Here is a 92667-nt window from a genome sequence, read left to right on the forward strand (position 1 = left end):
CTAACGCTTCGCTTTTACTCGCAAAAGCTGTTCTTCGTGACAGCTTTCGCTGATCCCCAGGAGTCGCCGGCCTGCACTTCAATCAACTGAATATCTTATGAGACATTCACAACATTCAAGCAAGGAATGCAGTCGGGATGCTCCATGTTCAGCTGGCAAGAATAACTAGATGTAGTAGAAGACTTGAGACCCGATATGTAATCAAAGAAGTATAAGGAAATATAAAGAGACAGTTGATCGCATTTTTGCCGATGCCAAAAAAGCACCGTGGTATGCGATGGTCAACTCTAAGTGGGTTTAGGGGATTGAATAAATGACATTTTATGAAGAACTACAGGATCTATTGGGGAAATTAATTGCTGCATCTAATTTACGGACTAGATGGTCTACGGAACTAACTGCTCGATCGTCAACATTTCCATCACCTCATTTGATAGTTGGGAGATATTGTTGATTGTAGCGGAGAGCGGCGACTCCGGAGGGATCAGAGAAAGCTATGACGAAGAACAGCTTTTGCGAGTAAAAGCGAATCGTTAGGAGCACGTGTTTTCGAAGACCCTGGACTGAGCAAAGCAAGGGAGATGAGTGCTGCCTTAATTTCAGCAAAGTTCGCTAAAATTGGGAAAATCGAACTCTTCGCTGTTCAATTGGCTGAGAGCAAGCCCCCTCGAAAAGCGTCCGCTCGCAGCGGAACTCAACTTTTCATAGTTATATCTATTGAAAAAGAAAAAGACTGTAGGCAATCCCAATGTTTACTGGAGTTTGGCTACAGTCTGAAAGGACCTTCCGCTGAAAGAAGGTCCTTTCTATTATGCTTTAGTCGTAACGAGTTGCTTGTTCACAGCTGCATGGACTTCTGTTGGAAGCCCCCATAATTTGATGAATCCTACTGCTGCCGCTTGGTCGAACTCGTCATCAGACGTATACGTCGCAAGTTTTTCATCATAGAGAGAGTTATCGGATTTACGCCCCTCTACAATGGCATGCCCTTTAAATAGTTTCACACGGACTGTTCCATTGACGACTTGTTGTGAGTCTTTAATGAACGCTTCCAAGGCACTTCGTAATGGAGAGAACCAAAGACCGTTATAGATGAGCTCACTTAACTTTTGAGAAACAATCGGTTTAAAGTGTGCTGTCTCTTTTACGAGAGTAATATCTTCAAGTTCCTTATGCGCTTTGATCAACGTCATAGCACCTGGACATTCATATACTTCACGTGATTTAATGCCTACGAGACGGTTTTCAACGTGGTCAATACGGCCAACACCATGTTTTCCGGCTAGCTCATTCAAGTGAAGGATGAGTGCATCTAGCTCAAAAGCCTTTCCATCCAAGCTCACTGGAACACCTTGTTTAAATGTAATTTCAACAACATCTGCTTGATCAGGTGCTTCTTCAATAGACGAAGTGAGTCCATATGCATCTTCAGGTGGTGCTGCCCACGGATCTTCTAGAATCCCACATTCATTACTACGTCCCCATAGGTTTTGGTCGATTGAATACGGACTATCCAACACGATAGGAACTGGAATATTGTGCTCTTTCGCATAGGCAATTTCTTCTTCACGCGACCAGCTCCACTCACGTACAGGTGCAATCACTTCTAATGTAGGATCCAATGCTTTGATACCTACCTCAAAACGAACTTGGTCGTTTCCTTTACCTGTGCAACCATGAGCGACGGCTACCGCATTTTCCTTATGTGCAACTTCGACAAGTTTTTTTGCAATAAGTGGACGAGACAACGCAGAAATCAGTGGATACTTTTCTTCATAAAGCGTACGTGCTTGAAGTGCAAGTAGTGCATAATCTTTAGCGAATTCCGCTTTAGCATCTATGACATAGCTTTCGATAGCACCCACTTGAAGTGCCTTCTGTTGGATGAAATCTAGATCTTTTCCTTCTCCTACATCTAAACAACATGCAACAACTGCATATCCCTGTTCTGTTAACCATTGAACTGCAACTGATGTATCAAGTCCTCCCGAATACGCTAATACTACTTTTTTCTTTGTCATAATTAAAACTCCTCTCACAAGTTATGTATCTTTATACATTCTAAAGTATATTTATAATAACATGTTGACTAGTAAATGCAAGAGAAATTACTGATTCTTTTAATAGACGAAATATTTAATCCGTAAATCCTGTATTCAATTGATTTTACTCAACAAAAAAAGCACGCCTTAAAAGATGGCGGCCACTGAAATTGTTTAATAATAGTTGGTTAAGCGTGGGAGACTGTAGATTTGCGCTCCAGGCGGAGGCTTTCAGCTCCAATCAATGGGGGTTTGTCATTCATCCATAAAAGGATGACCAATAATACTTTCTTAACAATAGAGAGCTCATCATCCGTGAAACGGGTGATGAGCTCTCTATTGTTTAATATGGAACATTGACCATCCAGATTTGGCTGAGATCGAACCCCAAGGAAATGTCCCCTTGGAGCACAATTCAACAGTCATCCCAGCATGATCAACTAGTTACCGATTTTTTCAGTGGCCTCTATATAGACGACCTGAGTACTCTATATCAACTTAACCCATGTGATGCCATTGCGTCTGCAACCTTTAAAAATCCTGCTACGTTAGCACCCATTATGAGATTTCCTGGTTTGCCAAAGCGATCTGCAGCATCAATACAACTTTCGTAGATTGAGCGCATTACAACTTTCAAACGCTCATCTACTTCTTCTGCAGTCCATCTGAGTCGCATGCTATTTTGGGACATTTCCATCGCTGAAACGGCCACGCCTCCTGCGTTGGCAGCTTTCGCTGGTGCAAATAGAATCCCGTGATCCTGAAATACCGTCAGTGCTTCGTTTGTACAAGGCATATTGGCACCTTCCCCAACGGCTGTGACGCCATTCTTAATAAGGAGATTGGCACTCTTTTCGTCTAGTTCATTTTGAGTAGCACAAGGAAGGACGATGTCACATGGAACTGTCCATATTTCTGAACAATCTTCATAATAACGAGCTTCGGGATGTACCTTCAAATAATCCTGAATTCGTTTGTTTTCGATTTCTTTCAATTGCTTCACACAATTTAAGTCAATGCCATTTTTGTCGACAATGTATCCAGAAGAATCACTACAAGCGATTACATTTGCACCGAGTTGCTGCGCTTTCTCAATCGCATAAATGGATACATTTCCCGAACCTGAGACCACAACTGTTTTCTCTTTAAATGACATGCCATATTCCTTTAACATTTCTTCAGTGAAATAGACGGTTCCATATCCGGTCGCTTCTTTTCGACCAAGACTACCACCGTGATTCGGATCTTTCCCCGTGAGTACACCTGCTTCATATCCACCCTTTAATCGCTTATATTGACCAAACAAATAGCCAATTTCACGTTTTCCAACTCCTATATCGCCTGCAGGCACATCTATATCCGGCCCAATATGTCGACTCAATTCCGTCATGAAACTTTGACAGAAACGCATGATTTCACGATCCGACTTCCCCTTCGGATCAAAATCTGAGCCACCTTTACCCGCACCAATCGGTTGACCTGTCAATGCATTTTTAAAAATTTGTTCAAATGCTAGGAATTTCATGATGCTGCTATTCACAGATGGATGGAAACGAAGACCACCTTTATACGGCCCTAGCTCACTGCTAAATTGGACACGGTAGCCTCTGTTTACATGCACTTTACCTGTATCATCTTCCCAAGTAACACGGAAGGTCACAATTCTTTCTGGTTCAGTCAGTCTTTCCAAAATTCCGCTTGTTATATATTCAGGATGCTTTGCGAATACGGGACGGAGTGAATCGAATATTTCACGTATTGCTTGGAGAAATTCAGTTTCATTTGCATTTCTTCTTTTAACTTGCTCATAAACCTGATGCACATAGTCATTTGAACGTCTTCGTACATCCACATGTTCTACATTTAATTTCGACATATTCTTCCCCCTTAATCCCGAATCTAACTTGTTGTATTTTATTAGTATACGCTAGAATGAATGTTTTTGAAAATACATTTTAATCTGCAAACAAAAACAGAGGTTCTATTCCCCTCTGTTTTGTCGGTATATTTATGGGCACATATTACTTTTTCACTATATTAAAATTATCCTCTAGCAGTAGCCAATTTTGAGGGAATGCTAGACCCAATTTCCAGTACATAATGCCACGAAGACTGTATTTTTTCAATAAGTCAAACTTAGCTTGGATGCTTCTAGCGTCTTCAAACCAAACTTCATGTTGAATACTATTTTGATCGATATACGTAAAAAATGGTGCTTGTGCAACATAGTCGTACGAAATGGCTTCGTTTTCACGTATCGCAAGTTCTGTTGCTTGTTTAGGGCTAAGTGCTTTTGCAGGTTGCCCGCCTTGCGTTGGGTAAGGTTTTGACCAATCGTATCCATATAAATTTTGACCTAAAAAGATTTTGTCTCTTGGAATTTCTTGTACCGCATACTTTACCACTCGCTCCACTTGTGGCAATGGACTCACGGCTTGCGGCTCACTGTACGTATATCCCCACTCGTAAGTCATTAGAGAAACGAAATCTACAATCTCCCCATGGGCTTTATAGTCATGTGCGCCGTAAATACCTGTTGTAACATCACTTACTTTAGGTGCAAGTGCGGTAGAGAGTGTGAGGCCGGCTGGATGAAAACGATCTCTAGCTCTTCTCAAGAAGGCATTGTATAGCTCGCGATCCTCAGGGAACAATAACTCAAAATCAAAATGTATATCTTTGTAGCCCACTTGTTGTGCCACTGCCAAGATGTTCGTAAACAACAAATCTTGAACTCCTTTGCTCACAAAAATATCGTGAGCAAGACCAGCACTAAATGCGAAATCTTCCAAGTTGCTAACAACCATCGCATTAAGCGCACCCGCGTTCGCAGCGATTGTAGGTAAATTCGCTATGGAAGGGGCTTTTAACGTCCCATCACGCATCACTTCATAACTAAACATAGCTAGATAAGTTAATGCACTAACTCTATTTTCCGTTTCTGCAATCATCACCTGCGAAACCGGAGTTCTTGGCTCTACGTAGAGTAAAGATTGAGTCGGAGTTTTAGGAGTCGGTGGGATGTATAGTCTTTGGCCGACCGTCAATGGCGCTGAAAGAGAAATTTTGTTGATGTTCGCCAGCTCCGATATGGTCATCTTTTCTCTACGTGCGATCTCATATAGAGTATCCCCTGGCTGCACCCAATAATAACTGCCCGTTATTGGAATCACTAGAGCTTGACCAACAGCCAATTTCCCTGCATTGACCAGCTCATTTGCATCGGCAATTTCTTCCCATCCAATTCCATATTGTTTCCCAATCGTAAATAAACTTTGACCTTTTTGAACAACGTGTATTTGCACTCACATGCACACCTTTCCATACAAATTCGTAATCCATTGTATGAAAGTAACTGTTCAGCTATTCATACAAAACATTCCACGGGATAGAAAGATACTTGAAGTACATACTATTTATGAACGAACACGATATTTTAGGGAGGACAACAATGACTACAAACCAAGACGGAACGACCCATCAAAACATGCACACAGGCACAGTTCCCCCATCCATGAACCACGGAGGACATGAACTTTTTGATGTGCATGAAGTACTATCCAGCACGATAGGAGCCCTCAATCAGGCGATTTTACTTCGACCTCACGTGAAGGATCCCGAGTTGTTAGATATTCTCGATCGGCAATACCGCTTTACGTTGGATGCATATAACATTACAGTCGAGAGTTTCAAATCAGGTCATGATCCATCTCATCCTACACAAAGCTATAAAATGAAAGGAGGAAATGATTTCATCTATGGTATGAAGCCGGGCCAACCCAAAAAACCTATGATGAATGCTTCAGAAATTACGGATGAAATCATTTCCGGTTTCTTATTGGGTTCCGCAAAAGCCGGAGCTTCTATGAAAACAATGGTGGCTTGTGAAGTGTGTAATCCTGTTGTCCGCAGGGTGCTAGCTGATTCAGTTCCAAACTGTATAGAAATGGCGTATGAATTAGCCATTTACCAGAACAAACATCATTACTATCAAGTACCTCAGCTGGCTTCACAGGATATGACGGAGTTGCTCAATGCATTTGCTCCAGCACAAGGTCAACCAGGTATGCCTCCTTTACAGTAAAGACCCCACATGCTTAGTCGTTCACTTTGAACCCACAAAAAATAACCGTATGCGCCTCTTTGGCGCATACGGTTATTTTGATTTTTTATAGAAGGAGGACGGTGGATCAGATATGAACGTGTGTTGCTCCTTTGTTATAGGATGAATCATCGTCAACTTAGTTGCATGGAGCCCAAGTCGTTTAATAGGGTTTGTTGTGGCACCATATTTTTTATCGCCTACAACGGAGTGTCCAATTTCCTCCATATGCACACGGATTTGGTTTTTCCGTCCTGTTTCCAATCTCAATTCAAGTAGTGAAAACTGTGCACTTGCTTGCAGTCGCTTATAACGTGTAATTGCTTTTTGGCCGCCATTATCCGTTGGGTTGGAATAGACTTTGAACGTTCTAGTCTCTTTCAGCCAAGAAACAATTTCACCTGTTTCGTTTCGCACTTTACCTTCAACTAGCGCTATATAACCTCGTTCTTGGACAGATTCTTCCCAGTTGTCCTGAAGGAGTTTTTTGACTTCCTCTGTTTTAGCAAACAGCATAACCCCTGAAGTTTCTCGGTCTAGACGATGGACGATGAATACACGATTGCTTCTATTCGCTTTCCGTACATATGTAGAAAGCTCACTAAATGCAGTCAGTTCTTTTTTATCTTTTGCAGCCATTGATAATAATCCAGCTTCTTTGTCAATCACAATGATGGCATCATCTTCATACATAATGGAAAGCCCTGTAAGTTCACTGTCATTTTTCGCAGCTTGATTGGTCATAATTTCAACCTTATCCCCAACATTCAACAATCGGTCATGTTGAGTAGTGGGTTCTCCGTTAACAGACACTTGCCCACGGGAAAGAATCCCTTTCACTGCATTTCTACTTTTTTGGACAGTCTCTAGCAGAAAAGGTAAAAGCGGCTGTTCCTTTTTTACTTGATAACCTGTTGCTTGCGGTGTTGCTTGTTTTGAGTTATTTCGCATAGTCACGTCTCCTTATTCATTCATTATGCGCAACCTTTAACGAAATATCAAACATCATTTAGGACAATGCTTTTAAACCTATGACGCCAATGACAATCAATGCAAGACTGCCGATCCTTGCTAAACTTTTGGATTCACCAAAAAAGAGCATATTCAGAATTACGGCGCCTGCAGTTCCAATTCCTATCCATACTGCATATGCTGTGCTCACTTGTAAATACTGGAACGATGTATACAAAAATACAAATGCTAAACCAAAACCACCTAAAAATAAGATACCTGAAGGAATCGTCTTCTTTTTACTATATTTGTTTAATCCGATGACTCCCGTAAATTCAAATATCGCGGCTAATGCTACAAATAACCATCCCATATTAACGATTCCTTTCTGCTGCTAGTTTTTCGTCATGTCCATCCGCAAGTTTCAAACCGATGACTCCTGTCACTAAAATGACGATGAAGAAAATTTTCCCACCACTTAACGTTTGTCCGAAGAAAAATACATCCATCAATGCAGTTCCGATGGTTCCGATAGCTGCAAATATGGCATATACAGTTCCTGTTGGTAATGTTGCGCAAGCTTTAGAAAGGAAGTGGAAATCGACGAATATAAATAACACAATCGGAATCCAGTGCCACCATACAGAAGCTACATTAAAACCGAAAATCCATACAAGTTCAAAAAAACTAGTTGCCGCTACATAAAGCCATTCTTTTTTCATTAGAAATACTCCTTCTCTCAGATGACTGACTGTCATTCATATTAATCCGTACTCGTACGAACTAAAAAATGTATACAACGACTGACACTATTTTGTTGCCAGTCGTTGGAAATCCCTATTCATTGCCTGGTTGTTTCGAATAACCAAGGGCATACGATAAAAACAACAACGTTTCCCTCTTTTGCTCAGTAGCGCGAATTTCTTGGTCAACGTCTTCATCATACAAGTAAATTTGCTCTGCAGCGGACTCAGTCAATCCGATAATGAGTTTTGCTAACTGATCTGGATGACTGTCGATGCGAATGACTCCTTGCTTCTGCACCTTTTCAACGAGTGCGCTTACCCATTGGTAAATTGGAGCATATACACTCTCCCACTCTTTCAAGTGTTCAGTTGATGCTAACCCTGAATAGATCATCGCCTGAATCTCGTGGTGTTCTTTATTAACTGCAAATATCGCATCTACAAATTGTTTCAGTTGCTCATCAAACGATGCAGAATCTTCAACAGCGTCTATCACCGTTTTCAGGGTATGCTGTACCATCACTTCTGCAATCGCAGGCATGAGCGATAGTTTAGAGGGAAAGTATAAGTAAAACGTTCCTTGTGCAATCCCTGCAGCTTTAACAATATGTGAAACTGTCGTTTTTTCTACGCCTTTTTCAGTAAACACTTGAATCGCAGACTGAACAATTTTTTCTCTCTTGTTCATAACATCCCTCCACAAATGACTGACTGTCATTCATTATAATCCAATCCACTGAGAACTACAAGTTCTTCAGCTGGATCAATACTCGCCACTTCACAAATTTCATCATTTCCATTCAAATGGAGTTTGTTGGTAGACATAGTAATTAAGCCAATTTGAAAATAAGAGATGTGTATGGGAACGCCACGTGTTCAGCGGATTCAACGAGCTATTGTCATTCGGGAAGTAATTCTTAGGAATATCAATTTCAAGTCCTTTTGCTGCATCACGCTCATATTCTTCCTGCAACGTTCCCGCATCGTACTCTAAGTGCCCCGTAATCATAATGTTTTTTGCATCGTTAGATAGCACGATAAAGGGTCCAACATCTTCCGAATATGCGAGTAGATTCAATGAGTCATGCTGTTCGATATCGTATTGAGATACTCCTGTATGCCTGGAGTGTGGAGCTGGAAACAGGTCATTGAATCCTCGTGCAAGATTGACAGTTGGATTTGTAACGAGATGATCAAAAATGCCAAAACACTTAGAAGGCAGTTGGTGTTTGTTCACTCCATAGTAATGATAAAGTGCTGCTTGGGCACCCCAACAGATATGCATAGAAGATGTTACATTCACTGATGCCCAATCCAAAATCTCCTGCATTTCTCCCCAATACTCAACCTGTTCGAATTCCATTTGCTCTACAGGTGCCCCCGTTACAATCATTCCATCAAATTTTTCGTCTTTCACTTGAGGAAATGTTTTATAAAATGTATCCAAATGGTTTTTACTAACATTCTTCGATACATACGTTTCTGTGTGTAAAAAAGTTACATCCACTTGAAGTGGAGTATTACCTAGCAAACGCAGAAGCTGCAGTTCCGTTTTTTCTTTTTGAGGCATTAAATTCACGACTAGTATGCGTAGTGGTCTAATGTCTTGTGAGGTAGCACGCTCTTCATCCATCACAAATATTTTTTCTTGCTTCAGTAATTCTCCCGCGGGTAACGCTTTTGGTATTGTAATTGGCACAATTCTTCACTCCTATTCAGCCCATCAAAAAACTTCCGCTTTCTAAGAGAGAGAAAGTGGAAGCTAATAGCCGTTCCTCTTATCTCTCAAGACAAAGTCTTGTGGAAGTAGCACCTTCCTGAATCTATCAGGGGTTGCTGAAACGTCAATGGGCCATTTCCCTCGGTTTCTCTCGATAAGCGTATTCAATTACTGAACAGTATACCATTTCTAAGTTGTTTGTATAGTCTAACATTAAACAAAATCGAGTTTACTCACGGGCTAGCAACTAGTTAGTCGTCATATTGGGCTCTGGAAAATCCTCTTCCTAGAATTTCAGATGCATTCAAGAAGATTACGAACGATGTCGGCTCTTGCTCCTGCACAATCTTTTTAAAGTAGATCGCTTCTGATTGCTCAACGACACAAAGGATCATGGTTTTCTCCTGATTCGAGTAGCCTCCTAAAGACTTCACTTTTGTTAACCCTCGATTGAGTTCGGTATTAATGAGTGCTTGAACTTTTTCTTCTTGTTCCGTAATGATCAGGATCAGCTTGGTAGGAGATGTTTGAAGCTGCACAAAATCGATTACCTTACTCGTCACATAGATTGCCATCATGGCATAAAGCGCGAGTTCCAAGTCAAAGACAAAAGCCGAGATGATGACGACAGCACCGTCAACAATTAGCTGAGCAAAGCCACTGGAAAAGTTAGTATATTTCTTCAGAACTTGAGCAATTAGTGCAGTTCCACCTGTCGAGCCGTTCCCCCTATAAACAATTCCTAGACCGATACCAAGCATAATCCCACCATAAATAGAACTTAATAACGGATTATGAATTGGGACATTAATATCTGTCGTTAAGAAAATGAAAAATGGTACAAAAAACGTCCCCACAATGGTTCTCCAACTAAAATCTTTTCCAACAAGGACAAGCCCTAAAATGAGGAGTGGTAAATTAATAAGCCACTGTACATAAGCGGGGTTAAATCCATAAAGTTCAAAAAGAATCGTGCTTATTCCCGAAACACCACCTGCAGCTATCCGTGAAGGTAATAGGAAAATAGTAAATGCAAGTCCGACAAACGCCGAACCCACAATAATTTGGAGATAGTCAAAAATCGCTGATTTTTTAAATTGAGTAAATGTCATCGTGTCCCTCCGTTCGTGCCAACTGTACTATTCTATCAAATTACGTGTACGTTGTGACGATTGACAATGAAAAGAAGGAGAAGTTTTTTCATTCTAAATATTCTATATTAATGAACTTTCGACAAAAAATCGACCATTTTTTTGCATTTTCCAACATAGAATTGTATGATTATAGAAGAATTCAGGTACCATTGAAGGAGGTTCTCTTATGAGGAGCTTAAGCGTTGTAAGAAAAGTTGATCATCTAGGGAGAATAGTTATCCCAATTGAATTACGTGAGACAATGAAACTTCCTGAAGGACAACCACTTGAATTTTTCACGGAGGATGAAACCATTATTCTTAGGAGCTATAAAATCCGTAAAGCTTGTGTGATTACCGGAGAAATCACTTCCGATAATTTTGAACTGTCAAACGGCATGTTCGTAAGCCCTGCGGGTGCTAAAGTTATTCTTGAAGAGGTTAAAGAGGAGTTTAGTATGTAAAAAGAAAGGGTTGCTGCCAGTGGAGTCTCTTCGACTTCTCAAGCAGCAACCCTTTCAATTTTCTTTTACGCTTCGGGATTATCCAGAAATGCTGTAATCTCTTCACGCGTTTTTCTGTCTTTACTAACAAATCGACCTTTTTCTACGCCTTCGCTGTAAACAAGAAAACTTGGGATACCAAAAATGTCGTGTTCTGCACAGATATCTATGAACTGATCACGATCTACATATACAAATTCGTACTCCGGGTAATCTACTTCAATTCCTGGGAGTAACGGATCGATGACTCGACAATCCGGACACCAATCTGCGGAAAACAGAAACACCGTTCGTTCCCCTTGTTTAAGTTCTTCAAATTGCTCTTGTGACTGTAACTTTTCCATTTAAATCTCCCCCTTATAGCATTTAGTATATCATTCCCTATGTAGTGAAGAGTCGATTTGGCTCGACCTTTTTTTTGGCGAGTCGCATTAAAAAAAAGCAGAGAAGAAAGCGACTTTCGCTCTTCCCTACTCTAACGTTTCTTTTGTTCAATGAGCACTTTTATTCTTTCGTCGGTTGTCCGTTCAAGTGCATAGGTGGGGGGATAATCCATCCTTTTTCTTTGTTTAGTTTCAATAGCTTTGCTCCAAACATGATTTTGTCAGCATGGAACTTGGCAAACATTGTCGCAATATCCTCACGCAAACATTGCCCCATCACTTGGCTACAGGAAACAAGCGCCTGGCCAACGTTTATGGAGATCGCTCCGCTGATTTCAGGGTCCATGAATCGTGCACCTGGAGGGATATCATCTGCAGAGCAAGTTGGACGGTCTGGTAGCGTTGGTGGCGGCATGATGCCATTTTCCTTCAGCACTTCTTCGATCTGCTTGTTATGATCTCTCATCATATCCACTGCTTCTTGCAAAAGCTTCTTTAGTCCTTCATCCCCGGCGTGGTTAATAAAGGTCTGATAAGCACTGATTAGCCCTTTGTTTGCTCCAACATAAGCCCAACTACCAATTATCTCTCCGTAGTGCATTGGCTCATCTTTCGGATTACCACTTAGAATTCCCATTCGATTCTCCTCATTTCTTTGAAAGTATTCGATCCTTCCTAGGATGAGGAGAATTTGAAAAGTTATTCATTGAGAATGGCCCATATGCACTTCAGATTTATTATTTGTAGATATTCCTTTCCCAAAATCTTTGTTTTGCTAATGCATTTATATAGTCTTGATTAAAATCATGCTCGTTCTTTTCGACAACAATGCCAGGACCTTCATGGACAGATGTCATCGAAATAAAACGTGATCCATTATTGGTAAAAGCAATTGGTTTAAAATGCTCCCACGGTTCTTCAATAAAGTTACGCATATTATTGTCAAATTCTGCAGGATGGGTCGATGTGCCGCCACCTACCAGCACACTGTCATACAAAACAGGTGATGCAGTTAAAAACGTCTGATTTGCAATAGCAGTTTTACCTGCCGTTCCTTTAACCGTTCCTAGTGTTCCACTCACTATATCGACCGTGACGCCCGCGTTACGAAGTGATTTAACTGCATTTCCAATGACTGTACTATCAAATCCTTCTCCGATCAGGATTGCCACTTTCAATGTTTCCGGAACGAAAACCGTATACTTCATGCTGAGTGCTTGTGAGGACGCTGTAACATTCGATGGGGTGCATTCTGGACGCTTTACTCCAACCGCAGTTGCAATTGCTGCTGAGAGTCCGCTATCGACGTTACAAAACATATCCACGACTTGTTGTCGCACAGATTGACTTTGTACTTTACCGACCTCAAAACTAAACGCATCAATGATGTGTTGCTTCTCATAAGGTGCCATGCTGTTCCAAAATAGACGAGCCTGGGAGAAATGATCATCAAACGATGGACTGCTGGCACGGATGACATGCCCTTCTACTTTTTCTTGGTAATGCTCGTATCCACCTTTGTCTACAGGCGTAGGTGAAGGTGTATTATTTGCGAGGGAGTTTTTATGATAGCTCACTTGCCCGACGTCGATACGCTGTCTGCTGAACCCGTCTCTTTGGTTATTGTGAAACGGACAGACAGGACGATTAATCGGGATTTCAGCAAAATTCGGTCCCCCTAAGCGAAGCAATTGCGTATCCAAGTATGAAAATAATCGACCTTGTAATAATGGATCATTCGTAAAATCGATTCCCGGCACTACATTCCCCGGATGAAAAGCCACTTGTTCAGTCTCTGCAAATACATTATCGACGTTTCGATTCAATGTCATCGTACCGATTAATTCAACTGGCACAATTTCTTCTGGCCATAGTTTTGTGGCATCTAAAATATCAAAGTCAAACATGAACTCATCTTCTTCTCTTATAAGTTGGACTCCTAGGTCATATTCAGGGTAGCTTCCGGCGTTGATCGCTTCCCACAAGTCTCGCCGGTGAAAATCGGGATCTTTTCCGCCAATTTTTTGTGCTTCATCCCAAACTAGAGAGTGTATGCCTAATCTAGGTTTCCAATGAAATTTCACGAAATGCGCTTTCCCTTCAGCGTTCACGAGTCTGAACGTATGCACACCGAAACCTTCCATTTTCCTGAAATTCGTGGGAATCGCTCTATCGGACATGAGCCACATTATCATATGAGCTGTTTCCTGGTTGTTGGCAACAAAATCCCAAAAGGTGTCATGAGCCGATGCAGCTTGTGGCATTTCATTATGTGGCTCGGGTTTAACGGCATGAATCAGATCTGGAAATTTGATGGCATCTTGTATAAAAAACACTGGTATGTTGTTTCCTACTAAATCATAATTCCCCTCTTCGGTATAAAACTTTACTGCGAATCCTCTAACGTCCCTGGCTGTTTCCTGCGAACCTCTGCTTCCTACTACAGTAGAAAATCGGGTAAACAGCGGAGTTACTTTTCCAACTTCTTGGAGAAATTTCGCTGTTGTATATTCTTTCATACATTTGTGTAAAACAAATTCACCATGGGCAGCATAACCACGGGCATGAACAACTCGCTCCGGGATCCTTTCATGATCAAAATGTGTGATTTTCTCTCTCAGGTGAAAATCTTCCAACAGTGTAGGGCCACGAACTCCAGCTTTCAAAGAATTTTCATCTCCGGATACTTTAAGACTTTGATTGGTTGTCATCGGTTTTCCATAGTTATTGACACGGTATTCTCCTAATTGGCGTTGTTTAGCATTTTGGTTATGCCTTCCAGGATGTTCTCCATTTGAATGTTTCACGCAATCCCCTTTCATCGATTCATCTCTCGCTCCCTGATAGTGTATGCAACCCCACTAAGGCGGGTTACCTAGAACATAGCTACATTATTTCTTGCTATACTAAGAAACACAGAGGAGGGGTTTGCCATGACACATTATTTTGCAGCTATCCATGTCCCTTTTGAATTAGTCAACGAAAAACTTACAGCTACTAGCGTACATTATGATCTTCCATCACATTATAAGGTTATTCCGCACCCTGAAGACCTACACGTTACATTACTTTTTTTCGGTGGACTTAGCCATTTCCAGCTTGCACTTGTGAAGCAAGAAATGCAGATACTCGCAGCTAGCACGGATATTTTCACAATTTCGTTAAATGGCGTATCATTTTTCGGGAATCCCGCTGGACCTCGTGTTGTATATCTTTCTGTTCAACAAAGTTTCCAGTTAAACGGACTTTACCAACAACTCTCTGAACGTCTGGAATCAGTTTTACAAAAACCGGCGACGTCAGACTACACGCCACACATTACAATTGCTAAAAAGAAAAAGGATAAATTCTCTATTCCAATCAAAGAGGAGCAATTTGAACCATTGGCTTTAGACGTATCCGGGATGATTCTCTATTCAATTGACCCTACAAAGTCTCCTAAGTATTCCCCGGAATACACGTTTTCATTTGGCCATTCTTCTAGTATCGATGACTAAATTCTGCACATACTGAAGTGGATGAAACCTGATGAAAGGAGCATGATTATGGGACGCGATGAACATGCAAAGGGCGGAAAGAATGCAGCCTCTCTACCGCAAACACCGAAAAACCAAAAACTCTCTGCTTCAGAAATGAGAGCAGAAATGGCACGTGAAATAGATAACATCGAGTCGCTCATGAAACAGCAAAAAACAAATAAGAAACGCACGTAAAAAACCGGCCTCCTGTTTATAATGACAGAAGGCCGGTTTTGTTATACCGTAAACTGATTCATATTTTTCTGTAACTTCTCCGCCAGTTCTGCAAGAAGTTGAGCACTTGTTGAGATTTCTTCATTGACTGCTAGCTGTTCTTCTGAAGAAGCCCGTGCCGATTCCGCTTCATCTGCAGCTTGTTGAGCTAGCGATTCAATTGAGGTGGCATGGTCAACCACATTTTGAATCATGGACTTCATGATTTCAATTGAACTTGAAACCTTACTTACTCGTTCATCCACGTCAGACGCTGCCAGTTCGATTTCCTGGAAAACTTCGCTAGTCCGGCTAGTGACGACTAGCCCCTCTTGCATCTGATTCGCACTCACCTCTGTTTGTTCAACAGCGTGTTTTACATTTTCAATCATAACTGCAATAAGCTGATCAATTTCAGCAGAGGAACGTTTTGACTGCTCTGCCAAGTTACGAACTTCTTCAGCTACAACTGCGAAGCCTTTTCCGTGCTCGCCTGCACGCGCTGCTTCAATCGCCGCGTTTAGCGCCAGTAAATTGGTCTGATCTGCTAAACCTGTAATCATTGACGTCACGCCACGTATATTTTCCGAGTGCTCTGCCATCTCAGTAATTGTTTGTGATGAGTTCTTCATTAATGAACTGATCGACGACATTTTGGTAGAGAAAGTCATCAAAGAGGTCGATCCTTCTTGGACTAATTTCGTTACTTGTTCAGACGAACGGAGCATCTCTTCGTTATCAGAAGAAATCGTATCCACAGTGTTTAGAACCTCACTTATTGCCACATTCGATTCGGATACGAGCGATTGCTGGTCGGTACTCGCCTGCAGACTTTGTTTAGAGATACTTGCAACCGTCTCCGATGCAGCCAAGCTTTCTTCTGCACCTGCAGAAAGTTGTTCAGCTTGAGCCGCAAGCTGATGGGCAGAATCTTGTACATGTGTAATAACAGATCGCAAATTACTCGACATTCCATTAAATGCGGCCGCCATATCACCAATTTCATCCTTGTTTTTAACCATCACTGGTTGTGCCGCTAAGTCGCCAGATGCAATTTGTTGAAATGCTTCTGTCATTTTCCCGACAGGACGTGCAATCATCCTACTAATTACTCGAGCAATCACAATTCCCGCAACTACAGCTAGAACCGCCATCCCAATAATCAGAAGTTTCACTGTCTGAATGGACTTTTCTAAGTCTTTTTCCGCCTTACCACGTGCTTTTTCCTGCGCTGTTATCAATTCGGAAATTTGACCTGTCATCACATCTTGATAGAGCGAAGCTTGTGAAGAAACTTCGACTCCACGCTCTTTCGACTCGATTTGATAGCTTTTGATTGCTTTATCCGTTAACTCATCGTAACTTGTCGAGGAGCTGAGAATATCGGCAAGCTGTTCTTTGTTTTTCTTGGTACGCAACATCTTCTCTAGCGTTTCGGACTTCTCTTTAAATTCTTTAATAAGTGTTTCTCGGCTTTCTAAATAGGAAATTTGGTCAAAAATCATATAGCCTCGTATTTCATTTGATTTTTGAGATTGTATGGCATTCAGTTGTTCCAGAAGCATTACTTTCTGGATACGATCATTGATAAGTTCTTTGTACTCACGATCTAATGTAGAAAGTGCCCAAAAGCTTGCTGATCCCATTAATGCCATAATGATTAATACAGCTAGAAAACCGAACCAGAGCCTTTTCCCAACAGTCATTCTCACAATATGTACCCACCTAACTATAGTCGAATAGCTTTAGTATATCCTACTCGCAGATAGGTGCATAGGTCTAGTTTTCATCGAAATACAATTAACCCTATAGTCCTTATTATTTCATTTTCCTATAAGTGACCATAAATCCTTCATCATGCGCATGAATAGAAGTGCCAATCCAACCTGCTCCTAAAAGTTTCTGTTGCTTGGCAGTCTCGCCCATCCCAACTTCAATCGTGTCATCATTCGCAACAGACACGTCAGCTACTAGATTTTTCATCATGATGTAACGGGTGAGTGTTTCATATTTCACACTAAGTGCTGCAATATGCATCCCCAATTCAAACTTGTCTTTAATGCTCGCAATATTGAAGGGTGCAACTGTCGTACAGACATACTTAAACTGATTTGTATCGACCTCTTCCATCACAATTTTCCCGAGCTGACGCTGCAATCCGTTCCCTTGAAAATCTGGATGTACATTAGTAATTTCTGAATACAAAACGGAACTCCACTGTTCTTTAGGAATGCCCGCATCTTCACCTAGGTGCTCAGGGTCTTCGCCCGGATCCATTAGCGCTCGAAAAGCTATGAGGCTCTCTTTTGCACGAACACCAACAAGCAATCCGTTTCCATCTAAAATGTATTCAAATTCCTCATCTGTTAACGGCTGCAAAAATGTTTTCTCGGATAAATGCTCGATGACTTTCGTTTGCAACTGCATGATTTCAGGTAAATCACGCTTCGTTAACTTGATGACTGGTAGTGAGGTTCCATCTTTCAGTGTTACCTGCTTCATAAAGACACCACTTTTTCACTGAACACAGTAAGTTCGGACAACACAGATTCGTCGATTTCAATACCGAGACCTGGCTTTTCGTTCAAGCGAATGAATGGAACATCGTATTGTAGATTCCCAACATCTTTGCTGAATTTAAGAGGCCCTGTCAATTCAACACTAGACATTGCTTTTTGAGAGAACGCCACATGGAATCCTGCTGCTGATCCGATGGAGGACTCCACCATTGAGCCTACTTGACAATCGATTCCCGCCATTTCTGCCATGTGCGCGAGCTTCATAGCAGGATACATCCCGCCACATTTCATCAACTTAATATTCACTTTGTCTGCTGCACGTTTTGCGATGATTTCACGCATTTCTCGTACTCCTCGAAGTCCTTCATCCGCCATCAAAGGCGTTGCACTCTTCGATTTCACTTCGACCAACCCATCGATATCATCTGCCTTAACGGGCTGTTCCAGCCAGTCAAGATGGCAAGCTTCTAACTTTTTCATAGCCTGCAATGTAGTCGAACTATTGACCCAACCTTGGTTGACGTCCACTCGAATTGCGATAGTTTCTCCTACACGTTTACGAACCGCTTGAATGCGTTTCACGTCTTCAGCAACATTTGTTCCGACCTTCATTTTAAACGATGTATATCCCGCCTCCATACGCTGAGCAGCCTCTTCTGCCATCGCTTCCGGCTCCCCAATGCTTAAGACGTGTGTAATCGGGAATTCACTATGATAACGGCCACCGAGTAATTGGTAGGCTGGTATTCCAAGACTTTTACCCACGGCATCGAAACAAGCGATGTCAATGGCTGCTTTTGCAGTTGGTACTCCGTAAATTTCTTTGTCCATCGTTTCATGAAGGCGTTCAAATTCACTCGGATTCAGTCCGATAACAGCTGGAGCTAACGTATGGCGAAGCACTGCGAACGTCCCTTCCCAACTCTCCCCAGTGACGTGATCATCTGCAACGGCTTCCCCATATCCGACGATTCCAGTGTCAGTAGTAAGCTTCACGATGATTGAAGGCATGTCATCATACGTTGCATAACTAATGACGAATGGCTCATGAAGTGGTAGTCTAATAGCAAAAATCTCAATTTCTTTAATTTTCATACAAATATCCCCTTCCTGCTTGGCAAGTTATTAATTTCATTGTATCATTGTCGTTAAATAGTCGCTAATTAAAAAGGTGGTTGAACATGAGAACAAAAGTCGCGATATTCGGATCCAAAGAATTTTGTCAACGTGCAATACAATTCACCGAGCAACGCAGTGAAATCATTTTAGATTTGTATCCATATACCATTCCTAGTGAAGCACCTGACCTTTTGAAAAAGTTACTTCCTTGTGATGCAATTCTTTTTTCTGGATCACTTCCTTATGTCGCCTCGACTGACGTACTAGCATCGATTCCTGTGCCTTCCGTCTATCTAAAACAAGACGAGACGGAGATCACAACTACACTACTGGCAATTTCATTAAAACAACCGTTGGAACTCGAAAATATGTCCATCGATGTTCGTGAATCCACCGTCATAGAAAACGTATTAGCAGATATAAAGGTTGGTGAACAGCGCCCTCTCATTTATCAATTAGAAGAAAATTATGCTTTAGACGAGCTTGTTCAATTTCACTCATCAGCTTTTGAGAAGAACCTTTTAAATGTCGCCGTTACTAGTGTTCATGCGGTTTATGATCGTTTAACAGATCTTGGAATCCCTGTTTTTAAAATGATTAGTGTAAAAAGTTCATTCTTAAAAACAATTGACCGTGTTTGCCAAGAAGCACTTTTACAAAAAAGCGAGACGGCCAAAATCGCTGCAGGTATTTTAGATGATTCCATTCTCACACCTGAAATGAAAGACGCTTCTAAAAAACTTGCTCACTTTTTGCACGCCCATTGCATACATGCAGAAGAAGGCATCCTATTTTACACAACTCAAGGTGCCATTCAGTCGGCTTTGCACATACCTGAATTCCAACTACTCGCCGCACAAGTGGGAGGTCAGTTGGCTTTCGGAAGCGGTCGTACACTTACCTCGGCAAAGGAAAACGCTCTGAGTGCACTCCGATATATGCGAACCGAACAGAACGCGGGTCCCTATTTGTTGGACGAAAAGAAAGAATTGCATAGTCTTCTTCACTCAACTGGAAGTGCTGTTGAATTGAGAGTAATTGAACCTGTCCTCGCAGAAATAGCTGAAAAAACAGCTCTAAGTCCAGCTGTGTTATCAAAGCTTGCCACATTCGGGCAAAGTCAACAATCCACTCAATTCACTGCAAATGATTTAGCGAGTCACCTAGGTGTTTCTCGCCGAACTGCAGAACGGACCATTAAAAAGTTACTTTCGAGCGCGTATGCAAACACAGTAGGCGAAGAAATGACATATCGGCAAGGAAGGCCACGAGCTGTTTATGAGTTGAACTTTCCGGTGTATTAAAGAAAAGGCTGCCCAGTAAATCAGTTAACACCTGATTCCCTGAACAGCCTCTCTTTTTTATGAATGGACGGGCACTTGTTGTTCTTGCTGCTCTTCCAATGAATCCCCTAATAATTTCTTTTCCTCTTCGTCCACACGTTGTCTTTCCTCTGCTGTCATTTTCACAATAGAGAATCCAGTCAACGCGTAGATAATTGATAGAATTGGAACGACAAAGTTAATAATCGCGTAGGGACCGTACTCTGTCACTCCAACACCAAGTGTTCCAAGGATGAATACTCCACACGTATTCCATGGGATGAATACTGATGTTAACGTCCCTCCATCTTCTAGCGCACGAGATAAGTTTTTCGAACTGAGACCTTTATCTTTATAAGCTTTACTGAACATACGTGAAGGTACAACAATTGAAATGTATTGTTCAGAACATGTTGCATTCGTCATAAAGCAAGCACCAATCGTTGAGATGATCAATGACGATGTCGACTTTACAACTTTCAAGAGCTGATCCATGATTGCCTTCAGCATACCGGAATACTCCAAGATTCCGCCGAACGTCATTGCAACTATTGTCATCGATACGGTATACATCATGGAGTCCAGTCCACCCCCGTCAAACAAGTTGTCGACGAGTTCATTTCCTGTTTTAATGGAGAACCCTTCTTGTAATGCAACTAACGCTTCTGTAACCGAGCCATCTTGAATGAAAATCTGGCTCAGGAACCCCATTACGATTCCGACAATAAGTGCTGGAACAGCTGGAACTTTTAGTGCCACCATGACAATTACAGAAAGTGGTACGAGTAATAGCCAAGGTGAGATAAGGAAACTTTCCTCCATGACTTTTGAAGTTTGAGCGATATTGTCCATATTGAGATTTCCATCTGCGAAACGTCTACCGAGCACCGTGAACACACCAAATGCGATGATGAGCGCTGGAATCGTTGTATATAACATGTGTTTAATATGATCAAATAGATCCGTACCGGTTAGACCGGAAGCTAAGTTTGTCGTGTCTGAAAGCGGTGACATTTTATCCCCAAAATAAGCACCAGAAATGACCGCTCCTGCAACCATCCCCGCTGGAATGCCCATGCTGAGCCCAATACCCATTCCTGCAACACCGATCGTCGCCATAGTAGACCATGAACTTCCGATTGCGAGTGAAACGATCGAACAAATGATCATAATTGCTACTAAGAACCAAGCTGGCGTAATTAGTTTTAGGCCGTAAAAAATCATCGTAGCGACAATTCCTCCACCCATCCATGAACCGATCGTGAGTCCGACAAGCATGATGATTACGACTGCAGGAAGCGCCAGACGAATCCCTTTATACATCATTTCCTCTATTTCTTTCCAGTTGAATCCATATTTCCAAGCGACAAGTGATGCAATTGAAGTTCCAACGATTAACGGCATATGAGGGCCCTGTTTAAGCCAGACCACTGTGACAAGCATGACGCCAATCATAATTACTAACGGTAGGATCGCCATCCAAAAATTAATCTCACGTTTTTCTCTAGTTTTTCTCTGTTCCATCTGGAACCACCCCCAGCAAAATGTCAGACTAGCACTAACTGTCGCTTAATAGTCGTTAATCGAATAATAAACTCGCTTTTCTGCATTGTCAATAGTTTTTCTGTAAACGGTTACAATGGTATACTAGGTAAGGCAGAATGATTCTACACTTATGAGCTCCTCCTTCCCAGATATTGATAATGATTTGGGTACAATTCTATAGAACAAAGGTGGTTACTTACTATGAAAAAGGAGCATAAAAAGGAGACATTCTGGCACTTTGTACGCCGATATTTATTTATCGCGTTTGGTGCAGGCCTTGCAGCAGTTGCATTGGAGTTATTCTTAATTCCTAACTCAGTCATTGATGGTGGGATTATCGGAATTTCACTGATCATCAATTATTTAAGCGACATCCCCTTCGGAATTTTAATTCTGATTTTCAACTTACCGTTTGTATTTTTTGGGTACAAACATATTGGGAAAAACTTTTTCCTCTCTTCCTCGTTTGCTATTGTATTTCTAGCTGTCATCGAATTTCCATTGAAAGCAGTCGGTCCATTTGTAACAGACCCACTACTTGCGACAGCGTTCGGAGGAATACTTCTTGGAGCGGGTGTTGGGATTGTCATTCGAAATGGTGGCGCACTGGATGGAACAGAAATATTGGGGATATTGTTGACGAAAAAAGTTCCTTATTCAGTTGGTGAATTCGTGATGTTCCTTAACATCTTTATCTTTGGTTGGGCAGGATTTGTGCTTGGCCCTGAAAAAGCAATGTATTCCATTTTGACCTATTACATAGCGGCCAAAGCGATCGATGCTGTTATTCAAGGGTTTGACGAGACGAAAGCAGCGATTATCGTTTCGGATGAATACGAAGAAATGGCTGCTGCGATTGGCAAGCGCTTAGGACGTTCCGTGACGAAGTTGCACGGTAAAGGTGGATATAGTGATGATGAAAAAGATGTTATTTATGTAGTGGTGACGCGTCTTGAGTTGACGAAGTTAAAAGAGATTGTGCATGATATCGATCCATCTGCATTTACGACAATTATGGATACACAAGAAACTCACGGTTCACGGTTTAAGTCAGCAATCCATTAATAGCATAAAGGGCTGTCCCAAGAAGTCATATACATGACACTATGGGCCAGCCCTTTAATTTTGTATTTATAAAAGAAACTCGCGAAAACTTGAGATCCTGTAACCGAATCACTTTCGATTTATATGAAATAGTACATGTTTTTTTAATGAACTGCCTTCTTTAACTTTCGGATGATCAAAATTCTCAATAAAATTCATACCAATTTTTCTCATCACGTTTTTTGAAGGTTGATTGATATCAGCCGTAAAACTATAAACATCAGTGAAATTTAGTTCGGTGAATCCATATTCTAAACAGGCTGCCGCTCCCTCTGTTGCATATCCTTTTCCCCAAGCTTCTTTTTTAAGTCGCCACCCAATTTCTATGCAAGGTGTAAAATCAGCGTCAAATGTTGCCCTATGAAATCCTATTAGCCCAATAAACTCCTTATTTGTTTTTTCTTCCACGGCATATAGTCCAAATCCACATTCTTTAATTTCAGATATTATTGCTTGATAAAAAGCATTTGTTTCTTCATATGTTAAGCTCGCAGGAAAATATGTCATAACTTCTTCGTCTTCATTGAGTCTTCGAAATGGTTCTAGATCTGTTTCTTTCCAATCCCGTAATATTAATCTTGCAGTTTCTAAATATATCATTTCACACCTCTTAAGTTTTTCAATCTAGCCCTATTGTAGCGCAGCCTTTCCCCCCTCAATTGAGGATGATTGCTTAAATAGATACTTCAATTAGTTAAGGAGCAAATCCATAAAAAATTAACGTAAAAATAAACATCGAAATGAAACTAATTGCTAGTAATAAAGCCAACCACAATAGATAGATGATGACTCTTAACCAAGTTTTAGCAACTAGCCTTTTTGCTATTCTAAACGAAACGTAAGCAATAATTACAAGCGAAGGTAAAATGTATAAGAAAGAAAATAACCCTACCCAATCACCAAGACTTTGAAAACCACCGTCCATTACAGGTCCATCATATAGGTGATACTTATCCGTTATTTTGGAGATTCCTGATAAAAATACGATAGAAAGCAAAGCGAAATAAAGAAGAATTGTAACCCTGATAGTTCTTTTTTCACCGAATAAAACAAAATACATAAAAAGTAAAAATAGGATCAAGACAATTATTTTAAACATATTTTCACCTCGAATGAAAGAGTCATTTATCCAAAAAAATTATTATTTTTGTAAATTTGAAGGGTATGGGTGCAACCTCTTACACAGAAATTGCCTCCGATAGTATAAGAAGAATCTTTAAAATTGGAGAGTTAAATCATTTCAAATCATTTAAAGTCTCATTCAATATTTATCTGATTTTCTCCGCCAACTCTAAAATAATTCCCTCTGGACCACGAACGTAGCATAACTTATAACTTTCTTCATATTGCTCTATCTCACTAAAGATTTCAGTGCCATTCTTTTTCAATTTCGCAATAACAGCTTCAATATCTTCAACATTAAAGCAAATATGTCGAATACCCAGCGTATTTGCTAAAGGTTGCTGAATATCATTTTCATCTGACGGTGTATAGAATTTGACTAGCTCTATCCATGTCTGACCATCTGGCATCCCCAGTCCTACACATGCCGTTTTAACCCCATTAAGCCCAACTATTCTGTCCAACTGTTCTCCATGCAACTCCCATTCCGCCTGCACTTCAAGTCCTAAATCGAGAAAAAACGCTTTGGTCTCCAAAAGATCATTTACATTTATACTCACATGATCTATTTTATTGATTTTCAAATTTCACACCTCCAATGTTCCCATTATTTTCAATATCCGTATTCATGTAAGGTTTATTAGTTTGAGGGTAAATATTCTTAATATCTTCCTTCTCATCAATATCCCTTTAAAAGAGATGTTCAACAATCAATCTTGCACGATTACTGAATTGGTGAAGATCCTTTAAACCAAAATTACTCCCGATTACGGATACACAACAAGTAATTAGTCATTCGCACTTTTTTCTACTAGCTTTTTCAACAGTTCTTTAATTTCTTCATTTTGTTGAGTCCCTTTTCTAAGTTGCGTGTCTATTGAAAGAAGAAAAATTATTGTAATAGTAAAACCTATAAGAAGACCCACTATAATCTGGCCCTATTGCTGCACGGTTTTGTTCCATTAACGGTTCAGTTAATATAATAAAAAATTAAAATAAAGTCCTAATATCTTCCCATCCATATACAAGTTCGGAAAGTTCCTTACCACCAATCTCTACTTCAACAGTATCTATTTTTCTTCCCCCAAGTGATTCATAAAACTTACGAGAATTATTATCTTCCAAAACAAGAACAAGCATTGAGTTCAGTCCAACTTCAATAATATCATTGATGATTGGCTTAAAAAGAGCTGTTCCAATTCCCTTTCCCTGATAATCTTGTAAAATATAGATGGCGTATAACTCCCCATCATACCCTTTATATTTACCGCTTCTTTCTTTACCTCCTTTGGCAAACCCAACTATTTCTCCACCGTTGTTTTCCGCTACATAAATATCCCCATGGGGAATGGCATTGGTCCACATCTGTTCACGACTTTCATACGAAAGGCTCGTTAAATATTCATCAGGCACTATGTTTGCATATGTTGTTTTCCAACTGTCGACGTGTACTTTAGCTATTCCGAAAGCATCTGTTACAACTGCTTTTCTAATTTTATAAAGATCGTTATCCACTTATTTAATCCCCATCCATATTCCACAAAATGGTTCGTTTGAAGCTCAGCTGTTGTTACACAACTGCACCCTATAAACGAAGAGTGGACACGCTTGCTCATTAGCGCTTTGGATTGTCTGCCTTTTTTACTGATTAAGGTTATCTATTTTCTTTTCAATTCTATCGAGTTGCTGTTTTCGCTTATTTTTAGAACGAATCAATAATACAATCAAAGCTATAATTATCACTGTAAAACTTAGTGAAACCAGTGTAAATACGATATCTCCTAAGTTAACCGTGCTATTAATTGAATCTAATTTAATTTTCCTCTCCTCCTTTTCAACTTCTAATCATCTGCCCGATTGTAACGCAGTCCTTATGCAACAACAGCCTCAGATCGACGTCAATACACATAATTTATTCTCTAATGCTTTTAACTTTATCAAAAATATATAGTATCCCAATAATGATTAAAATTACCATAGCTACGATATAAAAACCTGATTGAAAGGTATGACTTAGGGATGACATGCTGCTTACTACTACACTTCCTAAAACAAAAAACAATATTACCATAGACAATACTCTGTCCTTCATATTGAGCCCCCCCCCATAAATTTCAATCTTATAGTTACATAGTGGCCAAATTGCGATATAGATGCTAGAGCTTATCAATCAATCACAGCATTTTGCTGAAAGTCATAAAAGAATAGAATTTACAACTGCATAGTTATAGGTCAACATGTAATTTCAACCCATCCTGTTTCATCCAGAAAGTCTTCTCTCGACAAACTACAGCCAGTTATAAATTGGCGATATGCGGTAATCGTACCATCGTGCGAAACTACATAAATTTTATTTCTTTTCAACAACTTCAAACTCGCTATAAATTCGTGAGCAATCTTATTGTATTCACTTTCCGGCATAGTATTAATACCTTCGCGCCATAATAAAGAAGACACATTTTTATCAAGTTCTAGGTCCGGATAATCTGTTTTTATTGTTTCTAAATCAATAATTTCATCACAAGGCAATGTCTTTCCATTTGTACGCACAGGGAATATTCGTGGAGAAACTAATGGACTTACAATCTTACGACAGTCAATATTCTTAGTCCAAATCTGTGCAGTTTCTAAGGTTCTTCTTATAGGGCTAATAAAAATAATATCCTCATCCGTTAGAAGGAACTTTTTTCTTAACATCTTCGCTTGATTTATTCCTTTTACTGTTAATGAAGGATCCTTTAAGTGCAAGCTATTTGGTATGTCTAGTGTGTGTTCACCTTGGCCATGACGAATAAATATCAACTCCACTTGATCACCACCACTCATTGTTACAATTTAAAATAAATTGTTCATATCTTAGCTTATGTCCCTTAACTGCCTCGTTTGCCGTATTTAAATTATCTACCTGCATACCCACCTTCAGATTTGATGACTTGACCTGTAATCCACTCCGACTCATCACTAGCTAAAAATCTTATTAATTTTGCGGCATCCTCCGGTTGTCCAACACGCCCTGTAGGGAAGAAGTGTGATAATGAACCTTTTAATTCTTTATCCATCCAGCCTGAATCAGTTGGCCCTGGGTCAATTGAATTGACGGTAATACCTATGGGGGCGAGTCCTACTGATAATGGTTCAGTTATTGCAATTAGCATACCTTTCGAAGCAATATAGGCTAGATTATTGGGGTCTGGCCCTTTTGAGACAAAATTGATAATTCTTCCACCACTTTTACTGGGAAAAGCCATCTCAAACCTTTTAGCAAATTCCGTGCTTAGTAGAATTGTTCCACTGTTGTTTATCTGATAATGTCTATCAAGAACTTCTGCATTCATGGTACGGAAGTTAACTGATTTTTGATAGGTGGCATTGTTTACTAACACACTTGCCGTACCAAGAGTCTTTTCAGTACAATTTAAAATCTTTGTTGGTGCTTCTGGTTCTGACAAATCAGCCTCCATATGATGGCACCGTACTCCAAAATCTTTTATCTTGTTACGTAATACATATGGATAATCTTCTTCTGCACCATTACCTTCATTTTTGTCATAATCGCTCCAATGGGTAAAAAATATATCTGCACCTGCTTCTGCAAGCATTAAACAAATTGCAGAGCCAATACCTTGAGAACGACTTGCACCAGTTACAATTGCTATTTTCCCATTTAAAATGCCCATATTTTCCTCCCCATCTTTGTTCCGAAAACTATTTGTCTCTTTTACTCAAAAGGCGCAGGTACATTTTTCAGATTCCCCGCCGATGATGGAGCAAGACAATTTCCACTGATTATATTTTTGCGGGTTATTGAAAAAATCAACGTAATTGTATCTTCCAATTAAGTCAATTGTCTTCTCAGTTTCACTAAATTCGAGTACAAACATTTCTCCACGCTTGCCTGAGTCCGAAGCGGTATCAATAATAGCTATTCGATTTCCCCCCCAGTTGAACAACACTTTCTCCAATCGGAAAATCTAAAGGCGGTGGGAAGTCAGATTGAAAAGATGGAACTGGTTTTAAAGCAATTATTATTAAACATATTAATATAATGTTTTTATTTTGTTTATCGACCATCAACATCCCTCTTTTGATCAATTCTCTTTGTCAATCTTGCCCTGTTTGCTGAAATTAGTATTCTTCATATCCATTAAATTGTATCAAATTTCCACTTCCATTATTGCACTTTTTTCAAAATAATCAATTTCCGTTGCAAATGCTCAAACTTTAAAACTACATAACTAACTGTGCTGCTAAACATTCCAGGCGAAGACTTTTTGAAGGATAGAATTTCAACAACTTGTATAGATGCTCTTTCTGATATGCATGCTGATAACTATGTATATCAGAATGGAGAGTTATTATGCTGAAAAGCTCTGTTTCAGTTGGTACGAATCGATTGCTTTGGGTATTGTTAGGCTTGTCTATTTTTGACGCTTTTGCAACCGATTTCGGATTACGTTTTGAGCTGATTGTGGAAGCAAATCTAATGATGGATTATGTATATGAAAGTAGTGTTATTGGATTTTACTTTGTGAAGCTCAGCCTTCCAATTAGCCTATTTACTCTTCAATCGGTAGTTGCTCGTTCTAGATTCGTGCAAAGACTCCTCCAATTTACCATTGGTCTTTACGCCGTAATATCTGGGTTGCATGTTTTTTGGTTAGTGCTTCAATTTTCATAAAGAATTTCCCTTATTTCATCTAAAATCGTGTTGGTGCTATACTGTCAGTACAACGACTTTGGGAAATGGCGGGTACATAGATGAAACAAACAATAGGAATTCTCGCACATGTGGATGCGGGGAAAACGACATTTTCAGAACAACTTCTTTTCTTGACGAAACAGATACGGGAACGTGGTCGTGTGGATCATCAAGATACTTTTTTAGATAATCATTCGATTGAACGCGCTCGAGGAATTACTGTGTTTGCAGAACAGGCAGAGATTGAATATGAGGGTAGCTCATTTACACTAATCGATACTCCAGGTCATGCCGACTTCTCCCCTGAAATGGAGCGGGCAGTACAAGTAATGGACGCAGCGATTGTATTAGTTAGCGCTGTTGACGGTGTCCAAGGTCATACAGAAAGAGTCTGGCAATTGCTGAGAGATGCTAAGGTTCCTACATTTTTGTTCATTAACAAGACAGATCGTGAAACAGCTAATGCAGCTGCTGTTATGGTCGACCTTCAGGAATCGTTGTCTGCAGATTGTTTTGACCTGGGTCAGATTGATAATGATGGAACGATGTCAGAAGAATTGGCAGAGTGGCTTGCGGAGCGTGATGACTCTTTACTGGACCGCTATTTGGAATCAGGTTACGATGCAGATTATTGGATGAAGACGTTGAAACTCCTTGTACAGAACGGAAAAGTTTTTCCAAGCGGACAAGGATCTGCATTGAAGGACATTGGCATCGATTCTTTCTTTTCTACATTTGTAACTCTCATAGATCGACCAGAAACGGATAACGATAGTAAGCCATTTACTGCATCTGTATATAAGATTCGCCATGACGAGAATGGTCAACGCATCACGTTTCTAAAAATTTCAAGCGGTACTCTTCATGTGCGTGACGAATTGATGGTTGGTGGTCTGATTGAAAAGGTTACACAAATCAGGATATATAGCGGTACTAAATTCATCCCAATCCCCGAAGCAACTGGAGGAGATTTAGTCGCTGTAACAGGTCTGACGAATGCATCTGCTGGAGACACGATTGGTCTCGAAGACGAACGTAATCCATACAGTTCGAAACCTGCACTTAAAGCCGCTGTCCAGTATGATCCCTCCTATTCCAGTAAAGACGTGTGGAACGTGTTCAACATGCTCGATGCTGAAGATCCAACATTACATGCAGTATGGAATGAGCATAGCCAAGAAATCGAAATCCGGGTCATGGGTGTAATCCAGCTTGAAGTGTTGCAACATATTGTACAAGAGCGGTTCAATATGAAGGTTACTTTCGGAACTCCTACCATTCTTTATAAAGAAACGATTGCTTCGACGGTTACTGGATACGGTCATTTCGAACCGTTAAAACATTATGCCGAAGTGCACGTGAAAATGGAACCTGCTGAGCGCGGTTCTGGCATTCACTTTAGGTCACTTTGCCATACGGATGCCCTTACTCCTGGACATCAACGTGTCATTGAAAAGCATTTATTTGAACGCGACCATCACGGGATTTTAACGGGTTCCCCGCTTACCGATATTTCAGTCACGTTATTAACGGGGCGTTCCCATAATGAGCATACCTCTGGCGGTGATTTCAGAGAATCCCTGTTCCGCGCACTCCGACAAGGGTTGGAGCAAGCAGAAAACCTACTACTTGAGCCTTACTACTCTTTTAAGATGAAAATCGATAGTGACTACATTGGACGAGCATTGACGGATATACAAACGGCTCATGGAAGTTTTCATGCACCTGAAACTTCAGGCAACCACACGACTGTCACTGGACGTGTCCCTGTTGCAACCTTCATGAATTACAGTAAGGAATTCGCTTCCTACACTGGAGGCAAAGGAGTTCTTATTCTGACGTTGGATGGATATGGCCCATGTCATAATCCAGTACAAGTGATAGAAAGGATCGAGTACGACAAATCGGCTGATCCGGAATACTCGTCTTCATCGGTGTTTTGTGCAAAAGGCAAAGGGTACGTGGTCCCCTGGCAAGAAGCTAAAGCTGCCATGCATTGTGAAGTTGAGTAGAAAGGAAGATTTTTCATGAAACGAGTAATTGTTACTGGCTATAAACCCCATGAACTTGGTATTTTCGATGCGAAGCATCCTGGGATCAATATTATAAAAAAAGCATTGGCAGATAGACTCGAAGGACTTGTTGAAAACGGACTGGAATGGGTCATTATTAGTGGTCAGCCTGGGTGTGAAACCTGGGCTGGACAAGTTGTGGATGATTTGAGAGATACTTTTCCTAGTCTTCAACTCGCACTCATTACCCCTTTTTTAGAGCAGGATAAAAACTGGAATGATGCGAAAAAGCAAGATTATGAAGAACTCCAGCTCATAGCGGATTATCAAGTGAGTTTGACGAAACGCCCATATGAAGCACCCTGGCAATTCATCGAGAGGGATAAATTTTTACTAAGAAATTCAGATGGATTGCTCGTAGTTTACGACGAAGAAAACGATGGCTCGCCGAAGTTTATGAAGCGCATGGCCGAAAAGTTTGCCGAGAAGCAGTCGTATGAAGTCTTAACGATTACTGCAGATGATTTACAACTGATTGCAGAAGACATCCAACGTGCGGAACAAGATTCCTTTATGGAATTTTGACAAGCAAGTTGTATCATTTTTAAACAGAGAAAAGGCAAAGCGCATAAGCACTCTGCCTCAGAATGTAGACAAACTCTAGCAAACATGGGGATTGCCTGTAGTTTTTTCTTTTACAATAGAATTAACTATGAAAAGTTGATTTCCACTGCGAGCGGACGCTTTCCGAGGGGCTTGCTCTCAGCCAATCGAACAACGAAGAGTTCGATTTGCCGTATTTTAGCGCACTTTGCTGAAATTAAGGCAGCACTCATCTCCCTCGCTTTGCTCAGTCCAGGGCCTTCGAAAACACGTGCTCCTAACGCTTCGCTTTTACTCGCAAAAGCTGTTCTTCGTCACAGCTTTCACTGATCCCTCCGGAGTAGCCGCTCTCCGCTACAATCAACAGTATCTTCCAACTATCAAATGAGGTAATGGCAATGATGACGAAAAAACAAATCAAAGAACGGGAACAGATGGAGCTGCTTACAATCTAACTGTTAGTTCCGCAAGACAATCTGGTCCGTAAATTAGAGGCAGCAATTAATTTCCCTTCATTTATCCATTGGTTGGAGATTTATATTCCCTATTAAGGAGACCTATCATAGATCCTGTTGTACTCAATAAAATGTCAATCATTCAATGCCCTAAGCCCTCTTAGGATTGTCAACGCATACCATACTTCTCCTTGGCATCGACAAGGACTCGTTCACTGACTCTTTACATTTCAAATTGGCTTCTCAAGTCTTCTGTTACATCTAGTTAGTCTTGCCAACTGGAAATGAAGCCCCACAATTGCATTCTTTGCTTGTATGATGTGAATGTGTCATAGGACATTCAGTTGATTGAAGTGCAGGACGGCGACTCCTGGGGATCAGCGAAAGCTGTCACGAAGAACAGCTTTTGCGAGTAAAAGCGAAGCGTTAGGAGCACGTGTTTTCGAAGACCCCGCAGAAGCAAAGCGACGAGGAGGCTGAGGGCAAGCCCCCGGAAAGCGCCCGTCCGGAACGGAAATCAACGGCCTGTTACCATTGATTTTCAGAGTCAACGATGCAAAAAGACAAAAGGGATGGAAATCAGCTCGATTCCCATCTCTTTTGTCTAGAGTTTAAGGCAGAGCGCATATGCACTTTGCCTTTTCTTTGTTTAATTACAGAATTGAAGTAGTCATAAGGATCATGGACATGAAGAAAATGGTCATGTAATTCACGGAGTATAGGAACATCCATTGTGCCCATTTGTAATCATTTTTCATGAATAATCCCGCTAGAGCAAGGATGAAGAAACCGATGTTCATAGCGGTCGTTAACAACATGAATCCTGTACCGAAGGCTGCCAAGAAAAATGGTAATGGCAACAAACATGCAGTATAGACGATAGACTGACGCTTGGTCATAGGAATTCCTTTAACCACCGGGAGCATCGCAACTCCTGCAGCACGATATTCATCCACTTTCTTTATAGCGATTGCGAATGTGTGAGGCATTTGCCAAATGAACAACACAATTGCCAAAACAATCGGTACCATGTGATAAGACGGTCCTACTGCTGCCCATCCGATAAGTGGAGTGACTGCGCCTGACACACTCCCGATAACTGTATTGAGTGTGTACTTCCGTTTAGACCACATCGTATATAAGACGACATACGTAAACCAGCCTATAAACCCATAAATTGCAGCGCCTGGTGCAGCAGCATATAACAGGATTACACCTAATACAGACAACCCAATCCCAATTTTAAGGATGGTAGCCATAGAGATATTGCCGGTTACTGTAGGTCGTTTTTGTGTACGTGCCATTACCCGATCCAGGTCAACTTCGTACCAGTTATTTAGCGTAAGTGCCCCCGCCATTAGCATCGTGCTACCTGCCATCGTTAAGAAGAAAAGTGACATATATTCCGCAAATGTACCACCATAGAAATAGATAGCAAGCCAGAATCCTGCAAAAACAGGAAGAATATTCGCTATTAACACAGGGCCTTTAAATAAATATTTTAAATCACTAGCAAGCGTCGACGCATGCTGTTCTTTTTCGAGCGTTCGCTCCATTGTTTTTTGCATAAAGTCGCATCCTTTAAAGAATGATAAGAAGTTAGAAGACAATATTTCCTTCATACTACTATATCACCTTTTGGACAGAAACAGTAAGACATGAATTGAAGAAAATGTGACATTTCTCTATAACCCTGTATCTTTCAACGGTATGCAATATCTTCCAGATTTGTTTAGTTAACGAAAACTATACGTTACAGTAACAGTCGCTTGTATTTCTAATGTTCCCGGCTCAATTCGAGGAGCCGAGCTCATTTTTGCCATTTGAACAGCGAATGGTCTCGCTTCACTTTGTACACCTTCTTGAATAGTTACAGGTACAAGATTCAGTACAACGTCAGCCGCTTGTGCAAGCGCTTGAGCATGTGCTTGAGCATTTCCAACCGCTTTACTTAATGCCTGTTCATAAAGATCTGATGAATTTTCGATTCCGAATTGAATTGAAGAAACATCAGTTGCACCTGACTGTACCGCAGCGTCGATGACTTCCCCAACAGTCGAAATATTTTTCACAGTTACACGGAGCTGATGCTGCACTTCGTAATTTCGAAAACGTTGTTGACCGTCGATGTAATCATATTGGGGAGATACTGTATAAGATAAGGTCTGAATTTCGTTGTCCTGTATTCCTAATGTGGAAAGTCGATCAATTACTGACTGCGATCGTTTAGTATTCTCGGCTTGGGCATCAGCTAATTGTTCTGAATGCGTTGTAATTCCAAGCTGGACCGTGACTAAATCAGGTTTTCCCGTTACATTGCCAGTTCCTGTTACAATCATCGTCTGACGTTGTTGCTCACTCATGTCTTTTCATCCTTTCCATGTCTTCGCATACCTGTTTTCTGTGTTCATCTATTCTATTCAACTCTGTTGAAATCCATTTTCCCGATTCGATTCAGGGAATAAGAAAAATAATTGAAAGGAGTCGTTAAAATTGAAAAACACTACTACTGTTGCACCCACAGATTGGGGTAAATTAGCGCGAAATATTTTAGTTCCCGTAATTGGAGGATCAATAACTGGTTGGCTATCGAATCGAAATACTCAAAAGCAGTATTCTCAACTGAAAAAACCGTCGTTCAGCCCGCCCCCTTCTGTATTTCCAATCGCATGGACTACTTTATATGGAGTGATGGGCTATGCCAAATATCGCGCTGAACAACATTCAATTCCTAGGGAAAAAAGAAAGGTGCTGACTCCCTATGAGCTACAATTAGGTCTTAACTATATTTGGTCCTTTCTCTTCTTCAAATGGAACTTGCGTGGAACTGCTCTTATTGAAATGACAGCTTTGTTTGCCATGATTTCGTTAACCGCTTATGAATTCAACAAGGTTGACAAAATGTCAGGGAAATTACTCGTTCCTTATATGGGCTGGGTTTCGTTTGCATGGGCTCTAAATTATTCAATTTGGAAACTGAACAAATAATGAATACAAGCTTTTTCATCTTGTAGGATAGGTCCCCTTCATTTTTGGGTATAGAACGCATAAGACAACTGCACTCATTATTGAAAACAAGGAGTTATGCTTATGAAATGGCGAGGACGAAGAGAAAGTACGAATGTAGAAGATCGACGTGGTAAAGGTGGAACAGCCATCATCGGTGGAGGAATAGGAACCGTTGTCATTGCACTCGTTGTTCTATTTCTAGGCGGTGATCCCTCTGAACTGCTTGGTACTCTCTCTGGTGAAGAGACGACTCAGACCCAACCTTATGAAGAAACTGCTGAAGAACGTGAGCTAGCAGATTTCGTCTCAGTCGTTCTTGCTGATACGGAAGATGTGTGGTCTGAAGTATTTGCTGAAGAAGGCAAGACCTACGAAGACCCAACACTGGTTATGTATACAGGTAGCGTCCAGTCCGCTTGCGGTTCAGCCAGTTCAGCAATTGGCCCTTTCTACTGTCCAGGTGACGAAAAGCTCTATATCGATTTAAGTTTTTATGATGAACTAAAATCGAATTTCCAAGCCCCCGGTGACTTTGCGATGGCTTACGTCTTAGCACACGAAGTCGGACACCACGTTCAAAAGCAGCTTGGAACAAGTGATAAAATGAATGCTCTTCGAAATCGTTTAAGTAAAGAGGACTATAACAAATACTCCGTGAGACTTGAATTGCAGGCCGATTACTATGCTGGCGTCTGGGCAGGTCGTGCGAAACAAAAGAATTTGCTAGAAAAAGGTGATTTGCAAGAAGCATTGAAAGCGGCGAGTGCTGTTGGTGACGATACAATCCAAAAACGCTCCCAAGGATATGTTGTCCCTGAAAGTTTTACGCATGGAAGTTCCAAACAACGTCAAGATTGGTTCTATAAAGGTTTTGAAACTGGAACGATTGAAGGCGGTAATACATTTGCAGGATTAAATTTCTAAAATCCTAACTAAAAACGTTCGAACCTGTCAAAGTAAAGACAGATTCGAACGTTTTTTATCGACTGGGTTTGACGATGTGTGAATATGGATTATGAGTTCCGTCCAGTAAATCTTTAATGATTGAAGCTCCCGCCATTGAATAACATGTCCCATTGCCTTCAAATCCAAGCAAGTAATAGACATTGTCTTGATGAGGCGCAGCCCCCATAAATGGTAATCCATCTTTTGAAATGCCGAACAACGAATTCCATGCATCATCAATTTGTAAATCTAAGTGTGGAAACATCTCTTTTATTTCACATAAAATTTCCTGACCTTTTTGTTGGATAAATTCCGGATCATCGTACAACTCACTCGATTCTTCGTCTAAACCTCCTGCAATCATTCTGCCACCTGGAGCGGTTCGGAAATATAGATATGGCTTTTTTGTTTCCCACACCATAACGTTATCTTTCCAAAATTCCCCTTCTATCGGTTTTGTCGCAATCGCAAATGTCTGATTGATTTGCGCTTTGCCGTTCAGCTCGCTGTATAGCTTGCTGTACCCGGTTGCGAGAATAATCGAGTCGAATGAAATCTTAGCACCAGATTCCGTCATGATTGCACTTTCAGACAAGGAATCCATATTAACTGATGTATGTTCGAAATATGTAACGCCCATTTTTAAATTTTCTGTAGTCAACGCTTGTATGAATTGGTAAGGATTCACTTCAGCATCGTGCCAAGTACGCAATGCTGCTGGTTTGTCAATTCCATATTCCTCAATCAACTTCTTATGATCTAAATACTCTGCTGGGAAGTCGTATTTTTTTAAGTAGCTATACTCCCTTTTCAATTTATCTACATCTTTAGGTGTTGATGCATAATAAATACTGTCGCGCAAACGATACCCAGTGGTTTCAGGTAATGTTGAAGCAACCTGTGTTAGCTCATCCATCGATTCCAAGCACATTTTGTAAAATGATACAGCGTCTTTTTCACCGATCCTATCTACAAATTCAGAGAGCATCGTGTCACTTGCATACTGAAGAAGTCCAGTATTGGCAGAACTACTTCCTCTTCCAATTTCGCTACGGTCAATAACCGTCACCTGCTTGCCTGCAGAAGCTAGCTTATACGCAGCTAATGTTCCAGACATTCCCCCACCTATAATCACAATATCTGCGTTGAGATTTACTTCAAGTGAAGGGAATTGCGAAGTTGGTTTTGCTGTTTTATCCCAATATGTTTGTCCTGTTGTCAGTTTCATAAGTATCTCCCTCTAGTTTCACGTTCAACTCTAACGACTATTCCCGCTTATGGAGTGATCACAAACCTGGAAAGATAAAAATAATTACTGAAACTTTCTACGTCTCATTGACAACTGTTCCACGACAATCGCTACAATCGTCCCTGTAATTAATCCATTTGATAATACGGAAGCGAGAACTGCCGGCAATTGAGCAAAACTTGTTGAAGGCACAAACATAATTCCTACTCCTGTCATCAGTCCAATAGCTACGGCTTTTCGTGCACGATCTTTTTCAGGATCCTCATCTAGTTCTGAAAATGCCATTGACACCATCTTTGTGAAGATAGCAAACGTCACGGCATATGCAACAGGTGCCGGCAACGCTGCAAATACTGCCATTATAGCTGGGAAGAACGTAATTGCAACAATTAAGGCGCTCCCTACGATGAATGGCAAAATGGATGCCATTCCCGTTGTTCCAACAAATCCTGCAGCACCCGAAATTGGTACTGGACCAATTGCAGAAAAAACACCTGAAAGTAGATGGTTAATACCTGAAACAAAAGAGCCTTGACGAACACGATCTTCTACTTGCATGGAAAACTTTTGTTTAAGCAAATTTTCCATGACACGAATGGAAGCTAGCATATTTGCGATTAACAACAGTGTTATGAAAACAGCTGTGACTGCAACACCACCATCCCAAACAGGTGGTCCGTAGACAAACATTTTTGGCAGTTCAATGATATGGTCGGAGACGATTCCAACGCTAGGAGCACGACCAAGAACTGCAAAAATCACCCAACCAACAACAATAGAAAGCAACACAGCATATTTGGATACCCGTTCTCTTTTGTTGCCCATCGCAACGAACGTGATGATCAGCACAAGTAAACTACCTAAGACAACACGCAAATCAATTACATCTTCTGGAGTTTCCACACCTACCATGCCTTTTATAAACGTTCCACTCAATTGCATTATTAGCAACATCAAATACGTAAACGTGATAGCAGGTGTGAATAGTTTCTTCATCTTTGTGATGACGCCTGTTGCTGCGAGGATGATAAACAATACCCCACTGTACAGCATGCCACTTTGGAGTGCCTGCAATGCATCATCGGGAGTGCTGTAAAATACACCAACCATACCGGCGTATACAACAAAGATTCCCCACCACAAACCAGCTGGTCCTTCATTAATCGGCAATTTATGGCCGATCAATGCTTGTAATAGACATGCAACTCCTAATACAAAAATAGTCCGTTGTAAAAACAGGGCGGTATCCCCTGAATCCATTCCAAATACGTGGGCAATTGCAATCGGTGCAGCGATTGAAGAAGCCATTAAAAATACTGCCCATTGTATGCCTCCTGCAAGTTGTTTCATATGCAATTCCTCCAATAAATCCGCTCAAATTTTTCGTTTCTCAGTATACCATGCAATTTGCCCTTTCGTTAGGTACACTTTAGATATGTATAGGTAGTTACTGCTTGAAATGAAGCGGTTGTGGGTACAAAATAAGTATAGAATGATCGAGAGGATGTTTGCTCATGGAATCCCAATTTGACGAAATGCGTCAGCGACTTCAACACATTGGTAATTTGTCCAATTATATTGAAGAGCTATTCACCAAACTTCCAGGTAATTTAATTTCCGAAAAACAACGAAAAAAAATGATGGAAATTATGATGAATGACGATGAACTACAAAACCTGTTGGAAGGTCTAAAAAATCCACGCCCCCCTCGTTTTGTATTAGTCGGTAGGACAGGCGTCGGAAAAAGCAGTCTTATTAACGCGCTGAGTGGTCGTTATCTAGCTGAAGTGAGTGAAGTGGAAATTGGCACGAAGGAAGCAAAGCGCTATGCCTATGAGGCAGATGGGCATGTTTACTTTGAAGTGATTGACACTCGCGGTATTGGAGAATCAGAATCATTCGATACAAAAGCTGAGGATACATTAAAAGACGTCATACAATCATTCGAGCCGGATGCCGTCCTATTTTTACAAAAAGCGACGGAACGGGCTCATATCGATAAAGATGTTGCTGTGACGAAAAAAATCATGAAAAAAGCAGCCGAAGGACTTCCACTGATTGCAGTCATTACACAAGTAGATGACTTGAATCCCTCTCGTGTGAAAGAACCTGAAAACTATCCTGCAGCAAAAACTCAATTGATAACCGAAAAAACCGAGCAACTAAAACGGATTTTTGAACAGAATGATCTGGCAGCTTCCGCGTTTCTACCCGTTTCATCCTACATTGAATGGTCTGATGTAGAGGATGACAATCGCTCAATCGAATTTGATGGACGTTATGGAATCGAGGAACTGATCGATTTTTTAGAAGACAGCCTGGACATCCGGGCAGCCATACATCTGGGGTTATCGATTCGACTGAACACCATTTCTGAACGAATTGCATTGCGTTTCATAAAAGTCTTCACTGCGTTAGCTGGAACGGTCGCACTGAGTCCGCTAATTGCGACGGACATCGCTGTTTTGCTTGCATTACAATCGATATTGCTCATGATTATAGCCTATTTGTCTGGTCGTGAACTTGACTTTAAAACTGCGCGCGAAGTTCTCGTATCTCTAGGTGGTATTGGCGCAACCGGTTTTACATTGCGCATGATTGCCCAACAAGGGAGTAAATTTGCGAATCTCGTCATTCCAGGTGCCGGTTCTGCAATTAGTGCAAGTATCGCAAGCGGAGGTACGTATGCGATCGGAAAAGCCGCTGTTGCTTACTTTTTGCGTGGAGCTGATGAAAAAGAGTTAAAGGCCATCGTGAAAGATGCACGTCATGAATATGAAGGAGATATGTAAAAAAGGATGAGCACAATGCTCATCCTTTTGTTTGTTAAAACGTGATTGTTTGAGGTTCTTCACCTTTTTTGTTCATCACCCGAATGGAATCCGGTACTACTTTTAAAATGACTAAGTCCGGATCTTCTGGTCCAGTGAACCAAGGTTTCATGTGTTCATTCCAAACCTTTTCCTTTAATCGCTCTTCATCAGAAATCGTGACAGTCCCTGCTATTTCTAAAAAAGCATCCCCATATCCTTCGTCATTGTACCCAAGTAAGATATATGTGTTTGGATTCTTCTCGAGCTCTTCCACTTTTTCAGTTTTTTTAGATGTCGCTGTATAAAGGCTGAAGTCCTCATGATAAAACGTCATATATCTGCTAAAAGGCTTGTTCGCCTCTACAGTTGACATCGTTCCGATATGGCTGTTGTCCAAAATGTTTTGTGCAGTTTCTTTTGCATTCATGATACCCTCTCCTTTTTGTTCAGTTAACTTTAGTCTTCCTTCAATCGACCAAAACTAAACATGGAGCAGTAGTATTGTCATCATTTAGAAGGCGTAGCAAGAGTGATGACATAACCGATCCCAGCGCCAATAATTGCTGGTAAAAGCCAGCCAATCTGTTGCTCATACAGCGGTAAGTGCTTAAGAATGTCCACAACTGGTACAACTACGATTCCGCCACCGGCAAGACCATCAAAAACACTAACCAGTGCCGTACCAAATAAGGCAAGCACGTAAACAATTGGTCTTCTGCCAAAAGCATTGTCTACAAAGGATAACAACATTAAAACAATAGCGAGTGGATAGATCATCAACAGAACAGGGATAGAAAGTGAAATTAATTGAGTCAGCCCTACGTTTGCAACCACGGCACTAAACACTGCAAAAATCACGACAAATGTTTTATACGATAGAGCCGGCACTACTTGTGAGAAAAATTGAGCACAAGCAGAAACGAGACCCACGGAAGTGGTCAAACAAGCGAAAAGTATTGTAATGGCTAAGATAACAGGACCAAATGAACCATACAGCAATTCAGATGCAAGTGATAAAACGATACCTCCGTTTTCTTGAAGCCCGATTGCTTCGAGGCTTGTTGCCCCGATGAATCCTAAAGATATGTATACAAAGCTTAAGCCAATTGCAGCGACACTTCCAGCTACAATCATGGACTTCATAAGGCCTTTAGAGGTTTTTACACCTTCAGCATGAATGGCCGCCGTAATGACACTACCAAAAATAAGCGCCGCGATGACATCCATCGTTAAATATCCTTCAACAAAGCTTTTGAAGAAAGGATGTGTGCCAAACGTTTCATCTGGACGATTAATAGCACCAATTGGATCTACAAAGCTCTTGATAGCAAGAAGTGCAATTACCAAGAACAAAATTGGTGTTAAATACTTACCAATACGGTCTACAAGTTTTGCAGGGTTTAATGCCAGACCTATAGTAATCGCAAAAAACAGAATACTAAATACAAGGAGTGGCCATTGTGCAGTAGCTACTTCACCAGACAAAAATGGTGAGATACCAATTTCGTACGAAACGGTAGCCGTCCTTGGAATTCCAAAAAAAGGACCTATTGCCAAATACACAATCATAGTGAATATTAAACCAAAAGTGGGATGAACACGATCTGCGATTGAGCGTAAATCACCACCTGCGTGTGCTATTGCCAAAATCGCTAAAAGCGGTAGGCCAACGCCTGTAATTAAAAAACCAAACATTGCTAGCGCCAAATCGCTTCCTGCTAATTGACCTAGTTTTGGGGGAAAAATAATATTTCCAGCGCCCAGGAACAAAGCAAATAGCATGAGACCGATTATGAAATTCTTTTTAAACGTCAATACTGTCACAACTCCTCAAGGAACTTTACATAAATGGATTCGCCGATCTATTCTCAATTAGAGCGTAACAAACATTCAGCGAATTATAAAGGATTTTGTCGAAATCTTATTGGATATAGGTAAAATGGAACCAATTAGTTGCCTTCTAGAACCCTGCTCGTTAAAATGCTTTATTGGTAATACTATTACGGAGGTCATTTAAAATGAAAAAATTACTACTTGTAGGGGCGTTGACCATCATGCTAGCGGGTTGTACAAGTAATGAGCCTGCACAAGAGCCTGATGCACCTGACGAAAACACAAATTCGTTGGAAGAGAACTCAGTCAACACTGCCCCAGAAGACAATAACGCCGCGGAAGAACAAGCTTCTGAAACAGATGCAAAGAATAGTGAGCTTACAACCTACGAAGAGTACAGCAAGATTGCAGAAGTTGCGGATGTGAATGATCTCAAAGGAATAGTGGAGTCCGATAACCCAGGAACTCGCGTGATTCTCTTTGAAGATGAAAGCGGCAAAAAAAAGGTAAAAAGTGTCTATGTCAAAAAAGAAAATCGTTTGAAAGTGATTTCTTTAGACGACGACGGTTTGTTATATAATGACATCCTTAAATAACACATAGGAAAGCCCATTCGCTCTTAATAGCGAATGGGCTTTTTAGCATCTTATTTCAAATACCGTCGAGCTCCTGAGAATTCGGTGCGATATGGCCCTGCATCTATCGATATGATTTCGACTGTTTTCTTCGGATTTGGGGAATGAATCATTTTACCATTTCCGATATACATTCCGACATGATGTACGGACCCTTCACCTTTATTGTAAGCAAAGAACAAAAGGTCACCTGGTTGAAGTTGACTCTTCTTCACAGCTGTTCCATGTGTGGCTTGAACACTCGCATCTCTAGGAATATCGATGCCATGCTGTCTATAGACTGAGTACGTGAACCCTGAGCAATCCAGACCAAACCCTGAAGTACCAGCCCATAAGTATGGTAGTCCGTTAAACTTTTTCGCAGTTGTTATTATGTCCTGCGATGTTGGTGCAGGAAGTTTACTACCTTTTTGAAGCACATTTACATCTTGTTTACGTACATATTTGGCCCCATCTGTTGCCGTCTGAACTTTTACCCAATCCCCTTTTTCTTCGAGAACTGGAAGAATCGTGTTGAAACTAATTTCCATGAACGGTGTAGCAGTGGTTTCATCGTGATATAAGTTTGCAATTGGCGCTTTCACCATAGCAGTTGCACACTGTCCATAATCCGCATATGACTCTTTAATGTGAGACACAGGAACCCAACCTGGATAGCCGGCTTTGTTTTTAGGAGAAAACTGATCTTTTACAGCTATTTGCATCCATTTCCCTGAAGTCTTAAGTACAACTACCTCTTGTCCGTAGAGCGCTTGTGTTTCTGTTTTACCGACTAACCATTGTTTCTGTGGGATCGTCATCGTTTTCGTCCATTTTCGAATATCCGTTGGTGCAGAAACAGCTGGTCTGTCAATGAGTCTAGCTGCATTAGGTGCTTTCCATAGAGTCGTAACCGCCACATTTACATGATACGTCTTTTTCGCCGCGGGGTTAAAACACGTTAATGCTTCTTGAAATTCCGGATTCAATATTCGCGCAAGGAAAATTCCGAAATGGGCACGTGTTAATGTCATCGTAGGTTTGAACGTATGATCCGGATAACCGAATGTGATGTTGTTGGCAAATAGAATACTGATTGATGGTGCAGCAAAGCTTTTTACATTCACATCTACAAACTGAGACTTCTTTGAGCTGTTAGGCTGTTGTAGATCGAAAGCACGCACAAGTATAGCTGCCATTTCAGCACGTGTTAACAAAGCATTTGGATTGAATTCCTTTTTCAAATTCCCAACCATAATGTTTTCGTCTACAACGGTTGCAATGATGTCATAACCAGCAGATCCTTTTATCACATCTACCACCTGTGGGTCTGGACGATTTGTTGTGTCGAGTTTCAGAGCACGAACGAGCATTTCAGAAGCTTCTAATCTTGTAATGGATTGGTTGATGCCATAAGCAACAGAAGGACCTGAAGTGACAATTCCTTTTTCAGCTAGAAATTCAAGTTCAGCTTTTGCTGCATATTGGTCACCGACGTCACTGAACACCTTCCCTGCCGATGCTGGATTGGCAATTGAAAACATGAGCACAACGATAAGAAATGGGAATAGGATTTTCTTGATCATTAGAAGCCTCCTGATAGGTTTTATACCTATACCGTACACGAACCAGAGGCTTCTGTATAGACATTTTTCAGAAAACAATCATTTCATTTTCATTCTAAAATCGCAAGGAGACGACCCACTTCTCTTACTCCGATTTCTTGCCATTTTGATTTATCTGGAATTCTTCCGTCCTTATCGAGAGGTTCCTGGAATTGGTTGAATGTCGATGTCAAAAGTGAATTTTCTTCCGAGTCAAATCCAACATTGATGACATGCTTAATGATATAAGGCGTTTTAAACTGAATGGACGCATTGTCTTGGTCCAACATGCCTGCAATGACATCAAATGGTGCACGGATATAAATAGTCTCCCCTTCTTCCCGGTTCAAAATCCTGTCAAAATATCCGGTGTGGTAGTCCCAGTTCCCTCCGAGATGATAGCCAGATTCTTCGAGTCGATTTTGCATGACACCAAATTGTGTCTTTCTACCTTCAAGCCCTGTCTTTAAACGTATCATAATGAGCACTCCTTTTTCGCAAGTTACTCTTAGTGTCACCTTCTAAATTCGTTTCATACTCACGATGGAACTGTAAAAAGAAACTGTGCTATAATTATTTTGTGACCAGGTATTGATACTGACTGCTAACTAAAAAATATAATAGAACGATTTCAAGGGGGCCACTGAATCATGGAAGATTTATTGAAACTTAAAGGGAAAAATATTGTTGTTATGGGTGTTGCGAACGAGAGAAGTCTTGCTTGGGGAATCGCGAAAACACTTTTTGAGGTAGGTGCAAATGTAATTTTCACTTATCGTAAAGAGCGTTCACTTGCTAAGCTTGAAAAGGCACTTGAGAAGAATGAATTGACGGCTCGTTTGGTTGCAGAATGTGATGTGAACGAGGATGAAAGCATTCGTGTTGCGTTTGAAAAGATTGGTACTGAAGTTGGTGTAATTCACGGTGTGGTTCACTCTGTCGCATTTGCACACGCGGAAGATCTGCATAATGATTTTGTGGAAACTTCACGTGACGGCTATGCGTTTGCACAAGATACGAGTTCGTATTCACTTGTTGCCACTGCTCGTGAAGCGCGTCGTTATATGACCGAAGGCGGTTCAATTATTACCATGAGCTATCTTGGAGCTGAACGAGTTTTGGATGGCTATAATGTGATGGGTGTTGCTAAAGCAGCGCTTGAGGCGTCTATGCGTTATTTAGCACACGATCTTGGAAAAGAGAACATTCGTGTGAATGCGGTGTCAGCTGGAGCGGTTCGTACGTTGTCTGCTAAAGGCGTTCCTTCGTTTAATACGATTCTTCATGAGATTGAAGAAAAGGCGCCGTTACGTAGAAACATTACGTTGGAAGAAGTGGCGAAGATGAGCATGGTGATGTTGAGTGATTTGTCTAGTGGTGTAACTGGCGAAGTGGTTTATGTGGATGCTGGTTATCACATTATGGGGTAATTTAAAGATTAAAAAGGCTGTTCAGATGTCAGTTTTACTGATTTCTGGACAGCCTTTTTCTTGAAAAGAGTAAAATTAGACGGTGTTGATTTCCGTTACAGGTGGACGCTTTCCAGGGGGCTTGATTTCAGCCTCCTCGGCGCTTCGCTTCTGCGGGGTCTTCAACCTTTGCTTATCCCCTAGGAGTCGCCACCTTTCACTCCAATCAACGAAGTGTTAGAGAAATCATCTAGTTCATTATCACTTCAAAGAGGGCATGAAGATAAACTCATTGACCCATTTTCATAAATTTCTTTGTGCCTTTGTTTAGGATTTCGTCGTAGTCGATGTAGGCGAATACGTCTTCTTCTATGGAGTTACTGAAGTTTTTGAGTTCTGCGATTGTTAGTTCTTCGATGCCTTTTTTCTCTTGTTCGCAATAGATGATGAGGCGACCGACGATGCTGTGGGCGTCTCGGAATGGTGTGCCTTTGCTGACGAGGTAGTCGGCGACTTCTGTTGCGTTCAGGAATCCGGCTTTGACGGCGTTACGCATTTGGTCGGCGTTGACTTGCATTGTGTCGATCATGCTGGACATGATGTCGATGCAATCGATGACGGTATCCACTGCATCGAAGAATTGTTCTTTGTCTTCTTGCATGTCTTTATTGTACGCGAGTGGCAATCCTTTAAGTGTTGTTAATAACGCAAATAGCGAGCCGTAGACGCGACCCGTTTTTCCTCGGATCAGTTCGGCAGCATCCGGATTCTTTTTCTGCGGCATAATGCTGCTGCCTGTTGAAAATGCATCGGACATCGTAACGAATTTGAATTCTTGGCTGCTCCAAAGAATTAGCTCTTCACTTAAGCGGCTTAAGTGCATCATTATAATGGAGAAATCGGACATGAGTTCTAATAGATAGTCTCTGTCGCTTACGCCGTCGATATAATTGTCCACAGGCTTTGCGAAGTGAAGGAGTGCTGTTGTTACATCACGGTCAATTTCATGTGTGGTTCCCGCCAACGCACCACAACCTAGTGGGTTTTCATCCATAAGTTCCGCAGCGTTTTCAATTCGTTTCTTATCACGTGAAAACATTTGGACATATGCACCAACGTGATGGCTGAACGTGATAACTTGTGCTCGTTGGAGATGTGTATATCCAGGCATAATGACATCATTTGCTTGTCCTTTTGCAGTTAAGGAATCCATCAGGTTTTGCAGCAAATCTGATACTTCCTTCGCTTTAGCTTTTGCATACAGTCTCATATCGACTGCGACTTGGTCATTTCGGCTACGTGCGGTATGCAGTTTTTTCCCTGTTTCTCCGATTCGCTCAGTCAGTTGGACTTCGACGAACGAATGCACGTCTTCATAATCCCCTTCTACTAATAACTTTCCAGAAGAAATATCATTTTGAATCTCTTCCAATCCATTGAGGAGCAGTTCTCCCTCTTCAGGTGTCAACAAATCACAGTGGACCAGCATAGCCACATGTGCAAGACTCCCAGCGATATCCTGTTCAATTAAACGGTTGTCTACAGGCAAAGACGTATTAAATTGTTCCATGCGCTCGTGTTCTTTAGAAGAAAATCTTCCACCCCAAAGTTTCATGTAGCTCAGCCTCCATCAGTATGTATAATTATTATAATAAATGAATTATAATTCATAACTATCCTTTTTGCAATCTTCTCTACCCAGCTTCTCAGCTTGTATTGTGTTTGTCAAAGAGGTATACTTATTGGTACGCAACTAATGTGAAGCGAGTGATAACTATGTATACTATGCTGATTAATGACCAATCCTATAAATTTTCTATCCAAACCCCTGACCAAAATACGTCAGGGGTTTTTGTTTCCCCTCTGCAACTTTATAAATTGGAGGTTATCTGATTATGACGAACACGACACACTCATTATCTTCCCTAATTGCAATCTGGGTTAGTCTAATTAGCAACATCTTCCTTACCATCATAAAAATCATTGTAGGCTATCTATTTCATAGTCCAGTTTTGTTAGCAGATGGCTTTCACAACGCTGGCGATGTGGTAGCTTCTGCGGCAGCGTTAACCTCGATGCGCTTTTCCAAACGTCCGCCAGATGAAGATCATCCATATGGGCACGGAAAAGCAGAAGTTATCAGTTCCGCTCTCGTCGGGCTCATTTTAGGAGCAGCTGCCATTTACATCGCTATAGAAGCTATCTTCGCATTTTTCGAAGAGCCTGCTAAAGCGAGTGTTCTTGCATTGATCACCGCGATCGTTTCTATGCTTTGGAAGCAGGCACTCTATTTCTACACGATGCGAATCGGAAAACAAGAAAACAGTAAAGGCCTCATTGCTACAGCATACGATCACCTTGCGGATGTGTATGCTTCTCTAGCAGCTGTCGTCGGAATTGGGCTTGGACTAATCGGTTACCATTTTGACATTCCTGTTCTGTCCTATGGAGATCCACTTGCTGGACTAATTGTTGCCATTCTGGTGCTACGACTCGCAATCCACATCGGAAAAGAAGCGCTCGATATTTTAATGGAAAAAACCGTGAGTGAAGAACGGCTGTTGTTGTTCAAACAGTTAATAGAAGAATTCCCCCAAGTAAAACGGGTTGACCGTCTACGGGCGCGTGAGCATGGACATTATGTACTTGTGGATATTCGTATAAGTATTCCAGCGGAGCTCACGATTCAACAAGGACACGATGTGACAAGTGCTCTCAGGAATGCTATCAAGGACGCAAATCCCGATGTCGGTGAAGTCTTAATCCATGTTAATCCATGGTACGAAGAGATCGAGTGACTGTGAGTGTTCATATAAGGTATACTGAAGGGTATTGAAGGAGTTGGATTGAATGATAACTAAATGGATGAAAAATTATATCGCAGAACATGAGTCACAAGAAGGACTTCCGTTAAATCCACAGCAAAAGGAATTTCTAGAGAAGAAAGAGTTGCTTTCACCAGATATGAAAGTAATTGAAGCTCCCGCCTTCTCACCGATGTATAGTCTATCGAACAAAGAAACAGATGAGCCATTAGAAACACCTGCAAATACAGGCAATCTCGCTGTATCATTAGTGAAGACTCAACCTACTGCTTATCTATTTGCCGAAGACCCATCATTTGCGACAATTGGGATCGATGGAGTTGTTCTTGAAATGGATGATGTCTTCGAAACCGTCACTGCGTTATTCGGACTCCAGGTTCAGAAAAAGCATGGTGAATGGCTAAAGAAATATATCGATGCACAACTGGGAACTGCACCAGGTACACGCAGTTTAATGTTCTCAGCTGATGATGGATTGTGGGACGTAAATATCGCACTAGATTATGTCGATGGTTTTTCTGATACAAACACATTCGATGAAACGCTTAAACTTGTATACGAATTTGTCTTTAAAATGCTTGTCGCATTAGAGGATGAAGCGTGAATAAGGCAGCAGTCAATCATCTATACACGTATAGCCGACACACCGATGAAATAGAGTTGTGTCGACTTGAAATGCGCGCATTTTTCAATAAAGACACGCACGAGAATTTCATCTTCAGTGAAACCTGCATTGATCCTAGCCGAAGCCCTTTCATGAAAGAACGGCTGGATGTACTAGTTACGTGCAATTCCGTTCAGGAAGTTGCAGACTATGTCACTACACTTACAAATGACGGACAACGTTTTCTTATTCGTTGCCTCAATACAATAGCACTTGGTGAAACAGCTAAGATTGCTCATCCCGATCGGCGAAAAGTGGAACGGTCAATTGGAATGGCCATGCAGGGAGAAGCTGACTTGTTTCAACCCGATATTTTATACGGTGTTGTTCAGATAGGCCAGCAGTACCTGTTTGGCTATTTGACTGAAAGTATATCAGTATGGAGAGAGCACGTTAAAAAGCCTGAAATGTATTCCACTGCACTCAGCACACGTGTCGCACGCGCGGTTTCAAATATCGCCGTACCACATCCTGAAGGCGTGAAAGCGATTGACCCATGTTGCGGTATCGGTAACGTGCTAGTTGAAGCGTTATCAATGGGAATCGACATGGACGGACGTGACATTAACCCACTTGCGGTGCTCGGTTCACGAAAAAACATCGCACACTTCGGATTGACTGGTGATGTGACGCCTGGACCAATTGAAGAAGCCCCCGGCCATTATGATGCCGCAATCATCGATATGCCGTATAACTTATATACACACGTCACTCGAGACCAGCAAGCATCGATTTTGCAGGCAGCCCGCACACTGACAGACAAACTCGTCATCGTCACGATAGAATCGATGGATGATTTACTGATAGATGCAGGTTTTGAAATATTAGATCGTTGTATTGCTAAGAAAGCACACTTTGAACGGGAAGTTGTTGTGTGTCGGTAAAATAGATTAGATTCAACAGCAAAACGAGCCTACCTAGGTATTTAGGTCGGCTCGTTTTGTCGTTTTCAGATCGAGCAGAACACTGTGTAAGAATGATATGTGGCCCTAACGAACGGACCCTTCTCATCTTTCACAGGTACCTTTATGAGATACTAGTTCAAAATCGTTTATAGGTTGTATTCAAACAGGTATCAAAATAAAAATAGTAAGAAAAGGTTGATGTAAATTATTCCGCAGCTCCATCTTTAAGCCATTTCGCAGTCACTGTGTCTGCGTGTAGCATCTCTTCTGGTGTTCCTTCAAAAAGGACATGACCTCCCTTTTTCCCTCCTTCTGGACCCATTTCGATGACCCAGTCACTTGCCGCGATAAAGTCCAAATTGTGTTCGACGATGATAACAGAATTCCCCTTGTTGACAAGGTTCTGAAAGACGTCTAACAGTTTGTCATTGTCTCTAGTATGCAATCCTAAAGATGGCTCATCCAGTAAATAGATTTGTCCTTCTTTTTTCAAGTGACTTGCAAGCTTGAGTCGTTGCAATTCTCCTCCACTTAGAGAATTTGTTGTCTGTCCTAATGTCAGATACCCTAATCCAACGTCTATTAGGGTATTTACCTTTTTCACGATTTTTGGCATTTTAAAATAGTTATTCGTTTCGTCTATCGTGAGATCTAAAATTCCAACTATGTTTTTACCCTCGTATTGATAAGACAAGGCTTCGTCTGAATATCTCGTACCTCCACAGGCTTCACATGTAACGGTCACTGGATCCGCAAATGCTACATCTGGCGTGGTAACTCCTTTTCCATCGCAGACAGGACACGCTCCTAAAGAATTAAAGCTGAATAACCCCGCTGGCTGTCCAGTTGCTTTTGAAAAAATCGAGCGAATGTCATCCATGATTCCCATGTAGGTAGCAAGTGTCGAGCGGCTAGAAGTTCCGATACTGCCCTGCCCTACAGCGATCGTTTCCGGATACTTTTCTGTGAATGCTCCAAATAGTAAGGAGCTTTTACCGGAACCCGAAACTCCACATACAGCGACTAAGACATTTTCAGGGATCTCAACACTTACATTTTTCAAGTTATTATTAGTGGCATTTTGTATCGTAAAATACTTTCTTTCATTTCTTGGATTTTTATTTACAGTAAGCTTATGATCTAGTGTAGTTAAGATGGAAGCTTTTTTTAGACCTTCCAGTTCCCCTTGATAGACTACTTCTCCACCATGTACGCCCGCTCCTGGACCCATTTCAATGATTTCATCCGCTACTTTTATGACAGATAAATTGTGTTCGATGACAACTACGGTATTATGGTTATTTCTCAAGCTTTTCAGCATTTTGGTTAACATATCAATTTCTTCGGGATGAAGTCCAGCACTAGGTTCATCGAAAATATAGGTGATGTTATTTAGACTGCTCCCCAAATGACGAGCGATTTTGACTCGTTGTGCTTCCCCTCCGGACAGTGTGCCCATTTTTCTCGCCAAGCTCAAATATCCTAATCCTAAGTCAATGAGTTGTTTTACATTTGGAATCGCTTGTTGTGCAATCGATTTTCCTACTGGGTCCTTTATTTTCGACAGTTCACCCAGGAGTTCTATCAGTTCTAACTGGTCGTATTCTGCGATATTGAAGCCATTTATTTTGCATTCCAGAACTTTAGGGTTTAGACCTGAACCTTCGCAGTTCGGACATAATGTATGCGTGGACACGGCTAATACATCATCTTGAGAAGTCTGTTTTAGCTTGGTGACATCTCTATTTATATAAAGACGTGTGAATCTCGGCAGTAACCCATCCCACTCATGATCATGAGGACCGTCTTTCGTATGGAACGGCGCAAATACCCGTTCACCTTCAGGAGGACCATAAATCAATAAGTCGTACTTTTCCTTGGAATAGTCTTTAATCGGTTTATCAGGATCAAACAATCCGCCAGTCATCATCCATCTACCTTGCCAACCTGAAGGTGATAAAGGCTTAAATTTCACTGCATATTCTCGAAGTGACTTATTCAAATTGATAATCTTATTCAAGTCTGGGGCAATGACCTCTCCGTACCCATTACATTCCGGACATTTACCGAACGAACTCTGGCTAGAAAAATCGGTGGCAGAGCCTATCGGTGGACTGCCGATTCGGGAGAATAACAGTCGGATCAATGGATGGATGTCCATATAAGTTCCCACTGTGGAGCGTGAATTGCCGCCAACAGGCTTTTGCTCTACTACGACAACTGGGCTCAAGTGCTGCATCAGGTCAGCATGAGGTCTTTCATATCTCGGCATTTGATTTCTGACATATAGAGGATAGTTCAAAGTCATTTGTCGTCTGCTTTCCGTTGCTAATGTATCAAAAACAACGGAGCTCTTGCCTGATCCAGAAAGACCAGTAAATACATTAATCCTTTCTTTCGGTATATTTAAGTCCACATTCTTTAAATTATTTTCTTGTAGTCCTCTTAAAATGATTTCATCTCTTGTTTCTGACATTTCGTGATCCTCCCTTGTACGTTAAATCTTTTCACCTTGCACGTTATGTAAAAGTTCACAAAAAATAGTCCTTCTCAATATACCAAGGAATGCTTCTTGTAATAGGTGGTTTCCCTGTTTTTTTGAACTTACACTAAACACGCTTATAAATGCTTATTCATGATTCAAGCCTGATATCCTGGGATCACAACTACCTGTTAAGATGAAAACAAACTCTTCCGAAAGTAGATCAATTGTACCTAAAGCCACGGAAGTAATAAATCACTTAAAATTAAAGGAATGGATGAATTGTGCTAATTTAAATCCATCTACATTTATCGAATTGTCGAAGGTCAGGCTATTGTATGGAAGGGAGTAAGCCGGGAGGCAATTCACTTTGCCCAGATGAAAGATAGATAAGAGGAATCTATAGGTAGCGGCAAAATAATGGTGATAAAATAAAAGAACAGCTCTGTACAGAGCTGTTCTTCAATGTCACATCCTTCATAAAATTGGACGTTCGTTATTTTAGTTACGCTTAAAATCCAAGAAGTGGCAAAGGTAAAATGCTGCAACTTCGATAAAAAAGTTTGTCATTCCGAAATAATGAATACGCCACCACAATGAGAAATCGGATAAAATTCACACTGAACCTTTAGTAGAGAACTAATTTCATCATAAACAAAATAATATTCATCCTCATCCCAGTATTCAATACTTTCCTGACGACATGTATCTAATTTCTCCCGAGTTTCAAAGGAAATGTCTCCGATGAATATGTTACCGTCCTTTTTAAGAAGAGGAATTAGGTCCGTTATAAATGATATTTTTTCCTCGTCTGTTAAGTGGTGCAATGTGTAAGTACTTATAATAGAATCATATTTATTTTCAAGAATCTCAGGAGGTAGACCTACTGAAATATCCCACTCGTACAAGTTGGCATTAGGCATTTTAGATTGAGCAATGGAAATCATTTTTGATGAAAAATCTACTCCATCAATTTGGTGTCCATTTTCATAGAGTTTACTTGTTAAGACACCTGTTCCAAATCCAATATCTAGAACTTTGGAATTCTCCTCTTGCATCACTTCATTGAAAATCGTATTTAGTATTTTCTTATATCCGGCGAATGGATATAGATTATTCTCTTCACTGACTTGAACTGTTTGATCATAGTTATCCGACCATAAATTAAACCCTTGATTTGTTAACATGAATGCTCCTCCAATAATTATCAAATTTACGAGCATTCAATGAAATTCTTCATGAATTACTCGTAATGTCCTCCAATAAAACGATTTTCCTGATTATAAGTAATAATATTTTCCATTGTAATCACACCTTTCAAAAGTATATTTAAACTCTAACACGGATATCTAAATATTACATCAATTAAAGAGTGATAAAAAATGTATATCAAATTGACTTTGTATTTACTGCTATCTGTTACAAGGTAAGTTTATCCGTTACCTCCAATAATTATGAATTTCTCTTCGACATAACCTCTGCAATTCTATGAGAATTGAAGTCCTCTTCCTCATTCAATTTATCAATAATGTTAAAGTAGTCTTTTTTATTTCGATTTTGGCTTAGTTTATATGCTGCTTGGATTTCTTGTATTTTGATTTTAAATCCGACAATACCATTTAGTTGTTTTTCTAACATAGAATGTGAAAGTCTATCCCATAAAACCGGTTCCTCACGATGTTTTTCGTATTTTTGCAATAGCATTGTCAAGTCCTCTTTCAACTCTTCCTTGTCCAAAATACTGACTTCGCCATATACATGAACAGATTGATAGTTCCACGTTGGGACATTCTCCCCTTCATACCAGGAAGAAGAGATATATGCATGGGGCCCCTGGAACATAACCAGTACTTCATCGGAAGTATCGAATGTTTTCCATTGAGGGTTTCCGTAAGAGAGATGCCCTGTTATAAAGTAATCATCTCCTTTTTTTGCTAATTGCATCGGCAAATGAGTAGCAATTGGTTTCCCTTGTTCTGTTGTTACGACTGTACCAAATGAGTTTTTTTGAACAAAGCTTGAAATTTCATCAAAATTATCGACTTTAAAGTAATTCGGAATATACATGATAAACCGCCTTTCTAGAATTTATAGTAGTGTTTTCGTCATGATAAAGTCCATCTGTTCTTCATCTCCCATGACAAAAGTGTGAGTTCCACTCTGGATAAATCCCTGTGTGTTATAAAATGCAATCGCATTCTCGTTCTTTTCCCACACACCAAGCCAGATTTTCTTTTTCCCGCATTCTTTCGCAATTTCCTGAGCTTTATTTAGAAGACACTTTCCAAGTCCTCGTTTTTGAAATTCACTTTTGATATATATCCTCTCAATCTCAAGTGAATCTTGATCTACGACTTCAGACTGAGCCTCATCAACGTTTAACTTTAAATATCCAGAGACCTCATTATTGAAATAAATGAAAAAGAATTGTGAAGATGTATTAGATAATTCCTTTTCTAATTGTCTTAAGGTAAATGCCTTTTCCATGTAACCTGCAAGGTTCTCTGGCGAGTTCTGTTTGCTGAATGTCTTTTCAAATGTCTCAACGCTAATTTCCTGAAGGCTGTATAAATCTTCTAAAGTACACCTTTTTATATGTATAGTCATATGAATTTAATGCTCCTTTCATATTCAAATAATTTACTATCACACTTCGCTAGAGTTCTCCACTATTCTAAGGATGTTTTATGGGTATACGGGTACTTGCACGCCTATCCCTATTTAGTGCAACTCTTAAACCCATCTCTCCATTTCAGTATCCTGTTCGATGAGACGTAGGCTTTTTTAAGCAAAGGTGACTTCCGTTAGAGATAATAGTAATATGATAATTGACATTTTAAAAGACACAGTTGTAACAAAATAGACATGACAGAGGTTGTTTAAAATGAAAAACATTATCTTTGCTTTAGAGAGCCATTCATCTAAATACAAACAGATATATAATCAGTTTAAATTATTAATCGAGAATGGGGATCTGCCAGCAAATGAACAATTACCATCCTTACGTCAGTTAGCAGAATCCCTGCAAGTCAGTCGCAATACGACTTTAATGGCTTATGAACAGCTTGCTGCAGAAGGCTATATCCGTGGAGCAGAAAGAAAAGGCTACACAGTTAATGAACTAGAGCCGTCCTTATTCCAAGAGGGATACATTTCTATCCCTACTAATAGTTCTGAAAGTCAAACTGAGCCGAAGACAACATTTTTAATAGACTTTAAGGCAGGCGCTGTCAATCAGAAAAACTTCCCCTTAAAAGCTTGGAGAAGAATTTCTAATTCAGTATTAGCACTTCAGGAAAGCTTTCAATATGGGGATCCCTTTGGTGAAATGTGTTTGCGTGAACAAATCGCCACTTATTTGTTTGAATCTCGCGGGGTAAAAACAGATCCGAACGCAATTATCATTGGTAGTAGCACTCAGCAAATGTTGGTTAATCTTGGACATATCCTGAAGAATGATTTCGGAAGCATGATTTTGGAAGACCCCGGGTATGACGGTGCAAAAGCTGCCTTCCTATTTCATTCTTTCTCACTTGAAACTTTACCTGTTGATGAATCAGGTGCTGATTTTTCACATTTAGAAAATATGGTGTCACGTTTAATTTATGTAACGCCCTCCCACCAGAGTCCAATGGGTGTAAGTATGTCTATTCAACAAAGACAAAAACTCATTCAATGGGCCAATAATAGAGAGGGATATATTATTGAAGACGATTATGATAGTGAGTTTCGTTACACACAACAACCATTTCCAGCACTAGCTTCCATTGATTCAACAAAAGTCATTTACCTGGGCAATTTTTCAAAATCCTTTCTTCCAGGAATCCGCTTAAGTTATATGGTTTTGCCACAGTTGCTTTTATCCCATTATAAAAAACAATTTCAGCATTTCGAGAGCACCACTTCCCTTCTTAGCCAACTTTCAATGGCTAAATTTATGGAAGAGGGTGAATGGATCCGTCATATTAAACGAATGCGCCTTGTTTATAAGCGCAAGATGAATTGCTTAGTTTCTGAGTTAAATAAGCAATTCAAAAACCATATTTCAATCATTGGAGAACAGTCTGGTTTATACTTATTAGTTCAGATACATCAAAAACATTCTGAGAGCTGGCTGATTGAACGTGCTGCCGCGGAAGGCATTAAAGTGTATCCTACATCCATCTATTTCATTGATAACTATCCAGAAATGCCTATGATAAAACTTGGCTTTAGTAATCTAACCTGCGATGAAATACAGAGAGGCGTGAAGATTTTAAAAGAGGCTTGGCTATAAAAAAACATCCCCGCGAGTGTCAGTTATATCAACCATCGCGGGGCATTCATTGAATTATTAAACATTAGAATTGCCAGATTGTATAGTAGCCTTTACTCATTTATACAACCCGAATATTGAATGATTTCTTCTTCCTTTGATTAGTTTATATCCTCTAGAAAAAATCGCTTTTTATCTGTTTTCAGAACTAAACAGGTATATATAACAGATATTAAAAGCATCACAATTGCTAATGAAGCAATGACAACTCGTAAAGACAAAACATCTCCTAAGACGCCGATACCAAGTATAAATACAACCTGCACCACGCTTTGAATGAGCTGATAGATACTGGTTACTCTCCCCATTACCGCAACTGGCACATTATTTTGATAAAACGTCATGATCCCTGCATTTAAAAACACGTTAAAGAACCCTAAAATCAAAAAACCAATCACTATTGATAAAAATGACCATGAGAACGCATAAATCACATAGCCTATTGTCATCATAATTAGCCCTATAGAAATCATATATCTCAGAGAAATTTTAGTTGCAAAAATTGATAATAATATAGCACTGAGGACAGATCCTATCCCCGTTATACTCACAAGCAAGCTATAGTCAATTTCAGAAAGACCAATCACCCGCTGAGTAAAGACGACTTCTTGAGTATCCATTGTAAAAGAGAAGATCATAATTATGGTGAATCCAAGATAAATAGCAGATACATATCGATTCGCAACGAAAAAGTCTTTAACAACGATGAAATCACTCACTACTTGCGAAATCGTCAACGCAGGAACCTTATTTTGATCTATATTTTCTTTCTCTGAGAGCAATAACAGCAACATTGCCGCTACAACGAATAATACAGCGTTGATCCATAACGTAATTTCATAAGATAACCAAAAGAGCAATGCGCCTCCAATGGCTGGACCAATAATGAAAGCGCCTGAACTTGCAAAAGAACGGATTGCGTTAAACCGCTTCCTTTTTTCGATTGGCACCACAATGGTTAAATAGGTCGTAGAGGCTGGATGAAAGAAAGAGTTCGCTATACTGAGCACAATCAAGATTCCATATACAACTACCATATTTGGAGCAAAAGGAATGAGACTAATGAATACAGCCCGAATTACATATGTACTCATCATAATTTTCCTCTTACTTCTATAATCGATAAAACTTCCTGTCCAAAATTTAGTGGCGATATTCGTAAGTGGACTAATAATCCAGAGTCCCGCAACAGCTGCTGCAGAACCCGTGAGTTGAAATACGATAATATTAATCGCTATCAGGTAAATAAAGTTACCAATATTTGAAATCGCTATTGACGACAACAATATGCCAGGGTCTTTCCATTCCTTTAATATCCCCAACTTAAAACGACTCCTTCGTGCAGAAATCTATCCACTATACGAGTTAATCTCTTCTTTCTAACACGTTTTTTATAGTATCCAAAGAAACTGGGCCCTTCTGCATGGGGCGAGGACATAATCGATTATATTTGTAGACCTTCTCGTTAATTTTCTCTAACCGACCTTCTAAATCTACCGTTATATTCGCCTCATAAAAATCAGCAAGAAGGTGAACATCTTCTCGAATTTCCTGTTGTAAATTCAGCCAATGCGGCTTGTATCCCGCGTCCTTAGCAATTCGTTGAAAATGTTGAAACGTATCTCCTGAGAAATATTCTTGACTCAAAGGTTTCCCTTTTCCAGGTAGATTGTCCATCCCACCCTCTTCTGCGTGCTTCTTAATGATGTCTCCCATCAAGTCATTGTACGGTTCTTGGAAATTGTCTTCTTTCATCTTTTCCATACTCCTTTCATCAGACCTGTAATAGTTTCTATCACTTGGCCAAAATGACACCCTGTACCAATAGAGAAGTCTAATTCACCATATCTACTTCTAGCTACTCATACGCTGACGTACTTTTTCACTCGCAATCAATGCATGTTTTAAACAGATATTTGCTTGCTTATAAGCATGGAGCTCTTCATAAAATGCTGCCCATAGTGGAGCGTAGTACAATGTAAGTGAATAATACTCTTGCTGCTTGAAATAAGGGAAAACGAGTTCTTCAAGGTCTTTTAACTTCATGATTGTGAAGTTCCCCTCACTTGCACATTTCAATAAAAGCAACTGATAGTGATGATGAGTCACATTAAATCGCTCATTCGGGTATTCGATGAATAACTGATATAGCGTTTCTTCATCCCGTTCTTGATAACTAGCACGCATCCAATTAATAACGGTATGTAAATCTTCGCCAAAGCTATTCGCTTGTTCATAAAAGGACATAGCTTCCTTAAATAATCCCTGGCATTCATAGCAGTAGGCAATGTTATTATAAAGAGAACTCCATTGCCTAGGTGTTTGAATCGCTTCAACATTTCTCAACAAGTCCTGCCCTGCTTCAAACTCTACTAATGCCTCATGGAATCTATGTAGATCATTCAGAATAACTCCCTTCATTGAATACAACTTTAATTGAAACAAAGGTTTAAATTGGTGAGAAAAAACTTGTGTCGCACTATTGATGTAGTCTAGTGCTTGTTGGAATGAATAATAGCGATGATGTGCAAATGCCAAGTGATAAAAGTAATTTGCTTGTTCAAAACGATTGGCAGTATTCATATAATTACTGACATGTTGATGGTCTTCTCTAAAGATAATCTGTTGGAACTCTAAGAAGGATAAATGAAGATTCGTTGTGATAGCAATATACATTTGGGTGATTCTGTCTTGATGCCAGGTGATAAATGGTTCGATTTTTAATAGTAGCTCTCGAGCTTCGTTTATCGCATCAATAGAAAACAAGTACCGACTATAAACCAGTCCAGCTAACAAATCGATCTCTTGTTGAAAAATCTCCTTATGACAAGATTCTAATCTAGTTAATTCGTTTTCCGTAAGGCTTTCATTTGATAATAATTTTGCATATATTGTTTCAAGGAAAGAATGCTTTATCTCCAGATTCCCTTTTTCTTGATCTAGGTCAATCCCTAAGCGGGCTAATAACATTTCATATACTTTTTGTTCAGCGATGACAACCCCATTTTCTATACGACTCAAGTAAGACGGTGTGCAAATTCCCACTGATACATCATCTTGCTTTAATCCTTGTTTCTGACGATGATACTTGATCAACCGTCCCCAGTTCTTTACTTCATGATCAGTCAAAATTGTCACCTCCACTTTTATTTTATCACAATATTCCATCTCCTTATTGCGTATATGATGATAAACACTAGTATTCATTTATCTATTTCCATTGAACTTACACAAATAGAAAAAACCATTATTTATGATCGTTAACTCGAACAAAATAATGGTTGTTAAGTTTACCGAAAAACCTTTGTCCTGCATCTGAGGGTATCCATCCTTCATCATTAGGTACTGATATTTGGTATTTCGGTATGGTTTTAAAGAAGTCACAATAGGATAGTAAAGTATTCGTCTTGTTGATATAATGGGAATTATATGAAATCTCTTTCATTCTTACTACCCTTCTTTTAGATAGCAATTCTAACGTTAAAGGTTTTTGTGTTTTTACGTATAAAGTTGTTCTAATCAAAGGAGGAATAATACGAGTGTAAAACTACCCTGTGAACATAAATTTTCAATTTTAATTACAAAGGGGTAGTAAGAATGAAAAACCAATCGTTTCGTTTTCTTTGGATCGGCCAATCAATGGCTAATCTAGGGGATGTTTTTTATATTGTCGGGATCATTTCTGTTTTATATTCACTCACGGAGTCGCCTTTTGCTTTAGCATTAGTGCCTTTCATCAATATGTTTGGTCGTTTTATAAGTGGAATGATTTCTCCTTGGTTGCTGAATCGTTTTCCTTTAAAGACGTTGCTCGTTTACTCGCAAGTATGTAAGACCGCGCTGTTAGTTGTCCTATCGATTTTGTTAATCTTTGAAACAACTTCTGGGCTGTTCATCATTTTAATGTTTGTGGGTTCGATTGCCTTTCTAGATGGCTGGGCAGCCCCAGCAAGTCATGCTATGCTACCGCGATTAGTACCAAAAGAACAACTCGTGAAAGCGAACAGTTTCTTCTCGATTGTCTCAGAAACTGTGAATTTAGGTGGCTGGGCACTAGGAGGGGTTGCCGTCGCATTAACAAGTGGGCAATTTGTGATTTTTGGTACAGTTGGGTTGTACATCATTGCAACGCTGATGATGTTCGGAATTTACGATCCCACGCCATTCCGAAAAAAGGAAATGGAAGGTAAACGAAGTAGTGAGCTTACAGAAGGATGGCAGATTATATGGAGAAACCCGCTTTTCAGGAGTCTACATGTGATTATTATTTTTGAGGCAATCGCCAATGTTGTATGGATTGCTTCTATCCTTTATATCTTCGTGTCAGAAGTTCTCGGTCAAACGGAAGCTTGGTGGGGATACATTAATACAGCCTTCTTCTTAGGCATGATAATTGGTGGAGTCATCTGCTCTCGATTTGTACGTGGGATTGAAGACAATCTACAACGGTTGCTTATTCTGTTTTCATTCGGCATTAGCGTGGTCACTCTCCTTTTCGGAGTAACATCCATTCCTTGGATTGCTATTCTACTTGTTATAGGTAATGGAATTGTTCAGCAATTGAAAGGCATTGTTAGTGAGACAATACTTCAAAAATCTGCAACTACTGAGGAGCTTCCTAAGATTTACTCCGTTCAAAGTGCTTTAATATCACTGTTATTCGGTATTTCCTCATTAAGTTTCGGAGCGATTGCAGAGCTTTGGGATGTTAGGATTACATTTATTCTTGCAGCAATTTTGTTAGGACTCGGTGCTCTATTTGCATTAATTCGCCGTCGGGATTTCATCATGACAACTGAATAATGTTCTTGAAAACCTTACCACATTAATGAACTAACAAAGACTCTCTACAAAGTGATGATATATTTTCAAGTTGATGATCGTAAATGGAATCCAAGATAGGATTCAGATATTCAATCTATTGAGATAAAATTAAAAGGACGGCAATTGCCGTCCTTTTGCTATCTCTATTCCTCTTTAATTGTCCTATTGAAATTTAGATGTAGCTAATTATTATGTCGTTTGTTAACTTCAATCTTAATGAACTCCGGCAAATAGCTGGGAGTACATCCTTTTGCTACTTTTTCATCTTTGTAAAGACCCGTTTTCTCACCAAGTTTCATACAACGAGCACGATTCTTTTCATCATAAACGCCTATCCAGCCTGCGGTGAAATTCATAGCCCATTGAACTTCCGGTTCTTCCTGCATAATAGTAACTTCTAATGCAGATAACAAGTCTGCGGTGTTATCAGGCGGTGTTTGTCCAGTCCATCTCAAACGCCCTTGATAATACCAGAAAGCTCGCCTTTGAAGAGCAGAAGGACTATTCTCCCATGATTCCATCAATGCAATTTTCTTCTTGTCTTTGGTGAGCTGATTAGCCATTAACCAATCCATTAAGTTATTTCGCTCATCAAAAGTGTGAGTCTGCATATCCTTATCAAGCATATTGAGCACTTCTTGTGAAAGAAGTTTTTTGTCCATAATTAAGATTGCTAATAGTCTGGGCAAAAACTCTTCGGTTGACCAAAGTTCCATAGCTAGTTCGTGATCTTTTTTAATGTCCTTCGCGATTTTTCGTAAGTCGCCTAGCTTAGTGTTACGATTGATCTGAGATAGAATATTTTCAGCTTTTGAAGAACGATTTATTTCTGTATCTTTTTTTCCATCCATTTTATACACCTCCTATATTAAGTCCCTAGTTGTTGAATAGTTGAATAATAGAAATGCCGCATATTCAAGAAGCGTTCACGTCTGTAGAATAATTTAATCCTAACTTCATTCATTTGGATATAGATTCTGGTACTTTCCTACTGTATGTTTAATTAAATCTTTTAAAACGTTGGTATCGATATCAGCTAATTTATTTACATAAATACAAGCCTTACTCTTCGTGTGTTTACCGAATTTTTCTAACAGTTCTTCCCTTTCTTCACTTTCATAGTCCATATAAAGACTAATCTTTGCCTTTCTTGGTGAAAAACCCACTAAAGGCGCATCCCCTTCGCGTCCTGATGCATATTTATAGTGATAGCTGCCAAAGCCTATTATACTAGGACCCCACATTTTTGCGTCGTAACCAGTCACCTCTTCAAAGATTTCTAATAACTGATAGGCATCTGCCTTCTTCTTCTCATTTTCCACACTTTCAATAAAGCCCGTTACACTATTGTCGTTTTCTTTCATCTTCGGTTCATTCATATATACAGTCTCCTCTCCTATTCTCTGAAAATATACTTGTTTACACTATTTTCATCACTATTAAATTCATTGGCTCGTTTGAAGGGTAGCAACGATCGAACAACAGCACACGATTACTGATGATACGTATTTCTAAAACATTCGATAAAATTGTTTGATATTTATTTAAGCAATCCATTTATTAGTTCTGAAAGTCGTTTAAGACCTTTTTCAATTTCCACTAAAGATGCATAGGAATAAGACAAGCGAAGATGTTGCTGTTCATTTTTATCATAGACACTCCCAGGATTTAATAGAATTCCTTCTTGAAGGGCTAACTCAAATAATTTTTGTGTTGAAATACCAGAGTGTAATTGAAGCCAGATATAAAATCCTCCCTTTGGAATACTCCATACTGCGATATCAGAGAAGTATGTATTTAATATCTCAACCATATAATCCCTTCTAGATTTCAGCTCTACTCTCACCCGGTTTAAATGATCCTCATATAATCCACTTTTCATCCACTTATTCACAATAAATTGCGATACGGAACTTGATCCGTAGTCTATTTGCATTTTTATATCTGCTAGCCGCTCTATAACTGATTCTGGACCTACAATCCATCCAATACGCAACCCCGGGCTTAATGATTTGGAAACACTTCCAATGTACAACACGTTCCCTTGCTTATCATTTGCTTTCATAGGGTTTGGGGGAGGAGAATCCAACCATAATTCTCCATAAACATCATCTTCTATAATCGGGAGAGATTCTTTTTGGCAAACCTCTAAAATTTGCTGCCTTCTTTTTTCGTCCATTAAGGTTCCCGTTGGATTATGAAACGATGGAATCATATAAAATAGCGAAGCATGATGTTGTCGTTTTATACGACCAATTGAGTCAAGTTTACTTCTTTCATTATCTTGAGGTATTCCTAACAATTTCATGCCTGCAGATTGAAAAACATGGACTGAATTTAAGTATGAGGGGGTTTCATGCATGATAACTGAGCCGCGTTCTAATAAACCAATTGAAATTAACTGAAGAGCTTGCAGTGCCCCTGAGACAACTAATATGGATGCAGGAGCAGCTTCAATGCCTTTCCTTTTTAAATTCTGGCTAATTGTTTCTCGCAGTTCGAGACTTCCCTTTGGCTGTTCATAGCCTAGAGATAGAGTTTCACACTCGTTAACTTTTAAAAACTCCTTCATTTGCTCAATTGGGAGTAAATCTGGGGAGAGCTCCCCTGTCCCAAGACGAATAATAGTAGGATTCGTTTCTGCTTCGTTAATTTTTTGAATGATGTTGATATTAGGCTCATGGATACCTGCGCGAACATAACTAATCCAATCAGGAGGCGGTGTGGAAGCAAGGAGACTCCATGTATTATTGATCACCCTTGTACCACTTCCCGCATTAGATTCTATCAATCCATCGGCTGTCAACTCCTCCAGTGCAGTGACTATAGTGCTTCGGTTGACTTCATATTGTTTAGCTAATATTCGTTGGGATGGTATTTTCGTACCGATTGTCCATTCCCCATTTAAGATTTTCTTTTTCATATAATTAGAGATTTGCTGATATAGAGGTATTGCGATTGATTTTTGTGGTTTCCATTCCATTTCCAATACATTCCTTCTCTACTGGTTATTCTCTTCTTTCTTTAATTGTATCAAAATGGTTGGGTTCATTTCCATCCAACTGGTTGGAGACATATAAAGAAATATTCGTTATTCTTACTATACGATTAGGAGGAGAGCATAATGGAACCATTACTTCACGGAATGATGCTGGCTTTCGGTTTAATTTTGCCTTTAGGCATACAAAATGTTTTTATTTTTAACCAAGGGGCCACTCATAAAAAATTTACTTATGCATTGCCTGCTGTTATTACTGCCGGTGTTTGTGACTCATTACTCATTTCATTGGCAGTCGGTGGTGTATCTATTATTATTTTAAGCTTCGAGTGGCTAAGAACAGTCATGTTTTTAATTGGGTTTTTCTTCTTAACCTACATGGGATGGTTAATGTGGAAAGAGAATCCTGAACTAAAGAAACAACAAGAATCCAATCCTTTCTCTGCAAAACGTCAAATAGTATTTGCAGCTTCTGTCTCATTATTGAATCCTCACGCCATTCTGGACACAATAGGGGTGATTGGAACAAGTTCACTAGTCTATACAGGATTTGATAAATGGATTTTCACGTTAACCTGTATCCTGATTTCTTGGATTTGGTTCTTTTCATTAGCTATTGCTGGAAAAAAAATCGGTCAAATCGACACCAGTGGAAAATTGTTAAAGCGTATGAATCAAATTTCCGCTCTGATTATTTGGGGAATGGCAGTTTATATGGGGTATCAGTTATTTGTAACAGGAGAATAAAAAGATTGTGCAGAGTTAAAAAACGAATACTCAGATAAAATTTTCTGAGTATTCGTCGATGTGTAAAACCTATTCAATTTTAACCCCTATATAATTACAAAATCATCTTTTCATATCGAAAGTGATTACTAAACATTCATATGATCCGATTGCAATCTAGACGAAATTGCTTAATAAGCAAACGCCCTCGATTCTGGAACTGTGTAACGCCATTGATTTCCGTTCCCGACGGACGCGTTCCGGAGGGCGTGGCTTGAGCCGCTTCCTTCGCTACGCTCCGTCCAGGGTCTCAAGGCACACGCTGATCCTCCCGGAGTCGCCGTCTTGCACTCCAATCAACTTAGCGTGGTATGCAAGAATTGCACCCGTTTGCTGTACTAAGGCTATCTACTTAAGCTTTTCATCTATCCAATCTAGTAATCCACCATGAGAAATAGAAATCATATCAATCTTGCCTTCATCTGAAATAATTGCAACCCCGCTGATTTTGAATGATGTCGTCACATCTGCTTTGTCTTCATATTTCACTTGTCCAGTGAAACCATACGCTGTAGGTGAATTCTGATTCTCAACTTGTGATGCTGTAATATCAGAGATAGTCAATCGATAATCCAATCCAAAAACGTGTGCTGCCATTGCAGGGGTATTTCTGACAAAAGAGTCAAATCCAGCTTTAGTAAAATAAGATAAGTAGGCATCTTCGAGATACGTGATCTTCTCTGCCTCATCTGGTGATCTGTCCGTTCCCACATATCCTTCATAGGATGGATCGGTCTGTTGCTTATATATGTCTTCAGCAATTTGCAGGTATTCTTCGTCAGGACCCGTAAACTCGTGTTCAAGAACAGCTTGAATGGCACCTATGTGGGGATCCTTCTCCACAACTCCCGCAGCTAAAGGAGTAGGAGGATCTTCGGTTTTCCCTAAACTTAATACGAGGAAAGAGGCTATTGCTACCATTGCGATAAAGATGAAAATTGGTGTTCCATTTCTTTTTTTTCTTCTTACTTTATCTTGCAGTTTGTGCAGACTATCTCTCCGTGCTTCGTTGGAACGTTCAATATTCTTCATTCTCTGGAAAAGTTCATCAAATTCTTTTGATGGATCCATTTATAAAACCTTCCTTTCCGTCAAATTCCTTTCTTAATGCCACGAATCCCCTGGTCATTTTCGCTTTCACTTTCGCTTCCGTCCACCCTAATATATAGGCCGTTTCTTTAATAGAACATTCATTTACTTTTCTAAGAATCAGTACATCTCTATAGTCATTTTTCAATCTGCATAAGGCTGAATATAATTGAGTGATTTCCTCTTTATTCATTGCTGTGCTCTCAGGAGATGGACTTTCAGAGTCAATCTCGTTTTCATTTCCCAAACTAATAAATCGGATAATTCTTTTCCTTCTAAAGTGGTCATAGGTCACATTTCGAGCTATTTTCAAGAGCCATGTTAAAAGTGAAGCTTGGTTTTTAAAATGATCTAGCCTCTTTATGGCCCTATAAAACGTTTCCTGCGTCAAATCTTCAGCAGTTTCTTTATGTCGTACAAGCAGAAAAATAAAGCCATAAACCTTGTCGCTATACTCCAAATAGACTTCTTCAAAATCATCTACCAAGATTTTCAACCTCCTTAACAGACATAGACGTATGATTTAATGAAAAGTATCGTTTTTAAATTAGAACATAAGTGCTTTTTATTAGATCGCTCACTTTGATCAAATGAGGACTTGGTCTTTTGGACTTTTTCAACGTTCGCATTTGCAAACAGAATGATGCTCAAATAAATATTTTATCAATTAATTGGTCTACAAAGGGATTATTCGAGACTCATGTCTTTCAGTAAATCCGAGTTTGATTGAAATCCATAATGTTCCTACTACCTCTAATTAAAAGTTAGAATAATTCAATAAGAAAAATTAAAAACGCAATCCTCATAATGGACTGCGCTCATTTCTGAATAAAGATGTGTATACAACGTTCTGTAGGTTACACCGATATCATTATATCTACATACCTATGTTTCCTAACGTGGTTATAAAACAATAAAATGGCCCGTTTCTTGAATGTATCCTTTATTAATCTACTCTCCGTTGCCTGGAGCGGAAAGCAACAGGTTTAACAGATGACCGATTCTTAAAAACCCTTTACACTTCCTATTATTCCACTGATTTTTTCATGATCTTCTTAATCAATCTAATTTGGCCACGGTGGTTTAATTCATCCTCCATGACATGAAACCACTTGAAATAGTTGTTTGTAAGCTCTCCGTCCCAAAATGGCCGTTGTTCAAACAACCATGTATTGGGCAATGTTCGGAATGTCTCAATCGTCTTTTCTCTCGTATGTTCCAATTGTTCTAAGTAGAATTCAGCTGATTTCCCTTTAATTTGTTCCCTTGCTGCAGCACCAAGTTCCAAACCTGGATTGAGCATTTGAATATCTTCTTCCGTATATTCACGTTTCTCAAATGTATCGATTTGATATGCCTTTTCGACAGAATTCATATGCTCTAGAAGCATACCGATGGAGTTTGCTTCATCATTGATGAGGAAATCCAGTTGTTCAATTGTTAACTCTTTTACTTCAGCTAATGTTGTTACTCTTGTATATTCCATCATGGACAGTAACTTACCAAATTCCCATTCCACGCCTTCTTTTTTATCAATTACATATAATTCCTGGTTGCTCAAAGTAATTTCCCCCTAATGATTTTTTTAGGTCCACTCTTACTCACTCAAATGAATTGAAGTTATCATTTAAAAATCTCTTTAGAATTAACAGTATTATTGTAACATTTTCAACACTGGATTATTAGATAATATTTCCATTCACTATCAAATAGTTCAAAAATACTCACTATAGAGTCATAATTTAACTTATCGAACTCATTCGTCTCTTTGAGTTTAGTTATTCTACAATTTCTTTACTACAACTATCTAAAATACGTTTACAAGAGACATTTTATAAGTGTTCTGCATTTAAAGGTAGACTATCTTAACTCTCCCAATAGTTCGATAACAACAAAAAAACGCATAGCTGAATGAGCTATGCGCCAGACTGTAGACAAACTCCAGAAATCATAAGGCTTGCCCACAGTCTTTTTCTTTTACAATAGAATTAACAATGAAAAGAGTTGATTATCGCTGAAAGCGGACGCCTTTTGAGGGGCTTGCTCTCAACTACAATCAACAGGACTTCCCAACTATCAAATGAGGTAATGGAAATGATGATGAAGAATAAAGTTAATGAACGAGAACATATGGAAACGCTTACGATTAAACAGTTATTTCAGCAAGACCATCTGGTTCGTAAATTAGATGTAGCAATTGATTCTTCCCTCATTTATCCATTGGTTACAGATTTATATTCCTACTTGGGAGACCATGCATAGATTCTGTAGTTCTCAAAAAAAATGTCATTTATTCAATACCCTAAACCCACTTAGGGGTGTCCATGGCATAACATGCTTCCCCTTTGCATCGGCGAAACGCGTTCAACTGTCTCTTTACATTCCCCTAGACTTCCTGGATTTCATATCGGTGTCACAAGTCTTCTGCTGCATCTAGTTATTCTTACCTGCTGGACATGGAGCGCTATAATTGAATCCTTTGATTGAATGCTGTGAATATCTCATAAGAAATTCAGTTGATTGAAGTGCAGGACGGCGACTCCTGGGGATCAGCGCAGCGCGAAGACCCCGCAGGAGTGAAGCGACGAGGAGGCTGAGGGTAAGCCCCCGGAAAGGGACCGTCCGGAACGGAGATCAACGGCCTGTCATCTTTCATTTCCAGCCCTTTTGTCTACAACCTGACGCATTGCTGAATGAGCAATGCGCTTTTGGTATATCTAGAAGCAATTTCTATCTTCATGTCAACAAATCATTTACTTTTTAAGAACACTAGTAAGTAATCACTTGATACTACTGGATATAAACATGGAGGCATCTTGCTTCATGAAAATACGACTTCCATGGTGGAATGTTCGAATTTCAGCTGTCTTGAATCCAACTTCTTTCAATTTGTTTTTCAACTCTTCCTGTGAAAAACCGTTATGAACTTTCGGATGATCGATTTGTTCGTTTTTATCAAAATCTACAATAATCAACTTGCCATCCTTATTTAGAATATTGAATAGTTCTGTTAATATCTTGTTAGTGTCTGGAATATGAAGTAAAACTAGTGACACGACAACAATATCTGCATTTAGTTCTGGTGTTTCTTTAGTAAAGTCTGAGTAAAGGACTGTTGCATTCGGAATTCCCTTTTGCGAAATTTTTCCTTCTGCAATCTCCAACATCTGTTTAGATGAATCTATTAACAAAATAGAATCGACTACCTCTGATAATTCTAAACTGATTAGACCTGTACCACTTCCATAGTCGATTAAAGATTTTGTTTCACTATTTTGTAATTCCTTTTTCACTTCCTGAACGATGATTTTAGCTAGTTCCATTCTATCTTCTGTATCGTATCTTTTTGCCATTTCTTCAAAGACATTCGTATCCATAGTTCACTCTCCTATACTAATAAGTCCGCCTATCATAACAGATGTTATAGCCAATGGGACAGCTTCACGTTTGCATCTTTCGAAATGGATCTATTCCTTCGTCTTGGAGCGATAAAAAAACGCACTGCTAAGAGCAATGCGTTTTGGTCCTTCATTCCATTATTCTTACTTAGAAATCTCCGCCACATAATCCGCCACTAAACGTGCGCCATAACCCGTTGCTGTCTTCGGATAATAACCGGAGTTTGATGTCTTTTGCATCATTCCCGCCATATCCACGTGCAACCAGCGTGTATCCTTGGATACAAAACGACGCAAGAAGAGTGCTGCTGTAATCGAACCTGCAAAGCTGAGTGAACTGATGTTATTGAAATCTGCATAATCACTTTGCAAGGTTTCATCGTACGCATCGATTAACGGCATTGGCCATACCGCATCTCCGTTTTTCGCACCAATTTCTTTCATCTTAATAGCAAGTTCATCATCACCAAACACACCAGCGATATCAGATCCTAGTGCATTTTCGATTGATCCAGTTAATGTTGCGATGTCCACTACATAAGCTGCGTTCAGTTCGCCAGCTCGAAGCAATCCATCCGCTAAAATCAAACGGCCTTCTGCATCCGTATTACCGACTTGGACCGTATAACCGTTTTTGTATTGAATGACTTCTCCTGGCAACACAGCTGTATTATCTGGAGTATTTTCAACCATTGGAATGAGCGCCACAACGTTGACATCAGCTTCACTTTCTACAAGTAGTTTCATAGCTCCTGCAACCGCAGCTGAACCACCCATGTCCATACGCATATCACTTAAATCTTTCCCACTCTTCAAGCTGATTCCGCCCGTATCGAACGTGACGCCTTTACCTACTAGTGCAACTAAAGGTTTCGATGGATTTTTGCAATAAGTGACTTCTACAAACGATGGAGCATATCGGCTTCCTCTGCCAACAGTAAGAACGCCATTCATCTTCATCTCTTCAAGCTTCGCTTTGTCATGAACGATGACTTTCGCATCGGTATCTTGGAACACTTCTTTAAGATGCTCTGGATAGGACTCTGGGTTTAATACATCTGATAATTCATTCATCAGATCACGTGAATACGAAACAGCTTCAGCACGTTGCTCTCCAGTTTGAACAGCTTTCTCAGATGCACCTTCAATTGTTAATTTAGTACTGAACGGTTCTGCATTCGATTTGTATGTTAGGAACTGATAAGCTCCTAAATGCCAGCCTTCTACAAACGCCGTGATCGCTTGTTCTGTTTCTACATCTGAAAATTGCTTGCCGAGTGCACTAACTTCTAGTGTTGCTGAAGATACTTTCGCACGGCTCAATTCTCTAGCTGCAGTTCCCGCCATCGCACGAACGGTTTCCAGACAACCTGTTTTCCCGTCCTTTACGGACATTACATACCATTGTTGCCCTTCTGAAAAGACTGTACTTCCTGATCCTGTTTGTAATTGGTTTACAAACATTTTTAGCCCCTGATTCTGTTGAATTACCGCATCTTGTGAAAATAGCAACTTCACTTCAGTCATTATCGTTATCCCCATTCTTCAATAGATTCGTTATGTACTAATAATCCTTCACTAGTGTACCATGTGAAAACAGAGGATTCTAATAATTGATAGCATACAAAAAACCATCCCGAGTAAAGGAATGGTTTAACTATTAATGGAGCCCATCGCTCCTGTATCCTGAACGTTTTCAAAATTTCCAGCACCCGTACGTTTTTTAATCTCTTCATCTGAAAGGGGTGGTGTCACTTTGCCTTCTTCCACAGGGGTTTCATCTAGATAATGAGTTTTCTCTAAAGCTCGATTTTTAGCATCCATCTGCCGTCCATATTCTTCCGCCTCGTCTACAGTCATTTGACTATTCTCAGGTGTATTCAACCAAATCTCTCCCTTCTGAATCACTTACTTTTTTTTAAGTATTCCCTAGAAAGTTTGACTAAAAACATCCGAAAGACTGAAAAAATGATTTTTTATAGGTTGCTGTGATACGCTCTAACTAAGTGGGGTGAAGAAAGATGAAAATATTAGTCGATGCCGATGGATGTCCCGTCGTTGACATCACCATTAGTACTGCAAAGGTCCATCAAATCCCTTGTTTGCTTATTTGCGACACCGCTCACGAAATGGTTCGCGATGGTGCTGAAACAATCGTTGTTTCAAAAGGAGCGGATGCGGTAGACTTTGTTCTTGTGAACCGTATTCAACCCAAAGACATTGTCGTCACCCAAGATTATGGTCTTGCTGCCATGGCGCTAGCTAAAGGAGGGCGTCCGATTGACCAAAATGGAAGATGGTACACGGACGCAAACATCGATCAGCTGTTGTATTCCCGGCACTTTGCTCAAAAAGTTCGCCAAGCGGGAGGTCGCTTAAAAGGACCTAAAAAACGCTCCGTTGAACAAAACGAAGCGTTCCAAAGTAGCCTTTCGAAGCTTATTTCGCAGTAACAATTATGCGTTTCGTTCAGGCTTGTACTCATAATCCTTTAACTCTCTGCATACCATTATTTCGTTAAGGTGTAATTTGAAGAACACAAATATCCGAATCGGTCTCTGCGAACAAACTATGTTTCTCGTTAGGGGCCATTTGAAGGATATTTTCCTCTGACACCGTAACTGGAGTGCCTTCAACCGTAAAACGAACTTTCCCTTTTCTAACGATGATTAGAACTTCTCTGTCTGAATCATGCTCAGACACTTCTTCTCCTGCGCGTAGCTGGATATTTAATACGTTGGCATTTGGAATCGCACATACTTGTTCTACAGATTTCGCTTTACTGTCAAGTTTCCTTAGTGTTTCAATCAGCTTCAACATAATCCTCTCCTTTTGTTGGTTTGTGTTAGACGATAAATAGCCATTTATTTTTCTTCCATAGTTACTTGCATTTATCCTTGTTCTAGTTAGAGTACAAGACTCTTCATAGCTTTCTCATTTATTGTTTAATAACGTTTACACGACCTTGTTTTAGGAAATTAGTGAACTAAAGACAATAGGAGGTCCACACATGCCCCAAATCGTATCCGTAAGCACACATTTACCACCTAATCTTATTAAACAGGAAGAAGCCGTTGAATTATCACGTTCGGTTTTCAGTGGACGTTTCAAAGATATTGAACGGCTGTTAACTGTGTTTCAAAACGGTGATATTGAACAGCGTAATGTCTGCATGCCCCTCGACTGGTATGGACAAGTCCATGATTTCGAAGAGCGTAACGAGTTGTACATATCACATGCGATTGAATATGGCACCGCTGCAGTCACGGCGTGTCTCGAATCCAGTATGCTAGATCAGAAAGTAGACTACAAAGATATTGATGCCATCATTTTTGTTTCGAGTACGGGCATTGCTACCCCTAGTATCGATGCACGCATTATGAATAATCTACCCTTTCGCGATGATGTAAAACGTATTCCTCTTTGGGGGCTTGGCTGTGCAGGTGGCGCTTCAGGGCTAAGTCGTGCCAATGAATTCTGTATGGCATATCCAGAAGCTAATGTACTCGTCCTTGCGATTGAATTGTGCAGTCTGACGTTCCAGAAAGACGATTATTCAAAGAGCAATCTCGTTGGTGTTTCGTTATTTTCAGACGGAGTCGCTTGTGCACTTATTGTTGGTGATCAATCCAAGTTACGTTCGAAACAAGTTCGCCCATCCATTGTTGCGACGACCTCAAAGCTAATGCCTGATTCTGAAGACGTTATGGGATGGGATGTAAAAAATAGCGGATTGTACGTCGTCTTCTCCAAAAGTATTCCTGTCATCATCAGTGACTGGCTTGGGCCGTTTGTTCATCAATTTTTAAACAAGTATAACCTCACAGACAAAGTCATTTCCCATTTCGTCGCCCACCCTGGCGGAAAAAAAGTGTTAGAAGCGTACGAAGAGGCGCTCAACTTCAATAGTTCAATGACTGAGATATCAAGGAATGTATTACGGATGAATGGAAACATGTCGTCCCCCACAGTTCTTTACGTATTAAAGGAATTCATGGAAGCAAAGCCTGCAAAAGGGGAATACGGTGTGCTCGCTGCCCTCGGTCCAGGATTTTGCGGGGAACTTCAATTGCTGAAATGGGAATGAGGTGGATACATTGTTCTTCTGGATTGTAATTTCAATCGTCATTCTTCAACGACTTGCGGAGTTAGTCATTGCTAAAAACAACGAGAAACGGATGAAAGCTCAAGGGGCATACGAAGTCGGTGCGAGTCATTACCCTGCTATTGTTCTTCTTCATACTGCCTTTTTTGTTTCCTTACTAGTAGAAGTACTCATCCGAAAACCAGTATTATCGCCAATCTGGGGTATTTTATTGACGATATTCTTGTTAACACAGGTGTTGCGGGTTTGGTGTCTTTCTTCACTCGGAAAGTATTGGAACACTAAAATCATCATCCTTCCAGGTGCAGATGTTGTCATGAAGGGACCTTATAAATTCATCCGACACCCTAACTATGTCATCGTTGCGACAGAAATTCTTGTCCTCCCAATGATATTCGGTGCTTATTTCACAGCAATTGCCTTCACCTTATTGAATGCCTGGATGATGTCCGTCCGCATCCCACAAGAAGAACAAGCCTTGAAAGATGCGACGAACTACAAAGAAAAGTTTTCATTGGAATGAACAAAAGCAGTGGCTCAAGTTTTGAGCCGCTGCTTTTTGTATATTATGAATGGGACTCTTTTGTTGAGTCTTCATACGTTAATGTTTTGCCAAACACACTGAACAAAATGGTCAAAACCGGTGAGAATAGACAGAAGAACGCAAATCCGAAGTAATCGACTACAGGTACACCTAGTACATCCGCAATGAATATCCCGCAAACACTCCAAGGTACGAGTGGATTGACGACAGTCCCTGCATCTTCCATGACACGGCTCAAATTCTTACTCGCAAGCCCTAACTTTTTAAACTGACCTTGAAACGCTTGCCCAGTTAGTAAGATTGACAAATATTGTTCGCCTATCAGTACGTTGATGCTGATCGCCGTTAACGCAGACGCCCCAATTACTGAACTTGCAGAGCGTAAGGATTGCTCCACCTTCTCAAGTAAGGTTTGTACAATTCCTAGCTTAAACAACAACCCGCCCATAGTAAGAGCTAAGATGACGAGCGTAATTGTGAAGAACATGCTACTAATGCCGCCACGAGTTAGTAAGCTGTCTACCGCTTCGACGCCTGTTTCGGACTTGAAACCATCAAAGAGGATTGCAAAAACTTGTGAGACACCATATGCATGTAAGGCACATCCGATCGCGACTGCTGAAGCTGTACTTGCCGCCAACGTTAAAAGTGCCGGGACTTTCATCAACGTCAAAACAATAAGTACTACTAATGGCAAGAATGATATCCAGTTAACGAGCCCGGTTTCCGCTAGTGCCTCCTGAAACGACCGGATTGTATCCAATTTAGCATCTCCTGCTGAGGGTGAAAGAATCGCAAATATCCCAAACGATAGGACAAATGCCGGAACGGTCGTCCACATCATATTTCGAATATGAGCGAACAAGTCGACCCCGACAATCGATGAAGCCAAGTTGGTCGTATCGGATAAAGGAGACATTTTATCCCCGAAGAATGCACCTGATACAATCGCTCCTGCAGCAATGGCTGGAGATAGACCGAGTACTCCTGACATACTGAGCAACGCTACACCAACCGTCGCGACAGTTGTCAACGAGCTACCGATTGATATCCCGATAATCGCGGTTACTGTGAACGCAATCGCGTAAAAGTAAGACGGGGTAATGAGTTGAAAACCAGCATTGATCAAGCTTGGAATCGTTCCGCTCATCATCCAACTACTAATGAGCATGCCGATGAAGAAGAACAAAAACACTGCGCCCATACCTGCTCCGGAACCTTCTGTCATTCCGTCTTGGATATTACGGTAAGATACTTTTTTGACTAATCCATATCCGATTAAAAGTAAAATGGATGCCAAAATCGGTAAATGTGGAACAGCTCCAAATCCGATAATACTTGCACTAATCATGCAGATGATCACGGCAATCAGTGAGATGGACTCTGTGAATGTAGGTTTGAGTAATGGTTGAATGTGAAACATGACGGTGTCCTCCTCGGTTTTTGCGTACAAAAAAACTCCATTCGTTCCCTATAACAGGGACGAAGGAGTTCTCCGCGGTACCACCCATGTTGACAAGCTGACATCGCTTATCCACTTCATTGGATTCAAAGATTGCTTGTTGACGTAATTCATGAACGAAGTGCCTGGACTTACACCGTCTGTCCAGTCTCTGGTTGCTGCTTGCTTTGTTCACTACTGCATCATCACTTTGAATGGCTATTTACTTTTCGGTTTGAATGATTATTGAAATCTTACCATGACTTTTAAGTTTGTCAAGTTATACAATATTAAATCATAGAATCAATATTTCACACTGCCGTTGTTTTCCGCTTCAGGTGGACGCTGGCCTACAGGACGTAGGTCATGCAACCGTTGCGGCAGGACGCCGCGAACTTAGGTTGTTCTCACTAGTGATCCCTCCGGAGTCGCCACCTTCCGCTTCAAACAACTAATGTAAGGTTTACAATAAAGTGAACGAACCATCAGATAAAAAATTTATCTAGGTTCACAAGCGACGCCATCTTTGTCTCCATCCATTCTTTCACTGTAGGCGGGATGTCCTTTTTTTACACCAGTTGGATAGACTTTCCGAAGCTCTGTACAATTTGCAAACTGTTCAATAGGCTGTGTGGAGGGCTTTTTCATATCGGGCTTGGAAGAGGACTCACTCTTTACAGGATATGTGTCACTGTCAAATCCACGATCAGTTGCATAATCTTCTAACGTCCAAATTCCAACGCCTTTTTTCTTTGCTTCGTTTTGAACTTTTTCATATTCATCTAGATGGCGCGTGTTCGGTGGATACACATAAGCAACTCGGGCGAGTCCTTCTGATAGTAGCTTCTCTTGAACGCTTTCCCCGTCTATGTAAATATAGGCAAGTAATCGACCATATTTATCGTACTTCTGCCCAATATCGAGCTCAATTTCCAGCTTTCCACTATTCATCAATTCTTGGTTACGTCGCTTCGCTTCTTCTCCGAAAGGTTGTTTCCCTAGTCTCGGATGGTTTGTCTCTGGTGTATCGATGAGTAAGTAACGGACATTCGTTTCTTTCCCCTCATACATAATCTTAATTGTGTCGCCGTCTATCGTTTTGACTAACTCAACTGGGATCAGACCGTCACGTGTAGGTGTTGCCTCTTCTTCTTGAAAGAAAAAATAATAGGCGCCTGCCAGTAATACAGCCACAATCAGTGCGGATAGACTCCCTTTTCCTTTACTTTTTTTACTCTTTCGTTGTGCCATAATTATTCAGTCCTCACTCGTTTGTTCATTCCTCCTAGTTTACCAGGTTGTCAAACGAAAGAAAAGCAGCTGCCCCACAGGACAACTGCTCAATCAAATAAGTCAATACTCACTTCTTTGTTCATTCAGAGGTTTCATAGTCTTTATATAATTCGTATAAGGATATGAGCCAAATCTATCATAGTCTTTATTCAATTTTCCCAATCTATATTTTCTCTTTTGTTTGACCAAAGGAAACTAGGTGTGAGTCTATTCTTCAGCTTAAATATTAATATGATTTACCATCTTCATTAGCTCACTTCTTTAACAGCTTCCGTTTGTTGTGTTGCAGCAAGTCTCGTCCTTTTTTGTAGATTCTAGGTTTATACTGCACACTCCGGTCTCGGGCAAATCTAGTTCCACATTCTTCGCGGATTCAAAATCTCCTGTCAGATAGGCTACAACTGATCGTACTTGTTCATAACCTGTCGCCATTAGGAAGGTTGGAGCACGTCCATAGCTTTTCATGCCGACGATGTATAGATTTTTTTCTGGTTGTCTCAACTCCTCTTCACCATGTGGTCGAACCGTCCCACAGCTGTGGAGGTTTGGATCAATTAGTGGAGCTAGCATACTAATACTCTCAGTTGCTGCATCAATATTTAGCCTTACTTCACTTAAGAAAGAAAAGTCAGGGCGACTCCCCGTATTGACAATCAGCTCATCTATACCATTAATTGAAAAGCTTTCTCCATTTAAGTCTCCATTTAGCTTTAAAGAGCTTTCATTTTTCTCTACACTATGGATTCTAAAAGGTGTGTAAATCTGAACACGTCCTGAATTTACCAATTGGTGGATCCGGGTTCCAAGTTCACCACGTGCTTGGAGTGCGTCCTTCTCTTCACCACCATATGCTTCTTCCACACTATTTTTACGAAGAATCCATGTTATTTTTAGATCAGAATGTTTTTCATTCAACTCAGATAACTCCAGAATCGTATTGATTGCGGAATGTCCGCCCCCGATGACTGCCACTCTTTTTCCAATAAACCTTTTATACTCATTACCATTAATGTTTGGAATGCCATAAAATATCTGGTTTTCAAAAGACCTCTCTTCCTGCGTCCAAATACCAGTGGAATTCATGGGATTCGGTTGTCCCCATGTTCCTGTAGCATCGATGACTGCTTTCGCTTCGATCTGCTCTGTTTGACCCTGAGTTTCAATATACAGTACAAAAGGAATGTTCTCCCTATTGGCTGATTTCATTTTATCAAGCCCTTTTCTACTAATAGAAATCACCTTAGTATTCAGTCGAATTGAAGGTCTGATTTGTGGTAATTCAGCAACTTGTAGTAAGTAATTCTCCACTAACTCTTTGCCAGTTGGGAGCACCTCAGGAGTTGGTGCATCCCATCCATTTTCTTCAAGTAACTCTCTGGCTACCTTATCGATATTATATTGCCATGGCGAAAACAAACGAACGTGACCCCACTGTAAAACATGATGTCCTACACGTGGACCGGCTTCTAAAACGATAAAATTCTCTCCTGCCTTTGCTAGGTGGGCGGCGGCGGCTAATCCAATAGGACCAGCTCCGATGATAGCAATTGGCAGCGACGAGTGTTCTTTTTTCTTGTTCTTAGTAGTTATTGGTAATTCAGTATTTGAACAGCATGCAGTTTGATTTTTCATGATAATACCTCCACATAGTATGTAATAGTTTAAATTTTTGTTAAAATTCGAGTAGAACAGGGATTTCACAACAACTCCCACACATTTATTAATAAAGGATGTAAAAGTAACAGAAAATGGTCTATTTAATTGTTGGTTCAAAAATTTCACTTTCAATTCCATTCAATATCTGTCATAAGTGTATAAACATAAGCTTATATATCGTACACAAGGAAAACCGATACAAGTCTCCGTGGGCGGTTTCTTATTTACCCGTTTTAGCGAACAGTTCAATCCTTGCGCCTATTTCATCTCGTACACGCAGGAAGAATGCCCACTTCTCTTCATCTGTTCCTTCTGCTTTTGCAGGATCATCAAATCCCCAATGCTCACGATGTACATGAGGTGGTGTCATTGGGCATTTGTCAGCAGCATCCCCACAAAGAGTGACAACAAAATCTACATTATTTAAGAGTTGAGGATCTATAATATCCGAGGTTTGTCTTGAAATGTCAATCCCAATTTCATACATAGCTTTCACCGCATTCGGATTTACTCCATGTGCTTCAATGCCTGCACTAAGAACTAGCCAATCTTCACCAAGAAACTTTTTCCCCCATCCTTCAGCCATCTGGCTTCGGCATGAGTTACCTGTACATAAAAAATAGATTGTTTTTTTCGGCACTACTGTGCTCCCCTTTCTTTTTTCATATTAGACTACCAATAACCACAAATAGAGGCCCATTAATGTAACAAACAAAGTAGGAATTGTTAAGATGATACCGATTTTGAAATAGGTTCCCCACCGGATTTTCACACCTTTTTGTGCTAGGACATGCAACCACAAAAGAGTTGCGAGTGACCCGATTGGTGTGATTTTCGGACCAAGATCAGCTCCAATCACATTCGCGTAAATTAAAGCCTCTCGAATTGGACCAGAAGTCGTTGTCTCAGCAATCGCCAGCGCATCGATCATGACAGTGGGCATATTATTCATGATGGACGAAAGGAATGCTGCTATAAACCCCATAGACATCGTGGCGGTAAATAAGCCTTGGTCGGCAGCCCATTGAATCACATCCGCCAATACACTCGTCAAGCCAGCATTTTTCAAGCCGTACACAACGACATACATGCCTATAGAGAAGAATACAATCGCCCAGGGTGCACCTTTCAACACTTGTTTCGTCTGAACCGCTGAACTCTTTTTTGCCATGTACAAGAAGAAAAGGGCTACGATTCCTGCAACAAATGAGACTGGTACCCCGATAAATTCGCTTGTGAAGTAACCGATTAGTAAAATGCTAAGAACAACCCAAGATAGTCGAAACATCTTGTGATCTTTTATCGCTTCACTCGGTGTTTTTAGTGCAGAAACTTCATAGTCGCCTGGAATACTTTTACGGAAGAATAGATATAACACTAGAATACTTGCCACTAAAGCAAACAGATTCGGAACGATCATCTTAGATGCATACTCTACAAATCCGATATCAAAAAAGTCCGCGGAAACGATATTCACCAAGTTACTCACAACAAACGGTAAGGAGGTCGTATCAGCTATGAATCCACTAGCGATTATAAACGGAAAAATCATTTTCTCACTGAAATTCAAGTTCCGAACCATCGCTAGAACAATAGGTGTCAGTATTAATGCAGCGCCATCATTTGCAAATAATGCTGCAACGATAGCACCTAGAATACTAACGTAAACAAACATACGGACTCCGCTTCCTTTAGCGAATCGCGCCATATGAAGAGCAGACCATTCGAAGAAACCGATCTCATCCAATATTAAGGAGATTATAATAATAGCAATAAAAGCAAGTGTTGCATTCCATACAATACCCGTTACATCGGCAACATCTCCAAAATCAACTACACCTAGGAGTAAAGCGATCAAGGCACCGATACAGGCAGACCAACCAATAGACAAATTTTTCGGCTGCCAAATTACAAATATGAGTGTCACAACAAATATCAATGATGCGGTAAAAACTGAAACCAATGTACGTTCCTCCTTAATTGCAAGAAATACGCAATCCTTGCGCTTCCAAGTCAACAACCAATCCATTTTGTTCAGGTAAATGATTTAAGATACTTTGAACAAAAGGATAGTCTTCGTGCTCGTTGTTTATCGAGTAAAAGATCCATTGTCCTCTACGTTCTTCTTTCACCAATCCAACATCTCTTAGCTTCCTTAGGTGCTGGCTGATAGCAGGTTGACTCATCTTAAAGATTTCAACGAATTCACACACGCAACAATCATGTGTTTGGAGCAGCTTCATCATTGTTAAACGAGTTTTATCTCCAAGCAACTTCAAAATTTGTGATGCTTTATGCAATTCTACTACCTCTGATTCGTTCACCTATCATCCCTCCATGTCTTTTCTACACTATATAACCATATGCTTATATAAGCAAGTGTATGGTTTTAAAACCACAAAAAAGGACCGACACATGGCAGCCCTGAAAAATCCAAGGTCTTTAACTTTAGAATTATATCCACCTTGTTAACATTATTATTTGTATCCTCACCAACATCTCATAACGTTGCAGACTGAACTACCATTGCTCCTATTTATAGATTTAAACATAATCCTTCTATCTTGCTTTTGCTTTATACAAATTACTATTTGTTACAATGTCCTCTGAACTGTGAAGCAAAAGAAAAACAGCTGCCCTATGGACAGCTGCCTCTTCGTATTTTATCGATCCCAGTGACGGTGTTCTGCCACTGCATTCACAAACTGATGTACAAAATCATTATTCTTAGACGAGATAACCCCTGCAGTCATTTCCACGTTGGAATTGTCTACAAATTCTTGGCCTTTTGATAAAATCCCGATCGGTTTAAAATGCTTATACGTTTCGTTCAGGAAGTCGATCGTATCCATTTTGAACTTCTGAGGATTTTCGGCCTCTCCACCTGCAACGACAATTGCATCATACAGAACAGCGTGCATCGTCAAGAACGTTTCGTCCACTTCTGCTTCCAGCCCATTGGCGCCAGTTACCATACCATATTTTTCGCCAATCAAATCCACATTCATGCCTGCATTTAAACAAGCTTCCACGATGGTTTCCACTTCAGAGTCATCGAATTGGTTACCAATTAGGACGCCTACTTTACGCGTATCCGGCAACTTCGCTTTGTTCTCTTGGCTCAATGCAGGTGAACTTTTCGTGACCGTGCTTTCCTCACTGGCATTTGGTGCATGTACACCTACTGCATGAGCAACAGCAGAAGCCAATCCATTATCTACATGTCCAAACATATCCACGACTTGCTGACGTATGTCTTTGTTTTTCACTTTTCCTACTTCAAAGCTAAACGCATCTATAATATGCTTCTTCTCTACAATCGACATACTGTTCCAGAACAATTTCGCTTGAGAGAAATGATCTTTGAACGAATCACTACGGGCTGCGATTTTGCGTCCGTCCACTTTTTCCTGATAGTGAACGTATCCTCCCTCTTCTTTCGTAGAAGTAGATGGGGTATTGTCTGCCAGCGAATTTTTATGATAAGCCACCTGACCTGTATTGATCGTCTGTCGGCCATAACCATCTCGCTGATTATTATGGAATGGACAAACCGGTCGATTGATGGGCAACTCATGGAAATTCGGTCCACCAAGTCTGATTAGTTGTGTATCTGTGTACGAGAACAAACGACCTTGCAACAACGGGTCATTTGAGAAGTCAATTCCCGGTACAACGTGTCCTGGATGGAAGGCAACTTGCTCCGTTTCCGCAAATACATTATCTACATTCCGATTCAACGTCATTTTCCCGATGATTTTAACGGGAACATCTTCTTCTGGCCATAGTTTGGTAGGATCTAAAATATCGAAGTCAAAGTCGAATTCCTGTGATTCCTCGATAAGCTGAACACCAAGCTCCCATTCAGCATAGTCTCCATTTTCAATGGCTTCCCATAAGTCTCTTCTGTGGAAGTCCGGGTCTTTCCCGCTGATTTTCTGAGCTTCGTCCCAAACAAGGGAATTTACACCCATTTTCGGTTTCCAGTGGAACTTGACGAAGTGGGATTTGCCTTCTGCATTCACGAATCGATACGTATGTACACCGAATCCTTCCATCATGCGCAAACTACGGGGAATTGCTCGGTCTGACATATGCCACATGACCATATGGGCAGACTCTTGGTTATTCGCAACAAAATCCCAAAATGTATCATGTGCCGATGCTGCTTGAGGCATCTCATTGTGAGGTTCCGGCTTTACAGCGTGTATTAAGTCCGGGAATTTAATAGCATCTTGTATAAAGAAAACCGGCATGTTGTTTCCTACAAGATCATAGTTTCCTTCGTCTGTGTAAAACTTCACTGCAAATCCACGAACATCCCGAACCGTCTCTGCAGATCCTTTGCTTCCTGCCACTGTTGAAAAGCGAGTGAAAACAGGTGTTTTCTTACCTGGAGTTTGTAAGAAATCCGCTTTTGTATACTCACTCATTGATTCGTATAATTCAAATTCTCCGTGAGCTGCATAGCCTCTCGCATGGACGATCCTTTCTGGGATCCGTTCATGGTCAAAATGGGTCATCTTTTCACGGAAATGGAAGTCTTCCATGAGTGTTGGTCCACGTTCTCCTACTTTCAGGGAGTGTTCATCTTCTGACACTTTCAAGCCTTGGTTAGTTGTAAGTGATTTGTTTTTATCGTCAGTTCGAAATGTCTCGAGTTGACGGTGTTTTTTGTTCTGTTCTTCATTTTGTTTTTGCAAGCTTGTCCGCCTCCGTTCAAGAATATCAGTCACAAGTCTATTCCCGAACAGTGGCATATTAAACTGTTACTCTAGAAAAAAAGTACCGCCAATATATCCCACATAGACAAATGCAATTCCCAAAATGATAGAACCCATCAGATAACCCATTGACTTCCCTAATTTTTGAAGACGCGCCATCCCTAATATTTCTTTCAGCCAAGTGGAAAATGTCGTCAATGCCCCTGCCACTCCGGTTGCGAGCAAAAAAGTTAGTGATGGAGAAAGTTGCAACCCAACCACGAGACCGATGAGGAGGCAACCAAGCAAATTGACTAGAAGCGTCCCATATGGAATAAGTGAATTCGTATTCAATTTTTTAGATACAAAATAGCGAATGATTGCACCTGTGAATCCCCCTGCCGCAACAGCTACTAAATCTATCCACGTCATCCTTGCTGTCCCCTTCCGCCAAGTTGAATTCCGAGTGCACCTGCGAACAATCCGAATAGTAGACTGCAGACCACATATAACAACGCCATTCCTATGTTAGATTGCATTAGCGTCAACGTCTCATAACTAAAAGCCGAGAATGTTGTAAATGAACCTAGAAAACCGACCGTGATCGCGTCATATGTCGTTTTGTTAACGAGTGTCCAGTGAAGGGTTCTTTCAACAAGAAAACAAAGAATGAAGGTACCAACAATGTTCGCCACTAATGTCCCTACAGGAAATCCATTTGTCATAGGCACGAGCATTCCGATATAAGTTCGGGCTAACGCTCCTAATGCGCCAGCTGCACCTATTGCTAGTATCGTTCTCATAGGTCAGCCGACTCTAACATTCGCTTTTCCAGCACGGGTTGTAATGCCAGTCGCTTCGTTGCCGTTGCAAATCTGATTTCGATAGACTCCGCACTCACATCGACGATTTCTCCTTTACCAAAAACTCGGTGTTTGACAAGTGTACCCGTTTCTAACAGTTTGAGATCTCCAATTCCATTCGGATTAACCGCAACAGATCTTGGTGCTGATTTAGTCAAGCTACTCGTTTGTTTCGTGGAATCGGTGCGCTTCGGTAACAAAATCCCTCTCACTTCATTCACAAACTTAGAGTCCTCCTTCGACTTCCCGTCATCTGAAGAACAAGACAGCAATTCAAGGCGTTCTTTTGCTCGGGTCATGCCAACATAAAATAAGCGTCGTGCTTCTTCTAACAACAGTGTATCAGTGAGGTCTTCCTCCGATGGAATGGTGCCTTTTACAAGGTCAATCATAAACACCCGTTTAAACTCCAATCCTTTAGCACTATGGAAAGTCGATAGCGTTACTGCTTGTCCAACAGGCTCTTGTTTTGCTTCCTGCACGGCTTCTTCAAGCGTTTTCAGCTGTTCTGCGAACTCAACCATACTCCTCGTCTGTTCAGCAATTCCTTCTAACGTATCTAAAATCCCTTTTAAACTGTCTGCACGGTAGCCGAACTTCGTCGACATACTCACTAGGCTTTCTTCGTAGCTGAGTTCGTAGCGGATCATGCGGATGATTTGTGCAGGTCTCATATCCGGTATCTTTTTGTACACATCTCTATATGCATCGAGTTTCCTCACCTGGCTGTCTTTTAAAACCGCCATCTCTTGGAATGCTTCGAATACATTCCCCTCGATTGTACTTCGTTCAAACTGCTGTAACGTCGACTTCGATACAAATAACTGCATTTTCCCTGCAACCTTTGCAAAAATATCTTTTCGCTCCAGGTTAAAACTGAGCCGCATGAAGTTAAGGATATCTTGAACAACCCAATGGGAGAAAAACTTATCATCTGCATCTTTCATGTAAAACGGGATGCCCCGACGGTGGAGTTCATTAACAAATGGAGTAGAGGACGCGTTATTCCTGAACAGGATTGCCACTTCACTTAAATCCTCTTCAGCAAGAAGTTCGTACGTGACATATTCCAGTTGTTGCTTCGGATCATTTAAACGCCGTAGCTGAATCGCTCCTCTTGACCCGTTTTCCGTATGCATCTTTTTATCCCATCGTTTTTTGTTGCGTTTGATGAATGCTGCGGAAGTTGTCACGATTTCAGAAGAGGAACGATAATTTTGCTCCATATATAAAAGCTTAGCTTCCGGATACACGAGCTTGAAGTCCATTAAGTAATCAGGATCCGCGCCTCTCCATGCATAGATCGATTGGTCATCATCTGCTACGACACAGAGGTTTCCATGCATCGCTGTCAGGTGTTCCACGATTTTGTGCTGGACGAGTGAGGTATCCTGACTCTCGTCGGTCAGAATATAGTCATATTTCGTTTGGAATTCTGCACCGAGATCTTCATCCGTTCGCATAGCTTGTTCAGCCGCCAATAAAAGATCATCAAAGTCGAGCAATGTGGTTTCGACAGACGCATTCTTTACCGTTTCATACTGACGTGCTATTTTCGCCGCTTGCTCAAATGGCTCATCCTTTTCCGTCCACTTTTCTGTAGGGATCATTTGGTTCTTCATTAAACTAATATAGGTTGATAAAGAGTTCAGCTGATCTTCTGTCGCAATTTCATTCAGCACAAATCGACATGCTGCTTTCAAAGCATTTTGTTTAGGATATCCTTCCAGCAATGTGAATTGTCGCCCTTGCTTTGCTAGCCATTTTTTAGAAATCGTAAAGGCTAAGCTGTGGATTGTGGAAAAGTCTGCAGCAGGTAATTCCGGAAACAATGCAGAGAACCGTTTCAGCATATCCCTCGCTGATGCTTTGCTGAACGTGATTGCTTTAATACGTTTTGGTTTAATCCCAAGTTCTTCTATTAAGTAACCGATGCGCATAATAATGGTCGTCGTTTTTCCGGAACCTGGACAAGCCAGGAGAAGTAGTGGGCCTTCTGTTGTCAGTACCGCTTGTTTTTGCACGTCATTCAATTGGATATTTAGCTGTCTTTTTTTACGTTCAAAAAAATCTTCCATGCACATCAAATCTCCCTTAATAATACGTTCCTTTAAATTTATCATAAAACGCGGTATATGAAGACTAGAACGAAGTAAAAAACCTCCGCACAATTTCTGCAGAGGTTTGTAGGTACTTTATAGTAAAGCTAAAAGCCACCTGTTTCTAGACGATCGTTTTGCAAATCGATTTTCTTTTTATCACTACCTGTGTATGCAGTCGACGCAACTTCGCCGGTTCGCCGCTGACCGTCCTTGTACTCCGTTCCAGCCATACTACCTGTCTGTTGTTTTGCTCGACTCTCTTTGCCTGTTTGCTTTTCAGTCAATGCCGCCACTCCTTTTCTAAGGTGTCTAATGCTAGCATGTCTCAAAAGCATTTGGCTTAGTCAGGTGAAATATTCCTTTTCAGTACAAATGATTACTTAGGATTCCCGATTTCATTGAATGGATAAAAACGGAATTTCACTTTGCCAACTACAGATTCTTCATCTATACTTCCGAAAATTCGACTATCCATACTGTTTACACGATTATCTCCCATAACGAACAATTGACCTTCAGGGACGTTTACTTCGAAGTCCTGTGTCAATTTCTGCCCTTCTGGAAGTGCTGCTTTGTTAGAATCCAAGTAAGGTTCTTTATACTTTTTTCCATTGATCGATAGCACATCATTTTCCATTGTTACCGTATCACCTGGCAGCCCGATTACCCGCTTAATGAAGTCCTCTTCTGCATTTGGTGCATGGAATACGATCTTATCAAAGTGCTCAAGTGATGATATTTTTGAAATGACAACCCGATTATGATCGTGATACGTCGGCTCCATCGATTCTCCTGACACAATGACGGGTGTAAATAAGAATTGGCGTACGATGAATGCTACAAGTACTGCTACAATCAAGGACTTGCCCCACGACCAAAATTCTTTCTTTGACTCTGCTTCCATAGTTGACCCTCCGTTTTTCAATTTTCAATCACATACCCAAGTGAGCGCAATACATTGTCGATGAACGACTTTGTATATAATAAGACTTCTTCACGTTCCGGTTCATGATAGACGTCATGATATAAATGACGCCACTCCTTAAACTGGAATTCACTTAGATTTTGACGTTTCATCCACTTCTTCGATTCAGCAGTATCTGTCATCCGATCCTCTCCACCAGTGTGTAGGAGCAACGGTACATCTTGTATCAATTTCTCTGTCTGAAGAGTGCCTTTCATGAACGATGTGAGTTCCTTATACCAACCACCAGTCATAACCGATCTCACGTCGGAAGCATGACGGGTTTTTGGACGCTCTTCAGGGTTTTTAGTGAGCATGTCATATGTGACACCATGATCCAATTTCATAGAAGATGCTAAACGTGTCAGAATCGATGAAAATTTAGGTGGATGGTGGATCAGCGAAAGCCAAGGTGAACTGATGATAAGCCCTGCGCATTCAATGCGTTGCCGCTGAAGTAAATGAATCATAACTGTAGCGCCTAAACCATGTGCCAGAACTAGGACAGGAACACTTTCCTTTAATCCCGCATCTATCATTTTTTTTGCAAACTCTACATAGGAATCGAAAGTCTCATCATGAGGATTCCCTTTCTCATCTGGACCATGACCAGGTAAATCCCCCGTAATTACGTCAAATCCTGAAATTCTTAATCGTTGAATCAGCCATGCATATCGCTGATGGTCTTCGTACGCGTTATGTACAATGACAATGACTGCTTTTGCTTGTCCGTCTGCTTCCCATTTCCACATAGCGCTTCCCTCCATTTATTCCAATACTTTAAACTCCTTTTTGTACAAGGTCCTAAAACTTTGATAGGATTATTATACATCAATGTACAACAAGGAGGGCATTTTCATGATTGTTCCATATAAGGATGTTTGGCCAAACATCGATGAAACCGTATTCGTAGCCGATTTTGCTGTAATTAGTGGAGATGTCACAATCGGCGCTGACTCTTCCGTTTGGTTCAGTACCGTCATTCGCGGCGACGTTGCGCCAACTCGTATTGGTAAACGCGTCAGCATTCAAGACTTATCTTGTCTACATCAAAGTCCTAACAACCCGTTAGTCATAGAAGATGACGTCACAATCGGTCATAAAGTTACGTTACATAGTTGTACGATTAAAAAAGGGGCACTTGTGGGGATGGGTTCAATCATACTCGATGGTGCCGTAGTCGGAGAAGGTGCATTTGTAGGTGCAGGCAGTTTAGTTCCTCCAGGGAAAGTCATTCCACCTGGTATGTTAGCACTCGGTTCCCCTGCAAAAGTAGTTCGTGAAGTAACAGACGCAGACCGGGAAGATATGGAAAGAATCGTTGAGAGCTACGTAGAAAAAGGTCAGCATTACAAACAACTTCAAAACTAAGCTGTAAATAAGAAAAGCAAGGGCGCTTAAATCGGCTCCCTTGCTTTTTTGTACTTATCCTTTAAGTTGAGTAACTTCTTCTTTCAATGCAGAAGCCTTATCTGTACGCTCCCAAGGTAGATCGATATCCGTTCTACCAAAGTGACCATAAGCTGCTGTCTGCTTATAAATCGGACGACGTAGGTCGAGCATCTTGATAATCCCAGCTGGGCGGAGATCGAAATGATTTCTGACAAGTTCAACAAGACGACTCTCAGAAATATCACTTGTCCCGAATGTATCTACAGAAATCGAAACAGGCTTAGCGACACCGATTGCGTACGCTAACTGTACTTCACAGCGATCCGCTAACCCTGCAGCGACAAGGTTCTTCGCTACGTAACGTGCTGCGTATGATGCCGAGCGATCGACTTTAGTCGCGTCTTTACCAGAAAACGCTCCGCCACCATGACGCGCATAACCGCCATAGGTGTCAACGATAATTTTACGTCCTGTAAGACCTGCATCCCCTTGAGGACCACCGATGACAAAGCGTCCTGATGGGTTGATGAAATACTTTGTTTCATCATCCAGCAAGTTCTTTGGAACGACAGTGTCAATGACGTGTTGTTTCACTTCACGCTGTAATTGCTCAAGTGTCACTTCAGGATGGTGCTGTGTAGAAATAACAATCGTATCGACACGGATTGGTTCGTTCTTTTCGTTATATTCAATCGTTACTTGTGTTTTTCCATCTGGACGTAGGTAGTCGAGTGTCTCTTCTTTCCGTACTTTCGTCAGTTGACGGGAAAGTTTGTGAGCCAGGCTAATTGGTAGAGGCATCAATTCTTCTGTTTCGTTGCATGCATAGCCAAACATGAGTCCTTGGTCTCCAGCACCAATTGCTTCTAGCTCTTCGTCATCCATCAAGCCTTCACGTGCTTCAAGTGCACGATCGACACTTGCTGCGATGTCAGGCGATTGTTCGTCAATAGATGTTAGTACGGAAGACGTTTCGTAATCGAATCCGTATTTCGCGCGTGTGTAGCCAATTTCCTTTACAGTTTCTCGAACCACTTTCGGAATATCGACATACGTAGTCGTCGTAATTTCTCCAATAACGAGAACTAATCCTGTTGTAATTGTCGTTTCACACGCTACGCGAGCGTTCGGGTCTTCCTCGATAATCGCATCCAGAATCGCATCTGAAATTTGGTCACACATCTTATCAGGATGGCCTTCTGTTACCGACTCAGATGTAAACAGTCGTCGATTTGTCATATGATTTCCTCCTTCAGCCGCAAGTTTCCTTACAGCGAACTCGTGATACGGTACTCTCGTTTTCCCAGTTTTCGTCCCGCGCCTGAAGAGAAGCGTCGTTCAACGTTCACAAGGATAAAGGCAAACATATAGAAAAAGCCCTCCACTCACGTATTGCATACATGAGGAAAGGCATGAGTTTCATAGGCACCTTTCACTCTTATCGTCCAGGGTTTCCCCCTGCTTCAGGTTTGGCACCTTTTCATAGACAAGGACGTCCATGCAGGTTGCCGGGCATCATAGGGCCTGTCCCTCCGCCGACTCGGGATAAGAGTATCCGTTCATCTATCTATGCTACGAGAAAACGCAGTTCTTGTCAATTTTTTTGTAGCTCTCACTTGAGTTTTGAATTAGTATAGTTTATTATTCTTAATGTGTTATACTAATTCAAAATAAGACAGCCCCAACACGGGCAATAATGAAAAGGACGGTATCTACCTATGATTTCAGCGAAAATAGATAATGGACTCAAAGAACTTCTTTCTGGTACTAATATTACATTACAGCCATCTGTACCTGTATTAGTCGAAAAAGCAGTTTCCCGAGGTGAGGCTACGCTTTCAGCAGATGGAGCCGTTACAGCGCAAACCGGGAAGTATACCGGCCGTTCCCCTAAAGACCGTTACATAACTGAAGAAGCTACTTCTAAAGATAAGATTGACTGGGGCTCTGTTAATCGTCCGATTTCAGAAGTTCACTTCGACAATCTATATAAGAAGGTTTTAAACCACCTTCAAGCAAAAGAGGAACTATTTGTATTTAAAGGATTTGCAGGAGCTGACAAAGCTTCACAACTTTCGATTCAAGTTATCAACGAATTTGCTTGGCAAAACCTTTTCGTTCATCAGCTCTTCATCCGACCTACTGAAGAAGAATTGAAGATGCACGAAGCACAGTTCACGATCCTTGCAGCACCATCATTCAAAGCTGATCCTGCTGTTGACGGCACGGATTCAGAAACATTCGTCATCATTTCACTTGAAAAACGCATTGTGCTAATCGGCGGTACTGAATATGCCGGAGAAATGAAGAAATCGATTTTCTCTGTTATGAACTACTTGCTTCCTGAAAATGGAATACTTTCTATGCACTGTTCAGCAAACGTTGGTGAAAAAGGCGATGCTGCACTATTCTTCGGATTATCAGGTACTGGTAAAACAACACTATCTGCTGATGCAAACCGCAAACTGATTGGTGACGATGAGCATGGGTGGTCTGATCACGGAATCTTCAACATTGAAGGTGGATGTTACGCGAAGTGCATCAACTTATCACCAGAAAAAGAACCTGAGATCTTCGGTGCCATTCAATTCGGTACAGTTCTAGAAAACGTAGTACTCGATACTGAGTCACGCGTTGCTGATTATGATGATACTACATTAACTGAGAACACACGTGCAGCATATCCGATTGAGAATATCGACAACATCGTTCTTCCATCAGTTGCTGGACACCCGGAAACCATCATCTTCCTAACTGCTGATGCGTTCGGTGTGTTGCCTCCAATCTCGAAATTGACGAAGGAGCAAGCAATGTATCACTTCCTAAGTGGATTCACATCGAAACTTGCTGGTACTGAGCGCGGAATTACGTCACCAGAAGCTACATTCTCTACATGCTTCGGTTCACCATTCCTACCACTACCTGCAACGGTTTATGCTGATATGCTCGGTAAAAAAATCGACGAGCATGGATCTCGCGTATTCCTTGTGAACACTGGCTGGACTGGCGGCGTCTATGGCGTTGGTAAGCGTATGGACTTGAAACACACACGTACAATGGTTCGCGCAGCACTATCCGGAGAATTGGATAACGTGGAAACCGAAACGTCAGCGACATTCGGACTTCAGATTCCGAAACAAATCGAGGGTGTTCCTAGTGAAGTATTGAACCCACGTAACGCTTGGAGCGATGCATCTGAGTATGATGCTAAGGCGAAAGAGCTTTCTCAACTATTCAAAGACAACTTCAAGAAGTTCGACCAAGTTTCTGAAGAGATCATTCAAAAAGGCGGTCCGATTATTTAATAGCATCAAAAAAGGAACCTTCCAGACTGTAGACAAACTCCTGAAATCATGGGGTTTTCCTACAGTCTTTTTTCTTTTCAATATAGTTAATAGTGAAAAGTTGATTTTCGCTGCGAGCGGACGCTTTCCGAGGGGCTTGCTCTCAGCCAATCGAACAACGAAGTGTTCGATTTGCCGTATTTTAGCGTACTTTGCTGAAATTAAGGCAGCACTCATCTCCCTCGCTTTGCTCAGTCCAGGGTCTTCGAACTTCGCTTATCCCTCCGGAGTCGCGGCTCTCCACTACAATCAACAGCATCTCCCAACTATCAAATGAGTTAATGGAAATGATGATGAATCAAATCAAAGATCGGGAACAGATGGAGCTGCTTACAATCTACTTGTTAGTTCCGCAAGACCATCTGGTCCGTAAATTAGAGGTATCAATTTATTTCCCCTTCATTTATCCATTGGTTGGAGATTTATAATCCCTATTTGGGAGACCTAGCATAGATCCAGTTGTACTCAATAAAATGTCATTCATTCAATATACTAAGCCCTCTTAGGGTTGTCGATCGCATACCATGCTTCTCCTGGCATCGGAAAAAACGTATTCAACTGTCTCTTTACATTACCAGAGACTTCTTTGATTTCACATCGGTATCTCAAGTCTTCTGTTACATCTAGTTAGTCTCGACAGCTGGACATGGAGCCCCACAATTGCATTGTTTGCTTGAATGATGTGAAT

At 40.6% G+C, this 92667-nt stretch carries 89 protein-coding genes, 2 pseudogenes and 2 riboswitches; of the genes and pseudogenes, 28 read left to right on the forward strand and 63 right to left on the reverse strand.

Translation table 11 applies throughout. The features are described 5' to 3' along the window. Positions 1 to 809: 809 nt before the first annotated feature. From RL70_RS00930 to RL70_RS00940, 3 genes are all read right to left on the reverse strand, one after another. Positions 810 to 2024 carry an argininosuccinate synthase gene (locus RL70_RS00930; protein ID WP_304413254.1) on the reverse strand — a complete coding sequence of 405 codons (1215 nt, stop codon included), beginning with the start codon at positions 2022 to 2024 and terminating at the stop codon, positions 810 to 812. A gap of 511 nt (positions 2025 to 2535) precedes the next feature. Further along, positions 2536 to 3918: an NADP-specific glutamate dehydrogenase gene (gdhA, locus tag RL70_RS00935; protein ID WP_052245710.1), complete on the reverse strand. Its 1383-nt coding sequence runs from the start codon at positions 3916 to 3918 to the stop codon at positions 2536 to 2538. A 145-nt stretch (positions 3919 to 4063) separates the two neighbouring features. Continuing rightward, positions 4064 to 5347, reverse strand: a complete 1284-nt coding sequence (locus tag RL70_RS00940) for a glycoside hydrolase family 18 protein (protein ID WP_039041568.1) — start codon at positions 5345 to 5347, stop codon at positions 4064 to 4066. A 146-nt stretch (positions 5348 to 5493) separates the two neighbouring features. On the opposite strand from RL70_RS00940, the gene RL70_RS00945 reads away from it, so the two are divergent. Continuing rightward, positions 5494 to 6126, forward strand: coding sequence for a spore coat protein (locus tag RL70_RS00945; protein WP_039041569.1), 633 nt, complete (start codon positions 5494 to 5496; stop codon positions 6124 to 6126). A gap of 72 nt (positions 6127 to 6198) precedes the next feature. Here the strand turns inward: RL70_RS00945 and RL70_RS00950 are convergent, their stop codons facing one another. From RL70_RS00950 to RL70_RS00975, 6 genes are all read right to left on the reverse strand, one after another. Beyond that, on the reverse strand, positions 6199 to 7095 hold the full coding sequence (locus RL70_RS00950; protein ID WP_039041570.1) for an RluA family pseudouridine synthase: 897 nt from the start codon (positions 7093 to 7095) through the stop codon (positions 6199 to 6201). 58 nt (positions 7096 to 7153) lie between these two features. Beyond that, on the reverse strand, positions 7154 to 7468 hold the full coding sequence (locus RL70_RS00955) for a multidrug efflux SMR transporter (RefSeq protein WP_039041571.1): 315 nt from the start codon (positions 7466 to 7468) through the stop codon (positions 7154 to 7156). Position 7469: 1 nt separating this feature from the next. After that, positions 7470 to 7817, reverse strand: coding sequence for a multidrug efflux SMR transporter (locus tag RL70_RS00960; RefSeq protein WP_039041572.1), 348 nt, complete (start codon positions 7815 to 7817; stop codon positions 7470 to 7472). Positions 7818 to 7932: 115 nt separating this feature from the next. Continuing rightward, positions 7933 to 8529 (reverse strand): TetR family transcriptional regulator, encoded by a 597-nt coding sequence (locus tag RL70_RS00965; protein WP_039041573.1) that lies wholly within the window; start codon positions 8527 to 8529, stop codon positions 7933 to 7935. Between the two features lie 102 nt (positions 8530 to 8631). Continuing rightward, on the reverse strand, positions 8632 to 9540 hold the full coding sequence (metA, locus tag RL70_RS00970; RefSeq protein WP_039041574.1) for a homoserine O-succinyltransferase: 909 nt from the start codon (positions 9538 to 9540) through the stop codon (positions 8632 to 8634). A gap of 76 nt (positions 9541 to 9616) precedes the next feature. Then, a riboswitch (SAM riboswitch) is annotated at positions 9617 to 9722 on the reverse strand. 90 nt (positions 9723 to 9812) lie between these two features. Next, positions 9813 to 10673: a YitT family protein gene (locus RL70_RS00975; protein WP_039041575.1), complete on the reverse strand. Its 861-nt coding sequence runs from the start codon at positions 10671 to 10673 to the stop codon at positions 9813 to 9815. A 208-nt stretch (positions 10674 to 10881) separates the two neighbouring features. Here RL70_RS00975 and RL70_RS00980 point away from each other — a divergent pair, with 208 nt between their 5' ends. Further along, positions 10882 to 11157 carry an AbrB/MazE/SpoVT family DNA-binding domain-containing protein gene (locus RL70_RS00980; RefSeq protein WP_039041576.1) on the forward strand — a complete coding sequence of 92 codons (276 nt, stop codon included), beginning with the start codon at positions 10882 to 10884 and terminating at the stop codon, positions 11155 to 11157. Positions 11158 to 11222: 65 nt separating this feature from the next. Here the strand turns inward: RL70_RS00980 and RL70_RS00985 are convergent, their stop codons facing one another. From RL70_RS00985 to RL70_RS00995, 3 genes are all read right to left on the reverse strand, one after another. After that, the gene (locus tag RL70_RS00985) at positions 11223 to 11540 is read right to left on the reverse strand and encodes a thioredoxin family protein (RefSeq protein WP_039041577.1); all 318 of its coding nucleotides are present in this window, start codon (positions 11538 to 11540) and stop codon (positions 11223 to 11225) included. 160 nt (positions 11541 to 11700) lie between these two features. After that, positions 11701 to 12216, reverse strand: a complete 516-nt coding sequence (locus tag RL70_RS00990) for a DUF3231 family protein (RefSeq protein ID WP_039041578.1) — start codon at positions 12214 to 12216, stop codon at positions 11701 to 11703. 100 nt (positions 12217 to 12316) lie between these two features. After that, a complete protein-coding gene (locus tag RL70_RS00995) occupies positions 12317 to 14401 on the reverse strand; it encodes a catalase (RefSeq protein ID WP_039041579.1) in 2085 nt (694 codons plus the stop codon). 111 nt (positions 14402 to 14512) lie between these two features. On the opposite strand from RL70_RS00995, the gene thpR reads away from it, so the two are divergent. Then, positions 14513 to 15076, forward strand: coding sequence for an RNA 2',3'-cyclic phosphodiesterase (gene thpR, locus RL70_RS01000; RefSeq protein ID WP_039041580.1), 564 nt, complete (start codon positions 14513 to 14515; stop codon positions 15074 to 15076). Between the two features lie 48 nt (positions 15077 to 15124). Next, on the forward strand, positions 15125 to 15292 hold the full coding sequence (locus RL70_RS17995) for a hypothetical protein (RefSeq protein WP_185736903.1): 168 nt from the start codon (positions 15125 to 15127) through the stop codon (positions 15290 to 15292). Positions 15293 to 15333: 41 nt separating this feature from the next. Here the strand turns inward: RL70_RS17995 and RL70_RS01005 are convergent, their stop codons facing one another. The 3 genes from RL70_RS01005 to RL70_RS01015 form a co-directional block, all read right to left on the reverse strand. Continuing rightward, complete coding sequence (locus RL70_RS01005; RefSeq protein ID WP_231567213.1) at positions 15334 to 17016, reverse strand: methyl-accepting chemotaxis protein; 1683 nt, start codon at positions 17014 to 17016, stop codon at positions 15334 to 15336. 112 nt (positions 17017 to 17128) lie between these two features. Continuing rightward, complete coding sequence (locus RL70_RS01010; RefSeq protein ID WP_039041582.1) at positions 17129 to 17812, reverse strand: hypothetical protein; 684 nt, start codon at positions 17810 to 17812, stop codon at positions 17129 to 17131. Then, on the reverse strand, positions 17809 to 18924 hold the full coding sequence (locus RL70_RS01015) for a mandelate racemase/muconate lactonizing enzyme family protein (protein WP_039041583.1): 1116 nt from the start codon (positions 18922 to 18924) through the stop codon (positions 17809 to 17811). The genes RL70_RS01010 and RL70_RS01015 overlap by 4 nt, the downstream gene beginning before the upstream one ends. An 86-nt stretch (positions 18925 to 19010) precedes the next feature. Here RL70_RS01015 and RL70_RS01020 point away from each other — a divergent pair, with 86 nt between their 5' ends. Continuing rightward, positions 19011 to 20252 carry an HTH domain-containing protein gene (locus RL70_RS01020; RefSeq protein WP_039041584.1) on the forward strand — a complete coding sequence of 414 codons (1242 nt, stop codon included), beginning with the start codon at positions 19011 to 19013 and terminating at the stop codon, positions 20250 to 20252. A 57-nt stretch (positions 20253 to 20309) separates the two neighbouring features. Here RL70_RS01020 and nhaC (RL70_RS01025) read toward each other — a convergent pair whose 3' ends face one another. Continuing rightward, a complete protein-coding gene (gene nhaC / locus RL70_RS01025; RefSeq protein ID WP_052245711.1) occupies positions 20310 to 21794 on the reverse strand; it encodes a Na+/H+ antiporter NhaC in 1485 nt (494 codons plus the stop codon). A gap of 222 nt (positions 21795 to 22016) precedes the next feature. Here nhaC (RL70_RS01025) and RL70_RS01030 point away from each other — a divergent pair, with 222 nt between their 5' ends. Further along, positions 22017 to 22880 (forward strand): YitT family protein, encoded by an 864-nt coding sequence (locus RL70_RS01030; protein ID WP_039041585.1) that lies wholly within the window; start codon positions 22017 to 22019, stop codon positions 22878 to 22880. Between the two features lie 108 nt (positions 22881 to 22988). On the opposite strand, the gene RL70_RS01035 is transcribed toward RL70_RS01030, so the two are convergent. The 7 genes from RL70_RS01035 to RL70_RS17705 all read right to left on the reverse strand — a co-directional run bounded on the left by RL70_RS01035 (position 22989) and on the right by RL70_RS17705 (position 28112). Beyond that, positions 22989 to 23519 (reverse strand): GNAT family N-acetyltransferase, encoded by a 531-nt coding sequence (locus RL70_RS01035; RefSeq protein ID WP_039041586.1) that lies wholly within the window; start codon positions 23517 to 23519, stop codon positions 22989 to 22991. Between the two features lie 94 nt (positions 23520 to 23613). Further along, complete coding sequence (locus RL70_RS01040; RefSeq protein ID WP_039041587.1) at positions 23614 to 24018, reverse strand: hypothetical protein; 405 nt, start codon at positions 24016 to 24018, stop codon at positions 23614 to 23616. Positions 24019 to 24187: 169 nt separating this feature from the next. Then, positions 24188 to 24625 carry a VOC family protein gene (locus RL70_RS01045; protein WP_039041588.1) on the reverse strand — a complete coding sequence of 146 codons (438 nt, stop codon included), beginning with the start codon at positions 24623 to 24625 and terminating at the stop codon, positions 24188 to 24190. A 406-nt stretch (positions 24626 to 25031) separates the two neighbouring features. Further along, positions 25032 to 25556, reverse strand: a complete 525-nt coding sequence (locus RL70_RS01050) for a GNAT family N-acetyltransferase (protein WP_039041589.1) — start codon at positions 25554 to 25556, stop codon at positions 25032 to 25034. A gap of 717 nt (positions 25557 to 26273) precedes the next feature. Next, the gene (locus RL70_RS01060; RefSeq protein ID WP_039041591.1) at positions 26274 to 26849 is read right to left on the reverse strand and encodes a histidine phosphatase family protein; all 576 of its coding nucleotides are present in this window, start codon (positions 26847 to 26849) and stop codon (positions 26274 to 26276) included. Positions 26850 to 26938: 89 nt separating this feature from the next. Next, positions 26939 to 27718 carry an SDR family oxidoreductase gene (locus RL70_RS01065; protein WP_039041592.1) on the reverse strand — a complete coding sequence of 260 codons (780 nt, stop codon included), beginning with the start codon at positions 27716 to 27718 and terminating at the stop codon, positions 26939 to 26941. A 235-nt stretch (positions 27719 to 27953) separates the two neighbouring features. Then, positions 27954 to 28112, reverse strand: a complete 159-nt coding sequence (locus tag RL70_RS17705) for a hypothetical protein (protein ID WP_156137871.1) — start codon at positions 28110 to 28112, stop codon at positions 27954 to 27956. Between the two features lie 286 nt (positions 28113 to 28398). Between RL70_RS17705 and RL70_RS01070 the strand changes: the two genes are divergently transcribed. From RL70_RS01070 to RL70_RS17710, 4 genes and pseudogenes are all read left to right on the forward strand, one after another. Beyond that, positions 28399 to 28719, forward strand: coding sequence for a DUF5658 family protein (locus RL70_RS01070; RefSeq protein ID WP_052245712.1), 321 nt, complete (start codon positions 28399 to 28401; stop codon positions 28717 to 28719). A gap of 80 nt (positions 28720 to 28799) precedes the next feature. Continuing rightward, positions 28800 to 30752 carry a translation factor GTPase family protein gene (locus RL70_RS01075; protein ID WP_039041593.1) on the forward strand — a complete coding sequence of 651 codons (1953 nt, stop codon included), beginning with the start codon at positions 28800 to 28802 and terminating at the stop codon, positions 30750 to 30752. 15 nt (positions 30753 to 30767) lie between these two features. Then, positions 30768 to 31337 carry an SLOG family protein gene (locus RL70_RS01080; protein ID WP_039041594.1) on the forward strand — a complete coding sequence of 190 codons (570 nt, stop codon included), beginning with the start codon at positions 30768 to 30770 and terminating at the stop codon, positions 31335 to 31337. 473 nt (positions 31338 to 31810) lie between these two features. After that, positions 31811 to 31956, forward strand: a pseudogene (locus tag RL70_RS17710) (IS5/IS1182 family transposase); the annotation flags it as partial. A 507-nt stretch (positions 31957 to 32463) separates the two neighbouring features. Here RL70_RS17710 and cyoE read toward each other — a convergent pair. Both cyoE and RL70_RS01090 read right to left on the reverse strand, forming a co-directional pair. After that, positions 32464 to 33378: a heme o synthase gene (cyoE, locus tag RL70_RS01085; protein WP_052245713.1), complete on the reverse strand. Its 915-nt coding sequence runs from the start codon at positions 33376 to 33378 to the stop codon at positions 32464 to 32466. Positions 33379 to 33546: 168 nt separating this feature from the next. Further along, the gene (locus RL70_RS01090) at positions 33547 to 34173 is read right to left on the reverse strand and encodes an SIMPL domain-containing protein (RefSeq protein WP_039041595.1); all 627 of its coding nucleotides are present in this window, start codon (positions 34171 to 34173) and stop codon (positions 33547 to 33549) included. 130 nt (positions 34174 to 34303) lie between these two features. Between RL70_RS01090 and RL70_RS01095 the strand changes: the two genes are divergently transcribed. Together RL70_RS01095 and RL70_RS01100 are read left to right on the forward strand one after the other, a co-directional pair. Continuing rightward, positions 34304 to 34798: a TspO/MBR family protein gene (locus tag RL70_RS01095; protein ID WP_039041596.1), complete on the forward strand. Its 495-nt coding sequence runs from the start codon at positions 34304 to 34306 to the stop codon at positions 34796 to 34798. Positions 34799 to 34900: 102 nt separating this feature from the next. Beyond that, on the forward strand, positions 34901 to 35743 hold the full coding sequence (locus RL70_RS01100; protein WP_039041597.1) for a neutral zinc metallopeptidase: 843 nt from the start codon (positions 34901 to 34903) through the stop codon (positions 35741 to 35743). A gap of 55 nt (positions 35744 to 35798) precedes the next feature. Here the strand turns inward: RL70_RS01100 and RL70_RS01105 are convergent, their stop codons facing one another. Together RL70_RS01105 and RL70_RS01110 are read right to left on the reverse strand one after the other, a co-directional pair. Further along, positions 35799 to 36992 (reverse strand): FAD-binding oxidoreductase, encoded by a 1194-nt coding sequence (locus tag RL70_RS01105; protein ID WP_039041598.1) that lies wholly within the window; start codon positions 36990 to 36992, stop codon positions 35799 to 35801. Positions 36993 to 37076: 84 nt separating this feature from the next. After that, positions 37077 to 38363 carry a purine/pyrimidine permease gene (locus RL70_RS01110; protein WP_039041599.1) on the reverse strand — a complete coding sequence of 429 codons (1287 nt, stop codon included), beginning with the start codon at positions 38361 to 38363 and terminating at the stop codon, positions 37077 to 37079. 164 nt (positions 38364 to 38527) lie between these two features. Between RL70_RS01110 and RL70_RS01115 the strand changes: the two genes are divergently transcribed. Next, on the forward strand, positions 38528 to 39805 hold the full coding sequence (locus RL70_RS01115; RefSeq protein ID WP_039041600.1) for a GTPase: 1278 nt from the start codon (positions 38528 to 38530) through the stop codon (positions 39803 to 39805). Between the two features lie 34 nt (positions 39806 to 39839). Here the strand turns inward: RL70_RS01115 and RL70_RS01120 are convergent, their stop codons facing one another. Beyond that, positions 39840 to 40253, reverse strand: a complete 414-nt coding sequence (locus tag RL70_RS01120; RefSeq protein WP_039041601.1) for a pyridoxamine 5'-phosphate oxidase family protein — start codon at positions 40251 to 40253, stop codon at positions 39840 to 39842. A gap of 80 nt (positions 40254 to 40333) precedes the next feature. Further along, positions 40334 to 41650 carry a branched-chain amino acid transport system II carrier protein gene (gene brnQ, locus RL70_RS01125; protein ID WP_039041602.1) on the reverse strand — a complete coding sequence of 439 codons (1317 nt, stop codon included), beginning with the start codon at positions 41648 to 41650 and terminating at the stop codon, positions 40334 to 40336. Between the two features lie 194 nt (positions 41651 to 41844). Here brnQ and RL70_RS17170 point away from each other — a divergent pair, with 194 nt between their 5' ends. Continuing rightward, positions 41845 to 42255, forward strand: a complete 411-nt coding sequence (locus tag RL70_RS17170; protein WP_052245714.1) for a hypothetical protein — start codon at positions 41845 to 41847, stop codon at positions 42253 to 42255. Positions 42256 to 42305: 50 nt separating this feature from the next. Here the strand turns inward: RL70_RS17170 and RL70_RS17430 are convergent, their stop codons facing one another. Together RL70_RS17430 and RL70_RS01140 are read right to left on the reverse strand one after the other, a co-directional pair. Next, entirely contained in the window at positions 42306 to 43859 is a 1554-nt protein-coding gene (locus tag RL70_RS17430; protein ID WP_039041603.1) for an NlpC/P60 family protein, read from the reverse strand. Between the two features lie 89 nt (positions 43860 to 43948). Continuing rightward, positions 43949 to 44356 carry a YugN family protein gene (locus RL70_RS01140; protein ID WP_039041604.1) on the reverse strand — a complete coding sequence of 136 codons (408 nt, stop codon included), beginning with the start codon at positions 44354 to 44356 and terminating at the stop codon, positions 43949 to 43951. A gap of 171 nt (positions 44357 to 44527) precedes the next feature. On the opposite strand from RL70_RS01140, the gene RL70_RS01145 reads away from it, so the two are divergent. Further along, complete coding sequence (locus RL70_RS01145; RefSeq protein ID WP_039041605.1) at positions 44528 to 45307, forward strand: enoyl-ACP reductase; 780 nt, start codon at positions 44528 to 44530, stop codon at positions 45305 to 45307. Between the two features lie 268 nt (positions 45308 to 45575). Here the strand turns inward: RL70_RS01145 and argH are convergent, their stop codons facing one another. After that, the gene (gene argH, locus RL70_RS01150) at positions 45576 to 46901 is read right to left on the reverse strand and encodes an argininosuccinate lyase (RefSeq protein WP_039041606.1); all 1326 of its coding nucleotides are present in this window, start codon (positions 46899 to 46901) and stop codon (positions 45576 to 45578) included. A gap of 280 nt (positions 46902 to 47181) precedes the next feature. Between argH and RL70_RS01155 the strand changes: the two genes are divergently transcribed. From RL70_RS01155 to RL70_RS01165, 3 genes are read left to right on the forward strand one after another with little or no spacing between them, the layout of a single operon-like run. Beyond that, positions 47182 to 48084: a cation diffusion facilitator family transporter gene (locus RL70_RS01155; protein ID WP_039041607.1), complete on the forward strand. Its 903-nt coding sequence runs from the start codon at positions 47182 to 47184 to the stop codon at positions 48082 to 48084. Positions 48085 to 48136: 52 nt separating this feature from the next. After that, positions 48137 to 48715, forward strand: coding sequence for a hypothetical protein (locus tag RL70_RS01160; RefSeq protein ID WP_039041608.1), 579 nt, complete (start codon positions 48137 to 48139; stop codon positions 48713 to 48715). Continuing rightward, positions 48712 to 49659 (forward strand): TRM11 family methyltransferase, encoded by a 948-nt coding sequence (locus RL70_RS01165; protein ID WP_039041609.1) that lies wholly within the window; start codon positions 48712 to 48714, stop codon positions 49657 to 49659. Before RL70_RS01160 ends, RL70_RS01165 begins: the two co-directional genes overlap by 4 nt. A gap of 226 nt (positions 49660 to 49885) precedes the next feature. Here the strand turns inward: RL70_RS01165 and RL70_RS01170 are convergent, their stop codons facing one another. From RL70_RS01170 to RL70_RS01185, 4 genes are all read right to left on the reverse strand, one after another. After that, positions 49886 to 52156: an ATP-binding cassette domain-containing protein gene (locus RL70_RS01170; RefSeq protein WP_039041610.1), complete on the reverse strand. Its 2271-nt coding sequence runs from the start codon at positions 52154 to 52156 to the stop codon at positions 49886 to 49888. A 572-nt stretch (positions 52157 to 52728) separates the two neighbouring features. Continuing rightward, on the reverse strand, positions 52729 to 53349 hold the full coding sequence (locus RL70_RS01175) for a bifunctional 2-polyprenyl-6-hydroxyphenol methylase/3-demethylubiquinol 3-O-methyltransferase UbiG (RefSeq protein ID WP_039041611.1): 621 nt from the start codon (positions 53347 to 53349) through the stop codon (positions 52729 to 52731). Positions 53350 to 53614: 265 nt separating this feature from the next. Beyond that, positions 53615 to 54229: an FMN-binding negative transcriptional regulator gene (locus tag RL70_RS01180; RefSeq protein WP_039041612.1), complete on the reverse strand. Its 615-nt coding sequence runs from the start codon at positions 54227 to 54229 to the stop codon at positions 53615 to 53617. A 21-nt stretch (positions 54230 to 54250) separates the two neighbouring features. Then, positions 54251 to 54769 (reverse strand): GNAT family N-acetyltransferase, encoded by a 519-nt coding sequence (locus RL70_RS01185; protein ID WP_039041613.1) that lies wholly within the window; start codon positions 54767 to 54769, stop codon positions 54251 to 54253. A gap of 277 nt (positions 54770 to 55046) precedes the next feature. On the opposite strand from RL70_RS01185, the gene RL70_RS01190 reads away from it, so the two are divergent. After that, entirely contained in the window at positions 55047 to 56438 is a 1392-nt protein-coding gene (locus tag RL70_RS01190) for a PLP-dependent aminotransferase family protein (RefSeq protein ID WP_039041614.1), read from the forward strand. Positions 56439 to 56578: 140 nt separating this feature from the next. Here RL70_RS01190 and RL70_RS01195 read toward each other — a convergent pair whose 3' ends face one another. From RL70_RS01195 to RL70_RS01205, 3 genes are all read right to left on the reverse strand, one after another. After that, positions 56579 to 57799: an MFS transporter gene (locus RL70_RS01195; protein ID WP_039041615.1), complete on the reverse strand. Its 1221-nt coding sequence runs from the start codon at positions 57797 to 57799 to the stop codon at positions 56579 to 56581. Between the two features lie 43 nt (positions 57800 to 57842). Beyond that, positions 57843 to 58232, reverse strand: a complete 390-nt coding sequence (locus RL70_RS01200; protein WP_039041616.1) for a DUF1992 domain-containing protein — start codon at positions 58230 to 58232, stop codon at positions 57843 to 57845. A gap of 99 nt (positions 58233 to 58331) precedes the next feature. Continuing rightward, on the reverse strand, positions 58332 to 59606 hold the full coding sequence (locus tag RL70_RS01205) for a helix-turn-helix transcriptional regulator (protein WP_039041617.1): 1275 nt from the start codon (positions 59604 to 59606) through the stop codon (positions 58332 to 58334). A 468-nt stretch (positions 59607 to 60074) separates the two neighbouring features. Here RL70_RS01205 and RL70_RS01215 point away from each other — a divergent pair, with 468 nt between their 5' ends. Further along, positions 60075 to 61280, forward strand: coding sequence for an MFS transporter (locus RL70_RS01215; protein WP_039041619.1), 1206 nt, complete (start codon positions 60075 to 60077; stop codon positions 61278 to 61280). A gap of 203 nt (positions 61281 to 61483) precedes the next feature. On the opposite strand, the gene RL70_RS01220 is transcribed toward RL70_RS01215, so the two are convergent. The 3 genes from RL70_RS01220 to RL70_RS01230 form a co-directional block, all read right to left on the reverse strand. Beyond that, positions 61484 to 62152, reverse strand: a complete 669-nt coding sequence (locus tag RL70_RS01220) for a DNA alkylation repair protein (protein WP_039041620.1) — start codon at positions 62150 to 62152, stop codon at positions 61484 to 61486. Positions 62153 to 62257: 105 nt separating this feature from the next. Beyond that, positions 62258 to 62680 carry a DUF1801 domain-containing protein gene (locus RL70_RS01225; RefSeq protein WP_039041621.1) on the reverse strand — a complete coding sequence of 141 codons (423 nt, stop codon included), beginning with the start codon at positions 62678 to 62680 and terminating at the stop codon, positions 62258 to 62260. Between the two features lie 161 nt (positions 62681 to 62841). Beyond that, positions 62842 to 64284, reverse strand: a complete 1443-nt coding sequence (locus RL70_RS01230; protein WP_039041651.1) for a PLP-dependent aminotransferase family protein — start codon at positions 64282 to 64284, stop codon at positions 62842 to 62844. 141 nt (positions 64285 to 64425) lie between these two features. Here RL70_RS01230 and RL70_RS01235 point away from each other — a divergent pair, with 141 nt between their 5' ends. Then, positions 64426 to 65046 carry a LysE/ArgO family amino acid transporter gene (locus RL70_RS01235; protein WP_039041622.1) on the forward strand — a complete coding sequence of 207 codons (621 nt, stop codon included), beginning with the start codon at positions 64426 to 64428 and terminating at the stop codon, positions 65044 to 65046. Positions 65047 to 65433: 387 nt separating this feature from the next. On the opposite strand, the gene RL70_RS01240 is transcribed toward RL70_RS01235, so the two are convergent. From RL70_RS01240 to RL70_RS01250, 3 genes are all read right to left on the reverse strand, one after another. Beyond that, positions 65434 to 66156, reverse strand: a complete 723-nt coding sequence (locus RL70_RS01240; protein ID WP_039041623.1) for a hypothetical protein — start codon at positions 66154 to 66156, stop codon at positions 65434 to 65436. Next, positions 66134 to 66661: an RNA polymerase sigma factor gene (locus RL70_RS01245; protein WP_052245715.1), complete on the reverse strand. Its 528-nt coding sequence runs from the start codon at positions 66659 to 66661 to the stop codon at positions 66134 to 66136. The genes RL70_RS01240 and RL70_RS01245 overlap by 23 nt, the downstream gene beginning before the upstream one ends. A gap of 540 nt (positions 66662 to 67201) precedes the next feature. Next, on the reverse strand, positions 67202 to 67663 hold the full coding sequence (locus RL70_RS01250; protein ID WP_052245720.1) for a DinB family protein: 462 nt from the start codon (positions 67661 to 67663) through the stop codon (positions 67202 to 67204). A gap of 605 nt (positions 67664 to 68268) precedes the next feature. Between RL70_RS01250 and RL70_RS17715 the strand changes: the two genes are divergently transcribed. Further along, complete coding sequence (locus RL70_RS17715; RefSeq protein ID WP_156137872.1) at positions 68269 to 68436, forward strand: hypothetical protein; 168 nt, start codon at positions 68269 to 68271, stop codon at positions 68434 to 68436. A gap of 518 nt (positions 68437 to 68954) precedes the next feature. On the opposite strand, the gene RL70_RS01260 is transcribed toward RL70_RS17715, so the two are convergent. The 3 genes from RL70_RS01260 to RL70_RS01270 all read right to left on the reverse strand — a co-directional run bounded on the left by RL70_RS01260 (position 68955) and on the right by RL70_RS01270 (position 71456). Beyond that, on the reverse strand, positions 68955 to 69551 hold the full coding sequence (locus RL70_RS01260; RefSeq protein ID WP_039041625.1) for a class I SAM-dependent methyltransferase: 597 nt from the start codon (positions 69549 to 69551) through the stop codon (positions 68955 to 68957). A 165-nt stretch (positions 69552 to 69716) separates the two neighbouring features. Then, a complete protein-coding gene (locus tag RL70_RS01265; RefSeq protein WP_039041626.1) occupies positions 69717 to 71099 on the reverse strand; it encodes a M17 family metallopeptidase in 1383 nt (460 codons plus the stop codon). Positions 71100 to 71225: 126 nt separating this feature from the next. After that, positions 71226 to 71456, reverse strand: coding sequence for a hypothetical protein (locus RL70_RS01270; RefSeq protein WP_039041627.1), 231 nt, complete (start codon positions 71454 to 71456; stop codon positions 71226 to 71228). 137 nt (positions 71457 to 71593) lie between these two features. Here RL70_RS01270 and RL70_RS01275 point away from each other — a divergent pair, with 137 nt between their 5' ends. Then, positions 71594 to 72025 (forward strand): YaiI/YqxD family protein, encoded by a 432-nt coding sequence (locus tag RL70_RS01275; RefSeq protein WP_039041628.1) that lies wholly within the window; start codon positions 71594 to 71596, stop codon positions 72023 to 72025. A gap of 64 nt (positions 72026 to 72089) precedes the next feature. Here the strand turns inward: RL70_RS01275 and RL70_RS01280 are convergent, their stop codons facing one another. Further along, positions 72090 to 72392, reverse strand: a complete 303-nt coding sequence (locus RL70_RS01280; protein WP_039041629.1) for a cupin domain-containing protein — start codon at positions 72390 to 72392, stop codon at positions 72090 to 72092. A 190-nt stretch (positions 72393 to 72582) separates the two neighbouring features. On the opposite strand from RL70_RS01280, the gene RL70_RS01285 reads away from it, so the two are divergent. Continuing rightward, positions 72583 to 73659 carry a type III polyketide synthase gene (locus RL70_RS01285; protein WP_039041630.1) on the forward strand — a complete coding sequence of 359 codons (1077 nt, stop codon included), beginning with the start codon at positions 72583 to 72585 and terminating at the stop codon, positions 73657 to 73659. A gap of 10 nt (positions 73660 to 73669) precedes the next feature. Then, on the forward strand, positions 73670 to 74200 hold the full coding sequence (locus RL70_RS01290) for an isoprenylcysteine carboxyl methyltransferase family protein (RefSeq protein WP_039041631.1): 531 nt from the start codon (positions 73670 to 73672) through the stop codon (positions 74198 to 74200). Between the two features lie 43 nt (positions 74201 to 74243). Here the strand turns inward: RL70_RS01290 and nhaC (RL70_RS01295) are convergent, their stop codons facing one another. The 13 genes from nhaC (RL70_RS01295) to RL70_RS01355 all read right to left on the reverse strand — a co-directional run bounded on the left by nhaC (RL70_RS01295) (position 74244) and on the right by RL70_RS01355 (position 87995). Then, positions 74244 to 75644 carry a Na+/H+ antiporter NhaC gene (nhaC, locus tag RL70_RS01295; protein ID WP_039041632.1) on the reverse strand — a complete coding sequence of 467 codons (1401 nt, stop codon included), beginning with the start codon at positions 75642 to 75644 and terminating at the stop codon, positions 74244 to 74246. Between the two features lie 516 nt (positions 75645 to 76160). After that, positions 76161 to 76913 carry a thermonuclease family protein gene (locus RL70_RS01300; RefSeq protein ID WP_039041633.1) on the reverse strand — a complete coding sequence of 251 codons (753 nt, stop codon included), beginning with the start codon at positions 76911 to 76913 and terminating at the stop codon, positions 76161 to 76163. A gap of 303 nt (positions 76914 to 77216) precedes the next feature. Then, complete coding sequence (locus RL70_RS01305) at positions 77217 to 78587, reverse strand: FAD-dependent oxidoreductase (RefSeq protein ID WP_052245716.1); 1371 nt, start codon at positions 78585 to 78587, stop codon at positions 77217 to 77219. A gap of 244 nt (positions 78588 to 78831) precedes the next feature. Next, entirely contained in the window at positions 78832 to 79251 is a 420-nt protein-coding gene (arsC, locus tag RL70_RS01310) for an arsenate reductase (thioredoxin) (protein WP_039041634.1), read from the reverse strand. 27 nt (positions 79252 to 79278) lie between these two features. After that, the gene (locus tag RL70_RS01315; RefSeq protein WP_039041635.1) at positions 79279 to 80574 is read right to left on the reverse strand and encodes an arsenic transporter; all 1296 of its coding nucleotides are present in this window, start codon (positions 80572 to 80574) and stop codon (positions 79279 to 79281) included. A 13-nt stretch (positions 80575 to 80587) separates the two neighbouring features. Next, complete coding sequence (locus RL70_RS01320) at positions 80588 to 80935, reverse strand: metalloregulator ArsR/SmtB family transcription factor (protein ID WP_025786332.1); 348 nt, start codon at positions 80933 to 80935, stop codon at positions 80588 to 80590. A 339-nt stretch (positions 80936 to 81274) separates the two neighbouring features. Continuing rightward, positions 81275 to 83314 (reverse strand): catalase, encoded by a 2040-nt coding sequence (locus RL70_RS01325; protein ID WP_039041636.1) that lies wholly within the window; start codon positions 83312 to 83314, stop codon positions 81275 to 81277. A gap of 66 nt (positions 83315 to 83380) precedes the next feature. Then, a complete protein-coding gene (locus RL70_RS01330; protein ID WP_039041637.1) occupies positions 83381 to 83746 on the reverse strand; it encodes a CrcB family protein in 366 nt (121 codons plus the stop codon). After that, positions 83743 to 84117 (reverse strand): CrcB family protein, encoded by a 375-nt coding sequence (locus tag RL70_RS01335; RefSeq protein WP_039041638.1) that lies wholly within the window; start codon positions 84115 to 84117, stop codon positions 83743 to 83745. The genes RL70_RS01330 and RL70_RS01335 overlap by 4 nt, the downstream gene beginning before the upstream one ends. After that, on the reverse strand, positions 84114 to 86255 hold the full coding sequence (locus RL70_RS01340; RefSeq protein WP_039041639.1) for an ATP-dependent helicase: 2142 nt from the start codon (positions 86253 to 86255) through the stop codon (positions 84114 to 84116). The genes RL70_RS01335 and RL70_RS01340 overlap by 4 nt, the downstream gene beginning before the upstream one ends. 128 nt (positions 86256 to 86383) lie before the next feature. After that, a complete protein-coding gene (locus RL70_RS01345) occupies positions 86384 to 86563 on the reverse strand; it encodes a hypothetical protein (RefSeq protein WP_039041640.1) in 180 nt (59 codons plus the stop codon). Between the two features lie 92 nt (positions 86564 to 86655). After that, positions 86656 to 87183 carry a signal peptidase I gene (gene lepB / locus RL70_RS01350; RefSeq protein ID WP_039041641.1) on the reverse strand — a complete coding sequence of 176 codons (528 nt, stop codon included), beginning with the start codon at positions 87181 to 87183 and terminating at the stop codon, positions 86656 to 86658. A gap of 17 nt (positions 87184 to 87200) precedes the next feature. Further along, positions 87201 to 87995 carry an alpha/beta hydrolase gene (locus tag RL70_RS01355; protein WP_039041642.1) on the reverse strand — a complete coding sequence of 265 codons (795 nt, stop codon included), beginning with the start codon at positions 87993 to 87995 and terminating at the stop codon, positions 87201 to 87203. A gap of 106 nt (positions 87996 to 88101) precedes the next feature. Between RL70_RS01355 and RL70_RS01360 the strand changes: the two genes are divergently transcribed. Then, positions 88102 to 88614 carry a gamma carbonic anhydrase family protein gene (locus tag RL70_RS01360; RefSeq protein WP_039041643.1) on the forward strand — a complete coding sequence of 171 codons (513 nt, stop codon included), beginning with the start codon at positions 88102 to 88104 and terminating at the stop codon, positions 88612 to 88614. A gap of 54 nt (positions 88615 to 88668) precedes the next feature. On the opposite strand, the gene metK is transcribed toward RL70_RS01360, so the two are convergent. Beyond that, a complete protein-coding gene (metK, locus tag RL70_RS01365) occupies positions 88669 to 89874 on the reverse strand; it encodes a methionine adenosyltransferase (RefSeq protein WP_039041644.1) in 1206 nt (401 codons plus the stop codon). A gap of 196 nt (positions 89875 to 90070) precedes the next feature. Continuing rightward, positions 90071 to 90187: riboswitch (SAM riboswitch) on the reverse strand. Positions 90188 to 90353: 166 nt separating this feature from the next. Between metK and pckA the strand changes: the two genes are divergently transcribed. Together pckA and RL70_RS17435 are read left to right on the forward strand one after the other, a co-directional pair. Beyond that, positions 90354 to 91940, forward strand: coding sequence for a phosphoenolpyruvate carboxykinase (ATP) (pckA, locus tag RL70_RS01370; RefSeq protein WP_039041645.1), 1587 nt, complete (start codon positions 90354 to 90356; stop codon positions 91938 to 91940). Positions 91941 to 92266: 326 nt separating this feature from the next. Continuing rightward, positions 92267 to 92470 (forward strand): annotated as a pseudogene (locus RL70_RS17435) (IS5/IS1182 family transposase); the annotation flags it as partial. Positions 92471 to 92667 lie beyond the last annotated feature (197 nt).

It is taken from the genome of Sporosarcina sp. ZBG7A (genome assembly GCF_000813425.1).
GTDB lineage: Bacteria > Bacillota > Bacilli > Bacillales_A > Planococcaceae > Sporosarcina.

What these genes read in the sequence shown, in the direction of transcription:
- gdhA (WP_052245710.1), bottom strand. Translation starts at nt 3,918, where the DNA reads ATGTCGAAATTAAATGTAGAACATGTGGATGTACGAAGACGTTCAAAT.
- RL70_RS00945 (WP_039041569.1), top strand. Translation starts at nt 5,494, where the DNA reads ATGACTACAAACCAAGACGGAACGACCCATCAAAACATGCACACAGGC.
- RL70_RS00950 (WP_039041570.1), bottom strand. Translation starts at nt 7,095, where the DNA reads ATGCGAAATAACTCAAAACAAGCAACACCGCAAGCAACAGGTTATCAA.
- RL70_RS00955 (WP_039041571.1), bottom strand. Translation starts at nt 7,468, where the DNA reads ATGGGATGGTTATTTGTAGCATTAGCCGCGATATTTGAATTTACGGGA.
- RL70_RS00960 (WP_039041572.1), bottom strand. Translation starts at nt 7,817, where the DNA reads ATGAAAAAAGAATGGCTTTATGTAGCGGCAACTAGTTTTTTTGAACTT.
- RL70_RS00965 (WP_039041573.1), bottom strand. Translation starts at nt 8,529, where the DNA reads ATGAACAAGAGAGAAAAAATTGTTCAGTCTGCGATTCAAGTGTTTACT.
- RL70_RS00975 (WP_039041575.1), bottom strand. Translation starts at nt 10,673, where the DNA reads ATGACATTTACTCAATTTAAAAAATCAGCGATTTTTGACTATCTCCAA.
- RL70_RS00980 (WP_039041576.1), top strand. Translation starts at nt 10,882, where the DNA reads ATGAGGAGCTTAAGCGTTGTAAGAAAAGTTGATCATCTAGGGAGAATA.
- RL70_RS00985 (WP_039041577.1), bottom strand. Translation starts at nt 11,540, where the DNA reads ATGGAAAAGTTACAGTCACAAGAGCAATTTGAAGAACTTAAACAAGGG.
- RL70_RS00990 (WP_039041578.1), bottom strand. Translation starts at nt 12,216, where the DNA reads ATGGGAATTCTAAGTGGTAATCCGAAAGATGAGCCAATGCACTACGGA.
- RL70_RS00995 (WP_039041579.1), bottom strand. Translation starts at nt 14,401, where the DNA reads ATGAAAGGGGATTGCGTGAAACATTCAAATGGAGAACATCCTGGAAGG.
- thpR (WP_039041580.1), top strand. Translation starts at nt 14,513, where the DNA reads ATGACACATTATTTTGCAGCTATCCATGTCCCTTTTGAATTAGTCAAC.
- RL70_RS17995 (WP_185736903.1), top strand. Translation starts at nt 15,125, where the DNA reads ATGGGACGCGATGAACATGCAAAGGGCGGAAAGAATGCAGCCTCTCTA.
- RL70_RS01005 (WP_231567213.1), bottom strand. Translation starts at nt 17,016, where the DNA reads ATGACTGTTGGGAAAAGGCTCTGGTTCGGTTTTCTAGCTGTATTAATC.
- RL70_RS01010 (WP_039041582.1), bottom strand. Translation starts at nt 17,812, where the DNA reads ATGAAGCAGGTAACACTGAAAGATGGAACCTCACTACCAGTCATCAAG.
- RL70_RS01015 (WP_039041583.1), bottom strand. Translation starts at nt 18,924, where the DNA reads ATGAAAATTAAAGAAATTGAGATTTTTGCTATTAGACTACCACTTCAT.
- RL70_RS01020 (WP_039041584.1), top strand. Translation starts at nt 19,011, where the DNA reads ATGAGAACAAAAGTCGCGATATTCGGATCCAAAGAATTTTGTCAACGT.
- nhaC (WP_052245711.1), bottom strand. Translation starts at nt 21,794, where the DNA reads ATGGAACAGAGAAAAACTAGAGAAAAACGTGAGATTAATTTTTGGATG.
- RL70_RS01030 (WP_039041585.1), top strand. Translation starts at nt 22,017, where the DNA reads ATGAAAAAGGAGCATAAAAAGGAGACATTCTGGCACTTTGTACGCCGA.
- RL70_RS01035 (WP_039041586.1), bottom strand. Translation starts at nt 23,519, where the DNA reads ATGATATATTTAGAAACTGCAAGATTAATATTACGGGATTGGAAAGAA.
- RL70_RS01040 (WP_039041587.1), bottom strand. Translation starts at nt 24,018, where the DNA reads ATGTTTAAAATAATTGTCTTGATCCTATTTTTACTTTTTATGTATTTT.
- RL70_RS01065 (WP_039041592.1), bottom strand. Translation starts at nt 27,718, where the DNA reads ATGGGCATTTTAAATGGGAAAATAGCAATTGTAACTGGTGCAAGTCGT.
- RL70_RS17705 (WP_156137871.1), bottom strand. Translation starts at nt 28,112, where the DNA reads ATGGTCGATAAACAAAATAAAAACATTATATTAATATGTTTAATAATA.
- RL70_RS01070 (WP_052245712.1), top strand. Translation starts at nt 28,399, where the DNA reads ATGCTGAAAAGCTCTGTTTCAGTTGGTACGAATCGATTGCTTTGGGTA.
- RL70_RS01075 (WP_039041593.1), top strand. Translation starts at nt 28,800, where the DNA reads ATGAAACAAACAATAGGAATTCTCGCACATGTGGATGCGGGGAAAACG.
- RL70_RS01080 (WP_039041594.1), top strand. Translation starts at nt 30,768, where the DNA reads ATGAAACGAGTAATTGTTACTGGCTATAAACCCCATGAACTTGGTATT.
- cyoE (WP_052245713.1), bottom strand. Translation starts at nt 33,378, where the DNA reads ATGCAAAAAACAATGGAGCGAACGCTCGAAAAAGAACAGCATGCGTCG.
- RL70_RS01090 (WP_039041595.1), bottom strand. Translation starts at nt 34,173, where the DNA reads ATGAGTGAGCAACAACGTCAGACGATGATTGTAACAGGAACTGGCAAT.
- RL70_RS01100 (WP_039041597.1), top strand. Translation starts at nt 34,901, where the DNA reads ATGAAATGGCGAGGACGAAGAGAAAGTACGAATGTAGAAGATCGACGT.
- RL70_RS01105 (WP_039041598.1), bottom strand. Translation starts at nt 36,992, where the DNA reads ATGAAACTGACAACAGGACAAACATATTGGGATAAAACAGCAAAACCA.
- RL70_RS01110 (WP_039041599.1), bottom strand. Translation starts at nt 38,363, where the DNA reads ATGAAACAACTTGCAGGAGGCATACAATGGGCAGTATTTTTAATGGCT.
- RL70_RS01115 (WP_039041600.1), top strand. Translation starts at nt 38,528, where the DNA reads ATGGAATCCCAATTTGACGAAATGCGTCAGCGACTTCAACACATTGGT.
- RL70_RS01120 (WP_039041601.1), bottom strand. Translation starts at nt 40,253, where the DNA reads ATGAATGCAAAAGAAACTGCACAAAACATTTTGGACAACAGCCATATC.
- RL70_RS17170 (WP_052245714.1), top strand. Translation starts at nt 41,845, where the DNA reads ATGAAAAAATTACTACTTGTAGGGGCGTTGACCATCATGCTAGCGGGT.
- RL70_RS17430 (WP_039041603.1), bottom strand. Translation starts at nt 43,859, where the DNA reads ATGATCAAGAAAATCCTATTCCCATTTCTTATCGTTGTGCTCATGTTT.
- RL70_RS01140 (WP_039041604.1), bottom strand. Translation starts at nt 44,356, where the DNA reads ATGATACGTTTAAAGACAGGGCTTGAAGGTAGAAAGACACAATTTGGT.
- RL70_RS01145 (WP_039041605.1), top strand. Translation starts at nt 44,528, where the DNA reads ATGGAAGATTTATTGAAACTTAAAGGGAAAAATATTGTTGTTATGGGT.
- argH (WP_039041606.1), bottom strand. Translation starts at nt 46,901, where the DNA reads ATGAAACTTTGGGGTGGAAGATTTTCTTCTAAAGAACACGAGCGCATG.
- RL70_RS01155 (WP_039041607.1), top strand. Translation starts at nt 47,182, where the DNA reads ATGACGAACACGACACACTCATTATCTTCCCTAATTGCAATCTGGGTT.
- RL70_RS01160 (WP_039041608.1), top strand. Translation starts at nt 48,137, where the DNA reads ATGATAACTAAATGGATGAAAAATTATATCGCAGAACATGAGTCACAA.
- RL70_RS01170 (WP_039041610.1), bottom strand. Translation starts at nt 52,156, where the DNA reads ATGTCAGAAACAAGAGATGAAATCATTTTAAGAGGACTACAAGAAAAT.
- RL70_RS01175 (WP_039041611.1), bottom strand. Translation starts at nt 53,349, where the DNA reads ATGTTAACAAATCAAGGGTTTAATTTATGGTCGGATAACTATGATCAA.
- RL70_RS01180 (WP_039041612.1), bottom strand. Translation starts at nt 54,229, where the DNA reads ATGTATATTCCGAATTACTTTAAAGTCGATAATTTTGATGAAATTTCA.
- RL70_RS01185 (WP_039041613.1), bottom strand. Translation starts at nt 54,769, where the DNA reads ATGACTATACATATAAAAAGGTGTACTTTAGAAGATTTATACAGCCTT.
- RL70_RS01190 (WP_039041614.1), top strand. Translation starts at nt 55,047, where the DNA reads ATGAAAAACATTATCTTTGCTTTAGAGAGCCATTCATCTAAATACAAA.
- RL70_RS01200 (WP_039041616.1), bottom strand. Translation starts at nt 58,232, where the DNA reads ATGAAAGAAGACAATTTCCAAGAACCGTACAATGACTTGATGGGAGAC.
- RL70_RS01215 (WP_039041619.1), top strand. Translation starts at nt 60,075, where the DNA reads ATGAAAAACCAATCGTTTCGTTTTCTTTGGATCGGCCAATCAATGGCT.
- RL70_RS01220 (WP_039041620.1), bottom strand. Translation starts at nt 62,152, where the DNA reads ATGGATGGAAAAAAAGATACAGAAATAAATCGTTCTTCAAAAGCTGAA.
- RL70_RS01225 (WP_039041621.1), bottom strand. Translation starts at nt 62,680, where the DNA reads ATGAATGAACCGAAGATGAAAGAAAACGACAATAGTGTAACGGGCTTT.
- RL70_RS01230 (WP_039041651.1), bottom strand. Translation starts at nt 64,284, where the DNA reads ATGGAATGGAAACCACAAAAATCAATCGCAATACCTCTATATCAGCAA.
- RL70_RS01235 (WP_039041622.1), top strand. Translation starts at nt 64,426, where the DNA reads ATGGAACCATTACTTCACGGAATGATGCTGGCTTTCGGTTTAATTTTG.
- RL70_RS01240 (WP_039041623.1), bottom strand. Translation starts at nt 66,156, where the DNA reads ATGGATCCATCAAAAGAATTTGATGAACTTTTCCAGAGAATGAAGAAT.
- RL70_RS01250 (WP_052245720.1), bottom strand. Translation starts at nt 67,663, where the DNA reads ATGATGGAATATACAAGAGTAACAACATTAGCTGAAGTAAAAGAGTTA.
- RL70_RS17715 (WP_156137872.1), top strand. Translation starts at nt 68,269, where the DNA reads ATGATGATGAAGAATAAAGTTAATGAACGAGAACATATGGAAACGCTT.
- RL70_RS01260 (WP_039041625.1), bottom strand. Translation starts at nt 69,551, where the DNA reads ATGGATACGAATGTCTTTGAAGAAATGGCAAAAAGATACGATACAGAA.
- RL70_RS01265 (WP_039041626.1), bottom strand. Translation starts at nt 71,099, where the DNA reads ATGACTGAAGTGAAGTTGCTATTTTCACAAGATGCGGTAATTCAACAG.
- RL70_RS01275 (WP_039041628.1), top strand. Translation starts at nt 71,594, where the DNA reads ATGAAAATATTAGTCGATGCCGATGGATGTCCCGTCGTTGACATCACC.
- RL70_RS01280 (WP_039041629.1), bottom strand. Translation starts at nt 72,392, where the DNA reads ATGTTGAAGCTGATTGAAACACTAAGGAAACTTGACAGTAAAGCGAAA.
- RL70_RS01285 (WP_039041630.1), top strand. Translation starts at nt 72,583, where the DNA reads ATGCCCCAAATCGTATCCGTAAGCACACATTTACCACCTAATCTTATT.
- nhaC (WP_039041632.1), bottom strand. Translation starts at nt 75,644, where the DNA reads ATGTTTCACATTCAACCATTACTCAAACCTACATTCACAGAGTCCATC.
- RL70_RS01300 (WP_039041633.1), bottom strand. Translation starts at nt 76,913, where the DNA reads ATGGCACAACGAAAGAGTAAAAAAAGTAAAGGAAAAGGGAGTCTATCC.
- RL70_RS01305 (WP_052245716.1), bottom strand. Translation starts at nt 78,587, where the DNA reads ATGAAAAATCAAACTGCATGCTGTTCAAATACTGAATTACCAATAACT.
- RL70_RS01330 (WP_039041637.1), bottom strand. Translation starts at nt 83,746, where the DNA reads ATGACGTGGATAGATTTAGTAGCTGTTGCGGCAGGGGGATTCACAGGT.
- RL70_RS01335 (WP_039041638.1), bottom strand. Translation starts at nt 84,117, where the DNA reads ATGAGAACGATACTAGCAATAGGTGCAGCTGGCGCATTAGGAGCGTTA.
- RL70_RS01340 (WP_039041639.1), bottom strand. Translation starts at nt 86,255, where the DNA reads ATGGAAGATTTTTTTGAACGTAAAAAAAGACAGCTAAATATCCAATTG.
- lepB (WP_039041641.1), bottom strand. Translation starts at nt 87,183, where the DNA reads ATGGAAGCAGAGTCAAAGAAAGAATTTTGGTCGTGGGGCAAGTCCTTG.
- RL70_RS01355 (WP_039041642.1), bottom strand. Translation starts at nt 87,995, where the DNA reads ATGTGGAAATGGGAAGCAGACGGACAAGCAAAAGCAGTCATTGTCATT.
- RL70_RS01360 (WP_039041643.1), top strand. Translation starts at nt 88,102, where the DNA reads ATGATTGTTCCATATAAGGATGTTTGGCCAAACATCGATGAAACCGTA.
- metK (WP_039041644.1), bottom strand. Translation starts at nt 89,874, where the DNA reads ATGACAAATCGACGACTGTTTACATCTGAGTCGGTAACAGAAGGCCAT.
- pckA (WP_039041645.1), top strand. Translation starts at nt 90,354, where the DNA reads ATGATTTCAGCGAAAATAGATAATGGACTCAAAGAACTTCTTTCTGGT.